The organism is Corynebacterium sp. MSK204, assembly GCF_030229885.1.
Lineage (GTDB): Bacteria > Actinomycetota > Actinomycetes > Mycobacteriales > Mycobacteriaceae > Corynebacterium.
Genome location: NZ_JASPGQ010000001.1, coordinates 56,517 through 171,859, shown reverse-complemented (window position 1 = coordinate 171,859; position 115,343 = coordinate 56,517). Strand labels below are relative to the sequence as shown.

General features: G+C 59.8%; 109 protein-coding genes and 1 pseudogene (2 of these 110 cut by a window edge). 30 read left to right on the top strand and 80 right to left on the bottom strand.

Going from position 1 to position 115,343, the window contains the following annotated elements; all coding sequences use genetic code 11:
* Positions 1–2,999 carry the 3' portion of an ATP-dependent RNA helicase HrpA gene (gene hrpA / locus QP908_RS00820; RefSeq protein ID WP_284771457.1) on the top strand. Its footprint begins 904 nt before the window's first position, so the window shows 2,999 of its 3,903 coding nt (coding positions 905–3,903); its start codon lies off the left edge, out of view; it ends in the stop codon at positions 2,997–2,999.
* A 281-nt stretch (positions 3,000–3,280) separates the two neighbouring features.
* On the opposite strand, the gene nrdR is transcribed toward hrpA, so the two are convergent.
* Together nrdR and QP908_RS00810 are read right to left on the bottom strand one after the other, a co-directional pair.
* On the bottom strand, positions 3,281–3,739 hold the full coding sequence (gene nrdR, locus QP908_RS00815; protein WP_023017363.1) for a transcriptional regulator NrdR: 459 nt from the start codon (positions 3,737–3,739) through the stop codon (positions 3,281–3,283).
* 219 nt (positions 3,740–3,958) lie between these two features.
* Complete coding sequence (locus tag QP908_RS00810) at positions 3,959–4,363, bottom strand: hypothetical protein (protein WP_239269841.1); 405 nt, start codon at positions 4,361–4,363, stop codon at positions 3,959–3,961.
* Positions 4,364–4,617: 254 nt separating this feature from the next.
* On the opposite strand from QP908_RS00810, the gene lexA reads away from it, so the two are divergent.
* Positions 4,618–5,328, top strand: coding sequence for a transcriptional repressor LexA (gene lexA / locus QP908_RS00805; protein ID WP_239269842.1), 711 nt, complete (start codon positions 4,618–4,620; stop codon positions 5,326–5,328).
* A gap of 483 nt (positions 5,329–5,811) precedes the next feature.
* Complete coding sequence (gene sugR / locus QP908_RS00800) at positions 5,812–6,594, top strand: transcriptional regulator SugR (protein WP_239269843.1); 783 nt, start codon at positions 5,812–5,814, stop codon at positions 6,592–6,594.
* A 79-nt stretch (positions 6,595–6,673) separates the two neighbouring features.
* Here the strand turns inward: sugR and ptsP are convergent, their stop codons facing one another.
* Complete coding sequence (gene ptsP / locus QP908_RS00795; protein ID WP_239269844.1) at positions 6,674–8,362, bottom strand: phosphoenolpyruvate--protein phosphotransferase; 1,689 nt, start codon at positions 8,360–8,362, stop codon at positions 6,674–6,676.
* A gap of 209 nt (positions 8,363–8,571) precedes the next feature.
* Between ptsP and QP908_RS00790 the strand changes: the two genes are divergently transcribed.
* Genes QP908_RS00790 through QP908_RS00780 form a run of 3 tightly spaced genes read left to right on the top strand, consistent with a single transcriptional unit; the run spans position 8,572 to position 11,974 of the window.
* Complete coding sequence (locus tag QP908_RS00790; RefSeq protein WP_239269845.1) at positions 8,572–9,534, top strand: 1-phosphofructokinase family hexose kinase; 963 nt, start codon at positions 8,572–8,574, stop codon at positions 9,532–9,534.
* Between the two features lie 18 nt (positions 9,535–9,552).
* Positions 9,553–11,649 carry a PTS fructose transporter subunit IIABC gene (locus tag QP908_RS00785; protein ID WP_284771456.1) on the top strand — a complete coding sequence of 699 codons (2,097 nt, stop codon included), beginning with the start codon at positions 9,553–9,555 and terminating at the stop codon, positions 11,647–11,649.
* A gap of 55 nt (positions 11,650–11,704) precedes the next feature.
* Complete coding sequence (locus tag QP908_RS00780; protein ID WP_239269539.1) at positions 11,705–11,974, top strand: HPr family phosphocarrier protein; 270 nt, start codon at positions 11,705–11,707, stop codon at positions 11,972–11,974.
* Between the two features lie 221 nt (positions 11,975–12,195).
* On the opposite strand, the gene QP908_RS00775 is transcribed toward QP908_RS00780, so the two are convergent.
* The 3 genes from QP908_RS00775 to hflX form a co-directional block, all read right to left on the bottom strand.
* Positions 12,196–13,227, bottom strand: a complete 1,032-nt coding sequence (locus QP908_RS00775) for an HNH endonuclease signature motif containing protein (protein WP_284771455.1) — start codon at positions 13,225–13,227, stop codon at positions 12,196–12,198.
* 126 nt (positions 13,228–13,353) lie between these two features.
* Positions 13,354–14,634 carry a uracil-xanthine permease family protein gene (locus QP908_RS00770; protein ID WP_239269532.1) on the bottom strand — a complete coding sequence of 427 codons (1,281 nt, stop codon included), beginning with the start codon at positions 14,632–14,634 and terminating at the stop codon, positions 13,354–13,356.
* Between the two features lie 32 nt (positions 14,635–14,666).
* Complete coding sequence (gene hflX, locus QP908_RS00765; protein WP_023030607.1) at positions 14,667–16,175, bottom strand: GTPase HflX; 1,509 nt, start codon at positions 16,173–16,175, stop codon at positions 14,667–14,669.
* A gap of 75 nt (positions 16,176–16,250) precedes the next feature.
* On the opposite strand from hflX, the gene QP908_RS00760 reads away from it, so the two are divergent.
* Positions 16,251–17,060 carry a hypothetical protein gene (locus tag QP908_RS00760; RefSeq protein WP_239269531.1) on the top strand — a complete coding sequence of 270 codons (810 nt, stop codon included), beginning with the start codon at positions 16,251–16,253 and terminating at the stop codon, positions 17,058–17,060.
* 11 nt (positions 17,061–17,071) lie between these two features.
* Positions 17,072–17,620 (top strand): hypothetical protein, encoded by a 549-nt coding sequence (locus QP908_RS00755; protein ID WP_284771454.1) that lies wholly within the window; start codon positions 17,072–17,074, stop codon positions 17,618–17,620.
* A 5-nt stretch (positions 17,621–17,625) separates the two neighbouring features.
* Here the strand turns inward: QP908_RS00755 and dapF are convergent, their stop codons facing one another.
* From dapF to QP908_RS00740, 3 genes are read right to left on the bottom strand one after another with little or no spacing between them, the layout of a single operon-like run.
* Positions 17,626–18,471, bottom strand: coding sequence for a diaminopimelate epimerase (gene dapF / locus QP908_RS00750; protein WP_239269529.1), 846 nt, complete (start codon positions 18,469–18,471; stop codon positions 17,626–17,628).
* Between the two features lie 10 nt (positions 18,472–18,481).
* The gene (miaA, locus tag QP908_RS00745) at positions 18,482–19,381 is read right to left on the bottom strand and encodes a tRNA (adenosine(37)-N6)-dimethylallyltransferase MiaA (protein ID WP_239269528.1); all 900 of its coding nucleotides are present in this window, start codon (positions 19,379–19,381) and stop codon (positions 18,482–18,484) included.
* The gene (locus tag QP908_RS00740; protein ID WP_284771453.1) at positions 19,363–19,983 is read right to left on the bottom strand and encodes a hypothetical protein; all 621 of its coding nucleotides are present in this window, start codon (positions 19,981–19,983) and stop codon (positions 19,363–19,365) included. Before QP908_RS00740 ends, miaA begins: the two co-directional genes overlap by 19 nt.
* A gap of 136 nt (positions 19,984–20,119) precedes the next feature.
* Between QP908_RS00740 and QP908_RS00735 the strand changes: the two genes are divergently transcribed.
* Together QP908_RS00735 and QP908_RS00730 are read left to right on the top strand one after the other, a co-directional pair.
* Positions 20,120–21,424, top strand: a complete 1,305-nt coding sequence (locus QP908_RS00735) for a DUF349 domain-containing protein (protein WP_284771452.1) — start codon at positions 20,120–20,122, stop codon at positions 21,422–21,424.
* Positions 21,424–22,524, top strand: a complete 1,101-nt coding sequence (locus QP908_RS00730) for a GNAT family N-acetyltransferase (protein ID WP_239275492.1) — start codon at positions 21,424–21,426, stop codon at positions 22,522–22,524. Before QP908_RS00735 ends, QP908_RS00730 begins: the two co-directional genes overlap by 1 nt.
* Here the strand turns inward: QP908_RS00730 and QP908_RS00725 are convergent.
* The 5 genes from QP908_RS00725 to QP908_RS00705 all read right to left on the bottom strand — a co-directional run bounded on the left by QP908_RS00725 (position 22,521) and on the right by QP908_RS00705 (position 27,052).
* A complete protein-coding gene (locus tag QP908_RS00725) occupies positions 22,521–23,147 on the bottom strand; it encodes an Rv2732c family membrane protein (protein ID WP_239269524.1) in 627 nt (208 codons plus the stop codon). The genes QP908_RS00730 and QP908_RS00725 overlap by 4 nt on opposite strands.
* Positions 23,148–23,169: 22 nt before the next feature.
* Positions 23,170–24,696: a tRNA (N6-isopentenyl adenosine(37)-C2)-methylthiotransferase MiaB gene (miaB, locus tag QP908_RS00720; RefSeq protein ID WP_284771451.1), complete on the bottom strand. Its 1,527-nt coding sequence runs from the start codon at positions 24,694–24,696 to the stop codon at positions 23,170–23,172.
* 183 nt (positions 24,697–24,879) lie between these two features.
* Positions 24,880–25,479: a recombination regulator RecX gene (gene recX / locus QP908_RS00715; protein ID WP_239275489.1), complete on the bottom strand. Its 600-nt coding sequence runs from the start codon at positions 25,477–25,479 to the stop codon at positions 24,880–24,882.
* 39 nt (positions 25,480–25,518) lie between these two features.
* Positions 25,519–26,655: a recombinase RecA gene (gene recA / locus QP908_RS00710; protein ID WP_023030598.1), complete on the bottom strand. Its 1,137-nt coding sequence runs from the start codon at positions 26,653–26,655 to the stop codon at positions 25,519–25,521.
* Positions 26,656–26,836: 181 nt separating this feature from the next.
* Positions 26,837–27,052 (bottom strand): DUF3046 domain-containing protein, encoded by a 216-nt coding sequence (locus tag QP908_RS00705; protein WP_023017347.1) that lies wholly within the window; start codon positions 27,050–27,052, stop codon positions 26,837–26,839.
* Positions 27,053–27,182: 130 nt separating this feature from the next.
* On the opposite strand from QP908_RS00705, the gene QP908_RS00700 reads away from it, so the two are divergent.
* Genes QP908_RS00700 through QP908_RS00690 form a run of 3 tightly spaced genes read left to right on the top strand, consistent with a single transcriptional unit; the run spans position 27,183 to position 29,075 of the window.
* A complete protein-coding gene (locus QP908_RS00700) occupies positions 27,183–27,746 on the top strand; it encodes a biotin transporter BioY (protein WP_239269522.1) in 564 nt (187 codons plus the stop codon).
* Complete coding sequence (locus QP908_RS00695; protein ID WP_284771450.1) at positions 27,746–28,438, top strand: energy-coupling factor ABC transporter ATP-binding protein; 693 nt, start codon at positions 27,746–27,748, stop codon at positions 28,436–28,438. The genes QP908_RS00700 and QP908_RS00695 overlap by 1 nt, the downstream gene beginning before the upstream one ends.
* A gap of 13 nt (positions 28,439–28,451) precedes the next feature.
* Positions 28,452–29,075: an energy-coupling factor transporter transmembrane component T family protein gene (locus tag QP908_RS00690; protein ID WP_255716860.1), complete on the top strand. Its 624-nt coding sequence runs from the start codon at positions 28,452–28,454 to the stop codon at positions 29,073–29,075.
* Positions 29,076–29,199: 124 nt separating this feature from the next.
* Here the strand turns inward: QP908_RS00690 and QP908_RS00685 are convergent, their stop codons facing one another.
* From QP908_RS00685 to pgsA, 4 genes are all read right to left on the bottom strand, one after another.
* Positions 29,200–30,057 carry a PspA/IM30 family protein gene (locus QP908_RS00685; protein ID WP_126319241.1) on the bottom strand — a complete coding sequence of 286 codons (858 nt, stop codon included), beginning with the start codon at positions 30,055–30,057 and terminating at the stop codon, positions 29,200–29,202.
* A gap of 133 nt (positions 30,058–30,190) precedes the next feature.
* Positions 30,191–30,568, bottom strand: coding sequence for a helix-turn-helix domain-containing protein (locus QP908_RS00680; RefSeq protein ID WP_005278839.1), 378 nt, complete (start codon positions 30,566–30,568; stop codon positions 30,191–30,193).
* 8 nt (positions 30,569–30,576) lie between these two features.
* Positions 30,577–31,092, bottom strand: coding sequence for a CinA family protein (locus tag QP908_RS00675; protein WP_239269520.1), 516 nt, complete (start codon positions 31,090–31,092; stop codon positions 30,577–30,579).
* Between the two features lie 3 nt (positions 31,093–31,095).
* The gene (gene pgsA, locus QP908_RS00670; protein ID WP_239269519.1) at positions 31,096–31,680 is read right to left on the bottom strand and encodes a CDP-diacylglycerol--glycerol-3-phosphate 3-phosphatidyltransferase; all 585 of its coding nucleotides are present in this window, start codon (positions 31,678–31,680) and stop codon (positions 31,096–31,098) included.
* 59 nt (positions 31,681–31,739) lie between these two features.
* Between pgsA and QP908_RS00665 the strand changes: the two genes are divergently transcribed.
* On the top strand, positions 31,740–32,030 hold the full coding sequence (locus tag QP908_RS00665; RefSeq protein WP_284771449.1) for a YciI family protein: 291 nt from the start codon (positions 31,740–31,742) through the stop codon (positions 32,028–32,030).
* Positions 32,031–32,040: 10 nt separating this feature from the next.
* Here QP908_RS00665 and QP908_RS00660 read toward each other — a convergent pair whose 3' ends face one another.
* The 7 genes from QP908_RS00660 to dapB all read right to left on the bottom strand — a co-directional run bounded on the left by QP908_RS00660 (position 32,041) and on the right by dapB (position 42,140).
* Complete coding sequence (locus QP908_RS00660; RefSeq protein WP_023017338.1) at positions 32,041–33,162, bottom strand: TerC family protein; 1,122 nt, start codon at positions 33,160–33,162, stop codon at positions 32,041–32,043.
* Positions 33,163–33,331: 169 nt separating this feature from the next.
* A complete protein-coding gene (locus QP908_RS00655) occupies positions 33,332–36,544 on the bottom strand; it encodes an FtsK/SpoIIIE family DNA translocase (protein ID WP_502868852.1) in 3,213 nt (1,070 codons plus the stop codon).
* 272 nt (positions 36,545–36,816) lie between these two features.
* Positions 36,817–37,455 (bottom strand): TIGR03085 family metal-binding protein, encoded by a 639-nt coding sequence (locus tag QP908_RS00650; RefSeq protein ID WP_239269545.1) that lies wholly within the window; start codon positions 37,453–37,455, stop codon positions 36,817–36,819.
* A 65-nt stretch (positions 37,456–37,520) separates the two neighbouring features.
* Positions 37,521–39,677 (bottom strand): ribonuclease J, encoded by a 2,157-nt coding sequence (locus QP908_RS00645; RefSeq protein WP_239275485.1) that lies wholly within the window; start codon positions 39,675–39,677, stop codon positions 37,521–37,523.
* A gap of 2 nt (positions 39,678–39,679) precedes the next feature.
* Entirely contained in the window at positions 39,680–40,588 is a 909-nt protein-coding gene (gene dapA, locus QP908_RS00640; protein WP_239269516.1) for a 4-hydroxy-tetrahydrodipicolinate synthase, read from the bottom strand.
* Positions 40,589–40,642: 54 nt separating this feature from the next.
* The gene (thyX, locus tag QP908_RS00635; RefSeq protein ID WP_239269515.1) at positions 40,643–41,389 is read right to left on the bottom strand and encodes an FAD-dependent thymidylate synthase; all 747 of its coding nucleotides are present in this window, start codon (positions 41,387–41,389) and stop codon (positions 40,643–40,645) included.
* Between the two features lie 4 nt (positions 41,390–41,393).
* Entirely contained in the window at positions 41,394–42,140 is a 747-nt protein-coding gene (dapB, locus tag QP908_RS00630) for a 4-hydroxy-tetrahydrodipicolinate reductase (protein WP_239269514.1), read from the bottom strand.
* Between the two features lie 124 nt (positions 42,141–42,264).
* On the opposite strand from dapB, the gene QP908_RS00625 reads away from it, so the two are divergent.
* Positions 42,265–42,654, top strand: a complete 390-nt coding sequence (locus tag QP908_RS00625; protein WP_239269513.1) for a VOC family protein — start codon at positions 42,265–42,267, stop codon at positions 42,652–42,654.
* 118 nt (positions 42,655–42,772) lie between these two features.
* Positions 42,773–43,504, top strand: a complete 732-nt coding sequence (locus QP908_RS00620) for an AMIN-like domain-containing (lipo)protein (RefSeq protein ID WP_239269512.1) — start codon at positions 42,773–42,775, stop codon at positions 43,502–43,504.
* A gap of 86 nt (positions 43,505–43,590) precedes the next feature.
* On the opposite strand, the gene QP908_RS00615 is transcribed toward QP908_RS00620, so the two are convergent.
* From QP908_RS00615 to QP908_RS00600, 4 genes are all read right to left on the bottom strand, one after another.
* Positions 43,591–45,837 carry a polyribonucleotide nucleotidyltransferase gene (locus QP908_RS00615; RefSeq protein ID WP_239269511.1) on the bottom strand — a complete coding sequence of 749 codons (2,247 nt, stop codon included), beginning with the start codon at positions 45,835–45,837 and terminating at the stop codon, positions 43,591–43,593.
* A 212-nt stretch (positions 45,838–46,049) separates the two neighbouring features.
* Positions 46,050–46,319, bottom strand: a complete 270-nt coding sequence (gene rpsO, locus QP908_RS00610) for a 30S ribosomal protein S15 (protein ID WP_005278802.1) — start codon at positions 46,317–46,319, stop codon at positions 46,050–46,052.
* Positions 46,320–46,468: 149 nt separating this feature from the next.
* On the bottom strand, positions 46,469–47,410 hold the full coding sequence (locus QP908_RS00605) for a nucleoside hydrolase (protein ID WP_239269510.1): 942 nt from the start codon (positions 47,408–47,410) through the stop codon (positions 46,469–46,471).
* Positions 47,411–48,433, bottom strand: a complete 1,023-nt coding sequence (locus QP908_RS00600; protein WP_239269509.1) for a bifunctional riboflavin kinase/FAD synthetase — start codon at positions 48,431–48,433, stop codon at positions 47,411–47,413.
* Between the two features lie 23 nt (positions 48,434–48,456).
* Here QP908_RS00600 and truB point away from each other — a divergent pair, with 23 nt between their 5' ends.
* Positions 48,457–49,350, top strand: a complete 894-nt coding sequence (gene truB, locus QP908_RS00595; RefSeq protein ID WP_239269508.1) for a tRNA pseudouridine(55) synthase TruB — start codon at positions 48,457–48,459, stop codon at positions 49,348–49,350.
* A gap of 47 nt (positions 49,351–49,397) precedes the next feature.
* Here the strand turns inward: truB and QP908_RS00590 are convergent, their stop codons facing one another.
* The 9 genes from QP908_RS00590 to rimP form a co-directional block, all read right to left on the bottom strand.
* On the bottom strand, positions 49,398–50,072 hold the full coding sequence (locus QP908_RS00590) for a 4'-phosphopantetheinyl transferase family protein (RefSeq protein WP_239269507.1): 675 nt from the start codon (positions 50,070–50,072) through the stop codon (positions 49,398–49,400).
* Entirely contained in the window at positions 50,072–50,878 is an 807-nt protein-coding gene (locus tag QP908_RS00585) for a metallophosphoesterase family protein (protein ID WP_284771447.1), read from the bottom strand. Before QP908_RS00585 ends, QP908_RS00590 begins: the two co-directional genes overlap by 1 nt.
* 100 nt (positions 50,879–50,978) lie before the next feature.
* Positions 50,979–52,289 (bottom strand): MATE family efflux transporter, encoded by a 1,311-nt coding sequence (locus tag QP908_RS00580; protein ID WP_239269505.1) that lies wholly within the window; start codon positions 52,287–52,289, stop codon positions 50,979–50,981.
* Entirely contained in the window at positions 52,279–53,247 is a 969-nt protein-coding gene (locus tag QP908_RS00575; RefSeq protein WP_239269504.1) for a DHH family phosphoesterase, read from the bottom strand. The genes QP908_RS00580 and QP908_RS00575 overlap by 11 nt, the downstream gene beginning before the upstream one ends.
* Positions 53,248–53,691, bottom strand: coding sequence for a 30S ribosome-binding factor RbfA (rbfA, locus tag QP908_RS00570; RefSeq protein WP_005278773.1), 444 nt, complete (start codon positions 53,689–53,691; stop codon positions 53,248–53,250).
* 219 nt (positions 53,692–53,910) lie between these two features.
* On the bottom strand, positions 53,911–56,778 hold the full coding sequence (gene infB, locus QP908_RS00565; RefSeq protein ID WP_284771446.1) for a translation initiation factor IF-2: 2,868 nt from the start codon (positions 56,776–56,778) through the stop codon (positions 53,911–53,913).
* A 107-nt stretch (positions 56,779–56,885) separates the two neighbouring features.
* The gene (locus QP908_RS00560; protein WP_239269502.1) at positions 56,886–57,248 is read right to left on the bottom strand and encodes a YlxR family protein; all 363 of its coding nucleotides are present in this window, start codon (positions 57,246–57,248) and stop codon (positions 56,886–56,888) included.
* An 84-nt stretch (positions 57,249–57,332) separates the two neighbouring features.
* Positions 57,333–58,349, bottom strand: a complete 1,017-nt coding sequence (gene nusA, locus QP908_RS00555; RefSeq protein ID WP_239269501.1) for a transcription termination factor NusA — start codon at positions 58,347–58,349, stop codon at positions 57,333–57,335.
* Between the two features lie 23 nt (positions 58,350–58,372).
* Positions 58,373–58,912 carry a ribosome maturation factor RimP gene (gene rimP, locus QP908_RS00550; protein WP_239269500.1) on the bottom strand — a complete coding sequence of 180 codons (540 nt, stop codon included), beginning with the start codon at positions 58,910–58,912 and terminating at the stop codon, positions 58,373–58,375.
* A 38-nt stretch (positions 58,913–58,950) separates the two neighbouring features.
* Here rimP and QP908_RS00545 point away from each other — a divergent pair, with 38 nt between their 5' ends.
* A complete protein-coding gene (locus QP908_RS00545; RefSeq protein WP_239269499.1) occupies positions 58,951–59,799 on the top strand; it encodes a DUF4439 domain-containing protein in 849 nt (282 codons plus the stop codon).
* A gap of 178 nt (positions 59,800–59,977) precedes the next feature.
* Positions 59,978–60,307, top strand: a complete 330-nt coding sequence (locus QP908_RS00540; protein WP_370657795.1) for a transglycosylase family protein — start codon at positions 59,978–59,980, stop codon at positions 60,305–60,307.
* Between the two features lie 124 nt (positions 60,308–60,431).
* Here QP908_RS00540 and QP908_RS00535 read toward each other — a convergent pair whose 3' ends face one another.
* On the bottom strand, positions 60,432–60,794 hold the full coding sequence (locus QP908_RS00535; protein WP_239269498.1) for a DoxX family protein: 363 nt from the start codon (positions 60,792–60,794) through the stop codon (positions 60,432–60,434).
* Between the two features lie 60 nt (positions 60,795–60,854).
* Positions 60,855–62,624, bottom strand: a complete 1,770-nt coding sequence (locus tag QP908_RS00530) for a proline--tRNA ligase (protein WP_284771445.1) — start codon at positions 62,622–62,624, stop codon at positions 60,855–60,857.
* A gap of 30 nt (positions 62,625–62,654) precedes the next feature.
* Between QP908_RS00530 and yaaA the strand changes: the two are divergent.
* Positions 62,655–63,376 (top strand): annotated as a pseudogene (yaaA, locus tag QP908_RS00525) (peroxide stress protein YaaA).
* Between the two features lie 22 nt (positions 63,377–63,398).
* Here yaaA and QP908_RS00520 read toward each other — a convergent pair.
* Genes QP908_RS00520 through QP908_RS00505 form a run of 4 tightly spaced genes read right to left on the bottom strand, consistent with a single transcriptional unit; the run spans position 63,399 to position 67,059 of the window.
* The gene (locus QP908_RS00520; protein WP_239269495.1) at positions 63,399–64,136 is read right to left on the bottom strand and encodes an ABC transporter permease; all 738 of its coding nucleotides are present in this window, start codon (positions 64,134–64,136) and stop codon (positions 63,399–63,401) included.
* A 28-nt stretch (positions 64,137–64,164) separates the two neighbouring features.
* The gene (locus QP908_RS00515; protein WP_284771444.1) at positions 64,165–65,064 is read right to left on the bottom strand and encodes an ATP-binding cassette domain-containing protein; all 900 of its coding nucleotides are present in this window, start codon (positions 65,062–65,064) and stop codon (positions 64,165–64,167) included.
* 59 nt (positions 65,065–65,123) lie between these two features.
* On the bottom strand, positions 65,124–65,885 hold the full coding sequence (locus tag QP908_RS00510; protein WP_239269493.1) for a response regulator: 762 nt from the start codon (positions 65,883–65,885) through the stop codon (positions 65,124–65,126).
* Entirely contained in the window at positions 65,878–67,059 is a 1,182-nt protein-coding gene (locus tag QP908_RS00505; protein ID WP_239269492.1) for a sensor histidine kinase, read from the bottom strand. Before QP908_RS00505 ends, QP908_RS00510 begins: the two co-directional genes overlap by 8 nt.
* 66 nt (positions 67,060–67,125) lie before the next feature.
* Between QP908_RS00505 and QP908_RS00500 the strand changes: the two genes are divergently transcribed.
* Together QP908_RS00500 and QP908_RS00495 are read left to right on the top strand one after the other, a co-directional pair.
* Complete coding sequence (locus tag QP908_RS00500) at positions 67,126–67,950, top strand: PhzF family phenazine biosynthesis protein (protein WP_284771443.1); 825 nt, start codon at positions 67,126–67,128, stop codon at positions 67,948–67,950.
* A 1-nt stretch (position 67,951) separates the two neighbouring features.
* A complete protein-coding gene (locus QP908_RS00495) occupies positions 67,952–69,307 on the top strand; it encodes a protein adenylyltransferase SelO (protein WP_284771442.1) in 1,356 nt (451 codons plus the stop codon).
* A 105-nt stretch (positions 69,308–69,412) separates the two neighbouring features.
* Here QP908_RS00495 and mqo read toward each other — a convergent pair whose 3' ends face one another.
* A complete protein-coding gene (gene mqo, locus QP908_RS00490) occupies positions 69,413–70,909 on the bottom strand; it encodes a malate dehydrogenase (quinone) (RefSeq protein WP_005278731.1) in 1,497 nt (498 codons plus the stop codon).
* 285 nt (positions 70,910–71,194) lie between these two features.
* Here mqo and QP908_RS00485 point away from each other — a divergent pair, with 285 nt between their 5' ends.
* Positions 71,195–72,241, top strand: coding sequence for an alpha/beta hydrolase (locus QP908_RS00485; RefSeq protein ID WP_239269489.1), 1,047 nt, complete (start codon positions 71,195–71,197; stop codon positions 72,239–72,241).
* A gap of 35 nt (positions 72,242–72,276) precedes the next feature.
* Positions 72,277–73,677, top strand: coding sequence for a mycothione reductase (mtr, locus tag QP908_RS00480; protein WP_239269488.1), 1,401 nt, complete (start codon positions 72,277–72,279; stop codon positions 73,675–73,677).
* Between the two features lie 120 nt (positions 73,678–73,797).
* Here mtr and map read toward each other — a convergent pair whose 3' ends face one another.
* The 5 genes from map to dxr all read right to left on the bottom strand — a co-directional run bounded on the left by map (position 73,798) and on the right by dxr (position 80,401).
* On the bottom strand, positions 73,798–74,667 hold the full coding sequence (gene map / locus QP908_RS00475; RefSeq protein WP_005283598.1) for a type I methionyl aminopeptidase: 870 nt from the start codon (positions 74,665–74,667) through the stop codon (positions 73,798–73,800).
* A gap of 65 nt (positions 74,668–74,732) precedes the next feature.
* Entirely contained in the window at positions 74,733–76,583 is a 1,851-nt protein-coding gene (locus tag QP908_RS00470) for a penicillin-binding transpeptidase domain-containing protein (protein WP_284771441.1), read from the bottom strand.
* Positions 76,584–76,676: 93 nt separating this feature from the next.
* On the bottom strand, positions 76,677–77,840 hold the full coding sequence (gene ispG, locus QP908_RS00465) for a flavodoxin-dependent (E)-4-hydroxy-3-methylbut-2-enyl-diphosphate synthase (RefSeq protein WP_239269486.1): 1,164 nt from the start codon (positions 77,838–77,840) through the stop codon (positions 76,677–76,679).
* 178 nt (positions 77,841–78,018) lie between these two features.
* On the bottom strand, positions 78,019–79,227 hold the full coding sequence (locus QP908_RS00460; protein ID WP_239269485.1) for a M50 family metallopeptidase: 1,209 nt from the start codon (positions 79,225–79,227) through the stop codon (positions 78,019–78,021).
* Positions 79,228–79,240: 13 nt separating this feature from the next.
* Positions 79,241–80,401, bottom strand: coding sequence for a 1-deoxy-D-xylulose-5-phosphate reductoisomerase (gene dxr / locus QP908_RS00455; protein ID WP_239269484.1), 1,161 nt, complete (start codon positions 80,399–80,401; stop codon positions 79,241–79,243).
* 140 nt (positions 80,402–80,541) lie between these two features.
* On the opposite strand from dxr, the gene QP908_RS00450 reads away from it, so the two are divergent.
* Positions 80,542–81,030, top strand: coding sequence for a DUF2631 domain-containing protein (locus QP908_RS00450; RefSeq protein WP_239269483.1), 489 nt, complete (start codon positions 80,542–80,544; stop codon positions 81,028–81,030).
* A gap of 178 nt (positions 81,031–81,208) precedes the next feature.
* Here QP908_RS00450 and rlmN read toward each other — a convergent pair whose 3' ends face one another.
* Positions 81,209–82,321, bottom strand: coding sequence for a dual-specificity RNA methyltransferase RlmN (gene rlmN / locus QP908_RS00445; RefSeq protein ID WP_239269482.1), 1,113 nt, complete (start codon positions 82,319–82,321; stop codon positions 81,209–81,211).
* A 104-nt stretch (positions 82,322–82,425) separates the two neighbouring features.
* On the opposite strand from rlmN, the gene QP908_RS00440 reads away from it, so the two are divergent.
* Positions 82,426–82,839 carry a LapA family protein gene (locus QP908_RS00440; RefSeq protein WP_239269481.1) on the top strand — a complete coding sequence of 138 codons (414 nt, stop codon included), beginning with the start codon at positions 82,426–82,428 and terminating at the stop codon, positions 82,837–82,839.
* 108 nt (positions 82,840–82,947) lie between these two features.
* Here the strand turns inward: QP908_RS00440 and QP908_RS00435 are convergent, their stop codons facing one another.
* The 5 genes from QP908_RS00435 to rpsB all read right to left on the bottom strand — a co-directional run bounded on the left by QP908_RS00435 (position 82,948) and on the right by rpsB (position 87,443).
* Positions 82,948–83,826 (bottom strand): phosphatidate cytidylyltransferase, encoded by an 879-nt coding sequence (locus QP908_RS00435; protein WP_239269480.1) that lies wholly within the window; start codon positions 83,824–83,826, stop codon positions 82,948–82,950.
* A gap of 124 nt (positions 83,827–83,950) precedes the next feature.
* Positions 83,951–84,508 (bottom strand): ribosome recycling factor, encoded by a 558-nt coding sequence (gene frr, locus QP908_RS00430; RefSeq protein ID WP_005278690.1) that lies wholly within the window; start codon positions 84,506–84,508, stop codon positions 83,951–83,953.
* Positions 84,509–84,578: 70 nt separating this feature from the next.
* A complete protein-coding gene (pyrH, locus tag QP908_RS00425; RefSeq protein ID WP_005278688.1) occupies positions 84,579–85,265 on the bottom strand; it encodes a UMP kinase in 687 nt (228 codons plus the stop codon).
* A gap of 227 nt (positions 85,266–85,492) precedes the next feature.
* Positions 85,493–86,305: a translation elongation factor Ts gene (gene tsf / locus QP908_RS00420; RefSeq protein ID WP_239269479.1), complete on the bottom strand. Its 813-nt coding sequence runs from the start codon at positions 86,303–86,305 to the stop codon at positions 85,493–85,495.
* A gap of 304 nt (positions 86,306–86,609) precedes the next feature.
* The gene (rpsB, locus tag QP908_RS00415) at positions 86,610–87,443 is read right to left on the bottom strand and encodes a 30S ribosomal protein S2 (RefSeq protein ID WP_005278684.1); all 834 of its coding nucleotides are present in this window, start codon (positions 87,441–87,443) and stop codon (positions 86,610–86,612) included.
* A gap of 391 nt (positions 87,444–87,834) precedes the next feature.
* Between rpsB and QP908_RS00410 the strand changes: the two genes are divergently transcribed.
* On the top strand, positions 87,835–88,356 hold the full coding sequence (locus tag QP908_RS00410) for a M23 family metallopeptidase (protein WP_239269478.1): 522 nt from the start codon (positions 87,835–87,837) through the stop codon (positions 88,354–88,356).
* A 7-nt stretch (positions 88,357–88,363) separates the two neighbouring features.
* Here the strand turns inward: QP908_RS00410 and QP908_RS00405 are convergent, their stop codons facing one another.
* From QP908_RS00405 to rimM, 15 genes are all read right to left on the bottom strand, one after another.
* Positions 88,364–89,281: a tyrosine recombinase XerC gene (locus QP908_RS00405; RefSeq protein WP_239269477.1), complete on the bottom strand. Its 918-nt coding sequence runs from the start codon at positions 89,279–89,281 to the stop codon at positions 88,364–88,366.
* 22 nt (positions 89,282–89,303) lie between these two features.
* Complete coding sequence (gene dprA / locus QP908_RS00400; RefSeq protein WP_239275479.1) at positions 89,304–90,485, bottom strand: DNA-processing protein DprA; 1,182 nt, start codon at positions 90,483–90,485, stop codon at positions 89,304–89,306.
* Complete coding sequence (locus QP908_RS00395; protein WP_239269475.1) at positions 90,482–92,047, bottom strand: YifB family Mg chelatase-like AAA ATPase; 1,566 nt, start codon at positions 92,045–92,047, stop codon at positions 90,482–90,484. The genes dprA and QP908_RS00395 overlap by 4 nt, the downstream gene beginning before the upstream one ends.
* The gene (locus QP908_RS00390) at positions 92,034–92,432 is read right to left on the bottom strand and encodes a YraN family protein (protein ID WP_239269474.1); all 399 of its coding nucleotides are present in this window, start codon (positions 92,430–92,432) and stop codon (positions 92,034–92,036) included. The genes QP908_RS00395 and QP908_RS00390 overlap by 14 nt, the downstream gene beginning before the upstream one ends.
* Positions 92,433–92,614: 182 nt before the next feature.
* The gene (locus QP908_RS00385) at positions 92,615–92,920 is read right to left on the bottom strand and encodes a DUF2469 domain-containing protein (protein ID WP_005278666.1); all 306 of its coding nucleotides are present in this window, start codon (positions 92,918–92,920) and stop codon (positions 92,615–92,617) included.
* 62 nt (positions 92,921–92,982) lie between these two features.
* Positions 92,983–93,633, bottom strand: coding sequence for a ribonuclease HII (locus QP908_RS00380; protein WP_239269542.1), 651 nt, complete (start codon positions 93,631–93,633; stop codon positions 92,983–92,985).
* A complete protein-coding gene (lepB, locus tag QP908_RS00375) occupies positions 93,611–94,348 on the bottom strand; it encodes a signal peptidase I (RefSeq protein ID WP_284771440.1) in 738 nt (245 codons plus the stop codon). The genes QP908_RS00380 and lepB (QP908_RS00375) overlap by 23 nt, the downstream gene beginning before the upstream one ends.
* Positions 94,326–95,021 carry a signal peptidase I gene (gene lepB / locus QP908_RS00370; RefSeq protein WP_502868851.1) on the bottom strand — a complete coding sequence of 232 codons (696 nt, stop codon included), beginning with the start codon at positions 95,019–95,021 and terminating at the stop codon, positions 94,326–94,328. Before lepB (QP908_RS00370) ends, lepB (QP908_RS00375) begins: the two co-directional genes overlap by 23 nt.
* 245 nt (positions 95,022–95,266) lie before the next feature.
* Positions 95,267–95,611, bottom strand: a complete 345-nt coding sequence (rplS, locus tag QP908_RS00365; protein WP_005278655.1) for a 50S ribosomal protein L19 — start codon at positions 95,609–95,611, stop codon at positions 95,267–95,269.
* A gap of 174 nt (positions 95,612–95,785) precedes the next feature.
* Positions 95,786–97,993 (bottom strand): YhgE/Pip family protein, encoded by a 2,208-nt coding sequence (locus QP908_RS00360; protein ID WP_284771438.1) that lies wholly within the window; start codon positions 97,991–97,993, stop codon positions 95,786–95,788.
* Positions 97,994–98,249: 256 nt separating this feature from the next.
* The gene (locus QP908_RS00355; RefSeq protein WP_284771437.1) at positions 98,250–100,574 is read right to left on the bottom strand and encodes a Tex family protein; all 2,325 of its coding nucleotides are present in this window, start codon (positions 100,572–100,574) and stop codon (positions 98,250–98,252) included.
* Between the two features lie 159 nt (positions 100,575–100,733).
* Complete coding sequence (locus tag QP908_RS00350) at positions 100,734–101,324, bottom strand: hypothetical protein (RefSeq protein WP_284771436.1); 591 nt, start codon at positions 101,322–101,324, stop codon at positions 100,734–100,736.
* A 98-nt stretch (positions 101,325–101,422) separates the two neighbouring features.
* Entirely contained in the window at positions 101,423–101,737 is a 315-nt protein-coding gene (locus QP908_RS00345) for a hypothetical protein (RefSeq protein WP_284636235.1), read from the bottom strand.
* A gap of 65 nt (positions 101,738–101,802) precedes the next feature.
* Positions 101,803–102,693, bottom strand: a complete 891-nt coding sequence (gene trmD / locus QP908_RS00340; protein WP_023017299.1) for a tRNA (guanosine(37)-N1)-methyltransferase TrmD — start codon at positions 102,691–102,693, stop codon at positions 101,803–101,805.
* Positions 102,690–103,187, bottom strand: a complete 498-nt coding sequence (gene rimM / locus QP908_RS00335) for a ribosome maturation factor RimM (RefSeq protein WP_284771435.1) — start codon at positions 103,185–103,187, stop codon at positions 102,690–102,692. The genes trmD and rimM overlap by 4 nt, the downstream gene beginning before the upstream one ends.
* 86 nt (positions 103,188–103,273) lie before the next feature.
* Here rimM and QP908_RS00330 point away from each other — a divergent pair, with 86 nt between their 5' ends.
* Both QP908_RS00330 and QP908_RS00325 read left to right on the top strand, forming a co-directional pair.
* A complete protein-coding gene (locus tag QP908_RS00330; RefSeq protein WP_005278635.1) occupies positions 103,274–103,699 on the top strand; it encodes a cupin domain-containing protein in 426 nt (141 codons plus the stop codon).
* 29 nt (positions 103,700–103,728) lie between these two features.
* Positions 103,729–104,433 carry a TetR/AcrR family transcriptional regulator gene (locus QP908_RS00325; RefSeq protein ID WP_005283669.1) on the top strand — a complete coding sequence of 235 codons (705 nt, stop codon included), beginning with the start codon at positions 103,729–103,731 and terminating at the stop codon, positions 104,431–104,433.
* Positions 104,434–104,577: 144 nt separating this feature from the next.
* On the opposite strand, the gene rpsP is transcribed toward QP908_RS00325, so the two are convergent.
* Positions 104,578–105,078 (bottom strand): 30S ribosomal protein S16, encoded by a 501-nt coding sequence (gene rpsP, locus QP908_RS00320; RefSeq protein ID WP_005283672.1) that lies wholly within the window; start codon positions 105,076–105,078, stop codon positions 104,578–104,580.
* A 356-nt stretch (positions 105,079–105,434) separates the two neighbouring features.
* Between rpsP and QP908_RS00315 the strand changes: the two genes are divergently transcribed.
* Positions 105,435–107,702: an acyltransferase family protein gene (locus tag QP908_RS00315; protein ID WP_284771434.1), complete on the top strand. Its 2,268-nt coding sequence runs from the start codon at positions 105,435–105,437 to the stop codon at positions 107,700–107,702.
* A gap of 97 nt (positions 107,703–107,799) precedes the next feature.
* On the opposite strand, the gene ffh is transcribed toward QP908_RS00315, so the two are convergent.
* The 8 genes from ffh to QP908_RS00275 all read right to left on the bottom strand — a co-directional run.
* Complete coding sequence (ffh, locus tag QP908_RS00310; RefSeq protein WP_005278622.1) at positions 107,800–109,440, bottom strand: signal recognition particle protein; 1,641 nt, start codon at positions 109,438–109,440, stop codon at positions 107,800–107,802.
* 51 nt (positions 109,441–109,491) lie between these two features.
* Positions 109,492–111,624 carry a [protein-PII] uridylyltransferase gene (locus QP908_RS00305; RefSeq protein ID WP_284771433.1) on the bottom strand — a complete coding sequence of 711 codons (2,133 nt, stop codon included), beginning with the start codon at positions 111,622–111,624 and terminating at the stop codon, positions 109,492–109,494.
* 6 nt (positions 111,625–111,630) lie between these two features.
* The gene (locus QP908_RS00300; RefSeq protein WP_005278617.1) at positions 111,631–111,969 is read right to left on the bottom strand and encodes a P-II family nitrogen regulator; all 339 of its coding nucleotides are present in this window, start codon (positions 111,967–111,969) and stop codon (positions 111,631–111,633) included.
* Between the two features lie 226 nt (positions 111,970–112,195).
* Positions 112,196–112,564 carry a Na+/H+ antiporter subunit G gene (locus QP908_RS00295; RefSeq protein WP_284771432.1) on the bottom strand — a complete coding sequence of 123 codons (369 nt, stop codon included), beginning with the start codon at positions 112,562–112,564 and terminating at the stop codon, positions 112,196–112,198.
* A gap of 3 nt (positions 112,565–112,567) precedes the next feature.
* The gene (locus QP908_RS00290; RefSeq protein ID WP_284771431.1) at positions 112,568–112,858 is read right to left on the bottom strand and encodes a cation:proton antiporter; all 291 of its coding nucleotides are present in this window, start codon (positions 112,856–112,858) and stop codon (positions 112,568–112,570) included.
* Complete coding sequence (locus QP908_RS00285; RefSeq protein WP_005278609.1) at positions 112,855–113,388, bottom strand: monovalent cation/H+ antiporter subunit E; 534 nt, start codon at positions 113,386–113,388, stop codon at positions 112,855–112,857. The genes QP908_RS00290 and QP908_RS00285 overlap by 4 nt, the downstream gene beginning before the upstream one ends.
* Positions 113,389–114,930, bottom strand: a complete 1,542-nt coding sequence (locus QP908_RS00280) for a monovalent cation/H+ antiporter subunit D family protein (RefSeq protein ID WP_284771430.1) — start codon at positions 114,928–114,930, stop codon at positions 113,389–113,391.
* Positions 114,930–115,343, bottom strand: the 3' portion of a protein-coding gene (locus QP908_RS00275; protein ID WP_005278605.1) for a sodium:proton antiporter. Its footprint extends 63 nt past the window's final position; 414 of the gene's 477 nt are visible here — the last part of the coding sequence; its start codon lies off the right edge, out of view; the stop codon is at positions 114,930–114,932. The genes QP908_RS00280 and QP908_RS00275 overlap by 1 nt, the downstream gene beginning before the upstream one ends.

Sequence of the window (115,343 nt, the reverse complement as noted above, 5' to 3'; positions counted from 1 at the left end):
TCCCCGGCGAGCGCGATATCCGCGATGCCATGGAAGCCATCGAGGCCAAAAAATGGAAAAACGTCGAGGTTGCTCCCCTCTTCGGGCGCCTATCCAACCAGGAACAACACCGCGTATTTAGCAATCACCGCGGGCGGCGCATCGTTTTGGCCACCAATATCGCCGAAACCTCGCTGACCGTACCCGGGATCCGCTACGTCGTGGATACCGGCACTGCGCGCATCTCGCGCTATTCCACGCGGACCAAGGTGCAACGCCTGCCCATCGAGCCGATTTCGCAGGCCTCTGCTAACCAGCGCTCCGGTAGGTGCGGCCGCGTCGCCGATGGCATCGCCATCCGCCTCTATAGCGAGCAGGACTTTCAAAGCCGTCCGGAATTTACTGACCCGGAAATCCTGCGTACCAACCTGGCCAGCGTCATTTTGCAGATGGTCTCGCTCAAGCTCGGCGATATCGAGCAATTCCCCTTCCTCCAGCCACCCCAGTTCAAGGCCATTCGCGATGGCCTCAACCTCCTCCACGAGCTCGGGGCGCTCCAGGATAAGCACGAGAAGCCCACGCTGACCGAAACCGGCCGCAACTTGGCCCGCATCCCACTCGATCCACGCATGGCGCGCATGCTTATCGAGGCCCATACCAACGGCTGCCTCCACGATGTCATCATCATCGTTGCCGCCATGACCATCCAAGACGTGCGCGAACGCCCGCTGGACTACCAAGCGCAAGCCGATCAGGCGCACGCGCGCTTTAAGGACAAGACCTCTGACTTTTTGTCCATGCTGAAGTTGTGGGATTACATCAAGCAGACCCGCAATGAGCAATCGGGCAATAAGTTCCGCAAGCGCATGAAGCAGGAGTTCCTCCACTACATGCGCATCCGCGAGTGGTTCGACTTGGTCCGCCAGCTCAAAGACGTCTCCAAGCAGCTGGGGTGGGATTACCAAGAAGCCACCGAGCGCCGCTCCGACGATATTCACATCGCGCTGCTATCCGGACTGCTATCCAATATCGGCGCCCGCGACGGTAATTCCAAGGAGTTCCACGGCGCGCGCAATACCCGCTTCCTCGTCTTTCCAGGTTCCGCCTTATCCAAAAAGCCGCCGGAGTTCCTCATGGCGGCTGAGCTCGTCGAAACCTCTCGGCTTTGGGCCCGCGACGTCGCCGCTATCGACCCATCGTGGGTGGAAAAGCTCGGCGCCGACCTGCTCAAACACAACTATTCCGATCCCACGTGGTCCCGCAAGCGCGCGGCCGCCATCGCACACCAGAAGTCCACGCTCTACGGCGTGCCCATCGTCGCGGATCGCACCGTGCCCTATCACCGCGTGGATCCCGTCGCTGCGCGCGATATGTTCATCCGCAATGCGCTTATCGCCGGCGAGTGGAATGCGCATCATGACTTCCTCAAGGCAAACGCGCAGGCCCTTGATGAGGCCGCCGAGTACGAGGAAAAGGCCCGCCGCCGTGGCCTCATCGTGGATGAGGATACCCTCTTTGATTTCTATGACCAGCGCATTCCAGACAAGGTCACCACGGGCCGGCATTTCGATTCCTGGTGGAAGAAAAAGCGCCGCCAGAAACCCGATCTGCTGAATTTCGACCCAGCCACGCTTGTCGATGACTCCCACGACGTCACCGAAGTCTCCTTCCCCGATCACTGGCGCAAGGGCTCCATCGATTACGAGCTGACCTATAAATTCGAGCCCGGCGATCCCCTCGATGGCGTCACCGTCATGGTTCCCGTTCCCATGCTTGCCGGCCTCGATACCGAAGGCTTCGATTGGCTCGTCCCCGGCCTGCGGCTCGAGCTCGTCAACGAGCTTATTCGTTCCCTTCCCAAGGCCCTGCGGCGCACCGTCGTGCCCGCCCCAGAATTTGCCGAACGCGCCATGGAACGCCTCATCCCCTTCGAAGGACCGCTTACCCAGCAGCTTGCCGATGTCCTGCGCGAGCTCGGCGGCCACGGCATCAACGCCTCCGACTTCCAACCGGACAAGCTGCCGGAACATTTGCGGATGAATTACGCGGCCATCGACAAGCGTGGCACCATCATCGATTCCGATAGGGACCTTGCCGCCCTGCGCGAGCGCCAGGCCGGCCACATTAAATCGTCCGTCTCGCGGGTAAGCCGCACCGCCGAATCCACCGCGGTCAGCGAGTGGACCGACGATACCCTCGGCACCGTTGACGAGACCGTCACCACCACCGTCGATGGCCACGAGGTCACCGCCTACCCAGCATTGGTGGCTACCAAGGAAGGCGTCGAGCTTAAGGCTCATCCCACCAAGGCGGCTGCCGATGCCGCCATGGTCACCACCACCCTCACGCTTTTGATGCGCGAGATTTCCGTCTCGACCGCGCAAATGGTCAAGGGGCTTCCCTTGCAGCAACGCGTTGCCGTGGATTCTTATCCGCATAGCGGCGCAGACGGGCTGGTGAATGACGCCCGCGTAGCGGCAATCCGCGACCTCATGCTCGAAGCCGGCGGCCCCGTGCGCTCGCCAGAGGCGTTTTCCGAGCTCAAGGATACCGTGAAACCGCAGGTCCCCGGCCGCGTGCGACAATCAATCGTCTCGATCGCGCCTGGCTTGGCTGAGTACTCCAACCTCCGCGCCGAGCTTTCCCAGTGGGACGGTCCCGCCATCAACGATATGGAAAACCAACTTAATTTCCTTCTTCCGCCGAATGCCATCACCGTGCACGGAGCCGCGCACCTGCGCCACCTTCCCCGCTACATCCAGGCAATGCGCATCCGCTTGGAGGACATGTCGCTCGATCCGGATCGCGATGCGGACCGCCAAGCAGAGGTCGATAATGCCAAGGCCTACCTAGCAAACCGCCTCCGAAACCTTCCCGCGGGCCGCGAAAAGACCCGCGAGGTCAAGGACATCCACTGGATGATTGAGGAATTGCGGGTCTCGCTTTTTGCCCAGCGCCTCGGCACGGCCCACGCAGTATCCCTGCGGAGGATTCAAAAAGCGGTGGATAAGCTGCGCTAGTCTCCCCAACGTCACGGTCCCACCGCCGACCGAGGACCCCGGCTCCCCGCTACGGACGCCCGGTCCGCTGGCTAGCCGTCCGGCCTGCTGGCCGCTCGGTCTGCTGGCTGGCCACCCGGCCGGCCGTACCTAAGCTAAAAATCTGCTTACTCGGCCGCCGGCGGCGTGAACATTGGGCAGGCTCTAGCGGAATCATGCGCACAAAATGCCATTTAAGACTGCTTCGATCCTGCGCAGGAACGGCCGTATCACGGCTGAGAAATCGTCCTACACTGCGCAGTTTAAAGGTCCCCGCGATCGCGGCGCCGCATCAAACGAATCTCCGATTCAAAGTCATCCGCGCTCTCGAATGATTTATACACCGAGGCAAAGCGCAGATATGCAACCTCGTCTAGGTCACGCAGCGGCTCGAGAATCGCTAGCCCGATTTCGTTGGCATTCACCTGCGAGGAACCATGCCCCCGCACCGTTTCCTCAACCTCTTGGGCCAACTTTTTTAAGGCATCATCGCTAACGTCACGACCCTGGCACGCGCGCCTAACGCCCCGAATGAGTTTATCCCGGCTAAATGGCTCAGCAAGGCCATTTCTCTTAACAACCAGCAGTACGGCCTTTTCCACAGTGGTGAAGCGCCCCTTGCAGGAAGCACACTCCCGCCGGCGCCGTATCGATGCGCCAGCATCAACCACGCGCGAGTCAATAACGCGGGATTGTTCGTTATGGCAAAACGGGCAGTACACACTAGTCCTTTCGCTAATTTAGCTTCTCGGTTTAGTTTACCTCCCAAGGCCAAGCCAAAAACCTGACATCATTGCGAAAGACCTCTCCTGCTCGCGTGCCGGTCTCCGTGAAGCAAGCAGGCCCTATCTGCCGCTGGTAAACAAGCTGCTGCCTAACAAGGCTCCAAGCCTTAAACCCCGAAGTGCCTGCTTTAGTGGCCTGCTTTAGTACACGCAGCGCTACTGACCGATCGCTGCTTCTACTTGCTGTACCGAAGCGCCAGGATCAGTCGGCGTTTCAGCATTCGTACCCATCAGCCCGCCGGCAATCGTGCCGAAAAATACGGCAGCGCCAAATACTGCACCAAGGAGGTAATTCTTGCGCGAACTTTGCGCATCGTCTTCTTTCATCGGCCTGTTCGCGAAATCAGGTAAGAAACTTTCATCAGTCCACGTATTCGAATAACCTTCACGATTCGTTCGATATACGGAATTTAAGGTCCTGATTTCCCTCTTTTCGGAAGGAGAATGCTGCACGCCCCAGCTTTGATCATCAATATCCCAAATGGCGGCTGAAGGGACGATCTGTGGACGTGCCGCGCGTTGTTTAACCATGTTATTGCGAGAGTTAAGTAGTTGAGACATTGCTTTCCTTTCGACGACCGCCGTAAGTCTAAAGCGGCCCCTTGACACAGCAAGAGCTCAATGTCGCTCCTGTGTTCGAGACTGTTTCTATGTTCGATTTATAGCACCCCTTCGAAAACCTGTCCAGTTTTTCGCGTAAATCTCGAACGCTTGTACTTTTCGTGCTACAAATGAGTTATGGCACGCAGGTGTCACCCAGTCCCTTTTCAAGCTACGAACGCAGAAACCTCAGACCCCCTAGCTAGGAGCCGCACATGGGCCGCAAGAAAGCAAGCACCGCAAAGAACGATTACGCCTCCCTTTCCGAAAGGCAACGCCGCATCCTTAACGTCATCAGCGATGCAGTGATGCTCCGCGGTTACCCGCCCAGCATCCGCGAAATTGGTGACGCCGCCGGCCTGCAATCCACCTCATCCGTGGCCTATCAGCTCAAGCAGCTTGAGGAAAAGGGCTTCTTGCGCCGCGATCCCAATAAGCCCCGCGCGGTCGACGTACGCCACCTCAACACTGACGACGCCGAAAAGAAGCCGGGCCGCAAGTCTAAGGAGATCCCCGATACCTCTGCCCGCGGCCCTGAAGAGTCTGCCGCCGTAGCTTATATTCCCGTCGTTGGCCGCATCGCCGCCGGTGCACCAATCACCGCAGAGGAAAATATCGACACGTATTTCCCCATGCCAGACGAGGTCGTCGGCGGGGGCGAGCTCTATATGCTGCAGGTCGTGGGCGATTCCATGCAGGATGCCGGCATCCTCAACGGCGACTGGGTCATCATTCGGTCGCAATCGGTGGCTGAGGAAGGCGAGTTTGTCGCCGCGCTTCTCGATGGCTCCGAGGCCACCGTCAAGGAATTCCACCGCGATTCCTCTGGCGTATGGCTCCTTCCGCACAACGATGCCTACCCGCCCATCAACGGCGATGATGCGGAAATTATGGGCAAGGTAGTATCCGTCTTCCGCAAACTCTAAGCCCCGGCAAGCTACGTTAACCAAGCCGCACGCGAGTTTTCGCCTGCGGCTGTTGTCGCCGCCTGCACTCTGCGCCCGCTTTCTTGAAACCCGCTCTTTGCACTTAGTACGCTGCCCTGTTTCCCCTGCTTGGGGAGCAGGGCCTACGAGTTTTAACACATTCCATGCCTTTCTGCCTCGCAATCGCGCCCCAAAAGCCAACTTAAGCGCGCGGGACTTATTGAAAAAGCACCCCCGAAATAACGGATCTGTAAGTTAAGCGCTACTAGGGTTGGCTTTCAACTAGGGCAAATATAGCTGACTGACCTGCGGCTTTCATCCCAAACCAGACAACGGCGCACACCCTAATTTTTGTTTTCGTCCGATTACCGCCGAATTTTGACACAATGGAGGGAGAAATCCCACATCAGTTAGCTTTCACCGAACGCCTGCATTCGCAGATGGAGTAACCGCCCGGACGAAGGCAAGGAGCAAGGAGGGTCTGTGTACGCAGAGGAGCGACGCCGCCAGATCGCGTCCCAAACTGCCGTCGAGGGTCGCGTGAACGTCACCGAATTATCGGAGCGTTTCGACGTGACTGCTGAAACCATTCGCCGCGACCTAGCCGTGCTAGATCGTGAGGGCGTTGTCCACCGCGTTCACGGTGGCGCCGTGGCTTCGCAGGCGTTCCAGACCGCGGAGCTCACCCTCGATACCCGCCAGCGTTCCGCATCTGGGGCCAAGGCTGCCATCGCGCACGCCGCGCTCGATTTCCTTCCCCCTGGCGGCGGCAGCATCTTCTTGGACGCCGGCACCACGATTAATACCTTTGCCGAGCTCATCAGCCAGCAATACCCGCAGGCGCAGTTCAATATCGTCTCCAATAGCCTGCCCATCGCGCTGTCGCTAGCCAATAGCGGCGTTCCCGATGTCCAGCTCCTCGGCGGCACCGTACGCGCTATCACCCAAGCCGTCGTCGGCGATACCGCCTTGCGCACCATGGCGCTCATGCGTGCCGATGTCGCCTTCATCGGCACTAATGCCCTGACCCTCGACCACGGCTTGTCGACGGCCGATTCCCAAGAAGCAGCCATCAAATCTGCCTTCGTCACGAATGCCCACAAGGTCGTGGTCATGTTTGATTCCAGCAAATTGGGCAACGACTATCTGGTGAGCTTCGCTTCCATTGCCGATATCGATGTCGTCATCACCGATTCCGGCGCACCGGAATCCTTCGTTGACGCCCTGCGCGAGCGAGAGATCGATGTCGTGCTCGCCAGCGAATAGCTCCAACACGCGCACGACTTCGCCCTCCCTACTCCGGTGCCATTTCTCACCGAGGTAGGGAGGGCGAAACCTTTGGCCGTTAGTTGAACTTTTCTATCTGCTCCATCGCTGCGGCGCGGGCGGCGGAGGGGCCTTCGGAGTTGAGGGCGGCATCGGCAAGCTGTTGGCACTGGTCAAAGGTCAGCTCGGCCAATTGGGCGCCAACGCCGGCGACTGCGGTCGACGCAGCCGACAAGGAATTGACGCCAAGGCCGGTCAATACGCAGGCCAATAGCGGATCGGCTGCAGCCTCGCCGCACACGCCAACCGGTACGTTGTATTCGTGCCCTGCAATGCAGGTGTGCTGGATAAGCCTCAGCACGGCCGGCTGCCACGGGTCGGTGAGGTACGCAAGCTGAGGCGACAGGCGGTCAGCGGCCATCGTGTACTGGGTGAGGTCATTGGTGCCGATGGATACGAAGTCCAGATGCGGCATGATCTTATCCGCCATCAGCGCTGCTGCGGGCACCTCAATCATCGCGCCCGCGGTCAGTCCGCGCTCCCGGCACAGCTCCGCAAACCACTGGGCTTCCTTCGACGTCGCCACCATCGGTGCCATGACCCAGGTTTCGGCATCGTCGCCGCGGGACTCCGCGGCCTGGGCGATGGCGTCCAACTGGCGCGTCAACAGGGACTCGTTATCGCGGGCAATGCGCAGACCGCGCACACCCAACGCCGGGTTCTCTTCCGAGGACAACGTGGCATAAGAAATCGGCTTATCGGAACCAGCGTCCAAGGTGCGCACCACGACCTTGGAATTGGGGTAGGCGTTAAAGACCTTCTTGTAGATTTTTGCCTGCTCGTCAACGGAAGGCTCCTCGCTCGCGGACAGGAACGACAGCTCCGTGCGGTAGAGGCCAATGCCCTCTGCCTGCGAGTCGGAGGCGATGCGGGCGGCGTTGCCATCAGCCACGTTGGCCAAAAGCTGCACGCGGCGGCCATCCTTGGTTTGCGTCGGCCCAGTCCATTCGGCCACGCGGGCGGCGCGCTCGCGGTATTCCTCGACCGCCTTAGTGGATTCTTCCTCGTCCGCGCCCAGCGTCACGGTTCCTAGGGCACCGTCGACGAAGACGAGCGTGCCGCTTTCAATCTCCCGCAGCTTATTTCCCACGGCGACGATGCACGGAATATCGAGCTGGCGTGCGATGATCGCGGTGTGGCTGGTGGGCCCGCCCAGTTCGGTGACGAGCGCGCGAATATGCGCGGTATCCAGGGTGGCGGTATCGGCGGGCGCGAGGTCATCGGCAAAAAGCACCGCTTGGCCCTCCACCATGGGCAAACCGGGCTCCTGCTCGCCGCGCAGCTGGGCGATGACGCGGTCGCGCACGTCCTTCAGGTCGGTGGTGCGCTCGGCCATGACGCCGCCGGCCGCCTCAAACATGGTGACGAACTTATCCGTGGCTCCCACCGTGGCGAACTCGGCATTCTTGCCCGAGCGAATGTTCTTGCGCACGGCCTTGTGCCACCCGCGGTCCTTGACCATGCCGGCGGTCGCCGTCAGTACTTCCGAGGCTTGACCCTCGGCGGCTGCGGCGCGGTTTTCCAAGCGGCTGGCGACGACATCGACTGCCTCGAGGAAGCGATCGTATTCGGCTTCGCTGCTGGCCTCTTGGTCAATACTTCCTTCAGTAGGCAGCTCCGGGCGGGGGCGCACCCATACGGCTTCTGCATAGGCAACTCCAGCGACAACGCCGGTTCCTTTAACAGTGGACTGAAGCGTATTTTCCATGGCGATACTTCCTTCGAAGATAGCGGCTTATTTATTTCCAGATCATCACAAATCCAACAGAAATGCAATGTATGCCACACGGTTTCTATTGACTTTCCAACACAATCGGGCAAGAATAAACATTAACGGCGGGCTTAACCGCGAGTTCTAACCGGACCGACTGCGTGTGGCCCCCAATATACGCACTCTGCGAAAGGGATAAGTTCTCGATGATCCTCACGCTCACCCCAAACCCAAGTATTGACGCCACCCTGGCGCTCAATCAGCCACTAACCTCAGGCGATGTCCACCGCGCCGCCAGTGTTACCCAGGTTGCCGGCGGCAAAGGCGTCAACGTCGCCCACGCCGTGCACCTCGCCGGGAAAGAAACCCTCGCCCTCTTCCCCGCCCGCGCGGCCGATCCATTCATCAACCTCATCCAGGAGGTCCACCTCCCCTATGCCCACGTGGACATGGATGGCGGCGTGCGCGTCAATACCACCATCACCGAGCCAGATGGCACGACCACCAAGGTCAACGGCCCTGGCCCGCTGCTTTCCGATGCCACCCAAAACCACCTCATTTCCATCCTTACCCACCATGCCCAATCCGCTGATTGGGTAGCCCTTGCCGGATCGCTGCCCAAGGGCGTTGACGCCGGCTGGTATACCGACCTCATCAAGGAGATCCGCAATGCCGCCCCGCAGGCGCGCATCGCCGTGGATACCTCTGATGCCCCGATGAGGGCCATCGCCATGCAGCTCGCTACCACCGCCCCGGATCTCATCAAACCCAACGGCTTCGAATTAGGGCAGCTAACCGGCCAGGATGGCCTCGCCCTCGAGCGCGCCGCTGCGGCCGGGGACTACAGCCCGGTCGTGGAGGCTGCAAGGGATGTCGTGGGTCGCGGCATCAAGGAAGTGCTCGTCACCCTCGGCGGCGCCGGTGCCGTACTGGTAAACGCAGAAGGCGCATGGGCTGCCACCCCGCCTCCCGTCACGGTGAAATCGACCGTTGGCGCAGGTGATGCTGCATTGGCCGGATACCTCCTGGGGCGCACGCAGGGGCAAGGACCGGCATTCTCCCTCGCGCTCTCGGTGACTTATGGCACCGCCGCGGCCGCCAAACCCGGCACCCAATTCCCCCGTCCCGAAGAACTCGATACCGCCCATACCTCCATCTCCGCTCTATAACTAAGGGAGCCTTCCATCATGGCATCCGATCTCATCACCACAGAACTGGTCGCGCTTGACGCCGACTTTGGCGATAGCGTCGACTCCGTTATCACCAACCTCGCCACCTTGGTGCACGATACCGGGCGCGCAACCGAGGTCACAGGCCTCGCCCAGCCCGCCATAGACCGCGAGGCCAAGGCCGGCACCGGCGTGCCAGGCGGCGTGGCCATCCCCCACTGCCGTTCCGAGGCCGTCACCGAGCCGACCCTGGCTTTCGCCCGCCTTACCCGCGGCGTGGATTTTTCCGGCCCCGACGGCGATGCCCAGTTGGTCTTCCTCATCGCGGCACCCGCCGGCGGTGGCAAGGCCCACCTGCAGATTCTTTCTAAGCTCGCCCGCGCCCTCGTACGCAAGGACTTTTTAGAGGCCCTGCGCACCGCGTCGACGAAGGAGGAAATCGTCAAGGAAATCTTAGCCGTCGTCAACGCGGAAAAGCCGAAGAAGAAAAAGCAGGACGCCGCGGAGGCTGCAGCTGGGGCTGCGGAAGGGGCATCGGCAAGCGCGGGTGCTTCGGCGCAAGCTACCCGCATCGTTGCCATCACGGCCTGCCCAACCGGAATCGCACACACCTACATGGCTGCCGATGCCCTCACCCAAACCGCCGGCGAGCGCGACGACGTCGATCTCACCGTCGAAACCCAGGGCTCGTCCAATAATGAATCGGTCTCGCAGTCCACCATCGACGCTGCCGACGCGGTCATCTTCGCCACAGACGTTGGCGTGCGCGACCGCGAGCGCTTCGCGGGCAAGCCCGTCATCGAAGCCGGCGTCAAGCGGGCCATCAACGAGCCCGGCAAGATGCTCGACGAGGCCATCGCGGCGGCGAAGAACCCAAATGCCCGAAAGGTCTCTGGCACCGCCTCTTCCTCCTCCGCAGAAGAAGAAGGAAAATCGCTGGGTTGGGGCAAGCGCATCCAGCAGGCGATTATGACCGGCGTGTCCTACATGGTGCCGTTCGTCGCCGCCGGCGGCCTTCTCTTGGCCCTCGGATTCCTCTTCGGCGGCGCCGATATGGCCAATGGCTGGCAGGCGCTTTCCACGGATTATTCCCTGTCCAACCTGCCGGGCAATGAGATTACCGTCGACGGCGAGACCATGTCGTTCGAGAACTCCGGGTTCGGGCTCTATATAGGCGCGGTTCTCTTTGCCATTGGCCAGGCCGCGATGGGCTTTATTGTCGCCGCACTTTCTGGCTATATCGCCTACGCCTTGGCCGGGCGCCCTGGTATTGCGCCGGGCTTTGTCGGCGGTGCTATCGCCGTGACCCTCGACGCGGGCTTTATCGGTGGCCTGGTCACCGGTTTGTTGGCCGGCTTTATCGCCCTGTGGATTGGCAATTGGAAAGTCCCGCGCTGGCTCGGTTCCCTCATGCCGGTGGTCATCATTCCGCTGCTGACTTCCCTCGTCGTTGGCCTGTCGATGTACCTTTTGCTGGGCGCCCCACTGGCCGCGCTGATGGAGGGCCTGCAAGATTGGCTGTCTTCCATGTCTGGGTCTTCTGCCGTAGTGCTCGGCATCATCTTGGGCCTGATGATGTGCGTCGACCTGGGTGGCCCGGTCAACAAGGCCGCATACCTCTTTGCCACCGCAGGGTTGTCCACCGGCGATGCAGCCTCCATGCAAATCATGGCCGCTGTCATGGCTGCCGGCATGGTGCCGCCCATCGCTCTGTCCTTGGCAACCTTCATCCGCAAGTCGCTATTTACCCCTGCCGAGCAGGAAAACGGTAAGTCCGCCTGGTTGCTCGGCCTATCCTTCGTCTCCGAAGGCGCCATCCCCTTCGCCGCGGCCGATCCGTTCCGCGTCATCCCTTCCATGATGGCTGGTGGCGCCGTGACGGGTGCTATTTCCATGGCGCTGTCGGTCGAGTCGCGCGCCCCGCACGGTGGTATCTTCGTTGCCTTCGCTATCGACCCATTCTGGGCCTACCTGGTAGCCATCCTTGCCGGCGTGACGGTATCCACCGTCGCGGTCTTGGCCATGAAGCAATTCTGGCCCAATAAGACCGTCCAGCAAGCTGCGCAAAAGGCTGCTCCAGAGACCAAAACCGGTTCCCAGAACGTGGCGGCATAAACCAAACGCTCGTACACTGGATCACGATAAATTAACTACAGAAAGGATAATTTCCATGGCTTCCAAGACTGTAAAGGTGGGCTCCTCTGTAGGACTGCACGCACGTCCTGCCTCCATCATCGCTGACGCCGCCGGCGAATACGACGAGGACATCTTCCTGAACCTCGTCGGTGAAGATGACGATAACGAAACCGACGCGGCTTCTTCCCTGATGATCATGGCCCTCGGTGCCGAGCAGGGCGACGAGGTCACCGTTACCTCTGACAACGAAGAAGCCGTTGAGAAGATCGCCGGCCTCATCGAGCAGGATCTCGACGCTTCCTAAGCGCTGCTGCTCATAACTAGCGTTTAAACACGACTCGTACGCTCCTCGCCTTGACGGCGGGGAGCTTTTGCGATCCATCGGCGGGTTTCCCAGTGCCCATTGCGCCGGCTATTCAGCTCGCTCGCGCGGCGCATAAGCACGGTCGCTAGGATTTTGACCCTGAACCTGTAAATCCGTGCGGGGTGCGGATCTTTTTGTGCTAATCCTCTTGTCCCGGATTCTTAGGATGGCGGCCTGTCGTTTTCGTTCGGGCTGCCGGGGTTCGTGGCCCACGGCGGAAGCCAGCGGACCTTTCCTTGTATTCGGGCCAATCTCCCGCGCCGCGGCGGGGCCTGCGGGTCATCATCGTTGACGCCGTTATGGTACGGGCAACAAGTAGCGAGGTTAGCGGCATTGGTATTGCCACCGTGCTGCCAGCTTTCTAGGTGGTGGATCTGGCACTCATCGGCAGGATAATTGCATTTTTCCCAGGGGCATACGGGATTGAAGGCGGCCGCCATCAAGCGCTGCTTCGCGTTGGCAAACCGGGACGTGCGGTACAAGTTGACCGGCCCTTCAACGGGATGCACAAGCGTGATGTACCCGTGATCGCTTAAGACGCGGCTCGCGAGGTCGGCACCGCTGATGCGCGAGCCATTGGTAAGCTGCAGGGTTATTTCCTCGCCATCGCCATCGACGATGCGGTCGAGCTCGTCCAAGGTGATGACCACCTGCGTGGTGACGGTGGTGCGCGCCCCAGACTTCCCGCCGAAGAAGATGGATTTGACCGATTCCAATGGGCGCTCGGTATCAAGGGCAGAGTGCATATCGGCGACGTCGGCGGATTCCCCGGTGATGGTCAACGACCACGGTCCGCGCGGCCGGCGGGTGATCCGCACCCCTTTCTTCGGAGTGCGGGGCGGCTGTAGCTCCCGCAAGAGGTCGCGCGCCCGCTTACGCAAGGCAGTGGCGCTTCCGCGGAACTCACATAACTCGGAGCGTATGGCCCAAGCATCGCGCTGGGTGCGAGCGCGCAGCGCGAACTTTTCGATGAGGCTGAGCACGTCGAGCGGGTGCGTCGTCGAGCGCGCCGTGCGTTGCTTGGCGCTAAAGGCACAGCGGCCAAAATAGACATCGCAAAGATGCACCACCTCGCGCGCGGCGATGTCGCTGGCGCCGCGCTGCACCAAATCGCGCTCGCTTAAGCCCCGGGCGGCGGCGATGATATCCATCCCTTGGCCCAGCGCGGTTAAATAACGGTCGAGTGCGTTCATGCCGCCTAGTACAACGCACAATCCGGCGCGGCCGCGACCGCACGCACGAAGGCCTGTGGATTAGGCCGCGAACCGTACCGCCACGGCGCTATTTCGCGGCGGGGTCAACAAAGTTATCCACAGAATTTAGTATTTAGCGTCGTGGCCTTCGCCCACGGTTTCGTACAGCCGCCGCATGATGGGATACGCAATGATGATGCCGACAGAGCCCCAGGCGATGCCCTCCAAGCTCACCCCACCCACGGTCAGGGTCAGGTTGCCGATGCCCGCGATCAAGGCCACCGCGGCCGCCGTCAGGTTCACCGGGTTATTGAAGTTGACCTCATTATCCATCCAGATCCGCACGCCCAGCATGCCGATAAGCCCATAGAGCACGAGGGTGGCCCCGCCAAGCACGCCGGTGGGGATGGTGAAAATCAGCGCACCGAACTTCGGGACGAACGCCAGCAAAATAGCGGTCAGGGCCGCAACCCAATACGCGGCCGTGGAATAGACGCGCGTGGCGGCCATAACGCCGATATTCTCGGCATAGGTCGTGGTACCGGAGCCGCCGAAACCACCGGCGAGGGAGGAAGCGAGGCCATCGGCAATCAGGGCATCGCCGGCAAGGTCGTCCAAGTCGCGGTTGGTCATCTCAGAAACGGCCTTGACGTGGCCGACGTTTTCCGCAATCAGCACCACGAGCACCGGCAAGGCCACGGCGATGGCGGAAAGATGGAACTCTGGGGCGTGAAATTCGGGCAGGCCTACCCACGGCGCGGCATCGATGGCAGCCCTGGCATCCTCGCCTAAATTACCGGTCAGGGCGGCGAAAACCCAGCCGACGACCACGCCGATGAGGATGGACAGGCGCGAAACCATGCCGCGCCCGGCAACCGTGGCTAGGAGAATAACCAGCAGCGTGATGCCTGCGACCAAGGGCTGCGAGGCGAAGTTCTCGGCCGCATTCGGCGCCAAATTAAGCCCGATGAGCGCGACGATGGCGCCGGTAACCGCCGGCGGCATCACAGCATCGAGCACCCGCTTGCCGGCAGCCTTGACCACAAAACCGACCGCCACCAGCACCAAACCGGTCACCAGAATGGATCCGGCCTGCGCCGCAATCCCGTATTGCTGCGAGGCGGTCAGCGGGGCGATGAAGGCAAACGACGAACCCAGGTAGGACGGCAGGCGATTGCGCGTAATCAGCAGGAAGAGGATGGTGCCGATGCCGGAAAACAGCAGCGTGGTATTGACCGGAAATCCGGTCAGGGTGGGCACCAGCAGCGTGGCACCAAACATCGCCACCACGTGCTGCATGCCGATGCCAATGGTTCGGCCCCAACTTAGTCGTTCCTCGGGCGCGACCACGGCGCCTGGTGCAATTTTCTTACCGTCGCCGTGGACGGTCCAACCTAGTATGCTCACGAACCACCATTATGGCCCATGGAGCACGAGTTTTAGGAATCTTCCTCCACGATGAATTCGGCGAGCTCGCGGGCGGTGGTGGCGGGCAGGCGGACATCGACAAGCGTGCCGTCCTCGGTGTATTCCTCGCTGCGCACGGTGCCCTCGGCGTGCACGCGCGAGACGACATCGCCGCGGGTGAAGGGAACCTGCAGCTTAACGTGGCTATCGCGGGAGTTGAGGAAGAGCTCCACGCGCGCGCTCAGCTCGTCGATGCCCTCCCCCGTGCGCGCCGAAACATAGACGACGTCCTCATGATCCAGGACGTGGCGCAGCTCCGCGAGCACGAGCGGGTCGGCCTGGTCAATCTTGTTGATCACGATGATTTCCGGCGGGGCCTGCTCACCAGTCTCGCTGACGATATCGTAGATGACCTTATTGACCGCCTCGATTTGCTTGAGCGGGAACGGGTCCGATCCGTCCACGACGTGCAGCATAATATCGGCGGCGAGTACTTCTTCCAGGGTGGATTTGAAAGCCTCCACCAGCTGGGTAGGCAGGTGGCGAACGAAGCCGACGGTATCGGTGAAGACGACCTGGCGGCCATCGGCAAGCGAGGCCCGCCGCGTGGTGGGATCCAGGGTGGCAAATAGGGCGTCTTCCACAAGCACGCCCGCGTTCGTCATGGCATTAATGAGCGAGGATTTGCCGGCGTTGGTGTAGCCGGCGATGGCGATCTGGGCGATCGTGGAGGACTGGCGCCGGGAACGCTTGACCTCGCGGGCGGTCTTCATCCCGCGCAGTTCCTTGCGCAGGCGCGCCATTTCGGTGCGAATGCGCCGGCGGTCGGTCTCGATCTTGGTTTCACCGGGCCCGCGCAGGCCGACGCCACCATTGGAACCGGCGCGGCCGCCGGCCTGGCGCGAGAGATTGCCGCCCCAACCGCGGGTGTGGGTATAGAGGTATTCCAGCTGCGCCAGCGAGACCTGCGCCTTGCCCTCCTTGGACTTTGCGTGTTGGGCAAAGATGTCCAAGATGAGCATGGTGCGGTCGATGACCTTGGTATTGAGCGCGCGCTCTAATGCCGTGAGCTGGCCGGGGTTCAGCTCACCATCGCACACGACGGTATCGGCGCCGGTGGCCTCGACGATATCGTGGAGCTCTTTGACCTTGCCCGAGCCGATGAAGGTGCCTGGGTCCGGTTTATCGCGCTTTTGGTAGATCATTTCGACCACGTCCGCGCCGGCGGTTTCGGTCAGGGCGGCCAGCTCATCCATCGTGGCCTCGACCTCCGCTACGGTGCCTTCGGTCCACACGCCCACGAGGATGACGCGCTCGAGGCGCAGTTTTCGGTATTCCACCTCGTAGCCATCGGTGGTGTCCTCGGCGCGGATGGAGGTCTCGCGGGTAACGCGGCGGAAGGCATTGCGCTCGGCCAAATCTAGATCGCCGCTGGTGGGCGTGGTTTCCTGCGGGGTGTCCGCGTGGTCGCGGAAGGCCTGGGCGAGAAGTTCGTCCTTGCTCGCCGAGCTATCAGAATTCTGCGGGGAAAATTTGTTCATATTGCTATCTATTTTGGCACGTTAGACCGCAAAACGGGAATTGCGGTTTCCGGGCTTACTGGACAAAGCGATACAATGGTGCCTATGGAAACGACGCAGCCTAGGCCAACGACTACTACCCAGAAGAAGAATACCGAGATGCAGGCGATCGGCCTGGATTTCGAACGCTGGCAGGACGCGGTCGAAGCAGCCATCGCCACGAACCGCCTTGCCGTTACCGGCGAGGTCCGCGGTGGCCAGCTCATTCAATACGGCGACCCCTCGGGCGCCCAGCTTAATATCTTGGCGGTCGAACCCTACGCCACCTTTATCGGCTTCGACGCGGTCACGCAGGGTTTCGCCCACGTGGAGATGTTTAATGACGTGCTAGCGATCATGGACATCATCGATCCCTTCGGCACGCCGCTGGCCCAGGTCACGGCGAACCTCGCGCAGGGGCCGCTGTTGGCAGAAGAACCGCGGCAGGAATGGCAGCAGGTATCGCTGACCGCCATGGGGCTCGATATCACCACCTACGAGTCCCCGGCCGCCTACGAGGCCGAAAACGGCGAATACCCCGCCCTCTTTGAATCCGAGGGCGCCCGCGTCATCGCCTCTGGCTCCGGCGCGCAGGCCCCCACGCCGGCGGCTACCTTCGCCGCCCGGGTGATGGAAGCCGAATGGCGTACCAATGAACTCACCGGTGAGAAATTCGCGCACCTCGTCATGGATGGGCTATTCCCCTTCGATCTCTGCCTGCCGGCGGACCGTGGCGAATTGCCGGTCAAGGATTCCGTGATCTCCGGTACGGCCCTGCTCACCGCCGCTATTGACATGCCGTCCGGCGGCTGCGGCGATGGCGGATGCGGTTGTGGATCCGGCGGTTGCGGCTGCGGCGGGCACTAGATTTTTAGGCCATGCCTTTCCTTAGCGATCCGCAAAACCGGAGGACACTTGTCTTTGTCCTCTTGGTCCTTTGCGCGATCGCGATCGTTGTAACGCTAAAACTGCCCGGCCTCATCATCGCCGCCATGCTGGTGGGCGCGGGCTGGTTCATGCTGCGCACGCGCCCCGATACCGCGGAAAGAAAGGCCCTGCGCAGCTCCATTTCGCTTTCGGCGGACGATATCCAGGACGTCATCGCCGAATTCGAGGAATTCGAAACGTCCACAGAGGCCGAGCCGCTGGCGGATCGCACGCTGTACCGGCCTGCACTGCTGGACCTCGACTGTTCCCACCCCGCCATCGATGCGTTCCACTACGAATTGGCTGGGGCACGCCGCTTTCTCCGCCGGCTCAATATCCGCATCCACTCCCACGGCATGCGCACACAGGACTTGGAAGCCCTCCTCCGCGTCACCGATGAGCGCGCCCGCGAGCTGAAAGAATCGTGGTTGGCGGCCCGCCGCGCGGCCTTCCGGCTCGGCCCGGATTACCGCACCCGGCAGTTCGACGACGAAGACTAAGGCTTTTACAGGCTCGTTTCGCCCGTCGCGACGATGGCGGACGGTCCCGTCAAGCGCGTGCCGTTCTCATAGACCTCAACGGTGACCTCGCCGCCAGGAACGTGGACGTGGACGGTGCCGAGGGCTTGGGCGGCATCGGCAAGCGCGGCGGTAGCTGCCGCGACCGTGCCCGTACCGCACGACTGCGTCTCCCCAACCCCGCGCTCAAAGACGCGCATATGCACGTGCCCCTCGCGCAGCGGGGTGACCAGCTCAAAATTCACCCCGCCCGGGAAGAAGGACTCATCGTAGACCGGCGCCGTTAGGTCCTTGGCGGCCAAAGCTGCTGGCTCCAAGCCCGGAATGACGGCCGCGAGGTGCGGGTTGCCCATATCCACCCCGAGGCCGGCGTAGGACTCACCGCCCACGGACGCGGTAGATACCCCGGTCACGCGCGCGGGGCCCATCTCCACGGTGACGCTCGCGTCGGTAGCGTCACAGGAATGCACCGTCACCTGCTTGGCGCCCGCCCGGGTACCGATGGTGAATGCGTCCTCGCCCACCAAGTCGTGCGAACGCAGCCAGTGGGCAAAGACGCGGGTGCCATTGCCGCACATTTCCGCCACGGACCCATCGGCGTTGCGGTAATCCATAAACCAGTCGGCGGAATCCACCCCGTCCGGAAGTGCCGCCAGCTCTCCTGCGTCCACGAGGGCGCCGGCGCGCACTACGCGCAACAGGCCATCGCCGCCGATTCCCGCCCGGCGGTCACACAGCGCCGCTACGCGCTCCGGTGAGAGCGGCGCCTCGGCGTCGAAGTCTTCTACGATGACGAAGTCATTTTCGGTTCCATGGCCTTTGGCAAATTTCATGCCTTCTACCCTAGCGCCGAAGCGCATACAAAGCCTGGGCCATAGTATCGCCCTCGGCATCGAGCCAGGTAATGCGCTTATCGCGGTTAAACCAGGAACGCTGGCGGCGCACGTACCGGCGGGTGCCAGTAATCGTGCGCTCCACGACATTCTCCCAGGTCAGCTCGCCGCGCTGGGCTTGTAGAACCTGCGCATAGCCAATGGCGCGACCCGCGGTGGAATCGGCCACAAGCCCCTTATCCTGCAGGCGCTCGACTTCCTCGACGAGGCCTTGCTCAAACATGAGGTGCGTGCGCTTTTCGATGCGCGGGTTCAACCACTCGCTATCAGTCCGCAGCCCCAGCAGCTTCGTCCCCCACCGGGGCGGGCCGTTCTTCGGCGGCTGGCTGGCCTTAAAGGACTTGCCGGTCAGCTCGATGACCTCGAGCGCCCGGACGGTGCGGCGGGGGTCTTTGTCCTCGATGATGGCGGCGGCGGCCGGATCGACGCGTGCGAGCTCGGCGTGGAGTGCATCCGTTCCGATATCGGCGCGGCGGGCCTCGTATTTGGCCCGCACCTGCGGATCGGTGGGCGGGAATTGCCAGTCATCCACCAACGCCTGGGCATAGAGCATGGATCCGCCGACGAGGATGGGCGTCTTGTCGCGGGACATGATGTCCTCGATATCGCGCAAGGCCGCCTGCTGATAGCGCGCCACGGAAGCAGTCTCCGTCACGTCCCAGACATCGAGTTGGTGATGCGGGATGCCTTCGCGCTCTGCGGGGGAAAGCTTCGCGGTCCCGATATCCATGCCGCGGTATAACTGCATGGAATCGACATTGACCACTTCCCCACCCAGTTCATGGGCAAGGGCCAGCCCGAGCGCGGATTTGCCGGACGCGGTGGGGCCAACTACTGCGATGGGGCGCATGTTACCTCCCAACCTGCCACGTAGCGGCCTACCTCGAGGGTGGCGTCCGTCGCCCGGACCTGCGCGCGCTTGGGCGTGCAGGCGGCAAGCTCGAGCCAGAGCGCTGGCTCTTCCACGCCGCGTTGCTTCAGCCATTCGGCCTCGCTGCTTGCCGATGCCCCCATCAACACCTCCTCGCACCACCGGTGCGCCTCCTGCGCGCCGGGGATAAGGGCCAGCGGTGCTCTCTCGGTAAGCCCCGCGCTGCCGTCTGCGACCACGATGCTAAGGACCTTTGGGTCTGGCGTGCCCAGGCGGTCGCGGCTATCGCGCACCGTTATCTGTGGGACCGTGGAAAGGACGTAGCGGGCCATGATTTCTGGCAGGTAGTTTCCGGCGCCCACGTGCACCTGGTCGGCTCCCCAGGCGCGTAGGCTTCCCGCGTGGCGGGTATGCCACCGCGAGGAGCGGGATCCGATAATTTCTGCTTCGCCAATGCCGGCGGCTGCGGCTTCGACCGCCAGCGTGCGCGCCGCTGCCAGCAGCGCCCGCGAGGCGGCATCGTTGGGGGCTAGCTCGACTGCCAGCGCCGGCGAGGCGGGCATAACCATGAGATTGAACATTATTCCTCCATACTATCTACCCAAGAGGAGGTAATTAAATAGATTCTAGGCACACGGCGATTTTTCGCGGTAATGTAACCAGTGATTTCATCCGGCAGCCGTGACGCGCGGCGATATATGTCTAGGAGGGCTTTCCATGTCTCCCACCCCTACCCCAGGTTCCATGCCCAAGAAGGGCCCCCGCCCCACAGCCAAGCCCGTGCCCGTGCAATCACCGAGCAAGAACGATCCGGCCAAGTGGGGGCGCGTCGATGCCGATGGGTCCGTCTTCGTTTCCGCCCCCGAGGGCGAGCGCAAGATTGGAGAATGGCAGGCAGGCTCTGCGCAGGAGGGCCTCGAGCACTTCGGCGCCCGGTATGATGACCTAGCCACCGAGATCGAGCTCCTAGAGGCTCGCCTGCGCGCCAACCCAGGCGAGGCCGCAGGAATCAAGCAAACCGCCGCCGAAGTCCGCGAGACCCTGCCTACCGCTGCGGTCATTGGCGATATCGCGGCGCTGGATCGCCGCCTCGCTGCGGTTATTGATCACTCCGTTGTGGCCGGTGAGCAGGCGCAGGCGGAGCGGGAAAAGCGCCGTCAGGACGCGATTGCGGCGAAGGAAAAGCTCGCCGCCGAGGCCGAAGAGATTGCCGAAAACTCTACGGAATGGAAGGCCGCCGGCGACCGCATCCGCGCCATTTTGGAAGAGTGGAAGCAGATTAAGGGTATCGATAAGAAGACCGATGACGGCCTGTGGAAGCGCTACTCTCGCGCCCGCGATTCCTTTAATAGGCGCCGCGGTTCGCACTTTGCGGATCTCGATCGTGCCCGCGCGGCGGCGCGAAAGAAGAAGGAAGAACTCGTCGAGCGCGCCGAGGCCATCCAGGACTCCACCGATTGGGGCCCCACCGCCCGCGCCTACCGCGATCTAATGGCGGAGTGGAAGGCGGCCGGCCGCGCCCCGCGCGAGGTCGATGACCAGCTGTGGGCGAAGTTCCGCGCAGCGCAGGACCGCTTTTTTGATGCCCGCAATGCGGTCAACGACGAGCGGGACCGCGAGTTCGCCGAAAACGCCAAGGCGAAGGATGCGCTGCTTGCGGAATACGACAGCCAAATCGACCCATCGCAAAGCATGGACAAGGCCAAGGCTAAGCTGCGTGAGCTGCAGGAAAAGTGGGAGGAAATCGGCTTCGTGCCCCGCAACCAGGTGCGCGAGTACGAATCCAAAATTGAGCAGCTAGAAAAGCGCGTCACCCAAGCAGAAGAATCCGAATGGCGGCGCACCGACCCTGAAGCGCAGGCTCGCGTGGCCCAATTCCAGGCGAAGGTGGAAGACTTCAAGGCCCAGTCCGCGGCCGCAGAGGCTAAAGGCAAGGAGAAGAAGGCCGCGGAGCTGCGCGCGCAGGCGGAGCAATGGCAGGAATTTGCCGATGCCGCTGCCAATGCCGTCAACGATAAATAGTGCACCTCGTTCAGATTGCGCGCCCAACCCAGGTAGCCGAGGCTGAACCGGCGGATTGCATCCGTTCCTTTGTTTTCTGGGCAAACCTGGCGGCGCAGGAAGCAAGCGGCGATGCGGCGGCCTCGACTTCGCCTAGCCGCGTGGTGCACCGCCTGCAGGGTTCGGGCGAATCGCAGACCTACCTTTTCGCGGTGGTCGATGGGCCGGCGACGCTCGGGCCCGTCTCCGAGCTCGGTCTGCCCCAGATCCCCGCCACCGCACCGAGCCCCGAGCTGGACTACGTGGGATTTATCCACATCAGCCTGCCGCTTTTAGAAGAGCGCAATGCCGCGGAAATCGAGTGCGTCCTGTGCGATCTACCGCTGCCCGGTGAACCCCTTGATGCCGAGGGGCACAAGGTGGCTACCTGGATGGGAGATACCGCCTTAAAAATCACCCAGCAGCTCGGCCGCAGCGTCGCGCACGTGGGCCTGCTGCACCCGCCGGAGACGGCGCCGGAATATGACGCAATGGCGGCGGTCTACCAATCCCTGGGCTTTACGCAGCGCCATAGCGAGCGGCAACTAGCCATCGATATTCCAGAGCACCCGGCTGCCGCCCTCTTTCCGCCCGGGCTTTCGGCCGCGATATGGCAGGACTATGCCATTCCGGAAGAACATATCGACGATGTCATGCGCCTTTTAACGGTTGCCTCCGCGGATGCCGATACCGGCACCTTATCCACCGAGCCCATCGTCTGGTCCCGGCAGCGGTTGGAAGAAGCGCATCAACGCCTGCGCTCGCGGCGCGGACATACGCTGCTCGTGGCGCTCATCGATGATGCTGGGGGCATCGTAGCGCTCACGGAGCTAGCACGGCACGAGGCCGCAGATCCGGAGGTCTGCGAATGGACCCTCACCGTCACCGACCGCGACCACCGCCGGCAAGGACTGGCGCAATTGGCAAAACTCACCGCCCTGCACGAGGTCAACCAAGCGTGGCCACAGGTGCGCCGCTGCTATTGTTCCGTCGCAGCCGGCGACGCCGCCATGAACGCGCTGTATGCGCGGCTCGGGGCGCGGGAAATCTCCCAGTCTTCTGCCTGGGAGCTCCACCTTTAGCCCTCGTGCTGGTGGCGGTGGCGCTCGGCGGCCTTTTTCCGGCGGTCATCGACAAGCATCTCCTGCGGCTGCGGGGACGCAATATTGGATTGGAATTTGCCTACCTCATCCAGCTGGCCTGCCGAGGCACGAACCTTTTCTTCTGCCGCGCGCTGCTCTGGGCTACGCCGCAGGGCGACGAGGCTAAAGCCCAAGAAGGCCAGGAAGGTTGCCAGCATGCCCACCCACATGCCAATGGCCGGGCCGTCCGCAGTAGAGCCGCGGTACCAAAAGCCCCACAGGTTAACGAAGAAAGAAACCGTCACCATCATCCACGCAATCAGCCCGAAGGTGGCGCGGCGGGTCAGCAGGGTTGCCGTCGTCAGCACGCCCACGCCAAGTAGCGCGAGCCACGCGGAGATGGTCTCCATCAGCGAGATCTTCACCCCGTCCTCGGTGGTGCCAAAACTTAAGGCCTGCCACCCGTGGGCGGAGCCGGCATAAGGAACGATGAGGTAGACAATATAGGCCGCCACAGCGATCCACAGCGTCACCTTTTGCCCACGCAGATCCATGGTTTGTGCTGCTCGGCGCTCCGCCTGTGCCGCTTCCTGGGCGGCGGTGGTGGTATTTCGCTCTCTCATGGCACCCTAGCCTACTCCCCGGTTAGCAGCCGCAAGAATCCGCTGCGGCAGCGCCAGCAGGCTTGCCGATGCCCGGCAGCCCCAAGCCCACCCCAATCGGAGCGGTAGTGGGGGTTTGGCCCGCTGCCGACATGTCGCCGGCCTTGGTGCGGGTGTGGACGCTTACTGCGGCATCGGCAAGCAAGAAGAACGAGCCTGCGCCCGTGACTTTGGTGCGCACGACGTCGCCGGGGCGAATCTCGGCGGAGATATCCGCGCCGTTGTCATCAATAGGGCTAAAGTGCACGAGGCGCCCATCCCGAGCTCGACCCGACATGCGGTGGGTCTCATCGTTCTTGCGTCCGCCCTCAGCTTGGACCAAGAGCTCCACCTCAGTGCCCACGAGCTTCTGGTTCTCTTCTGCCTGGATGCTATCTTGCAGCGCAACGAGCCGCTCGAAGCGATCCTGGACGACTTCCTTGGGGACTTGGTTGTCCATCTCCGCCGCAGGGGTGCCAGGGCGCGGGGAATACTGGAAGGTAAATGCCGAGGCGAAGCGGGCGCGGCGGACCAAGTCCATGGTGGCCTGGAAATCCTCTTCGGTCTCGCCCGGGAAACCAACGATGATATCCGTGGTAATCGCCGCGTTCGGAATCTTCTCCCGCACCTCATCGAGGATGCGCAGGAACTTCTTCGTGCGGTAGGAACGACGCATGTCCTTCAAAACCTTATCCGAGCCAGATTGCAGCGGCATGTGCAACTGTGGGCACACCGCCGGGGTTTCCGCCATGGCGTCGATGACATCCGAGGTGAATTCCGCCGGGTGCGGGGAGGTAAACCGCAGGCGTTCGAGGCCGTCGATCTTGCCCACTTCGCGCAGCAGCTTCGAGAAAGCAAAGCGATCGCGCGGCATTTCTGGATCGGCGAAATTCACGCCATAGGCGTTGACGTTTTGGCCCAAGAGGGTGACCTCAGAGACGCCCTGATCCACCAGCGCCTGTACCTCGGCCAGAATATCGCCTGGCCGGCGGTCCTCTTCCTTACCGCGCAGGGAGGGAACGATGCAGAAAGTGCAGGTGTTATTGCAGCCCACGGACACCGATACCCAACCCGCGTAGGCGGATTCGCGCTTAGCAGGCAATATGGAGGGGAACGCCTCTAGCGAATCGACGATCTCGACCTGGGCTTCCTCGTTATGGCGGGCGCGCTCGAGAAGGGTGGGCAACGCTGCCATATTGTGGGTTCCGAAGACCGCATCCACCCACGGCACATTGTCGAGGACGGTGTCCTTATCCTTTTGTGCAAGGCAACCGCCCACGGCGATTTGCATGCCAGGATGGTTCTCCTTCGTCTTCTTCAATGCGCCCAGCGTGCCGTAGAGGCGCTTGTCGGCATTTTCGCGGACAGCGCACGTGTTAAAGACGATGAGATCCGGCTCCGTGGCCTCGTCTGCGGCCGCGTAGCCAGCTTCCTCCAGCAAACCGGAAATGCGCTCGGAATCGTGCACATTCATCTGGCAGCCGAAGGTTCGGACTTCATAGGTACGGGTTTCAGGAATTGTCTGCTCCACGTCGGCATAGTTTAGCCATCACCCAGAACAACTCATAACCGTCGCAACTCGGCACCCGTGCAGGCACGTGGGTGGGATCGGGCACGCCGTGAGGCGCGTTGGGGCACGGGCCCGCGATGGGTGGGGCGCGTGTGCGAGTCACTAGGTTGGAGCCAACAAGGCACTAAGCCCCATCCGCCGGATTTAAGGAGAAGACAGCTCCTCGCACCGTTCATCAAGGGCGCTAATGGCGATGTTTAAAGACATCCCCTCGTTGAACCCGCGGCGCGCCAATACTCCCACGATCCTGCGTAGCGCCTTTTCCCGTTCCTTCCTATCTGCAGGAACGGATTTCACGCTGCGCGCCTTCTTTTCCGCCAAGGCTCGGGCCATCGCTTCTTCATCGGCCGCGTCAATTTGGGTGAGGGCTTCGTCTCGGTCTTCTTGACTTACGCCCTTCTCCCAGAGCTCGCGGTCGAGGACGCTGCGCGATTTCCCCCTCCGCTTATGCCGCTGCCGCACCCATTCGGCGGCAAAGGCGGCATCGTCAATTAAGCCGGCATGGGCCAAGTCATCGAGGACCTCGTCAACCACCTCAGGGTCGAATTCGGCCTGTACTAAGCGGTCGTACAATTCCTGACGGGACCGCGAACGCTGGTCGAGCAGGCCCAATGCGCGGGACCGCACCTTTGATTTTGCCTCTTCGGCCTCCCGATCAAAAAGCCCGCCCCCGGCTTCTCCTTTTTCATAGGCTTCAAGGGCCTGGCGGAGTTGCTCTAGCTTGTCAGGGGCGGGTTGATTCATAGCGCGGGTGTTAAGCGGTGGGAGTGTTGGTGGACAGGCTTAGTCGTCATCGAAGTCGACGTTTGGGACCAAATCTACGGATTCATCCGTCAATGGGTCATCGGAGCCGGGGACATCCATGGCGGTAGCTTCTTCACCATTTGCCGCCTCTTCCCCAATGCCGAGCTTCTGGAAGATCTTCTTTTCGATCTCATTGGCAAGGTCGGGGTTGTCCTTCAAGAAGGAACGCGCCTTTTCCTTACCTTGGCCCAGCTGATCGCCTTCGTAGGTAAACCAAGAACCGGACTTGCGGATGAAACCGTTTTCTACGCCGAGATCGATGATGGAGGACTCGCGAGAAATGCCCTCGCCGTACATGATGTCGAACTCGGCGATCTTGAACGGCGGGGAAACCTTATTCTTTACCACCTTGAGCTTCGTGCGGTTACCGATGGCGTCTTGGCCATCCTTCAGCGTCTGGATACGGCGGATATCGCAGCGCACGGAGGAGTAGAACTTCAGCGCTTTACCACCGGTGGTGGTCTCCGGGGAGCCGAACATCACACCAATCTTCTCGCGCAGCTGGTTGATGAAGATTGCGGTGGTGCCGGAGTTATATAGCGCACCGGTCATCTTGCGCAAGGCCTGGGACATCAGGCGGGCTTGCAGGCCGACGTGGCTATCGCCCATCTCGCCTTCGATTTCCGCCTTAGGGGTCAGCGCCGCCACGGAGTCCACGACGATAATGTCGATGGCGCCGGAGCGCACCAGCATGTCCGCGATTTCCAGAGCCTGCTCACCGGTATCGGGCTGGGACACGAGGAGGTTATCGGTGTCGACGCCTAGCAGGCGTGCATATTGGGGGTCGAGGGCGTGCTCGGCATCGATAAACGCTGCAATGCCGCCGTCTTTTTGCGCCGAGGCAATGGCATGCAACGCCACCGTCGTCTTACCGGAAGACTCTGGGCCATAGATTTCCACAATTCGCCCGCGCGGGAAGCCACCGATGCCCAGCGCCACGTCGATTGCCGTGTTGCCGGAAGAAATGGCCTTGATGGGCGGGCGATCATCATCACCCAAGCGCATAACGGCGCCCTTGCCATAATCCTTTTCGATCATGGCCATAGCGGCATCTAGCGCCTTCTTGCGGTCATCTCCCTTGGTTGCGGCTGAGGATGATTTCTTTTTCGTTGCCATTGTTATAAATCCTTATCTCGTACGACGCTGCGTGAACACTTAATTAGACTGCTGCAGAACCCTAAATGGTTCCGCCCTCATTGCGATCCCACTGTAGTCGCCCACACCGACACCCCAACTAGAGTACATACATCTGTTCGAATATCGAAAATAGACACACCTTTTCGGCTTTTCTGAGACCCTATAAGGATGGGTAATCTACGCCGAGACGGCGCTCTTGGGGAACATCGAAGTCATTGCACAGCCCTATCCAGACACGGCGGGGATCGACGCCACGTTCGATAAGCTCATCCGGCGTTCCATTAAGCTCTGATAAAACATGCGAATGGCTAATCCACGCCCCTTTTGATTCGCCAAATTCATCCACAACCAGTTGGTGGTACTCCGTCAATCGCATGCGCGCAATCCTACCCACCACCATGGAAATATTTCCAAAACTTTTACCAGGACCCCAGAATTAGCTTCCTTGAACGACGTTCAAATTGGTGTGTCTACAGCGTTTTTCTCCAAGGTGCTAATCTTTGTCCATGCAAAAGAACTCCGTGGCAACCACCATTGCCTATGTAGCGGTATTTACCGCCCTCGTTATCGTTTTAGCCTTCGTTTCTATCCCCGTAGGCACCGCCGGCGTGCCCATCGTCTTGCAAAACGCCGCGCTCATTTTGTCCGGCCTCATCTTGGGCGGAAAGCGCGGGGGCTACGTTGGCTTGCTATTCCTCTTTATCGGTTTGGCATTGCCCGTTTTGGCAGGCGGTGGCACCACGCTCCGCGCGCTTGCCGGCCCTACCGTGGGATACATCATCGGTTACGTACTCTCCCCTATCGCCGCCGGCGCCATTGCTTACCGCGCCCCACGCGGGAAGGGCGGGATGACCGTGGTACTCGCTATCGCAGCCATCGTTGGCCTTCTCGTGCAATACACCTGTGGCGCGATCGGCCTGATGCTTCGCTCCGGATTGGACGTCGGCCCGGCCATCGCAGCGCAAGGCCCATTCGTCCTCGTTGACACCGCAAAGCTCGTCGTGGCCGTTATCATTGCCGTTGGTGTTCACTCCGCATTCCCCGACCTGATGGGTAGGAAGGCCTCCTAGTGCCCACCATCGACTTTTCCTCGGTCACGGTAGCTTTTGATGAGACGGTGGTCCTCAATGACATCAACCTCACTTTAAGCGAGCAGCGGATCGGCGTCATCGGTCAAAATGGCGGCGGAAAGTCCACACTGACCCGGCTTATTAATGGCCTGGGTGAGCCCACCGCGGGTACCGTCACCGTCGACGGCATCAATCCCAGCGAGCAGGGCAAGAAAGTGCGCGAAAAGGTGGGTTTTGTCTTTTCCGATGCCGAAAATCAGATCGTCATGCCCAATGTACGCGATGACATCGCTTTTTCCCTGCGCCGCTTCAAGCTATCGAAGGATGAGCGCAATGCCCGAGTAGACGCCGCCTTGGAACGGTTCGGGCTCTTAGAATTTGCCGAGCGCTCCCCGCACACTCTTTCTGGTGGACAAAAGCAATTGCTCGCCTTAGCCGCAGTGCTGGTCATCGACCCAGTGCTCATCATCGCCGATGAACCAACGACGCTGCTTGATCTCCGCAATCGCGACCGCATCAAGCGCGAGTTCGCGCAGCTTGACCAGCAGCTCATCGTCGTTACTCACGATCTGGAATTCCTCACGGATTTTGACCGTGTCATTTGTATCGATGACCACAAGGTTGCCGCCGATGGCGCTCCCCAGGAGGTCATCGATTTTTACAGAGATCTCATGGCGCGGCGGCCACTCTAGAAAGCCACCTCTAATGACCCGACGCAGAACCAATATTCCGCTATCCGTATATGTTCCGGGCACGACGGTAATCCACCGGATGAAGCCCAGCTGGAAGATACTCATCTTGCTGGTATTTATCCTGGTTACCAGCATCTTTTTCAATACTCTGCCGTGGGCAGGCGGTGCGGTGATCGCCGCAGCGCTAACCTATGTCATCGCCCGCATCCCCCTACGAATTGCCTGGAGCCAACTCTGGCCGCCCCTGGTCATCCTCATTCCCCTTGCCGGTTTCCAATGGTGGGCGAAGGATTTTGACTACGCCGCGGTGATGTTCCTCAATATTTTGGCGGCCATGATTCTGGCCTTTTTGCTAACGCTCACTTCGACGGTCGACGCCATCATGGAGTCGCTGGAAGAATCCCTCCAGCCGCTGAATCGTTTCGGCGTCCCGGTAGAAAACATTAGCTTGGCGATGTCCCTGACTATCCGCCTCATCCCCCTCATGTTCGAAACGATCTACGAGGTTCTCGATGCCCGCAAGGCTCGCGGCGCTGGGTTCTCCCCCTCGGCCTTTGTCACGCCCGTCATCATTCGCTCCATTCGGCGCGCTCGGGCCATTGGCGAAGCCCTTCAGGCCCGCGGCGTCGGTGACTAAGAAAACTTAGGCACATACACTGATAGCGCGACAAAGCCTCCGACTTCCCCACCGCTCAACGCGGCAAAGGAAAGATCGGAGGCTATTTTTCAATTAGCGCTACGACAAGCGCGGGATGAGGAAGTTACTCTCCGCGCAGCTCTCGCAAGCGAGCCTGGACGGCATCATCATTCGAGGTCGGCTGCGCTGCCTGATCCGCAGCAGAGCCAGAGGCCTTATTGCCCTCGATGGCCTGGGTGCGGTTAGATTCTACGGACTTCGTGGAGTTCATCTCGCTACGGATCTGCTCCAAGCGGGAGTGGCCGGCCATCTGGATGCCCGCCTGCTGCACCTCGGCCATACGGTTTTCGACGGAATTTTCCGCCAACTCCGCTTGGCCCAGAGCCTTGGAGTAACGGCGCTCAATCTTATCGCGCACGGCATCGAGCGAAGGCGTGTTGCCGCCTGCAGAAAGCTCGTTCATGGAGTTCAAAGACTCGGAAACCTTTTCCTGCATCTTTGCCTGCTCCAGCTGCGATAGCAGCTTCGAACGCTCATCAACCTTCTGGCGCAGGGCTGCATTATTGCGTTCTACAGCGCGCTTAGCCTGCTCAGCCTGTTGCAATGCCTGGTCGTGGAGCTTCTTCGTGTCCTCCACAGACTCCTCTGCGGTCACCAACTGAGCGGCAAAGGCCTCGGCGGCGTTCTCGTACTCCACGGCCTTGTTTTCATCACCATTGGCGCGCGCCTTATCCGCAAGCTCGAGCGCCTGGCGGGTATTGCCCTGCAGCTTTTCGACCTCGGCTAGGCGACGGTTAAGTTGCATCTCCAGCTGGCGCTGATTGCCAATGACCGCCGCAGCTTGCTGCGAAAGCTCTTGGTGCTGACGTTGGGCATCTTCGATGGCCTGCTCAATCTGAATTTTCGGATCGGCATTCTCTTCGATTTTATTATCGAACAGTGCCATCAGGTACTTCCAACCCTTAACAAATGGATTCGCCATTATGCTCTAGACCTTTCTAAGGAATGTGGTAATGCGTCGCGTTGTCGTGTTCATAGTAACCCAACGCCTAGGGCTCTGCCGCTACTAATCGAAGGTATCCACCGCGGCAATTCTTTTCAGAATCGCGCACGCGTTAAAGCTCAGAAGCAGCCGGCGCGGTATGCGCGAGCTCTTCATCCATCGAGGGCAGCGCCATATAACCGGCAGCCTCGATCAGGACGTCCGACACCGATGCGTCGAGCGCGTGGCACACGGAGGCCAGTAACTCAGAAGAAACTTCCTTGCGGCCCCGCTCGAGCTCCGACAAGTAGCCCGGTGACACGCGGGCAACGCTAGCCAATTCGCGCAGGGTAACCGACTTGTCCGCGCGGAATGCACGCAGGGTCAGGCCCAATGCTTCACGCAGGAGTGGTTCTGGGGCGCGGGCAGGTTGTGGCGCCGATGGTGCCGCTGCCGCAGGTTCCGCGGCAGTCTGCGCCGAGTGGTCTAGGACTGCTGTAGAAATGTTCATCGTACGTTTTAACGCTCCTTCGATGAAATTTGTTCCCCACTGCTAGGAAAATTTTTGATGATCGCACCAAGTTGGGCGATTGCTGCTCCTACCGTGGCCTTTCTGATGTCGTTGCGTTCAGTGCCCAAGTCGCGCAAACAATAAGACTGCGCTATGCGGCCCGCGGAATAGATTCCTAAAAATACCGTGCCGGGATCTTTTCCTTCTTGTTTATCTGGCCCGGCAACGCCGGTAAGCCCTAAGCCCCAATCCGCCCCCGTTTCCGCAACTGCGGCGCGGGCCATATCGACTGCGGTTTCGCCAGAGACGACGCCTACGCGTTCGATCTCAGAGACTGGTTTATCCAAGAAGTGGGACTTTACCTCTGTGGCATAGGTAATAAGGCCGCCGCGCAAGACGGCCGATGCTCCAGGCACCGAAGCGATGGTAGCGCTGGCTAGGCCGGCAGTCAGCGACTCGCAAAAAGCCACGGTCTCGTGGCGCTCTGTTAATAAGGCAACGAGGTCAGATTTTGTGAAAGCCATTGTTTAACTATTTTGCTTTTGTCCATCGATGAGATACTGCACGCCGGTAATGACCGTTACCACGACGGCCATCCACATGATGAAGGAGGTAGGAATATCCATCCACGAGGGAAGCGGCCACAAATATAGGCCTACGGCAAAGGACTGCAGGACGGTCTTCAACTTGCCGCCTTTAGAGGCTGGGACGACTTTTCCGCGGCGCAGCAAGGCCATGCGCCAGATGGTAATGCCGAATTCCCGGATCAGAATAATGACGGTAACCCAAACCGAAAGCTGATCGACGATATTGAGACAGACAAGCGCTGTGGTCATGAGCGCTTTATCAGCAATGGGGTCGGCGATCTTGCCAAAATCGGTAATCAACCCGCGGGCGCGAGCAATATCGCCATCGAGCTTATCCGTGAGCATTAAGGCGGCGAAGACGCCAAAAGACCACCACTGGTGGCCGCCGATGACCAGCCATGCAAAGACCGGAATGAAAACGATACGCAGGCAGGTAAGGACATTTGGCAGATTCCAATTAGAGACCTGCGGATTCACATCCGAGGACTGCGCTGACTGTGCTCCGGGTTGATTCACCCTATACATACTACCCGCTTGGGTTATGGTCTCGCGGCACACTCCCCCGAAAATTTATACTGTCCGGTATGAAATATTTTGCAGTCAACTATGAATATAACCCGGCCAACCCAGAGATAGCGAAGGTCCGCCCGGCCCACCGCGAGTTCACCGGGAAACTATTTGATGAGGGCACCATCGTGGCCTCGGGACCGTTCACGGATTCCCAAGGAGGCGCGCTCATCGTCGTGCGCTTTGACGATGATGGCACCGAGGTCGCCGATGTCATCCAGCTGATGAACGATGATCCCTTCTATCAAGAAGGCTGCCTCCAGGGCCGCAGCTTCCGCGAGTGGACCCCGGTTAAAGCCCGCTTCTAGGCTCTCCCCCCTAGTTGGGTAGGTCTTCCTTGGACAGATCCTCGGCCCTGCCCAGGTAATCGCCGCGCGTATTGCGTACGATCTTATTTCCTTCCTCATCCCAGTCGTAGTGGTTGTGGGATACGGCCACTACGCCTTGGGTTTTATCGCGCATGTTCTTAATAACCGATGCAAGAACCGTGATGACCAAGACTCCAACAATGACCACCAGCGAGCCGATGGTGGAGATTTCCGGCACGGATTCGATATTGTCGCCGCCATTGATAAACGGCAGGTTATTCTCGTGCAACGCGTGGAAGAGCAGCTTGACACCGATGAAGCCCAGGATGATGCCCAGGCCGTAAGGCAGGTAGACGAGGCGGTCCAAGAGGCCATCGATAAGAAAGTACATTTGGCGCAGGCCCATCAGCGCGAATGCGTTGGTGGTAAAGACCAAAAACGCCTCTGAGGTAATGCCGTAGATTGCCGGAATGGAATCGAAGGCAAACATGACATCGATAAGCCCAATGGATACCAGCGCGACGAATAGCGGCGTGAAGGCGAACTTGCCCTTCTTCGAGCCATCGTCCACGCGGTGGGTGAGCTTATCCCCGTGGTACTGCGGGGTGACATCTACCGCCTTGCGCACGAGCTTGATGATGGCCATATCGTTCGGGTTGGTCTCCGGCGCATCCCGAATCTCATCGATGACCAACTTGATGGCGGTATACAGCAGGAAGATGGCAAAGAGGTAGAAGATATCAGACCACGCCGCGATGACCGCCGCACCCAGCAAAATGAATACGAGGCGGAAGACGAGGGCGATGATGATACCGATGAGCAGCACCTTTTGCTGGTACTTGCGCGGGATTTTAAAGGATCCCATGATAAGCGCAAATACGAAGAGGTTATCCACGGAAAGCGCCTGCTCTGTGACATAACCGGTAAAGAATTGGATGCCGTGCTCATGGCCCCATACGGCCCAGACAACGCCGCCAAAAACTAAGGCGACGGCAATGTAGAACAAGGTCCACAGGCCCGACTCTTTCAGGGTGGGCTCATGTGGACTGCGCACGTGAGAATAAAAGTCGAATATAAAAAAGGCTAGAATCACCGCACCGGTGACCAGCCACACCCACAATGGAACGTTCATCGCGAGATCCCTCCGGTCGAATTTACTTTAAGAAAGTGACCGGAGGTCTCCCCCGCCCAGCGGATATTCCTCGCTGGGCCGACACGACCGGGAGCGCACAGCTACCGTGTTGACGATCTATGCCGAATGTGGGGTACTCCCCTCCAAGACCGTAACCATCTTACACTACTTAGAAGGCCCCGGATGATGGGTTATAGGTCGCTTGCACCGTCCGCGTATCGGAATCGGGGGCATCGGAAAGAGCGGAATCTGCGGAATCGCCGCCATCATCGTCTTCTTCCTGGTTCATCTCGTCCTGGATTTCCTTGGGGGCATCGGCAGGGTCGGCGCCCTTAATCATCCACAGGATGGTATCGAGCTCTTCCGGCTTGACCAGCACCTCGCGCGCCTTGGAGCCTTCCGATGGCCCGACGACGCCGCGCGATTCCATCAGGTCCATCAGGCGGCCCGCCTTGGCAAAACCGATGCGCAGCTTACGCTGCAGCATTGAGGTGGAACCCAGCTGAGCGGTGACCACCAGCTCGACGGCCTCGAGGAGATCATCCATGTCCTTGCCAATGTCATCGTCGATCTCCTTCTTCGCCTCGGACTGCTTTTCCTCGGTCACGCCCTCGGTATAGTTCGGGGCGGCCTGGGATTTAGCGGCCTCAACCACATCCATGACCTCGTCATCGGAAACGAAGGCACCTTGCATGCGCACTGGGCGCTTGCCCTGCGGGATAAATAGACCATCACCCATGCCAATGAGCTTTTCCGCACCGCCTTGGTCCAAGATAACGCGGGAGTCGGTCAAGGACGAGGTGGCAAAGGCCAAGCGGGAAGGCACGTTGGTCTTGATAAGGCCGGTAACCACATCGACGGACGGGCGCTGAGTAGCAAGCACCAAGTGGATGCCGGCGGCGCGGGCCTTCTGGGTGATGCGGACGATGGAGTCCTCGATCTCCTTCGGGGCGGTCATCATCAAGTCCGCCAGCTCGTCGACGACGCAGACGATATAAGGATACGGACGAACCTCGCGCTCGGAACCTGCCGGTGCCTGGTACTCGCCGGAGACAACCTTGCGGTTATAGTCCTCGATCTTGCGCACGCGCGCGGCCTTCATATCCATGTACCGCTGCTCCATCTCTTCTACCAGCCACTGGAGGGCCGCGGCGGCCTTCTTCGGCTGGGTAATGATGGGCGTAATCAGGTGCGGGATGCCCTCATACGGCGTGAGCTCGACCATCTTTGGGTCGACGAGGATCAGGCGTACCTGCTCCGGGGTGGCGCGGGTAAGCAGCGAGACCAGCATGGAGTTCACGAACGCGGACTTACCGGAACCGGTAGCGCCGGCAACCAGCAAGTGCGGCATCTTCTGCACGGAAAAGGACGTATATTCGCCCTCGATATCCTTGCCCAGGCCAATCAACATTGGGTCCGGGGAAGACGTCATGCTGGGCGCGTCCAAGACCTCGCGCAGGTGGACCATTTCGCGGTCCGGGTTAGGCACCTCAATACCCACCGCGGACTTGCCCGGAATCGGCGTGAGCAAACGCAGGTTATCGGTAGCCACGGCATAGGCCAGGTTGGACTGCAGGTTCGTAATCTTCGAAACCTTCACGCCTGGTCCAAGCTCAATCTCATAGCGTGTCACCGTGGGGCCACGGCTAAAGCCCGTCACTTGAGCATTGACGTTGAACTCTTCGAAGACATCGGTAATGGCCTCGATGATGCGGTCATTGATCTCGGTGCGTTCCTTCGCAGGCGTGCCTGGGGTCAGCAGATCGGTAGAGGGCACCGCATAGTTGTCGTTGCCAAATTGCGCAGGCGCGGGGGCTTGGGGCTGTGCGGCAGGCTGTTCCGCCCCCGCGGTGGATTCCACCTGTGCGCCGGTGGCCGCATCGCGCCCAGAACGCTCGCGGAATAGGCGCCGGGCCTCCTCGTGCGCCGAAGAGACAGCATCGGAACCGGCCTTGGCGGCACCAGCGGCAGCGGCTCCGGCGGCAGCTCCAGCACCAGCGCCCTTGGCCTTGCCGGCTGCACCTGCGGCACCAGCCACACCAGAAGCAGCGGCAGCACCGGCGCCAGCGGCCCCAGCGGCTCCAGCACCAGCGCCGCGGCCAGCCCGCGACTTGCGGCCGGTGGAAGAACCACCGGTGGCAGAACCCAAGACGCGGGTGGGCTCGCTTTCTGGCAGGGCCTGTTGGGTGGATTCGGAAGCCTCTGCGTAGTCAGCGTCGTCTACTGCCGGGAAGGCATCGGTATCCCCCATTTGGGAGTCCGAGCCGTAGCTCAACTCTTCGTCGTTGCGGTCCACCGGCTCATAGCCCGCGCGGACCGGGGTGTTGAAGGCGACGGTGTGGTCGTCCTCGGGGGCATCGGCAAGCGATTGCACCGGATAGGGGCTGCCAGTCTTGCGCGGAGTGGACGTGCTGCGGCGCTTCGGGGCGGGGCGCTCGGAACGCTCGCGGCCGTGCGCAATATCGTCGATATCGCCAGACACGTGGCCGTAGAGATCGTCATCCTCGTCCGCATCATCGTAATCTGCATCGCTGCCGCCAAAGCGGGAAAAGGCCGAGCGCAGCGAATCCGCCACGAGCTCATAGGCCTCGCGGATGGTGATACCGGTGACCAGCAGCGCGCCGTAAATGATGACGAGGAAGAGCAAGGGTACTGCAACATACGAGGTAAACGCGGCATCGAGAATCCCGCCGATGGCAAAGCCAACAATACCGCCGGCCCCGCCCGCGGTATCGGTGGTAAACCCAAGCGGCGGATTGCCGGCAAAGATGTGGATGAGGCTCAGCATCGCCAGCACGATAATCGTCGTGCCGCCCGCAATACGCGGATTAATGCGCCCGGATGGACCATCCATTTCCATCATGAGCGAAATGGCCAGCGCGACGAGCGCAATGGGAAGTACCCACGCGCCGGCGCCGATGACGTAGCGCACCAGGTTGCCTACCCAGGCGCCCACCTGGCCGGCAACGCCAAACCACACGGTGGCGGCGAGGACGATGGATACGCCGATGAGCACCAGGGCAACCGCATCCGGATTATTGACTCGCAACCCGCCCTGCGGGGAAGCCGCCTCCTCCTCGGCAGCCTGTGCCTCCTCTTCGGCTGCGATATCGCGCGCGCGAGTTACCTTGCTTTTCTTCTTTTTTCCGGCGCTATCAGAAATTTCCTGTGGCTCCCTTGCTCTCTCGAAATCCTCCGTGCCGTCAGCAGTTACATCCTGGCTCGGCTTCAGGCCCGCAAGGCCATTGCCTAGGCCGCGGGCAACATTGCCCATTCCGCGCGCGGTGGCACCAAAAGCGGAGCCAAGCCCCTTGCCGACGGCCCTAAATGCACTCCCCGTACGCTCTTGCGTCGTTCCTGCCGCGCGCCCAGACGAGGTCATCTCCAGCGTCTCTGGCACACCGGCGCTGGACTGGCTGCGACCAGATGGCCGCGACCTGTTCGCTTTCCGGCCAGGCGCGCTTTTCGATGCTCGCGTCTGGTTCCGGCGCGATCCGCGAGAGGAGGCATTTTTGACAGACATGTCATTTACCTTAACCGGAAAACCCCACAAATCACATACGCCACACGCTTGGCAGTGCTAGTTGGCCGGAAATTATCCCGCGTCCGGACCAAAAAGGCGCAGCATGGGCCACAAAATCGACTTTATCTAGCCTACAGGGTTGACATCTTGATGGCTGACTCGTCGCCATTGATGGTGACCTGCACGACATCGCGCCCGTACGCCCACAGCAGGAGTTCGCCGACCTCCCCGCTTACGCGGACCACGCGATCGCCGCGATCGGCTACCCCGTGCTTATCTGCCACGACGATGCGCGGCATCCCGTCCGGCTGCAGGATCACCGGCTGGGTGGATTTACGCAGGCTCAATTTGGCCCAGATCTTCAAAAAACGGTGCAGCTTCTTCTGCACGGCGACAGAGAAATCGCGGGGTTCGGTCTGGCCATTGGCGCGACGGATATCCTCGTGGTGGATAAAATGTTCGCCCAAATTTTGCTGGGCATCGAGAAAACGTGCGGGGTTGAACTTTGCTGGTCCCCTCCCCCAGGCATCGACAAGCTCATCGAAATCGCGGCGGGCAACCTTGGCGGATTCCTTTTCCAGGTGGGGCTGCAGGACCGAAAGGAACATGCCCGCTGCGGCATCGGGACGGTTTTCGCGCACCCACAGGTGGGCAACTAAGTCGCGCGTGGTCCAGCCTTCACACAGCGTGGGGGCGTCTGGACCTAGCTGATGCAAAAGCGCGACCATCTTGGCGCGTTCGGAAGATGAAAACGACATGTGCCCCAGCATACCGAGGTCATCGAAATGCTGGGGCACAGAAACTATGCCGGAATTAAATCCTTTTGTAGGAGAACCTACAGGGACTCGCGGCTGGCGTCGACATCGGCGTCATCGGCAAGCAGCGTGCCTGAATTCGTCGGCACGATGGTGGGCAAAATAACCGGCTCGCGCTTGTACTTGGAATCCATGAGCTTGGAGACCTTGCGGCGCAGCTTTTGCACCATCCGGTAGGTGTCATTCTCGCCCTCTGCGGCGAGATCGTTCATGGTGTTTTCCACCATCTCCGCAACCTCGGGCACAACGCCGCGGTCATCATCGGAGAAACCGGTGGTTGCCACGGTTGGGTGCTCGAGCAGGCGGGAGGTGCGGTTATCAATCACGCAGGTAATGGATACCACGCCGCCGGCGCCCAGGTTGGTGCGGTCTGCCAAGGTATCGGCATCGACATCGCCCATGGACACTCCATCGACGTAGAGGTGGCCAACCTGCAGCTGGCCGACAACCTCCGCGCGGCCCTTGCGCAGATCTACCACGACACCGTTTTGCGCCAAGACCGTCCGGTCGCGGGCCACACCGGTGGAAATCGCCAATTCCTTATTGGCACGCAGGTGGCGCCACTCGCCGTGGACCGGCATGGCATTGCGCGGGCGCGCCGCGTTGTACAGGAAGAGCAGCTCGCCGGAGTAGCCGTGGCCGGAAGCGTGGACCTTGACGTCCTGGTTGGTAATGACGTTGGCACCGATCTGGGACAGCATATTGATAACGCCGAATACGGCCTCTTCGTTGCCCGGGATGAGCGAGGAGGAGAAGATGATGGTATCGCCATCGCGCACCGTGATCTGGCGGTGCTCGCGGCGGGCCATGCGGGACAGCGCGGCCATCGGCTCACCCTGCGTACCAGTGGTAATGAGCATGGTCTTGTGCGGAGCCATCTTCGCGGCCTCGTCGATGGGGATGATGGTACCGCGCGGGACCTTCAAAAAGCCCATCTTTTCCGCGATTTCCATATTGCGCATCATCGAACGGCCATTGAAGGCCACCTTGCGGCCATTGGCCACGGCAGCGTCGATGGCGGCCTGCACGCGGTAGACGTTCGAGGCGAAGGAAGCCAAGATGACGCGCTGCTTCGCATTAGCCACCAAGCGCTTGAAGTTGGCCGGGATATCGCCCTCGGAGGCGGATACACCCGGCACGGTGGCGTTGGTGGAATCGCACAGCATGAGGTCGACGCCCTCGTCGCCGTAACGAGACAGCGCCGGAAGGTCGGTCGGGCGATTATCCAACGGGGTCTGGTCAAGCTTGATATCACCGGTGTGGATGATATTGCCTGCCGGGGTGCCCAGCATGATGCCGAGCGCATCCGGCACGGAGTGGTTGACCGCCCAGAAGCGAACGCGGAAGCAACCGTAGGTCACGTCAGACTTCTCGTTGACCTCGACGAACTTCGGCTTCTGGCGGTGTTCCTTACACTTGGCCGCAATAAGCGCGATGGTGAAACGGGAAGCCACGATGGGGATATCCGGGCGCAGCTTCAGCAGCCACGGGATGGCACCGATGTGGTCTTCGTGGGCGTGGGTGACCACGAGGGCCTTGACCTTGTCGATCTTCTTCTCAATCGGCCCGAAGTCCGGCAGGATGAGGTCCACGCCAGGCTCGCCAGACGATGGGAAGAGCACGCCGCAGTCAATGATGAGCAGCTCATCGCCGTACTCAAAGACGGTCATGTTGCGGCCGATTTCGGAGATACCGCCCAAGGCGTAGATGCGCAGCGTATCCTTCGCCTGCTTTGGCGGTTCCGGCAGGCGCTTGGTCAAATCAGCACCCTGCATGGACTTCGGCACGTTGCGGCGGCCGCGGTTATTGTTATTGCGGCCACGGCCCTTGCCGTTGCCGTTCTTTCCGTTGCCACCGTTGTTGTTCTTATTATTGCCACCGTGGCCATTGCCGCCGTGGTTATTTCCCTGGCCATTGCCATTATTGCCGTTTCCACCACGGCCACGGCCGCGGCCGCCACGGGAACGCGAGCGGCGGCCGTTGTTATCGCCGTCGTTCTTGTTATCGGCAGAGTTATTCTTGCCAGAGTTGCCCTGGTCTTCATTTCCGGCAGTGCCGGCGTTATTTGCAGGGGCCTGAAATACGGGCGAAGCCGCCTCATTGGAGGCGGTCTCAGTTTCCGAAGGTGGACCCGCCTTGCGGGTGACCTTGCGGGAACGGTTACGGGGTTCAGTCATTCTTAAAGGACTCCAGATTGTTCCAAATCACGGCGAAGTACCTCGCGTTCCTCCTCGCTCGCGGCGGTAACAGGAAGGCGGGGATCGCCAACTTCAAAGCCCTGCAGGCGCAGAGCTTCCTTTGCAAATGTCGCTCCGCCCAACCGCGCCTGAGCGCGGGTCAGTGGAAGAAGCGTTGAGTAATTTATTTCTTGCGCGCGGGCCAAATCGCCCGCATCGAAAGCTTCATAGAGTTCTACCAAGGCACGCGGCGCAGCGTGCCCGATGACGGAGATGAAACCCGAAGCACCGAGGGATAGCCACGGCAGGTTAATCGGATCGTCACCGGAGTACCACGCCAAGTCGGTTTCTTGGATGAGTTCTGCGGCCGCGGAAAGATCGCCCTTAGCGTCCTTCACGGCTTGGATAGTCGGCAATTCCGTAAGGCGGCGGAGCGTATCCGACGCCACTGGGATGCCCGAGCGGCCAGGGATGTCATAGACGCAAATCGGCAGATCCGTAGAATCAGCAACTGCGGCAAAATGCTCGTAGACGCCCTTTTGGGAGGGCTTGGAGTAATACGGAGTCACAACGAGCAAGCTATCGGCTCCTGCGGCGGCGGAAGCTTGGGCAACCTCAATCGAGGTTGCGGTGTTATTCGTTCCGGCGCCCGCACAGATCCGGACGCGGTCTCCCACTTCCTCTTTTACGGCCTTGAGCAGCTCCAACTTTTCGTCCAAGGACGTGGTAGGAGACTCGCCCGTCGTTCCACCCAAGATGAGTGAATCCACGCCGTTGTCTACGAGATGAGCTGCCAGGCGGCGACCCGCTTCTACATCCAGCGCACCGTCACGATCAAACGGAGTGACCATGGCGACGCCAATGCGACCGAAGGTGTCAACGCCAGTCTTTGCTGTCATACCTGTGCTCATAGCCGTCAAGGTTACCCGCTAGTGCACCTTTTGGCCGCATCGGGGTGGCGCGTGTTAAGCGTAAGGGCTTGCGGCCATCTGCGTTCCATCGGCCAACGTGGTGATATGGAAGTCATCGAAAAGCGCTGGTGCTTGCTCCTGCAAATGCTTCAAGCACTCCACCGCCACTTCGCGCAATTCCGTATCAGCATGCTCAGCCGCCCGCGCCCCAATGAAGTGGCGCCACGCGCGGTAATTGCCGGTAACGACGAGCCTGGTTTCCGTCGCATTGGGCAATACTGCGCGCGCCGCCTGCCGCGCCTGCTTCTTTCGCAGCAGCGCATTCGGCTCATCCAGCTTTTCTTCCAAGGCCTCTAGCAGCTCATCGTAGACAAAACGGGTTTCATCCACGGCTTGCATGACCAATCGGCGTAATTGCTCATCTTCTTCCACCAGCTTGGGCAGCGCTACGTGCATCTCATTAGGGTGCACAAAGCGCTGGGATAGCTGCGAAAAGGAAAAATGCCGGTGGCGAACCAATTCATGGCTGGCTGAGCGCGAGAGCCCCGTGATGTACATCGTGGCCGTGGCGTGTTCCAATAGCGCCGTATGGCCTACCTCCATGATGTGGTGCAGGTAGGCGGAGTTCGTCGCGGTGCGCGGGTTGGGTTTGTCAAAAGACTCATAACACGCCCGTCCTGCGAATTCGACGAGGGCCTCGCCATCGGTCGCCGTCTCATCGGCACGCCACTGCGTTCCCTGTGGCGGGTGAAACTCGGTGGCGGCAATGAGCTGGATATTTAGCTCACTCGCAGTGGCCATACCGCTACAGCCCCAGGTACTTGTCTAGCCCGACAACCAATCCCGGGTGCTGCGCAATCTCGCGCACGCCGACCAAAACGCCAGGGGTAAAGGAGGAACGATCGTAGGAATCCTGGCGGATGGTCAGGGATTGCCCCTGCGCACCGAAAATGACCTCTTCGTGGGCCACCATGCCGCGGGTACGCACGGCATGCACCGGGATTCCGTCTACATTCGCACCGCGCGCGCCCTCGAGGGACTTTTCCGTCGCATCCGGCATCTCGCCCAATTCGGCATCGCGGCGCGCCTGGGCAATGGCCTCTGCGGTGTGGATGGCGGTGCCGGAAGGCGCATCCAGCTTGGTGGGGTGGTGAAATTCAACGACCTCTGCGGTCTCGAAAAACTTCGCCGCCTGCTTGGCAAGCACCATGGTCATCACGGCAGAGATGGCGAAATTCGGTGCGATCAGCACGTTGCCAGCACCTTCTTGGCGGGTCCACTGCTCCACCTGGTCCAGGCGCTCTTTATCAAAGCCAGTGGTGCCCACCACGCAGTGAATGCCGTTCGCGATGCAAAACTCCAGGTTTCCCATCACCGAATCAGGCTGGGTGAAGTCCACGATGACCTCTGCGTGATTATCAACCAAGTGCTGCAGGTCATCCCCGCGGCTAATTTCCGCTACGAGCTCTAGATCATCTTCGGCATGAACGCCTTCAACAATCGCTTTGCCGACGCGCCCCTGCGCTCCCAAGACTCCTACTTTGATCGCCATTGCGGGCCTCACTTTCTTAACAACTTTGAGTTAAACCTTTGTTTCTTTCCCATCCTATCGCGCTCGCCCATCCGCGGCGGGCGGGCCTCCGAACGGCAAAAATACCACTGCTAGACTGGGCGTCATGCAGATTTATATTGCGTCCGTTCCAGTAGATGACGTTGCTCGCGCCCACGATTTTTATGTCGATGTCCTAGGTTTCCGGGTAAAAGATGACGTCACGCACGGCGATTTCCGGTGGCTAACGGTCACCAACGCGGACGGCGACGGCAGCGTTGAATTGCTGCTTGAACCCAAGGGTCACCCAGCCGCCAAAACGTACACCGAGGCGCTGAAGGCGGATAATATCCCGGTCACCCAATTCTTGTCGCAGGATGTGGAGAAAGAATACGCCGAACTCAAGGACAAGGGCGTGGACTTTACCATGGAGCCCACCGACGTTGGCCCCTCCATTACCGCAGTCTTTGACGATACCGTGGGTAACCTCATCCAGCTCGTCCAGTTGAAGCGCTAGGCCCACGCCTTCGCTACTTTCCCTTATACAACAATTGCATCACTTCCCCAGTTAGGCCACTTGTGTACCGGTAGAATTGGAAGAGACAACAAGGTAGACAACCTAGGAAGTGGTCAGAATGTCTCGATCTACTCTCACCCGCGCTATCGCTGCTGGCGCCGGTATAAGCTGCATGCTCTCGCTGGCTGCTTGCGCTAGCCCCAGCGATGACGAGGCCGCCGATGCCTCATTTGCCACGCAGGAGGAATCAACCAGTTCCACCGCTGAGTCGACCACGTCTGCGGCAAAGAAATCAGAGCCTACCACCACGACCACTGCCGATGACCCAACCAAGACGGTAGAAGACACCGCCCCGTTAAGCCATCATCAGCAACAAGCGCAGGGCAATGATCCAAAACCTGCTTTTGGCGGTATGGGCACGCCCTCCCTCGAGGATCAGCGCCACCTACCTCCTGGATTGGGTGGCCTCGTCCCCACCGGGATCCGAGTAGCCGCGCATGACTCTTTTACCCGCGTCGTGGTTGATCTTGAAGGCGACGGAGAAGCAGGGTGGTTTACTACCTATACGGATCAGCCCGCCCACCAAGCATCGGGGCTTCCGGTCGAGGTCAAAGGCGCCACTTTCCTCAACCTTGGTATCGAGGGCACCCCGTGGCCATCGACGCCGGAGTTAGAACAAAGGTTTATGGATACTGGCATCACACCAGGTGCCGGTGTCGTGCAAGAGATCAACTACACCACCACCTTCGAGGCGCAAACGCAGTTGGTCATCGGGCTAAAGAAGCAAACGCCTTATTCCGTGACCTTCCTGCAAAACCCCAAACGCCTTGTGCTTGATTTCCAGAACTGAGTGATCACGGCGCAGGCATAGAAAATGGCCCTGTTTCCCACCATATTCGGGAAACAGGGCCACTGCTCTAAAGGGCGCCTGAGGGATTAGTCCTCAACGGGCACTAGGGAGATCTTGCCGCGGTTATCAATATCCGCGATTTCTACCTGTACCTTATCGCCAACGTTAACGACATCTTCGACCTTCTCAATGCGTTCGTCCCCACCCAGGTTGGAGATGTGGATCAATCCATCGCGGCCAGGGGTCAAGGAAACGAAGGCGCCGAATGGAACGGTCTTGACTACCGTGCCGAGGAAGCGCTCGCCCACCTTGGGCAACTGTGGGTTGGCAATGGAGTTAACCTTTTCAATCGCAGCGTCTGCGGCTTCGCCGGTGACCGCAGAGATGTAGACCGTGCCATCGTCTTCGATCGAGACATCAGCACCGGTATCTTCGGTGATCTGGTTGATGGTCTTGCCCTTAGGGCCGATGAGCTCACCGATCTTGTTGACCGGAATCTTCACCGAGGTGATCTTCGGGGCCAGGCCAGACATCTCATCTGGGGAATCGATGACCTCTGCCATGGTTTCCAGAATGGTGGCGCGGGCATCGCGGGCCTGCTCGAGTGCCTGGGCCAAGACCTTAGACGGAATGCCATCGAGCTTCGTGTCCAGCTGCAGCGCGGTGATGAATTCGGAGGTGCCCGCAACCTTGAAGTCCATGTCGCCGAAGGCGTCCTCGGCACCGAGGATATCGGTCAGTGCGACGAACTTTTCCTTGCCCTTGACCTCACCGGAGACCAAGCCCATGGCGATGCCGGCTACCGGCGCCTTGAGCGGAACGCCCGCGTTGTAGAGGGACAGGGTGGACGCACAGACAGAGCCCATGGAGGTAGAACCATTGGAACCGAGCGCCTCAGAGACCTGACGGATGGCATACGGGAAATCCTCGCGCGACGGGATGACCGGAAGCAGGGCGCGCTCGGCGAGCGCACCGTGGCCGATTTCGCGGCGCTTGGGCGAGCCGACGCGGCCGGTCTCACCGGTAGAAAATGGCGGGAAGTTGTAGTGGTGCATATAGCGCTTGGACTCAATCGGAGTAAGCGAGTCGATCTGCTGCTCCATCTTCAACATATCCAGGGTGGTGACACCGAGGATCTGCGTCTCGCCGCGCTCGAACAAGGAAGAACCATGTGCGCGTGGAACCAAGTCAACTTCGACGGACAGATCGCGGATATCGGTCAGGCCGCGGCCATCGATGCGGAAACCATCGGTCAAGATCTTGCGGCGCACGATCTTCTTCATGACCTCGTTATACGCAGCGCGAATCTGCTTGGAAGCCACTGCCTCTTCCAGGTCAGCAAATTGCGGCAGCAGATCTTGTTCGACCTGCTCCATGTGTTCGTTCGTGGCCTCGTCGCGCTCCTGCTTGCCCGGAATGGTCAGCAAGCTCTCCAGCTTCTTGGAAGCGGCCTTTTCCACGGCGGCGAAGACATCGTCTTCATACGCCGGGAAGAGCGGGAACTCCTGGGTCTCCTTGGCGGTGCGCTCTGCCAGGCCGTTCTGGGCTTCACACAGGGTCTTAATGAACGGCTTGGCTGCCTCAAGTCCTTCGGCGACGGCGGCTTCTTGCGGTGCCGGGGCGCCATCGGCAATGCGCTCTGCAACGTTGGTGCCGGCGCCAGCTTCCACCATCATGATGGCGACGTCTTCTTTACGCCCCTTGGAAACGATGCGGCCGGCCACGACCATCTCAAAGAGCGCGCGCTCGTGCTGCTCGTGGTTCGGGAACGCCACCCACTGGCCACCAGGGTGCTTGTCATCGGCGATGAGCGCCATGCGCACGCCGCCGACGGCGCCGGAGACCGGCAGACCGGAAAGCTGGGTTGCCGCAGACGCGCCGTTGATGGCTACGACGTCGTAGTACTCTTCCGGGTCCTGCGACAGGACGGTGATGACCACCTGCACTTCATTGCGCAGGCCCTTGACAAAGGTGGGGCGCAGCGGGCGGTCGATGAGGCGGCAGGCCAAGATGGCCTCGGTGGAGGGACGCCCCTCGCGGCGGAAGAAGGAGCCGGGGATCTTGCCGGCTGCGTACATGCGCTCTTCCACGTCCACAGTGAGCGGGAAGAAGTCAAAGTTCTCGCGCGGCTGGTTCGAGGCGGTCGTGGTGGCCAGCAGCATCGTGTCATCGTCGAGGTACGTGGTTACGGAACCATCTGCCTGGCGGGCCAACTGGCCGGTTTCGAAACGTACCGTGCGGGTGCCAAAGTCCCCGTTGTCGAGGACAGCGATAGCTTCGGTAATACCGAATTCTTCATCGATATTGAACTCTACGGAGTTCTGAACGCTCATCTAGTAATTCTCCTTGAGTGCTTTAGGCGATCGTCGGTGCCGCCTTTTCCACATTGTTTTGACAACGGTGAAAATTCTAACAGAGATTCCGCACTTTTGAGCTACGGCGACCGCAATCGCCCCTGCTCCCTACAAGGTTTAAGAGGGTATAAAACCACTAATTCCCCTTGCCACAGGGCAAGGGGAAAAATTCGGCCGCAGCCGCGTCGCAATTAGCGGCGCAGGCCCAGGCGGGAAATCAGGTCACGGTAACGATCCACGTTGTTTTCTGCCAAGTACTTCAGCAGGCCACGACGACGACCAACCATCAGCAGCAGACCACGACGGGAGTGGTGATCGTGCTTGTGGAACTTCAGGTGCTCCGTCAAAGTGTTGATGCGGGAGGTCAGCAGGGCAACCTGTGCCTCGGGGGAACCGGTGTCGGTCTCGTGCAGGCCGTACTCCTTGAGGATTTCGGCCTTCTTCTCAGTGGTCAATGCCATGAGTATTTCTCCTTTATTTCAGTCCACACTATTCTTCAACGCGCAGCGCCGCCGTTGCGAGCTCCGCGTGCCGCAACTGTCGTGAACCACAGTCGCTAAGCCAACTGGTCATCTTACAGCCAATTAGCACGGCAAATCAAAACGCTGCGCTACTTGGCGCCCACCGTGCGGAAAAGTTCTTCGAGGCGGTCTACAAATTCACTGACAAACCGCTCGTTATCCACGCCCACGGCGACCTTCGCGGTCGGTTCCTGGCTCAGCCTAGTTTCATCCGCGATGGTGCGCCCGCGGGTGGGGCCTTCGGTATCGGTTTTCATATTGGTCTCGATGACTTCCACCAAGGAAGGATCTGCGGCTACCGCCACGGCCAGCGGATCGTGCAGACCGCAGCCGGCCAGGTGAGGAGCCGTGGTGGCATAAGCGCGGATATAGTAATCCACCATATCGGCGAAAATCTCGCCCGCGGCCGTTCCGGTTGCCCGCCAGCGCGCGGTTTCCTTTTCCGTCAAGAGGGTGCGCAGGGTGACATCAAGGCCCACCATGGTGACATCTTGGCTGTGGCGGAAGAGGTAATCGGTGGCATCCGGGTCCTGGGAAATATTGGCCTCTGCCCACGCGGAAACATTGCCGGGAACGGTCAGCGCCCCGCCCATCATGACAATGTGGGCGTTGGTGGCAAAGGAGGCATCGGCAAGCATGGCCTGGGCGATGGTCGTGGACGGGCCGGTGGGGATAATGACGAGTTCATCGCCGTAATCGCGCACGGCCTGCACGAGGAAATCCGCGGCCGGCTGCGTGTCCTCGGTCTTATCGGACGGGCTAAGCGCGACCTCACCCACGCCATTCTGGCCGTGGATGAAGGCCGAAATCTCGCTGGGCTGGAAACCGTCCGGGCTGGGGCCAGCAAAGACCGGGATATCGGGCCTATCCAGCAGCTCCAGCAGCGCCAGGGTATTGCGCACCGCCAGTGGGACGGTGACATTGCCATACGTGCAGGTCACCCCAATGAGCTCAAGCTCTGGGTGGGCTAGGGCATACGCCAAGGCCAGGGCATCATCAATACCGGTATCAAGATCGAGGATCGCCTTCATTTACTTCTCCTTTAAGAAATAGTCTTCGCTATTGCAGCCCTGCGCGCGGGCATCGGCAGCCAGCACCGTGCGGGCGGCAGCGACGTCCTGGGCCATGGCCTCCAAAAGCTCATCGACGGAGTGAAACTTCACCATATCCCGCAGGTGGCCCACGAATTTCACGGTTGCCTCATAGCCATAAAGATCGGCATCGCGATCCAAGACAAAGGACTCCACGGAGCGCTCTTCATCACCAAAGGTGGGATTCGTGCCCACGGAAATCGCCGCGGCGTAGGCCACTTCAGGTTGCATGTCCCCGTCGAGGGGCGATTCGGAATGCACAATGAACCACCCCGCATACACCCCATCCGCGGGAATGGCTACGGTATCTGGAAAGTACTGGTTGGCCGTGGGAAAACCCAGCTCCTTGCCGCCGCGCCCCGCGCCGCGCACCACGGGTCCGGTCACGGTAAAGTGCCGGCCAAGCGCCCAATTCGCCGATTCTATATTGCCCCGGGACAGGCTCTGGCGAATGTAGGTGGAACAAATCTGCACGCCGTCTTCATCCAGCAGCGGGATGATATCGACGCTAAACCCAAACTCCTCGCCCAGCTGCCGCATGGCTTCCGCGGTGCCGCTGGCCCCTGCGCCGAAGGTGAAGTTCTCCCCCACCACCACGTGCTGTGCATGGAGTTTTCCCACCAAGAGGTCGCGCACATAAGGCCGTGGCTCCACGCCATCGAGTTCCTTGGTGAAGTCAATGACAAGTACCATCTCAATGCCCATTTCTTCCGCGAGCTCTAGCCTGCGCTCGAAGCTCACCACGGATAGCGGGGCGCGCTCCGGCAAGAAAACGGAGACCGGGTGCGGGTCAAAAGTCACCATGACGGGGACCTGATTATTCGCCCGCGCATGCTCCACGCAGGCAGAAACGAGCTGCTGATGGCCGCGGTGCAAGCCATCGAAGACGCCAATGGTTACCGAGGTCGGCCCCACATCCGCGGGGATGTCATCGATTCCGTAACAAATATCCACGGAATCCATCGTAGAGCATAGACTTGTACCCTATGACTGATGCGCTCGCACATTCCGGACTTGTCATCGTTGATAAGCCTGCCGGCATGACCTCCCACGATGTTGTTAGCCGCCTACGCAGGTATTTCCACACCAAAAAGGTCGGCCATGCCGGCACCCTGGATCCCATGGCGACAGGGGTGCTAGTCCTCGGCATCGAACGCGGCACCAAATTCCTCGCGCACATGGTCGCCTCCACCAAGTCCTATTCAGCCACCATCCGCCTCGGCGCTTCTACCACCACCGATGATGCTGAGGGCGAATTTCGCTGGGGCAAGCCTGCGGCCGCGCTGCACCGTTCCGCCATCGAGGCCGAAGTTGCCGCGTTAACCGGCGATATTATGCAAAAGCCCGCCGCGGTTTCCGCCATCAAGATCAAGGGCAAAAGGGCGCATGAATTGGTGCGCGAGGGCAAAGAGGTAGATATTCCCGCCCGCCCGGTCACCATCCACAGCTTTGACATTCATGACCTGCGCACCGAGGGCGATTTTGTTGACCTCGATGTATCCGTGGAGTGTTCCTCCGGCACCTATATCCGCTCCTTGGCGCGCGATATGGGCGAAGCCTTGGGCGTCGGCGGGCATTTAACCGCCCTGCGCCGCACAACGGTGGGGCCCTTCGCGCTTGCCGATGCCCACCTGCTCGCCGATCTTGCCGAAAACCCCCGCCTCTCCTTAAGCCTCGATGAGGCGCTCAAGCGCAGTTTCCCCGTCCTGCCCGTCACCGAGGACGAGGCCGCCGCCTTAGCGATGGGCAAATGGTTAGAGCCGCGCGGGCTGTCCGGGGTTCATGCGGCGGTAGCCCCCAATGGCCAGGCCATCGCGCTCATTAAGGAGAAGGGAAAAAGGTTGGCTACGGTCTTTGTGGCACGGCCGTCCACCCTCTAAGTCAGTGGCTGAGGGCATTGATCGAGGCGATCTGAGCGGGTTTCCGGTCAGGCTGAAAAATCAAGGGCCGGAACCAGCGTGGAAACCACGACATAACCGCCTTCTAGGATCCACTTGCCGGTGATAAACGGCACTGGCGTGGGGCGGGCCAGGATATAGGAAATGAAGGTGCCATCCTCGCGGATATCGATCTCCGCTTGATCGAAATCCAGCCACCGATGCGTCATGGGAAACCACGCCTTATAGGTAGCCTCCTTGGCGCAAAATAGCAGGCGGTCTGGGCAGTGCACCCCCGCCTTTTCTAGGCGGGGCAGCTGCTGCATTTCCCCGGCTCGGGCGATCATGGTCAACACGTGTTCGGGCAGGCGCTGCGCCGGCTCCGCATCAAGGCCAATGGAGCGAAAATCCGTAGTGGAGGCTACCACTGCTGCGCGCATGCCCTCCGTATGGGTCATGGATCCAATAAATCCTTCGGGCCACAGCGGCATGCCCCGCTCGCCGCGCATAATCGGGTTAGTACCTGTAAAGCCCAGCTCGCGCAGGGCCTGGTGCGCACACCAGCGGGCATCGCCAAATTCGGACTTCCGGATATCGACCGCCTGCGAGACTATGGACTGTTCTTTTGGGTCGAGCTGCTCATAATTGAGCAGGTCGGACTCGCGAGCATCCGTGCGCACATAGCAATACCGGGTAGTTTCTGGGAATAGGTCGGGATACAGCATTAGTCCACCTCACCAAACGTCGAGGTAACTGGGTATGGCCACGGGATACGGTGGGGCTGGTTACGCCACTCGCGCGGATAGCCCAAAGAGACTTCGATATGGTCTACCCCATCCACATTCATCTTGGAGGGCGTGTGCAGGTGTCCGTAGATGACCGCTTCTGCCTTGTACCGCCGCGGCCACGAGCGCGTATGCCGCGAGCAGCTCCACAGGGCGATTTCCGGGAAGCGCAGCACCATCGTGGGCTCTTGCACCAGCGGCCAGTGGTTGATCAAGATGGTTGGGCCCTGCACTCGGGATAAACGCTTAATGGAATACGCCAAGCGGTCCCAACACCAGGCGCGCACATCTACAAAAGGTGCGATAGCTACCTCATCGGTCATGACAAGCTTTTTGGCGCGCGCCTGTTGCACCGCTTCTTCCACCGAGGTCCCCGGTGGGCGGAAGCTGTAGTCATACAGGGTAAAAAGCGGCACGATCGTTATCCCGTTAAAGACCGGGTAAGGGTCCTCCGGGGTGATAACGCCGATTTCCCGGCAGGCGGCAACCAGGTGGTCGTATTTTTCGCGTCCCTTGTACTGGTCTTGGGAACGGGAAAATAACTCGTGATTGCCCGGCGCCCAAATAACGGTGTCATAGCGCGCGGCCAAATCGCGCAAGATGCGCACGATGAGCTCGCTGCGCTCTGCGACATCGCCTGCCACAATGAGCCAATCGGCGGGATCTGGTGGGGCTAGCTCTGCAATGCGCGCAAAATTTTCACGGATCGCGCCGTGCAAGTCTGCAACTGCCCATAACGTTGGCATTACCGCTCCCACCCGCCTTGCTCATCATCGTTACGGAGTTTCCGCTGTAGTTAAATCTGTAGTGCTGTTGCTACTCGTCATAGTCACTGTAGCGCAGCTATTACTCTGCTACTACGGCCCATTTCATGGAATAGAAGCGGTAGACCACGCCGATGAGGCGGAAAGTAATGAATGCGGCCAAGCCGCACCACACACCGGTAAGGCCCGTGCCCATGGCATGTGCGAGGAGCACGCCGGGCAAAAATCCCAAAAGCACAGAGGCAATGGTCAGGCTGCGCAAGAATGCCGCATCCCCTGCCCCCAATAGGACGCCGTCAAGGGCAAAGACCACGCCGCCGGCGATGACCATGCCGACCAGGATCCACCACGGTTGGCTCATGGCATCGATGACCTCCTGCGAGGATGTAAAGACGCGCGGGATAACCCCGACCCCGGCGGCGAAAACCAAGGCGAGGAAGGCTGAGAAGATGGTGGAATACATCACTACCTTGCTTCCCACGCTGCGCGCGTGGCGGGCCGAGCCGGCGCCCAAGGCCGCTCCGGTCAAGGCCTGAGCAGCAATGGCCAAGGAATCCAAAATCAGCGACATGAAGTTCCACAGCTGCATCATGATTTGGTGGCCGCCCAACGCGGCCGTGCCCACGCGGGACACCACGGCCGTTGCGGTAAGAAAGGCCACCTGAAAGCTAGCGGAGCGCAAGATAAGGTCACGTCCCAAGATCAGCTGTTTACGCACGATGTCCCACCGGAACTTCCACGAACCTTCGTGCTGTTTATACAGCTCGCGCACGAAAAGACTTGCGATAATGCTCATTCCCAAGACGGTGGCAATGGCAGACCCGGCAAGGCCCCACCAGTACACGAATGCAGGCACGGCAATGGCGCCGGGAATCATTCCGGCGAGGGTGAAATAGAGCGGCTTCTTGGTATTTTGTACGCCGCGCATCCAGCCATTTCCGGCCATTTCCACGAGTGTTACGGGAATGGCCAGCGCGGCGATCCGCAGCCACAGCGCGGTGCCGGCCGCCGTGGTGGGATCTCCGGTAAGCCACCGGGCAAATACGCCGCCGAAGATCCACATAATAATGGCCAAAAGCCCGCCGACGCCTACAGCCACATAGGTTGCTTGCACGCCTTCTGCTACGGCCTCGGCGCGCTTTCCAGCGCCAAACAGGCGGGACGAGCGGGCCGTGGTGCCGTAGGACAAGAAGGTCAGCTGCGTGGTCACCACGGTATGGATCGTGGTTGCCGCGGCGAGCGAAGCCAATTCCTGGGCACCCAAGCGCCCCACCATTGCGGTATCGAGCAGGAGGTAGAGCGGCATCGCGGCCAGGACGCCAAGCGCAGGAAACGCGAGGCCAAAGACCTCGCGTGCGCTTACTGTCGTGGGGGTTGACTGCCTAGTGCTCATGGATGGCACTCACCAGCTCCGCGACGATGCTTTCTTCGCTTCCTTGTGTCATGTACCCGGCAGCGGGAATATGCCCGCCGCCGCCGAATTGGGCTGCCAGGGCCGCGCAATTGATCGTGGTCGAACGCAGCGATACCGCCCAGATCCCGGGCGACTGTTCCTTAAAGACCACACCCAACTGCGTGCCCTCAAGGGCGCGCACGAAATCCACCAGGGATTCCACTGCAGAGTCCGAATGACCTTCGATATCGGCCAAGCCCGCGACGAGGATGCCCACGCCCATTTCACCAGCATGTTCAATGCGCAGCCCTGCGAGCACGCGGCCAACCATCTGTAGATCATCGGGAGTCGTGGCATCGAGTAAGTCCGTGGCAATCTGCTTGGTATCCAGGCCATAGCGCATCAAGCGCGTAGCCACATCGTGCATGGCGGGCCTGCCCCAACGAAAGCTACCCGTATCGGTCAAAAGCCCAGCGTACAGGCAGTGTGCGATGCTGCTTTCGATTTGCACCGACAGCATATCCAGGATGGTCAATATGGCCACCGTGGTGGACTCGCACTCTGAGTCAACCAAGTTTACTGAGCCAAATCCGAGATTGGACGAGTGGTGGTCGATGCACAGCACGCGCCCTGCCGTCACCAGTTGGGCGATATCTGCGGAAAATAGACCGGTGCGATCGATCGACCCGCAATCCACGGTGACATAAAGGTCATAGCCCTGCGGTAACTCCCGCATGACCTTAACCTGGTCTGCGCCGGGAATGGAGTAAAGATTAGGCGCAAAGTCCCTATCCTGGCCGATGACCGCGCAGGCTTCTTTCCCACTTTGTTGTACGGCTAAGAGCAAAGCCGTGGCCGACCCAATGGCATCGGCATCCGGGCGCAAGTGGGTAATAATACAGATGCTCTGCGCGCCAGAAATGGCGTCGACGGCGCCCTGATATTCCTTGCGGGTCACTTAAGCCTCGTCTTCATCGGAGGTCTTATACGGATTCGCCTCGCCCGCGGGCTGAGCGTTTTCCTTCAACTTTGCTAGCTCTTCATCGCGAGCACGAGCGCGCGCCAAGAGTTCTTCCATGTGCGCGGAGGCCTCTGGGACAGTATCGAGCTCAAACGTCAGGGTTGGGGTAAAGCGGACGGAGAGCTGATCGCCAACGATCTTGCGCAACTGCCCCTTCGCGCGCTTGAGTGCTTCCTCAGCCTGGTCATAATCGGGTTCTGCCTCGATATCGTGGCCACGCACCGTGTAAAAGACGGTAGCGTCATGCAAATCACCGGTGACGCGAGCATCGGTCACGGTGACCATCTCCAGGCGGCGATCCTTAATCTGCAGCTCAATGGCACTAGCCACGATTTCCTGAATTCGTTTTGCTAGCCGCGCCGCGCGTGCGTGATCGACCATGAGAACCTCCAAGCTAAAGGGGAAAATTTATTCCTAAATTACCGTGTCGCGGTATCAGAAACTACCAGTTTAGTTACTCACCGCACCCAATGGAAACCGCTTGAAAACCTCACCGCGAAAACGCTAAACGGCCCGCTCTACCTGCCGCACCTCGTGGCCTAACTCCAAGGAGAAAGGCCCTCAAGGTGGGCACGTACAGCGGGCCGACACTAGCAGCGACTAGTCGCGCGGTACCTCGACTTCTTCATAAGCCTGGATGATATCGCCTACCTGGATATCCGGGTAGGACAGCACCATACCGCACTCATAGCCGGCCTTGATCTCGGTCGCGTCGTCCTTCTCGTGACGCAGGGACTCGATCTTGGCATCGGTAGTAATGACGTTGTTATCGCGGAGCAAGCGAACCTTGCCGTTGCGGACAACCTTGCCATCGGTGACCATACAGCCTGCGATAGTACCCACCGAGGAGGACTTGAACAGGGCGCGGATTTCGGCCGCACCGGTGTCGCGTTCCTCGTAGATCGGCTTGAGCATGCCCTTGAGAGCGGCCTCGACTTCCTCGATGGCCTTGTAGATAACCGTGTAGTAGCGGATATCCACGCCCTCTTGGGTAGCAATCTCCGTGGCCTTGCCTTCCGAGCGCACATTGAACGCAATGATGACGGCATCGGAAGCGGCGGCCAAGGAAATATTGGTCTCCGTTACGGCACCAACACCGCGGTCGATGATGTTGAGCTCGACTTCGTCCTCGGTCTTGATATCCAGCAGGGCATCTTCCAGCGCCTCGACGGAGCCGGCGTTGTCGCCCTTGAGGATGAGGTTGAGAGTCGAAGTCTCCTGCAATACCTTGTCCAGATCCTCCAGGGACACGCGCTTGCGCTGCTTTGCCTGCAAGGCAGAACGCTTACGAGCATCGCGCTGGTTGGCAATCTGGCGGGCCACGCGGTCATCATCGACCACGAGCAGGTTATCGCCAGCACCCGGCACGCCGGACAGGCCTTGTACCTGTACCGGGCGGGAAGGACCGGCTTCCTTAACGTCCTCGCCAAATTCATCGAGCATGCGGCGCACGCGACCGTGCGCATCGCCTACCACGATGGAATCGCCGACGTGCAGCGTACCGCGCTGGACGATGACCGTAGCCACAGGGCCGCGACCGCGGTCCAGGTGGGCTTCGATGGCCACACCCTGGGCATCCATCTCTGGGTTAGCCGTGAGCTCAAGGGCGGCATCGGCAGTCAGGATGACAGACTCCAGCAACTGGTCGATGTTCTGGCCCTGCTTAGCAGAGATATCAACGAACATCGTGTCGCCGCCGTACTCTTCAGGCACCAGGCCGTACTCCGTGAGCTGGCCACGGATCTTCTCCGGCTGGGCCTCCGGCTTATCCACCTTGTTCACAGCCACGACAACCGGGATATCGGCAGCCTTGGCGTGGTTGATGGCCTCAACCGTCTGTGGCATGACGCCGTCATCGGCGGCGACAACCAAGATGGCCAGGTCGGTGGACTTCGCACCACGGGCACGCATGGCGGTAAACGCCTCGTGGCCAGGGGTATCCAGGAAGGTAATGGTGCGTTCGCCATCCACGTCAACCGTGGTCTGGTAAGCGCCGATTCCCTGGGTAATACCGCCGGCCTCGCCGGCTGCCTCATTGGTCTTACGGATGGTATCCAACAGGCGGGTCTTACCGTGGTCAACGTGACCCATGACGGAGACGACTGGAGGGCGGTGTTCGAGGGCTTCTTCGCCGCCTTCGTCCTCGCCGAATTGCAGGTCGAAGGACTCGAGCAGCTCGCGGTCCTCGTCTTCTGGGGAGACGACTTCTACCTTGTAGTTGATCTCGTCACCGAGCAGCTGCAGCGTATCTTCCGATACGGATGCGGTTGCGGTGACCATTTCACCAAGGTTGAACAGTGCCTGCACCAATGCTGCTGGATCGGCACCGATCTTCTCCGCGAAGTCAGACAGCGAAGCGCCGCGGCGCAGGCGGACGGTCTGCCCCTTGCCATCTGGCAAGCGGACGCCGCCTACGACGTGCTTCTGCTGCTCTTCAAACTCATGGCGCTTTTGTCGCTTCGACTTCTTGCCCTTGCGTGGTGCGCCACCTGGACGGCCGAATGCGCCAGCGGTACCGCCGCGACGTCCACCGCGTCCACCGCGGAAGCCGCCGGGACGACCGCCGCCTGGGCCACCTGGGCCTCCTGGTCCACCGTGGCCACCGCGACCGCGGCCACCGCGTCCCCCACCGCTCGGTGCCTTGGACGGCATCGAGGCTGGGTTTGGATGCGAAGGCATCATGGCAGGCGATGGACGACGTCCGCCGCCACCCTGGCCTTGGTTCTGATCCTGGCCCTGACGGTTATTGCCACCTTCATTGCGGCCGCCGCGCTTTCCACCGCGGTTATCGCCGGGGCGGTTGCCGCGCTGGCCCTTAGAGCCACCGGGGCGTGGGCCTGGGCGGTTGTCTCCCCCACCCGTGGAAAATGGGTTATTGGCCACGCGGCGGGATCCGCCGGGCTTAGGCATCGGTCGCGGCATGGCGTTGCCTGGGGTCGGGCGCTCGCCCGACTTCTTGGCATCGCCTTGACCTGCGTTCTGGCCTGGCTTCGGTGCACCTTGGCCGGGCTTAGGTGCTGGCTTGGAAGCAGCGGCGCCTGGCTTTGGTGCTGCCTGACCTGGCTTGGGGGCAGCCTTAGCGGACCCTGCACCTGGCTTCGGCGCAGCGTCGGATGGCTTCGGTGCCTGTGCACCTGGCTTAGGGGCGCCGGGCTTTGGCGCAGCGGATTTCGCGCCGCCCTGTGCACCTTGACCTGGCTTCGGCGCAGGCGATGCCGGCTTCTTGGCGTTGCCCTGGCCGGGCTTAGCGGGCTTGGCAGCCTTCTCAGTCTTGTCTACCTTGCCTTCGGTGGCATCGCCACCGGACTGTGCTTCATAGTGAGCACGCATCTTCTTGACCACCGGTGGTTCGATGGTCGAGGATGCGGTTTTGACGAACTCGCCTTGTTCCTTCAGGGTGGCGAGCAGTTCCTTGCTGGTTACTCCGAGCTGTTTTGCCAACTCGTGAACACGTAGCTTTCCGGGCACTTGTCTCCTCTTGGTATCGCCTAGGAGCCAAGGCCGCGAAAAACTGGCCTGACTCCTAGTTAAACGTTCTGGACTTTCATCGCTGATGCTTCATCGTTGTGCGCTCATCAGTGTTCGGTCTTCCTTTTTAACTCTGGTGTGTACGAATCTTGTGCAGCTTGTTCCGCACACGGTACTTTTTCGCCCTGTACATTTTCGCACTGTGCTTCCAAGTACCTACGTACCTGACCTGTGTCCACGGATGCGGACGTGCGGAGCGCGCGCTTGAAAGCATGTTTGCGCTCAGCTAGCTCGAGTGCAGAAAGCGTGGGGCTAATCCATGCGCCACGGCCAGGAAGCCGCCGGAATGGATCCGCCACCGCGCGGCTGCCGTGAGGATCATTGGCATCAATGACCACCCGCAGCAGCTCCGTATCGGGCATGCGGCGACGCGTAGCGATGCAAGTACGAAGCCGTTGAGTCTGCGACATCCAACTCCTTAACTTTCGCTGCGTCTACATGTCCCTTTCTGCATCTGGGCCGTTTACTAGCCTACGCTATATATCCGCATTTCCTTAATTCGCGTCCGCGTCTGAATGAATATCGATCTTCCATCCGGTCAAACGGGCGGCTAGGCGCGCGTTCTGGCCTTCTTTACCAATGGCAAGGGACAGCTGGTAGTCAGGGACGATGACGCGCGCCACCTGCTCCTCGCTATCGAGCACGGTCACCTTGATCACCTTTGAAGGAGCCAGGGCATTGCCCACATACACGGTGGGATCTTCGCTGTAATCGATGATGTCGATCTTTTCGCCACCCAGCTGACGCATGATGTTATTCACGCGCTGGCCGCGCGGGCCGATGCACGCACCCTTGGCGTTCAGGCCCTTCGCGTGGCCGATGACGGCGACCTTCGAGCGGTGCCCAGCTTCGCGGGCGATGGCGATCATTTCCACGCTGCCATCCGCAACTTCCGGAACCTCCAGTTCAAAAAGCCCGCGCACCAGCTCCGGGTGGGTCCTGGACAAGTTGATCTGCACATTGGCACCATTGCGGTTTACTCCCACCACATAAGCCTTGATGCGGTCACCGTGCTGCAGCTTTTCCCCGGGGATTTGTTCTGCGGGAAGCAGGATGCCGTCCTGCGATTCCAGCTCGGAGCCGAGCTGGACCACGACGATGCCGCGGGCATTGGCATGCGCATCGCGCTGGACGATGCCACTGACAACGCGCCCGCTCAGCTCCGAATAGGAATCAAAAGTGCGCTCAGCTTCGGCCTCGCGCAGCTTGCGTAAAATGGCTTCGCGCACGGCACGTGCACCCACGCGGCCAAAGTTATCCGGGGTGTCATCGTACTCACTGGTTACTTCCCCGGTTTCGGGGTCGCGCTCGGTAACGATGACGCTGACGGCACCGGTAGTGGTATCGATGTCTACCCGGGACTTGGCGCCTTCGGCCTTGCCCTCCGCGGTGGATTCGCGGTAATCCAGGTAGGAATACAACAAGGCACTTGCAATCGACTCCAACAGGTCATTGACTGGGACCTGCCGTTCGGATTCGATGGTGCGAAGTGCCTCAAGATCAATATTCACTTGTCTATCCTCTCGATTGCCGGTTAGCTCTCGGCTTCTGCAAATGGCTGGTGCACGGCGTCTAGCTCACGTTGTGATGGCTGTGCAAACTCAATTTCTACCACTGCGTGGGCAATGTTTTCCAATCGCTCCACTTCTGTATGAACCTCGTTTTTCTCAGAGGTGATAAGGACAACGGCATCTTCGTCCGCGTTGAGTGCGCCGATGCGCGCGGTATGGCTCTTGTCGTCGCCGCGATTAAAGGTCACCTTCCTCCCCTTGTTGCGGCGCCAGTGGCGCGGTGCAGTCAACGGCAAATCCACACCGGGGGTGGAGACCTCCAAGGTATATCCAGCACCAAAATTCAGCTCGCCCACAGCCTCTAGTTCATCGAAGAAGGCCGAAATATCGTCGGAGACTTCCTCTAATACGTCGGAGCTGGGACGCCTATCGCCATCGATGCGGATGATGACCTGTGATTTCTTTCCCGCCTTGGTGGTTTTAATATCCTCCACGTCGAGCCCGCGGGCTTCTAGGCGAGGTTGGAGCAAATCAGTTAATTGTTGTGCATCTGGGAAAGCCATGCCCACTAGCCTACGTCCTTCAAGGTACAGTCTTTTGGGTGAACCGCCGACGTATTGCTTTAACCTGTGTAGCCTCGACTGCCGCCCTGCCCGCACTCGCGGGCTGTTCCGCGGTCGATTCCGTCGTCGACTATTTTGGCCCGCGCCCAGAAGACGCGCTCGAGCGCCTTGCCGTGGCCGCCGCTAGCGATAGCCTCGCCCTCCAGGGCGTCGATGATGCGGCCGCGGATATGCGCAGCTCCCAAGCCGATGCGCTGTATGAGGAGATCGCGCGCCTCTGCGGCACCGATGACCAAGGAAACCTCCCGCACAGCTGTGAGGTGGAACGGCCCACGCAGGCACCGCCGGCCCCAGATTCCTCCCAGGTACTAGAAGAAGCCGCCTCGGCCACCACGGAAGCCGCCGATGAAGTCAGCTCTGAGTCGCGGCCGATAGTTACCCAACAGGCCATCACGCTTAATGCTTGGCTGCCTGGCGATGCCCCCGATATCCCCACGCTCTCCCAGCCGCACCGCGAGAGCGCGGCTGATTTGTTGCAGTGGGAATACGAGCAGGTCTTTGGCCTGGATTTCGCTCGGGCTTATAGCGAACCTGCTGCCGAGGGGCGCATCGATACGCTTTTAAGCCTCCATCATCGCCGCATCGACCAACTGCAAGAGGCGCTTAGCCAAAATGGCGAGGCTCCCCAGCCGGAGCCTGCCTATTCCTCCGGCGCAGCCACGCTTCCCAGCGATGCGGACTCCGCTGCCACCTTCCTCGATACCTTGGTTGAACGAGACGCCGACAAATGGCACGCGGCCGCGGTGGCTGCCGCACAACAAGAAAGCCCAAACCAGGAGTGGCTGAACTGGTTAATCGGCACCGCCGCCGAAGCCAAGGCCGCATAGTTCCCGTTTTTCCCACCGCGCCTACCTGAACATTCACTGTCCGGTGGGCAGCGAAAAATCAGCGAATTATAGGCCGATATTCATTGATAATTCGTCCAACCCCTACGTAACTTGGTGGATTACGTGCTTGATGGAGATTCCACAAGCCCAAAACACAATGAGAAGGAGTGCTTTCTCAATGCGTACTAAGAAGACCTTGCTTACTATGGCCGCAGCTACGTTGGGCATCGCCGGCATTGCCGCACCAGCCGCCAATGCAGCCCCGGCGAGCGCCTGGGACCAAGTCGCCGCGTGCGAGTCCGGCGGTGACTGGCACATCAACACCGGCAACGGCTACCACGGCGGACTGCAGTTCTCCCAGCAAACCTGGGCCGGTAGCGGCGGCACCCAGTACGCGGCTACCGCTGACCAAGCCACAAAGGAGCAGCAGATTGAAATCGCTGAAAATGTTCTTGCAAACCAGGGAGCTGGCGCATGGCCTAATTGCGGCGGCCCCGTGGCTGGCTAAACCTCTTCCGCCCGCAGCGGTCGCGTGATGCTGCGCTAGCGGCGGCATCACGCAAGCTACCGACCCCCGATTTCCTCTGGGTATCTATTTTCTTGGACAATTGGGGAGTCGGTTCTTTTTGGTTTTATGTCCTACCCTGCGCGATCTTCCATGCGTAGCGAATCAACGGAATCTGCAGCGGCAACCGAATGATGTGATACAGCTTCTTCGGCCATCCCGCGTCGCGCTCGATCCAGGCGTGGTACATATTCGCCGGCCACACGGCAAGAAATAGCGCCGCGGCTGACGCGCCACCGGACTCGCGAGTGGCGCGTTCAGTGAGCAAACAGCCGGTAGCTATTTCCCAGGCGCCGGAAGCAAAGTTATACAACCGCGGCGAGCCCGGCAGCTGCGGCGGCACGATAGATTCAAAATTTTTAGCGCGCAGGAAATGCAGCGTGCCCATCGTAATAAGGGCCATGGGGAGCACGTATTTATTAAGTCTCATGCTTCCCCAGGCTACCTTGCCCCTGCTTATGAGCGCTGGGCCTTGGCGCGGTGCTTTAAGTTAAGCCCGCACAAGCTCGAGGAGTTTATCCACGATTTTCTCCGCCGGAACTTCCAGAGTTTCCTGCCCGCGGATGCGCAGCTCAATGATGCCGTCTTTGAAGGCGCGTCCCAAGATGGCCACAAAGGGCATGCCAAGTAACTCTGCATCTTTGAACTTCACGCCCGGGGAGACCTTGGGGCGGTCATCGAAAAGCACCTCAAGGCCTGCCTGGGATAGCTCTTCTACCAGCTTATCGCCGGCCTCCATGGCCGCTGCATCCTTATTCGCCACCGCCACGTGCACTTGGTACGGCGCCACCGCCACCGGCCAATTCAGGCCCTTTTCATCGTGGCGCTGCTCTGCCAGCACGGCCAGCATGCGGGAGATGCCGATGCCATAAGAGCCCATCGTGGGGATGGCGCGCTTGCCGTTTTCATCGAGGATTTGCACGTCAAAGGCCTCGGTGTACTTGCGGCCCAACTGGAAGATGTGGCCCAGCTCGATGCCTCGCTGCAAGGCCAAGGTGCCCTGGTTATCCGGTGCGGGATCGCCCTCTTTGACCTCTGCTGCTTCCACGAACTCATCGACGTGGAAATCGCGGCCGGCCACGCAGCCCACGACGTAGCAGTTTTGCGCATCCGCGCCGGTGATCCAGGAAGATCCCTTGACCACGCGGGGATCGGCAAAGACCTTCACGCCATTGGAGTTCAGCGCGCGCGGGCCCACAAAGCCCTGTTCCAAGAAATCGTATTGCGCATAGATCTTATCGCTTGCCAGGGTGAATTCTGCCGGTTCCAAGGCCGCTTCAAGGCGCTTGGGATCTAGTTCGCGGTCGCCCGGGATCAGAATCGCCGCCAATTCCTTCTTCTCTTCAGCATCCTCTAGCGCCGGGTGAGTTACCTCCACCATGACGCACTTGAGGATATCCGCGGCCCGAGCCTCATGGCCGTCGACCGCTATGTCCTCGGTCTTCGCCCAGTGCACCAGCGCTTCAATGGTGGCGGCATCCGGGGTACGATATTCCTTTGCCGCGGGCTGACCCGCAATGTCCTTTTCTGGGGGCGCTTGGGTCACGACCGCCTCTACATTGGCCGCATAATCGCCTTCGGTGGAGCGAACAAAAAGGTCTTCGCCCACCTCAGAAAGCGCCAAGAACTCCTCGGAGGCGGATCCGCCCATCGCGCCAGAAGTGGCCTTACAAATGGCGTAATCGATTTCCAAGCGGTCAAAAATATTCTGATATGCCTTGCGGTGACGGGCGTAGGAGGAGTCTAAGCCCTCATCGTTCATATCGAAGGAGTAGGAATCCTTCATCACGAACTCGCGCCCGCGCAGCACCCCGGCGCGGGGGCGTTCCTCATCGCGGTACTTCGTCTGAATCTGATACAGGGTGACCGGGAAATCCTTGTACGAGGAGTACATGTCCTTTACGGCATTGGCAAACATTTCCTCGTGTGTTGGCCCCAGCAGCAGGTCCGCATTCTTGCGGTCCTGCAGCCGGAATAGGTTGGGACCGTATTCCACCCACCGGTTGGTCTTTTCATAGGGCTCGCGCGGTAGCAGCGCTGGGAAAAGCATCTCTTGCCCGCCAATGGCATCCATTTCTTGGCGTACCACGTCTTCAATCTTGCGCAGGGTGCGCAGCCCTAATGGCAGCCAGGTATAAATGCCCGGCGCGACGCGGCGCACGTAACCGGCACGCACCAGCAGCTTGTGGCTGGGGACCTCGGCATCGGCTGGGTCCTCGCGAAGGGTGCGGAGAAATAGTTCAGAAAGGCGGGTAATCATGGTCAAAATATACATCGCTACCCTATCTATATGCTCATTGTCCTCCCTCCTTCAGAAACCAAGGCCCATGGCGGCACGGGAAAGCCGCTCGATTTTGCGCACCTATCTTTTCCAGAACTTACCGATACGCGGCGCGAAATCGCCGCTGAGCTGCAGTCTCTTCCCGTTGATGAGGCGATGGTGACGCTGAAGCTCTCGGAAAAGCTGCGCAGTGAGGCCGAATCCAACAGCCAGCTTTTTACCACCCCCACCATGCCGGCGGTCGAGCGCTATACTGGCGTGCTTTTGATGCACTTTCGGCATCCACCCTTCCCTCGTGGAGCCGCCTTGCTATTGGCGATGCCCTCTTCGGCCTCCTGCGCGCCGACGACCCCATCCCCCATTACCGCTTATCGGGCGGAACCAAGCTGGGCGGTCGCACCATGAAGTCTTTTTGGGGCAAGCAGATAACGCAGGCACTAGAAAACATCGACGAGCTGGTTGTGGATCTGCGATCGGGCACCTACCAGCAATTGGGCCGGCTGCCTTCGGCGGTGACGGTGCGGGTGGAAAGCGTGCAACCGGATGGCTCGCGCAAGGTGGTCAGCCACTTTAATAAGCACTTTAAAGGCCTGCTGGCCCGGGAGCTGGCGCTTTCGCCCGCCGATGCCTTCAGCGCCGCCGATGTCGCCGCTATCGCCCGCGCGGCCGGCATGACGGTGGAGGAACCGCCGCACGGCTCACGGGAGCTTACCCTCGTCGTATCCCCGTAGAGTGTGAGTGCCTGGCAGGAGCTTAGACCACGGCGCGGCGGCGCTGGACGGCCGCTGCCCCACCGAGGACAGCTACCACCATGGCTAGGACGATAACGCCGGATACCCACTGCGGGGCCATGAGCCCGAAGGTGTTTTGGCCTTGGAAGAAGGTGCGCAGGTTGGCATCGGGCAAAATCTGCAGGATGATTTTGGCCCAGCCCATATCCATCGAGGTCAGTACGCTTTCGATGACGAAGTACTCAATAATGAGCAACATGGCCGCGAAAGTGCCGCTGCGCAGGATATATGCCAAGCCGGTAGCGAGCAGGGTGTAGACGATGTATTCCACAAAGGTAAATAGGAACACGGCGTTATCTGGGTAGTGCACGAAGCTGGAGAAGTCATACGAGCTGCCGAGCGCAGCGTTAAACAACATTCCGAGGATGCCTGCCAAGGCCGCGGCGGCAACGTTAGCCACGGTAATGACGAGGATCTGGCTCGAAAGCACTTGTAAACGCCGGTTGGTAGATAGGTAGCTCCAGGCTACGGTGCCTTTCTGTAAGTCGCCACCGACGAGCGTGGCCGAAGAAAAGATCATGATGACCACGGCGAAGATGGCGCCGATGGCTAGGTCAGAGGATTGGAGGGCGCTGTCGTCATTGCGGATAGCTCCCATCAGCACGTTGGCGGCTGTCAGCCCGACGGTGATGATAGCGAGGTATACCCACGTTGAGCGCAGGGAAAATATCTTGCGGGATTCGGAAACGATGGTATTCATGGCTCGTCATCTGCCTTTCTTAAGCGAGTTATGCGGAGCGGTAGTCCAGGTGGTCTGCGGTAGCGTCGAGGAAGGCGTCTTCTAAGGAGGGATGCTTGACCTCAAGGCTGCTGATGCGGATGCGGTGGTCAAAGCACAATTGGCCGACCTCGTCGCGGTCTAGACCGGTAATGCGCAGCACTTCCCCATCAAAGGAGGTCTCCGCCTGCGAATCGTGCAGCAGGCGAGCCAGCTCTTCGGGCTGGTCCACGACGACCTCCACGGTGGTAGCACCAGAGGCGTTGACGAATTCTTCTACCGTGCCTTCGCCGACGAGCTTGCCCTTGCCGATGACCACTAGGCGGTCCGCCGTGAGCTGCATTTCTGAGAGCAGGTGGGACGACACCAGCACGGAGCATCCCCCGGCGGCGAATTCGCGGATGCGGTCGCGCATCCAGTGCACGCCTTCGGGGTCGAGGCCGTTGACGGGTTCATCGAGAAGCAAGTGCTTGGGCTGTCCCACCATGGCGCAGGCGAGGCCCAGGCGCTGTTTCATACCAAGCGAATAGCCCCCGATGCGCTTTTTCGCCACCTTTCCGAGCCCGACGCGCTCCAGGGTGTCATCGACGTGATTCATCGATACCCCCTGCAGTGCTGCCATATAGCCCAGGTGCGCGCGGGCGCTGCGGCCGGGGTGGAACCAGTTGGCATCGAGCAGAGTGCCCACCATGGAGGCAGGATCGGATAGTTCGCGAAATGGGGTGCCATCGAAAGTGGCGGTGCCGGAGGTGGGATTTTCTAGACCGACGCACATGCGCATCGTGGTGGATTTGCCGGAACCATTGGGTCCAAGGAACCCGGTGACCTGGCCATCGGGAACCTCGAAGGAGAGGTTGTCTACTGCTGTAAAGGAACCGTATTTCTTGGAAAGCTGTGTGACTGTGAGCATGGTTTTATCCTGGCGCTTTCCCGGCGCGAAGTAACCATCCTCGAGGCGGATTTAGCCGTTCATCCCTGGGGATGAGAAAGCAGCTCCTCTACGGTGACTACCCCATGGGTATAGGCATACAGCACGGCCTGGACGCGGTCGCGGGACCCAGTCTTGGTCAGCACGTGGCGCACGTGGGTCTTGACCGTTGCCATGGAGACAAATTCCTCTTCGGATATTTCGGTATTGGAATACCCCAGCGCCATGAGCCTTAAAATATCCATCTCGCGCGGGGTGAGCTCCGCTGCAGGCGGGGTCGTGGCGGCATCGGCGCCGGGCTGCGCTGCCGCAGCGGTATGCGAAGCCGAGTGCTCCTTCCCGCTATCCCCACCCTCCTCGCTGCGGACTTGTTGGAGCACCTGGGCGGTAATGCGCGGCGAAAGCACGGCCTCGCCCGAGTGCACGGTGCGAATGGCGGAGAGCAGCTCCTCGGGCTCGACGTCTTTGAGCAAGAATCCAGACGCCCCAGCAGAGATTGCGCCGTGGACAAAGTTGTGATCATCAAAGGTGGTCAGCATGATGACCTTGGTCTCCGGGAATTCTGGGAGAACTTCCTCCGTGGCCGCAATGCCGTTGACCCGCGCCATTTGCACGTCCATGAGGATGATATCGACGGGCTCTTGCCGCGCAAGGTCCAGTACCTCATCGCCATCGGAGGCCTGCCAGACCACGCTCATATCCTCCTGCGAGCCGATCAGCATGGCGAACCCGGCGCGCAGGAGCGGTTGGTCATCGACAAGCGCAATGCGAATGGGCTCAGGTTCCTGTTCCGGATTAGACATGCGGTACCTCCACGGTGATTGCAAACGTTCCATCCTCGGCCTTGGTGGACACACTGCCACCATAGGCCTTTACGCGCTCTTTCATCCCGATGAGGCCGTAGCCTGGCGTGTGGTCCTTGTCCGGCTGCGCCATGGGGTTGTGCCCCTCGATAACAAGCGCCGACCTATCGCTGCGAAAGCGCAGGGTTCCCCTATTTTGGCTGGAGTATTTGAGCATATTGGTCAGCATCTCCTGCACGATGCGGTAGATGGTGAATTGATAGAGCTCATCGCTATCGGCGGGTAGCTTTTCCATGCCGTAGACGGTGATATCGAAGCCGGCGCGCCGGGCCTCCGAAAACAGCCCGGCGATGTCTGAGGTGCCTGGGGCCTTGGTTTCCCCGCGCGAATCCTCTTCGCGCAAGACGGAGAGCAGGCTGCGCATCTGTTTTAAAGACTCGCGCGAGGTGGAGGCGATGGTATCGAGCGCCTCCGTGGCTACCTTGGGGTCTTTGGTGGCGGCGAACCGGGCGCCATCGGCAAGCGCAATGACGCCAGCGAGGTTGTGGGCGACGATGTCATGCATCTCGCGGGCGATGCGGTTGCGCTCGACGGCGCCGGCCATCTCCGCGCGCTCGATGAGCAGCTGTTGGCCCTCCCGGCGCTTCCGATTATTGGTGCCGAGCAGGTAGAAAAAGCCCAAGACCGGCCAGCCGAGCAGGACCGTGCCGGCATAGGCAAGCAGCGGGCTCATGGTCGCATCGCCCAGGCCGATGTCGCTACCCGCGAAGAGCTTTTCCCCAAATAGGCTTGCGGTGGTTCCGGCCAAAGAGCCCAAGGCGATCCAGGCAAGCCAGATATAGCGCAAGCGCTTGCGGGAATGCGTGCCGATGAGAAAGGCCGTGTAGGCAAAAATCGGGGCGTGGAAGTTTGCCAGGGAGGCCAAGGGCGTGAAAATGCACAGCGTCATGGTGCCGGCAACGAAGAAAATGGACTTTTCTTGCAGCTTGGGATGCAGCCACAGCGCCAGCGGGATGCCGACGGTGTACAAGACCGCGACGATGGCCTGGAAGGGCGAATCGGTGTGTAAAAAGTTCGCGGCGTTGGGCAACAGCACGCCGAAGAACACGGGGATAATGATTCGCCACGGCGGTCCAATCCAGTCGCGCAGACGATCCGGCCAAAGCTTAGTCATAAGGGCAAGGCTAGCGCAGAAGCCAGCCTGCCGGCCTCATCCCCAGGGCTGACTAGACTGGCGGGCATGCAACTCCAGTTCTTTGAAGTCGATGTCTTTGCCACCTCGGCGTTTTCCGGTAACCCGCTCGCCGTCGTGGCCCATGCCGATGGGCTCTCGACGCAGCAGATGCAGGCCATCGCGCACTGGACCAATTTTTCTGAAACTACGTTCTTGCTCGAGCCCACCGATCCCGCGGCGGACTATCGCGTGCGCATTTTTACCCCGCACGAGGAATTCGATTTCGCCGGCCACCCCACCCTGGGCAGCGCCGCCGTCTGGCGGGCACTCGGCAATAAACCGCAGAAGGAAGGCACCATAGTGCAGGAATGCGGGGTGGGGATGGTCTCCGTGCGCGAAAGCGGGAGAATTTATTCTTTTGCCACCCCTCCCCTGCGCGCGAGCGGGCCGCTGAGCAGCGCCGAACTGGCAGAGGCCTGCGCGGGCTTGAATATCGCAGAAGCAGATGTCATCGATTCCGCTTGGGTGGACAATGGGCCTGGTTGGCGGCTTTTACAGCTGCGCGATGCCGCGGCCGTGCGCGCGGTTCAGCCCGCCGCAACCCGACCCAAGGTGGGCGTGGTGGGCATGTGTAATAGCAACGCGGGTACTGATTCCGCCGCCTATGAAGTGCGCGCGTTTACCGCAGGATTCGAGGATCCTGTCACCGGCTCCTTCAACGGCGGTGCCGCACAATTCATGCGCTCGCGCGGGCTGGTCCCTGCCCGCTACACCGCCTGCCAGGGCAGCCAGCTGGGACGAGACGGGGAGGTCTTTATCCACGATGACGGCGCCGATATTTGGGTCGGCGGCCGCGTCCACATCCGCGTGCAAGGAAAATTGGAGGTCTAAAATGCACCTACACCACGACTATGCAAAGCACCTGCCGGACTTGGTGGCGGCAACGCACGGCGAGGAACAACCGGATCCTAAGCTCGTGGTTCTCAATGAAGAGCTGGCCCGACAGCTGGGCCTCAATACGGACTGGCTGCGCTCTGCAGAGGGCCTGGATTTCCTCTTGGGCCGCGGCGGCGGGCATGCCATGGCCTATTCCGGTTTCCAATTCGGCTCCTTCAACCCGCAGATGGGCGATGGCCGAGCCATGCTCTTGGGCGAGGTGGAAAAAGACGGAAAACTGTGGGATCTCCATGCCAAGGGCACGGGGCTGACCCCCTATTCCCGCCTGGGTGCCGATGGCCGCGGCACCCTTTCATCCATGCTGCGCGAATACCTGATTTCTGAGGCCATGCATGCCCTCGGCGTGCCCACCACGCGCTCGCTCGCCGTGATTTCCACCGGCCGGCCCATCCAGCGCGGCCACGTGCAGCCGGCGGGCGTCCTGGTCCGCGTGGCCGCCAGCCACATCCGGGTCGGAACTTTTCACTATGCCGCGCAGTCCGGCCACCTCCAGGCTCTCGCGGACTACGCCATCGCGCGCCACTACCCTGGGGCAGACTACCGGGAGTTCTTCCAGGGCGTGATGGACCGCCAGATAGCCACCGTGTCTTCGTGGATGCGCTTGGGCTTTATCCACGGGGTAATGAATACGGATAACACCACCATCTCCGGTGAAACCATTGATTATGGCCCGTGCGCCTTTATGGAGGCTTACTCTCCCGATACGGTATTTTCCAGCATTGACCAGCAGGGACGCTATGCCTTTGGCAATCAACCAGCCATCCTGGGCTGGAACCTCGCCCGGCTCACGGAATCGCTCGTGCCGCTTTTTGATGCCGATATCAATGCCGGGGTCGACTTCGCGCAAGAGACCATCAACGGGTTCCAGGAGAAATTCGCCACCCAGCGCCACAGCGATATAGCCGCGGCCCTCGATTCCACCACCGAGGTAGCCTCCGCCTACCTTACTGCGATGCAGCTATCTCGCCCGGATATCACGTTGGCGCACCGTGCGCTTGCCGATGCCGCCCGCGGCCACACCCTTCCTGCCCAAGAGCTCTTCACAGGTACGGACTTCCTGGATAGCTACCTAGCCACTCACCCCGCCCCGGATGCCGTGGATGCTGCCATGCCCCGGGTCATTCCCCGCAACATGGCCGTCGAAGCCGCGCTGCGCGCCGCCGAGGCGAGCGATATGCAGCCCTTTACTGAGCTCCTCCACGCCGTGACCCACCCGTGGGAGCCGCATCCGTCCTACGAACAGCCCGACCCGAATGGGCTTGCAGGTTTTCTCACCTACTGCGGTACCTAATTTTCTAGCCACCCCGAATTCAAAAGTTGCACAGCACAAAGCCCTCCGCGCAGTACGTTCTGCACGGAGGGCACGGGCTGGGACTTAGTCCCAGCCGAAGGCGTTTTAGCGCTCTAGCTTCAGCGTCTTCTGGGTGTATTCCCACATCTCGTTGTAGAAGTCCTCATCATTGGCCAGCTTCATGCCGTAGGACGGGACCATCTCGCGAATCTTATCGCTCCAGTCAATCATGCGCTCGCCAAAGCAACGCTCCAGCAGCTCCAGCATGACGGCTGGGGCAATCGAAGCACCCGGGGAAGCACCGAGCAGGCCGGCAATATTGCCCTCCTGGTTATTAACCAAGGCGGTACCAAACTCGAGGGAGCCAAAGCGCGGTGCACCAGCAGGCTTGATGACCTGTACGCGCTGGCCGGCAATCACGGTTTCCCAGTCACTTTCCTTCGCATTCGGGACGTATTCGCGGAGGGAATCAACGCGGTCAGAGAAGTCCTTGCGCACCTCATCAATGAGGTACTTGGTCAGGCCGAATTCCTGCACGGCAACGCCCAGGTAGGAGGTGATGTTATCCGGGCGGATGGACTTGAAGAGATCCAGGTAGGAACCCTTCTTCAAGAACTTCGGGCTCCAGCCGCCGTACGGGCCAAACAGCAGGCCCTTCTCGCCGTCGATAACGCGGGTATCCAGGTGCGGCACGGACATCGGAGGAGCACCCACCGCTGCCTTACCGTAAACCTTAGCCTGGTGCTGCTCAATGAGCTCCGGATTCTTGGCGCGCAGCCACAGGCCGGAAATGGGGAATCCGGCGTAGCCAGCTACTTCCTTCACCTTTGCCTTGCGGAGCAAGTCCAGGGCGTAGCCGCCGGCACCGACGAAGACGAACTTCGCCTTCACCACGGTGATATCGCCAGTGTGCTTGTTCTTGGAATAAACCTTCCAGTCGTTTCCGTCGCGGTCGATATCGAAGACCTCGTGGCCGTAACGGATCTCCGTGCCAGATGCGCGCGCCGCGGTCAGGAACTGCTTGGCCAGGGCGCCGAAGTTCACGTCGGTGCCGACTTCGGTCCAAGAGATAGCGACCTTATTGGAAAAGTCGCGGCCGTCCGCCATGAGCGGCAGCTTCTCCGCAAAGGTGGATTCGTCATCAGAGAACTGCATGCCGGGGAACATGTGCTTTTCACTCAGCACCTCGTAGCGGCGCTTCAGGTAGTCCGCCTGGATTTCGCCCTGGGCGAAGGAGACGTGCGGGACTGGGTTGATGAACTCGCTGGGTTCAGTCAGGATGCCGTTGTTGAGCTGGTGGGACCAGAACTGGCGCGACTTCTGGAACTTCTCGTTGGTCGCAATGGCCTTAGAGATATCGATGCGGCCGTTCTTCTCTGGTGTGTAGTTGAGCTCGCACAGGGCGGAGTGGCCGGTACCAGCGTTATTCCACGGCGAGGAGGATTCCAGGGCGGGGCCATCAAGGCGCTCAAAGATCATCTGGGTCCAGCTCGGCTCCAACTCGCGGAGCATAGCGCCCAGAGTGGCGCTCATGATGCCGGCACCGACCAGTGCGACATCGACCTCATCTACAACTTGTGCTGTCTTCTTTGCTGAGGACACTGTGTTATAACCTCTTCGAATTGAAAATTTATATACATCGGCGCGTTCTGCACCATATATTTTAAGCGCTTTGCGCCCCACACCGCGACTGTTGTGCACAGCCAACCTGCCGATGTGTCACGCATTAACGCCTTACCTTACGCTTTTCTTTTCTCGATTGGTTTTTCTCCCCCACCCTGGTCACCACAATATGGGGCGACCTGTTATACAGTTCACATTTCACTGAAATAATGGCAGGTCACGCAGCTACCGTAGTGACGACCAACTGTTGACTAGACTCGTGTCATGGCTACAGCAACTCCGTCATGGGGGCCCGATATCCTCGGCCCCGATTTTCAATCAGCCACCCTCGACCTTGGCCCCGATCCCGATGGCGAGGGGGATATTGTCACCACCCTCGTCCGCTATGCGCCAGGCTCGGCCGCAGGCTCCACGGATTCGGGCCCCGCCGATCCTTCTTCGCCTTCTGCCACTTCCCGCCCGGCCTTGGTATGGCTGCACGGGATGACTGACTACTTCTTCCAAACGCACGTCGCACAGCACTTCGCGGCACAAGGCTATGACTTCTACGCGGTTGACCTGCGCAAATGCGGCCGATCGCACCGCCCGGGCCAGTCCTGGCACTACGTTTCGGACTTGTCCTTATATAACGCGGATCTTTCCGCAGCCCTCGATGCCATTACAAACGACGAGGTAATCGTTATCTCCCACTCCACCGGTGGCCTGATTGCGCCGCTGTGGATGGACTTCTTACGCCGCCATGACGCGGAGCGCTTCTCCCGCCTGAAGGGCCTCATCCTCAATAGCCCCTGGCTGGACATGATGGACGTTCCCAGCTGGGCCGTATCAGCGCTGAAGCCGGCGATATACTCCACCGCCAAGATCGCACCCAAGATCGCCTTGCCTGGGGGCAACCTCACTGCCTATGGCGAATCGGTGCACAGCGACTTCTACGGCGAGTGGGACTACGACCTCAGCCTGAAACCATTAGCCGGGCATAAGAAATATATCGGCTGGCTGGCCGCCGTCTTCCACGGTTTTGACGCCATACACAGCGGCCGCATTAATGCCGGGGTCCCCGTATTGACGCTGCAATCTACCCGCTCGCTATTGGGCACGCCCTACTGCGATGCGGTCAATCATGCCGATTGCATCATCGATGTCGCACAGACCCGACGGTGGGCAAAAGAGCTCAATGCGCACTACACGCTGCGTTCCATCGAAGGCGCGCGCCACGATGTCTTTTTATCCCTCCCCCACCCCTTAGAAGAGGCCTTCGCGGCGTGCGATGCGTGGCTTCCCACCATTGTGGAAGCGCCCACACCAGCATAAATACCCAAATTGGACACATGGATTAAGGTACAAATATGACCACAATTGATACAGCAAATACTCCGGCCGCTGAGGAACACTACGACCTCATCATCATTGGCACCGGTTCCGGCAACTCCATTGCCAACCGCGATTTTCACGATAAGAAGATTGCCATCATTGAAAAGGGCCGCTTCGGTGGCACCTGCCTGAATGTCGGCTGCATCCCCACCAAGATGTACGTCTACGCAGCCGATGTCGCCCTCGCCGCCCGCGAAGGCGAGCGCCTCGGCATTGACGCCCAGGTCAACAACGTGGAGTGGAACTCCATTGTGGAGCGCGTCTTCCACAACCGCATTGACCAGATCGCCCAAAGCGGCGAGGACTACCGTCGCGGCGACAAGACCCCGAATATCACCGTCTACGACGAGCACGCACGCTTCGTCGGCTCTAAGACCATCCAGACCGGCGATCACGTCATCAGCGCCGATCAGATCGTTGTTGCTACCGGCTCCCGCCCGGTAATCCCTGAGGTCTACGCCAATTCCGGTGTGAAGTACTACACCAACGAAGACATCATGCGGATGGACCGCCAACCAGAAAGCCTGATCATCGTCGGCGGCGGCTATATCGCCATGGAATTTGCCCACGTATTCGATGGCCTCGGCACCAAGGTCACCGTGGTCAACCGCAGCGAGACCTTGCTGCGCCACCTCGATTCCGATATCTCTTCACGCTTCAACGAAATTGCCCGCGAGCGTTTCGATATACGGGTTGCTAACGGCACCAAGCTGGAAGAAACCGACAAGGGCGTAAAGCTGAAGCTCGATAATGGCGAAACCCTCGAGGCAGACGCCATCCTGGTAGCCACCGGCCGCAAGCCAAATGGCGATCTCATGGATGTGGACAAGGCCGGCATCAAGCTGCTGGACAATGGCCGCATTTCCACCGATGCTCATGGCCTCACGGATGCAGAAGGCGTCTGGGCGCTTGGCGATGTCTCTTCGCCCTACATGCTCAAGCACGTCGCCAACGCCGAAGCCCGCACCATCCAGCACAACCTGCTCCACCCAGAGGATCTGCAGGATCTTCCGCACGACAATGTTCCTGCCGCCATCTTCACCCACCCGCAGATCGCCTCTGTGGGCTTGAAGGAAGAAGAAGCGCGGGAGCAGGGCTTCGATGTCACCGTAAAGATTCAGAACTTCGGCGACGTGGCCTACGGCTGGGCCATGGAAGATACCACCGGTATTTGCAAGCTGATTGCGGACCGCAAGACGGGCCAGCTCTTGGGCGCCCACCTGATGGGCCCGCAGGCTTCCACCCTGATCCAGCAGCTGATTACCGTAATGGCCTACAAGATCGACCTGCGGGACTTTGCCCGCAAGCAGTACTGGATCCACCCAGCCCTGCCTGAGGTCGTAGAAAACGCCCTCTTGGGCCTCGAATGGGACTAAGGCACCGTAGCTAAGATTCCATAGTAAAAGCCGCCTCCCTGGCCACGCGCAAAGATTCATGCGCGGCGGTTAAGGAGGCGGCTTTCGCCGTGCCTAGGCCTTGAAGAAGGGCCCTAGCGATTAATCCTCATCTGGGATGGTCAGGATTTCATTGCCATCATCGGTGATGACCAAGGTGTGCTCGAACTGGGCGGTGAACTTACCGTCCCGGTTCTGCACGGTCCAGTCATCATCCCAAATATCGTAATCCAGCGAACCCAGGTTGATCATCGGCTCTACCGTCAAGGTCATGCCCGGTTCCAAGATGTCGCGGTACGTGGTGGAATCGTGGTGCAAGACCACCAGCCCATTGTGGAAGGTGGGTCCTACACCGTGACCGGTGAAATCGCGCACGACGTTATAACCAAAGCGCTTGGCATATGACTCGATAACGCGGCCGATAACGTTAATCTCGCGGCCAGGCTTTGCGGCCTTAATGCCGCGCATCGTTGCCTCTTTGGTGCGCTCTACTAATAGGCGGTGCTCCTCTGATACGTCACCGGCCAAGAAGGTGGCGTTATTATCGCCGTGCACGCCGTTTTTATAAGCGGTGACATCGATATTGACGATGTCACCTTCTTCAATCACGGTGGTATCCGGAATGCCGTGGCAGACGATTTCATTCAGCGAAACGCAGCTACCCTTGGGAAATCCCCGGTATCCCAAGGTAGATGGGTATGCGCCGTGATCACACATATACTCGTGCGCCACGCGGTCGACCTCATCCGTCGTTACGCCAGGCTTTACGGCCTTGCCGGCTTCCTTCAGCGCGTTGGCCGCGATCTTGCAGGCCTCCCGCATCTTCTCAATCACTTCGGGGGACTGTACAAAAGGCTCGCCGATGGCCTCTTGTACCTCGTCTTTCCACACATATTCCGGGCGCTCGATATCTTCTGGCACCGGCCGGATGGGGGTTGGTTTACCTGGCTTCAATTTTCCACGAGTACTCATAATTGCCCATGGTAGTCCTCATACCGCGTAGCGCAGTATCCGGGTATCGCGTCCGAGGCTGCGGATTACTCGACCATCGGCGCTGGGCCATCATTGGGACGCGAGCGGTAATCATCCAGCTTCCGCAAGAAGTTATCCGTAATGGCTACCGAGGATTCAGAGCCACCGCCCAGCACGACGAGCGTGGCGAAGGCGATATCGTCTTCTTCCCGGTAGCCCGTAAACCACGCGTGCGAGCCTTCATTGATCTCGGCCTCACCAGTCTTGCCGTAAATGGTTCCGCCTGCTTGTATTCCGCGAGCGGTACCGCTGGTGACCACCTGGCGCATCATGCCGCGCACGTTATTCAACACGTCCTCGGGAATCTGCGCCGGCTTATCCGAGGCCTTGGTCTCGCGGCCCTCAATAAGCGTCGGCGTTGGGGTCTTTCCCGCCGCCACAGAGGCAGAAACCATAGCCATGCCGAACGGACTGGCAAGGTCGTAGCCCTGACCATAACCGGCTTCGGTACGCTCCAGTACTTCCTTGCCCTCCGGAATCGAGCCGGTCGTAGTGGTGAGCCCGGGGATTTCATAATCCACCCCGAAGCCAAACTTCTTGCCGGTTTCCTTCAGCTCACCGGGTGCCAGCTTGGTAGAAATATCCGCGAAGGTGGTATTGCACGATTGGGCGAAGGCCCGGCTTAACGGCACATTGCCGAGCGAAAACGCGTTGTAGTTGGTCACCACGCGGCCATAGATATCCATCGTGCCAGGGCACGGAACGATGGTATCCGTGTTCAGGTTTTGTTTTTCTACGCCCGCAGCGGCGGTAAGGATCTTGAAAACCGAGCCGGGCGGGTATTGGCCTTGCAAGGCGACGTCGCCGTCTTCGTCCGCCTTCTCGGTCTGTGCGACGGCCAGGATATCGCCATTGGAAGGCCGGATGGCCACCAGCATGGCCTGGGCGTCCGAGCGCTGATCCACTGCCTCTTGGGCCGCGCGTTGGACGTCATAATCCAAGCCCACCTTGATGGAGGGGGCGGCCTCGGGCGCATGCTTTTCGACATCGGAAAGCGCCGCACCGTTCTCATTGACGACGGCAATGGACCAGCCGGTCTCGCCGTCGAGCTCGTCATTGACGGCCGAGCGCACGCGCGATAAGAGATCGGGTGCGAGGCCGCGGTCCCGGGTCACCAGCGCGGGTTCTTCATTAATGCGGACGCCGTCCATCCCCTCCATCTTGGCGCGGATGACGGACTCCTGCTCTTCTGTATAAAGGCCCACCGAATAGGCAGAATCTGCCTTTTCTAGCTTTTCGGCGAGCTCTTTGGCGTCCACCTCCGCGATCGAGTCGTCCTCGCGGTGCGCCGCAGCAAGGGCGCTGCTGACCTTGGAGGCCGTGGGGCGGACATCGGAAAGCGAGCTCGTATCCACGATGACACGGTAATTCAGCCCGGGGCTCATCAGCTCCACCCCGTTGGAGGAGACGACGCTAGCGCGCGTGGCTTCCAAGGCGCGCAGCTCCAAATGCTGGTGCGCACCCAGGTCCGGGTGAATAATGCTGGGCTTCCACCGCACCGTCCACTCATCTTCGGCCTTGGTCAAGGTCATCTGCGTGGTATAGCTCAGGCTGCGATCCTTGGGCAGATCCCACGTGACCTTATAATCCGCCGTGGCCACGGTTTCGTCCTGCTTTACCCCCTCGAGCTCAATATCGAGGCCCTCTGCCTGCAAACCCGAGTAAGAAGCATCGAGGGCCTGCGTGGCGTCATCGGGGGAATCCGTAAGCTCTGCCAAGCCCTCGTTATTTCGGCTCTCCATGCCTTCAATGAACTCTTCTGCCACCGGCTGTGCAGATACGGGCTTAGGGGTACAAGCAACCACACCAGTTGCAGCAAGCGAGACTGTAGCAACCAGTGCGAATAACTTCTTCATGCTTTGGCACATTAGCAGCGCACGCAGCAAAAAAGACTGCCCCACACCGAGGTGCAGGGCAGTCTATTAATAATTAGCGTAGAGGCGCGCGGCTTACTGCGTCACGCGGACATCGGCCTTAGCGCCGTCCACGGCTTCGAGGCCTTCCTCATCCGCAATGCGCATTGCCTCTTCGATGAGGGTTTCCACGATTTTGTCTTCCGGCACGGTGCGCACCACTTCGCCCTTGACGAAGATCTGACCTTTTCCGTTACCGGATGCCACGCCCAAGTCTGCGTCGCGGGCCTCGCCCGGCCCGTTAACGACGCAACCCATGACAGCAACGCGGATGGGAAATTCCATGCCCTCGAGGCCGGCGGTAACTTCCTCCGCCAGCTTGTACACGTCCACCTGCGCGCGGCCACACGACGGGCAGGAGACGATTTCCAGCTTGCGCGGGCGCAAGTTGAAGGACTGCAGAATCTGGTCTCCCACCTTGACCTCTTCTTCCGGCGGGGCGGAGAGCGAAACGCGAATCGTATCGCCGATGCCTTCTGCCAAAAGGGCGCCGAAGGCGACGGAGGACTTAATGGTGCCCATGAACTTCGGGCCCGCTTCCGTCACACCCAAGTGCAGTGGGTAATCGGTCTGCGCGGCCAGCTGGCGGTAGGCCTCCACCATCAGCACGGGGTCAGAGTGCTTGACGGAAATGGCGATATCGCCAAAGCCGTGCTCCTCAAACAGGCCCGCCTCCCAGATAGCGGACTCCACGAGCGCTTCTGGGGTGGCTTTGCCGTACTTTTCCAACAGGCGCTTATCCAACGAACCGCCATTGACGCCGATGCGGATGGGGATTCCCGCATCGCCAGCGGCCTTCGCCACTTCCTTAACGCGGCCATCAAATTCACGGATGTTGCCGGGGTTGACGCGGATTGCCGCGCAGCCAGCATCGATAGCCTGGAAGATGTACTTGGGCTGGAAGTGGATATCCGCGATGACCGGGATCGGGGATTTCTTGGCGATGGCCGGCAGCGCCTCCGCATCCACCGGCTTAGGGCAGGCCACGCGCACGATATCGCAGCCAGAGGCAGTAAGCTGTGCGATTTGCTGCAGGGTGCCGTTGATGTCATGGGTCTTGGTATTAGTCATCGACTGCACCGAAATTGGGTAGTCAGAACCAACGCCCACTGGGCCTACGTGCAATTGCCGCGTTTTCCGGCGCGGGTGCAATACTGGCGGAGGCCCGTCAGGAATTCCTAGACCGATAGGACTAGACATGAATGCTCCTTATTTCTAGCTCGTGGCTCGTTGCTAAATGTTATTGCACAATAAGTGTTGAACGTCCCCACTCTAGCACTAGATGGTTAAGCGCTAAAGTGCGCGCTCGCGCTGTACACGTGCGCTAAGCGTTGGGCGCTCTACTCACGCCGAGCGGCGGGCACAGGGGCTAACGAACCTAGCCAAATAGCCTGATCGGATTGACCACATCCGCGATGATTATCACTACGCCCAGCGCCATAAGTAAGGCCGCCATGACATAGGTAATGGGCATAAGCCTGGTGTAATCGGCCGGACCCAGCGGCTGCTTGCCCATCAATTTGCGAATGCCATCGCGGATCTTCTCATACAAGATGACCGCGATGTGGCCGCCGTCAAAGGGCGGCAGCGGAATGAGGTTAAACAGAGCGAGGAAGAAGTTCAGCGTCGCCAGCATCATGAAGAACGATGCCCACAGGGAACGCTCCACGAGTTCGCCACCAACCCGCGATGCACCGACGACAGACATCGGCCCGTTGACATCCCGCTCGTGGCCAAAGATGGAGGCCACCACGCCCGGTACCTTAGCGGGGAATTGTTTGATTCCTTCCACCGTGGCCTCGAGCGAATAGGTGGTGAAATGCCACGTTGCGGGGACCGCCTGCGTTGCTGAATACTTCTCGACGATGTCGAGGACCTCATTGCTCAGCCCGATCGAACCGGCGTCGACCAATTCGCCCTGTTGATTCAGGCGCTTGACCGTTTCCAATTCGATGGAGAAATCTTTTTCCTCACCGTCTCGCTCTACTGTAAGAGTCACGGTCTCGCCGGGGCGCTGCATGACCTCATCGCGCAATTGCGTAAAGGAATCTAGGTGCTCGCCATCGAGCGCGAGAATGATATCGCCTTCCTGCACACCGGCCTTACCAGCGGGCCCGTTCCCGGTGCATGATTCCAGCTCCTGGTTTTCTTTTTGGTCAGCGGTGCAGGTTACCTCTCCCACCCGCGGGCGCACATCGGCATCTGGGTTGGGTAGCCCCGCAGTCATCGCCACGAAATACAAGATGACAAAGCCGAGGATCAGGTTGACGCCGATACCACCTGCAAGAACGATGATGCGCTGCCACCAAGGCTTTTTGTACATTGCATAGGGCTTTTCTTCCTCCGTAAGGAATTCATCCTGCGCGGTCATCCCGGCGATATCGCAAAATCCACCCACCGGGAACGCGGCTAGGCCGTATTCGGTATGCCCCTTGCGGAAGGAGAAAACGCGCGGGCCAAAACCAATGAAATACCGGCGCACCCGCATACCAAAGGCGCGGGCAGTAAACATATGCCCTGCCTCATGGAGTGCCACGGTCAGCCCGATGCCAAGGGCGAAAAACACGATGCCCAGCAAATTTGCCATTAAAGAAAGCTTTCTAGTCAGCTAAACGGTCAATGCGCGCATTCGCGCGCCTGCGAGCCTCACCCTCTACGGCGAGGATTTCATCGAGGGTAGAGACTACACCAGCAAACTGGGAAGACTCCCCGAGGATCTCGCCTACAACATCAACAATCTCTGGGAAGTGGATGCGACCAGACAAGAAGGCCGCAGCGGCCTCTTCATTGGCCGCGTTATAAATCACTCCAGTTCCCTGCGCCGCGGCCTCGCGGGCGAGGGATACGGCGGGAAAAGAAACATCATCAAGCGGCTCAAAATGCCACGTATGCGCTTGTGAAAAATCGAGCGCCGGCTGCGCCCCCGGCACACGCTGGGGCCAATTCAGCGCCAGGGAGATGGGCAGCTTCATCGACGGCGGCGAAGCCTGGGCGATAGTGCAACCATCTTTAAAAGTGGCCATAGAGTGAATGACCGACTGCGGGTGAACTGTGACATCGATGCGCTCTGGCTCAATATCAAAAAGCAGCGTGGCCTCAATGAGCTCGAGCCCCTTATTGATCAAGGTGGCGGAATTCAGCGTATTCATCTGCCCCATGGACCACGTGGGGTGCTGCGCGGCTTGCTGCGGGGTAACGTCCCACATCTGCTCACGCGTCTGGCCGCGGAAGGGGCCGCCCGAGGCCGTGAGGACGAGCTTCGCCAGCTCGCCCTCTTCGCCCGCGCGCAGGCATTGCGCCATCGCAGAATGCTCCGAATCCACGGGGATGATCTGGCCTGGCCGCGCGGATTTCGTGACCAGCGTGCCGCCGGCAACCAAGGACTCCTTATTCGCTAGTGCGAGGTACTCGCCCATGTCCAGCGTGGCTAAAGTGGCCTTAAGCCCGAGGGAGCCCACTAGGGCATTGAGCACGGTATCGGCGGGAACCGAGCGCACCAGCTCTTCTGCAGCACCATCACCAGAAAGTACCGTACCGCCTAAAGCCGCAGAAACCTCCGCAGCCGCCGCAGGCTGGGCCACAGCAATGTGGTCAAACGAAAGATGGAAACTACGGGCCTGCTCAATGATCTGCTGCGGGTTAGAGCCGCCCGCGGCAATGCCCACGACCTCGAATTTATCGGGGTTATCCGCAATTACTTCTAATGCTTGCGTGCCAATAGAGCCGGTGGAGCCAAGGATAAGGATTCGCTGAGTAGTCACCCCTCTACCCTAGCGGTCATTTACCGCGCCCTGCTATGGGGTGGAGCCGGTCAAGCAGGCGGGGGTGTTTAATCGCCTTTGCAGCCACGATGTTTTAAAATAGGTGTCAGTCAAATGGCATTGGTGTGCCCCCTCGATTAATGGACACACGCGATAGCGAAGGAGAGCAAGTGTCTTCCCACAAGCCGGTACCGCAGGTTTATGACGGTGTTTCTACCGAAGATGTTCCATCCGCAGGCTTCGGTTGGTCCCGCATCAGCCGCTCTGGTGTGCAAATCGCGGGTTGGATCTCCGTGATCTTCATGATTGGTTTCAACTTTGGTAACCACAAGGGCCACGTGGAGACCGTCTGGCTCGTCGCCCTGACCGTCCTGTTGGTTGTGGGCCTGCTCATCTTCACCTTCGAGCCGAAGCTCAACCAGGTGCGCACCATCACCGCTAATAATAAGCCGGCCGACCACCAAGAACGGGACTGGACTTATGACCAGAAGACCGTTTCTGGCGCCTACACCGAGTTGACCGACTCCCAGCTGCGCGCGTTGAATATCGAGCCTTCCCGCGTAGCCCACCTGCGCGTTGACTCCGCGTCCGACGCTGCCGAGGTAAGCTCCGGCAAGCACGCGCTATAATCCTAGCTACGGAAAACCGCCGATCCTCCTCATTGCGAGGGGCTCGGCGGTTTCGTGGTTTTACCGGGTACGTAGCCGTACTGCGTTTGACTGCACCGCACGTGTAAACGCAGAATACAACGAGAAAACCACCTAAGCACTTATCCAAAAATGCCTAGGTGACTGTGACAGCGGGCTCTTAGGCCGACATGTCTTCTCGTTCATCGGCGGCAAGTTGGCCACAGGCTGCCGCGATTTCATCGCCCTTAGTATCGCGCACAGTGCACGGCACTCCTTGTGCTTGGACGCGGCGCACGAATTCATCAAGCCGCGTCTTAGGAGCTGCGTCCCACTCCGAGCCAGGGGTCGGGTTAAGAGGGATCACGTTAACGTGCACCTTGGAGCCGAGCTTCTGGTGCAGCTTGCGGCCTAGCATATCGGCGCGGAAATCCTGGTCATTCTTATCCCGGATAAGGGCGTACTCGATAGATACGCGGCGGACGGATTTATCGGCGTAGTACCGTGCTGCGTCGAGGACCTCATCAACGGACCAGCGGTTATTTACCGGAACCAGGCTATCGCGCAGCTCATCATCCGGGGTGTGCAGCGACACCGCAAGCGTGCAGGCAAGGTCTTCGTCCGCGAGCTTGCGGATGGCAGGTGCCAAACCCACGGTGGATACGGTCACATTGCGCTGCGAGAGCCCAAAGCCCGTTCCATCCTGGCCGGTAATCTGGCGCACCGCCTGGACCACGCGCTTGTAGTTTGCCAGCGGCTCTCCCATGCCCATGAAGACCACATTGGATAAGCGCCCGCCTTCGGCCGCCATTGCTGCGGCTGCGTGGCGGAACTGTTCGACGATTTCGCCGGTAGAAAGGTTGCGGTCTAGTCCGCCCTGGCCGGTAGCACAGAACGGGCAGGCCATTCCGCAGCCAGCCTGGGAAGAAATGCACAAGGTAGCGCGGCCAGGATACCGCATCAGAACGGACTCCAATAAGGTGCCGTCGTGCAAGCGCCACAGGGACTTGGTGGTTTCCCCATCGTCGGTAGAAGTCGTACGAATAGGCTTCATGAGCTCAGGGAAGAAGGCCTCTTTGACTTCCTCGCGCTTGCCGGCGGGGATATCCGTCATCTCTTCGACGTCGTCAGTGAGATGCTCATAGTAGTGCTTGGCAATTTGCTTAGCACGGAATTTAGGTAGGCCAATTTCTGCGAGCTTATCGATGCGCTCGCTTTCAGAGAGATCTGCAAAGTGCTTGGGTGGCAGACCGCGCCGCGGCGCGGAGAAGTTAAGTTTTACTGGTTGAGCCATAATAACGCCCATCTTTCCACGGTTTACCGGTACTTTTCCAATTGGGAAGGCCTCAATTTATAGCCAAGTGGAATTTTGGAAGGGTTTACAGAAATAATGGACACATGACCAATCCGAAATACCCCGAAGATGACTTTTCCGCCTCCAATGATGAGGCCACCGCGGCAGGCGATAATGCCGCTTTGGCCGAAACCGGAAACAAGGAAGTCTCCACCGGTGCCGGCGCCGACGCTGGGACCACCGAGCCCGCTGCCGCACCACAAAAAGCCCAAGGCTCGTTCGCCGCTAGCACTTGGGCAGCGCTCATTGTCGGCTTCCTCTTGCTGATCGTGTTGATCATCTTCATCATGCAAAACCAGCAAGAAGTGCCGATGAACTTCCTGGGCTGGTCGGGGCAGTTCCCAGCGGGCATTGCCTACCTGATGTTTACCATCGGCGGCGCGCTCATCATGGCGCTTGTGGGTGTGTGGCGGATGCTTGAATTGCGCCGCCAATTGCGTAAGCAGGCCGAAGGCTAAAAGAGCCGTACCGCCGCTCTCCTCCCTGCCCTCGAGATATTTCCGGTGGCACAGGGGAAGCGGCGGTTTATGCGCAGCAGTCCTTATACGCGGTGACTGCGACTCGGTTTAGACCGCGAAATTTGCCATGAGGCTCATGGCCACCCAGGTAACCATGGCAGAGGGAAGCATGCCATCAAGGCGGTCCATCAAACCACCATGCCCGGGGAGGATGTGGGACATATCCTTAATGCCCAGCTCTCGCTTAAACTGCGATTCCACCAAGTCACCCAACGAGGCGCAAATCACAAGGCCGAGCCCCATCAAGGCGCCTATCCACGCCGAATGATGCAAGAGGAAATGGACGGACACGGCACCAACGATGACGCCGAAGCCAATGGAGCCGCAAAAGCCCTCCCAGGATTTCTTCGGGCTCACGGCCGGTGCCATGGGGTAGGAGCCAAACATCACGCCGACGATATAGCCGCCCGTATCGGAGGCGACCACGCACAGCATAAAGACCACGATGGAAGCAGCGCCGCTGGCCACCGGGGTAGAAATCAGCGATAGCATCGCAGCAAAGGTGGCGAAAAGCGGAATCCACGTCAGCACGAAAATGCCGACGGACATGTCCCGCAGATAATTGATGGGTGGGCGATGCCGCCCATTATGGAAAAGCCTGCCGAACATCAAAATGAGTACGGCGGTGACGTAGACGGCCACGAGGCCGGGCGCGCCAAGCGGCCAGGAAATCCACACCATGGCCTGGCCCAAGATGATTAACAGCGTGCGCGGGATATAGTACGAGTTCTCCCGCAGGCGGGTAAGAACTTCCCACATGGCCCCGCCGACGGCGACGGCTACCACCGCATACCAGGCCAAGGGGCCAGCCCACACGGCGAGGACAACGAGGGCGCCGAGCCCCACGCCTACTCCAATAGCCGCCGGTAAGTCACGGCCAGGGCCATTTTTCGGCTGCGGCAATCGGCGGTTCAAGGCGTCACTCACCGTGACCGGCTCCTTTCACTTGGCGTTGTATGCGCGTCGCGGGGCTTATCTATTTCCTATACAAAAATACTACGTACAGAAAAGCGCCGCCGGCCGAGGTGGGCGCGGCGGCAGCGGAAAAGGCCTAGACCTCCATCAATTCGGATTCCTTGTTTTCCACCAGCTTGTCAACCTGCTCGACATAGCCAGCGGTAATCTTTTCCATTTCCTTTTCTGCGGCAAGGACCTCATCCTCGCCCTCTTCGCCATCCTTTTGGAGCTTCTTCAGCTGTTCCATGGCCTTGCGGCGGATATTACGGATGGCAATCTTGCCGTCCTCGCCCTTGCTCTTGGCCAGCTTGACCATTTCCTTACGGCGTTCCTCGGTCAACTGCGGAACGGTCACACGCAGTACGTGGCCATCGTTGGTGGGGTTAACGCCCAGGTCCGAATTGCGGATGGAGTTTTCAATCTCTTGGATCATGGACTGCTCGTATGGCTTGATGAGCAACATGCGCGGCTCTGGCACGGAGATGGTAGCCATCTGAGTAATCGGGGTCGGCGCACCGTAGTACTCCGCGATGAGTCCGTTGAACATCGCCGGGTTCGCGCGGCCGGTGCGAATGGTCACCAGCTGCTCGCGGGTGTGCTCGACGGAAGCGGTCATGTGTTCTTCGGCTTCGAGCTGAATGTCATCGATCATGAGGCTGAATCATCCTTCAACGTTGAGGGGTAGCTGTATAAAAGGTAGCAGGTTCTGTGCCGTTTTAGAATTAGGACTGCACCAGCGTGCCGATAACCTGGCCGCTTGCGGCGCGGGCAATATTCCCCTCTTCCAAGAGGTTAAAGACCAAAATCGGCATGTCATTGTCCATGCACAGGCTAAAGGCGGTTGCATCGGCTACCTTGAGCCCCTTTTCAATAACCTCGCGCGGAGTGATTCGGGTGTAGAGCTCCGCATCGGGGTTCGTCCGTGGGTCGTCGGAGTACACGCCATCAACACCCTTGGCCAGGAAGAGGACATCGGCTCCGATTTCCAGGGCACGCTGCGCGGCGGTGGTATCCGTGGAAAAGTACGGCATGCCCATGCCGGCACCAAAAATAACGACGCGGCCCTTCTCCAAGTGGCGGTCAGCGCGCAGTGGCAGGTATGGCTCCGCGATTTGCGCCATGTTGATAGACGTTTGCACGCGGCAATCAACGCCCTTTTGCTTCAAGAAGTCCTGCAGGGCCAACGAGTTCATGACCGTGCCCAGCATTCCCATGTAGTCAGACCGGGCGCGGTCCATGCCGCGCTGTGAAAGCTCTGCACCGCGGAAGAAGTTGCCGCCGCCGATCACCACGGCGATTTCGATGCCCTGCTCGGCCACTTCAGCGATTTGGCGAGCGACGTTATCGACAACGTCCGGGTCGATGCCAACCTTGCCGCCGCCAAACATTTCGCCACCGAGTTTCAGCATTACTCGTTTGTATCCGGTTCGCTTCTCGTCTGCAGAAGTCACGCCTTCATCGTCTCCTTTTGCGGGGGCTGATTTATTTCTTTTCTATCTTACCTACACTGCCCTCGCTTCCCCACACCGCACCGCGGCCCGGCAGCCGCCCCTTCCCCATTGCCCCTAGACAGCAGAAAAGCCCACCGAGAGGGTGTACCTCCCGTGGGCTTTAAAGGCTAAAAAGCGGCTGAGGCTTAAGCGCCAACCTCGTAGCGGACGAAGCCGGTGATGGTGGTGCCGACCTCTTCTGCGACCTGCTTGACGGTCTTCTTGTTATCGGACAAGGAAGCCTGCTCCAGCAGAACAACGGACTTGTAGAAGCCGTTCAGGCGGCCTTCCACGATCTTTGGAAGCGCAGCCTCAGGCTTGCCTTCCTCGCGAGTGGTGGCCTCAGCGATGGAGCGCTCCTTCTCGACGATCTCTGCAGGAACGTCTTCGCGCTTCAGGTACTCAGCGTTCATAGCTGCAATCTGCAGAGCGGCAGCGTGTGCGCCTTCCTTGTTGCCTTCGTAGGAAACCAAGACACCGACTGCAGGAGGCAGGTCAGCGGAGCGCTGGTGCAGGTAGACAGCAACGTTGTCGCCATCGACGGTGACTGCACGGCGTGCCTGCAGCTTCTCACCGGTCTTTGCGGACTCCTGGTCAACGAACTCGGAGACCTTCTGGCCGTCGATCTCTACGTTGTTGAGTTCTTCCGGCGAGTTAGCCTTGGCTGCGGCTGCAGCTTCAACAATCTTCTTAGCGAAGGACTGGAAGCCCTCGTTCTTTGCCACGAAGTCGGTCTCGCAGTTGATCTCAACCATGGTGTTACCGGATACGGCAACGAGGCCCTCGGTAGCCTCGCGGTCAGCGCGCTTGGACACGTTCTTTGCGCCCTTGATGCGCAGGAATTCAACGGCCTTGTCGTAGTCGCCGCCGTTTTCTTCCAGCGCCTTCTTGCAATCGAGCATGCCGGAGCCAGTTGCTTCGCGCAGTGCCTTCACGTCTGCAGCAGTGTAGTTCGCCATAGTTAGGGCGATCCTCCTTGAAAATCAGTCAGTGTTCGTTGAGACAGCGTAGCCGAAGAAGCGGTCTCGCGCCGTCTTTGGGTGGGGGTATCTACCCCAGTTTCCTTCATCAATGCGATTGTACGGAGGCTAGGTTTAGCCGCCTCCAGCATAGATAAAAGTAACCCCCACCGCCGTAGCACACGGTGGTAGGGGTTAGGTAAACAGCCTTGTACAGGAATTATTCCCTAGCTGCCCCACACCAAAATGTGCGTGGGGTATTCAATTAAGTGCAGTTAAGAAAGAATCCTCACAAGAGGCAGGCCTACTGTGCAGGCTTGTCTGCGGGTGCTTCCTCAGCCTTTTCTGCAGAAGCAGGATCGGATGCGGCTGCAGCAGCCTCAGCATCGCGCTGTTCCTTCTCTGCGGAATCGCCGGCAGCTTCCTTAGCGGCTGCGAGCTGGCGCTCCTCGCGAGCCTTCTTGCCCTCTTCGACGGCGGAAGCCACGATGCCGGACAGCAGCTTGGTGGAACGGATTGCGTCATCGTTGCCTGGGATCGGGAAGTCAACGTCATCCGGGTCGCAGTTGGTGTCCAGGATGGCAACAACCGGGATGTTCAGCTTGTGGGCTTCCTTAACCGCGATGTGCTCCTTGTTGGTATCAACAATCCACAGTGCGGACGGGGTCTTGGCCATCTCGGAGATGCCGCCCAGAACGCGCTCAAGCTTGGCGCGCTCGCGGTTGAGCATCAGAACTTCCTTCTTGGTACGGCCCTTGTAGCCGTCCTCGCGCTCATCCATTGCCTGAAGCTCCTTCATGCGCTTCAGGCGCTTGGACACGGTCTGGAAGTTGGTGAGCATGCCGCCCAACCAGCGGTGGTTAACATAAGGCATGCCGACGCGGGTTGCTTCTTCAGCAACTGCTTCCTGCGCCTGCTTCTTGGTGCCAACGAAAAGGATGGTGCCACCGTGAGCGACGGTTTCCTTAACGAACTCGTATGCCTCATCGATGTAGGTCAGCGTCTGCTGCAGGTCGATGATGTAGATGCCGTTACGGTCGGTGAAGATGAAACGACGCATCTTCGGGTTCCAGCGACGGGTCTGGTGACCAAAGTGCACACCAGCGTCGAGGAGCTCGCGCATGGTTACAACTGCCATGATTCGCTCGCTTTCTTTTAATTGTCTTTCGGTTTTCCAATTGTGCGGTGTTTTATTCCGCACCCTAGCAACGAAGGCCCTGCCAACACCTTGTTTCCAAGGACCGCGTCAGCTGTCGGACCGCCACACCCTTAACTCAGGATGCGACAACTTCGTCGCGCGTAGTCAATGCCTCCGTGAGGGTTAACTCCCAGCGGACGCACTGCTATGAAAGACAATAATCCCAGCCAGCTGGATTTTCCAAACCGAACAAGCACTTTTCCACAAGTTTCTTTGAGCGTTTTACCTCGGTTGTCACTTGAGTTTCTTCCGCCCCACCGCTGCTGGTTTATCCACAGCCGGTCCACCTTTCGCCGGGCATTATTGACCGCAGCGCACCACACTGTGCCACATGCACTTATTGCCACGACCACGAAATACCGCCGCTTGCCGATGCCCCCTTATCCCCACCCTCGCCACCATCCTCACTGGTGCGCTAGTGCTACTGTGCGCCGCGCCCGCTGCCGCATACGTCGATCCCGCCTCGGGTAAACCGCGCCCGGTGCGAGTGCTGCGCGGCTTTGATAAGCCCGAGCATAAGTGGAGTGCGGGACACCGCGGCGTCGATATGGCCCTAAGAATTGGCGGCCGCGTCGTCGCCGCCGAATCCGGCACCGTCGCTTTTGTCGGCACCGTCGCCGGAACCCCGGTCATCTCGATCGACCATGCAGATGGCATACGCACCACGTATCAACCCGTGCACGCGAGCGTCACCCAAGGCCAAGCGGTGCACGAGGGCCAAACTATAGGCAAGCTCGCCCACCCAGTAGACGGCACACCAGGGCTGCATTGGGGCGCCCGGATTGCCAAGGACAGCTACATTGACCCCTTAAGCCTGCTGGATATGCCGGTTATCCGCCTCAAGCCTTTATAAGAATCACTCAGGCCCGCGGGTGGGCCTGGGAATAAACCTGCTTTAGCCGCTTTGCGGAGACATGTGTATAGATTTGCGTGGTACTCAAAGACGAGTGCCCCAGTAACTCTTGGACCACGCGCAGGTCCGCGCCGCCTTCTAAGAGATGTGTAGCCGCAAGGTGGCGCACCCCGTGCGGGGTTAGGCCACTTGTGCCGGTGACCGTGGCGGCTTTGTCCACGATGCGCCGCACCTGGCGCTGGTCAATGCGCGCTCCCCTGCTGCCTACAAAGATGGCCTGGGTATCTCCCCGCGCCATTTCTTTACGCCCGCCGTCTATCCACTGCTGCAGGGCATCGGTTGCGGCGGCACCAAAGGGCACGACCCGTTGCTTATTTCCCTTACCAGTAACACGTGCGGTGGACCGCTTAAAGTCCACGTCTTCTATATCGAGGCGGACCAATTCCGCCACGCGCATTCCGGTGGCATAGAGCAACTCCAAAATCGCGCTATCGCGCTGAAAATGCGCTTCATCGACAGAAACGGCGTTGCCCACAAGTTCGCCCGCCTGTTGCGGGGCCATCACCGTCGGGAGATGCTGTCCCACCTTCGGTGTTACCAATCGTGCCGCAACATCGCGGCTTAGGTAGCCTTCCCTTTCCGCCCAGGTAGAAAAGGCTTTAACTGAGGCTGTCCTGCGCGCCAGCGTTGCGCGCGCCTTTCCTTCTGCGACCGCGTTTCCTAGCCACTGGCGCAGGTTATTGAGGTTAAAGTCCGCAAATGCATCGATGTCTTGGGCCAGGTTTTTTAAGTCCGCGCGGTAGCCACGCACCGTGGCCTCCGCACGGCCCTTGACGTGGAGTTGGAAGTCCGCGAAGTCCTCGATAGCCTCGTCCATCTGCCCGACCGGGCCACGACTTACTGCGGCCTTCCATTTATCACTCATACCCCACGAGTTTACTTGCTTTTCAGCCCATCTCTAAGCGAACCCAGTTATTTCCCTCCCGCACGATCACACACATTTTCTCTAAGGCAAGCAATAAGTGGACGGTGAGGGGCAGGCGGAATCCCGCGTCCCGCGCAATATCTTCAGCAGTAGCCGGAGGGCTTCCTGGCGGCGGGGTCGCATCAAAGACTCGCAGCTCATTCCGCGATAATCGCTGCGTTAAAGACGCCGCAAAATTCATTTCATACTGCGCCTCCGGATCAACCGTCCCGGCGCGGCCCACCAGGGCGCGGACTTCGTCGGCGCTGGCGACCAACTGGGCTCGTCCATCCTGGATGCGCTGGTGGCACCCGAGCGAACCGCTCGTCGTAATTGGTCCCGGCACGGCCATGGCAACGCGCCCCAAGGCTTCTGCCCAGTTGAGGGTATTAAGCGCGCCCGAGCGATATGCCGCTTCCATGACCACGATTCCTTGGCTTAGCGCAGCAACAAGGCGGTTGCGAATGAGGAAGCGATGCCGCTTGGGTGCAGTCTCTGGAGCGAATTCGGAGACGATGCAGCCATTATCGGCTATCTGATCAAAGAGTCCACCGTTGCGGGCTGGATAATTCTTATCGATTCCGCACGCGGCGACCGCGACAGTGCGCCCCGCATTGTGCAAGGCGGTCTCATGCGCCACGGTATCTACCCCCAAAGCCCCGCCGGAGACGATAGTCCACTGATGATTCACTAGGCCTGAGACCACGCTTTGGGTTGCCTGCCACCCGTAGCGCGAAATGGCGCGCGTGCCTACGATTCCAACGGCCTGCCCTACCTCGGGTTTAAGCGCTGAGCCGCGTACCCACAAGCTATGTGGCGGCACCGCTTGCTCATCGAATGTGGCCGGCGCATCCGCGCCATTCTGGTAGAAGCCAAAGGCAGAAGAAAACGCCTCGGCTGGCCACTCGGGGCTATCGGCAGTGATCAATCGCGCCCCCACGCGCTCTGCGGCGGCGAGGTCTTCTTTTTGCCGCACCCAATCAAACCGCGAGGCGGTGCGGGCTAAAAGAGGACCGATCCAATCGGCTCGGTGATAAATCCCGTGGGCAATCTCTTCGGCCGAATGATGTTCCAGCAAGGCCTGCAAGGAGGCGGACGGGCCTTCCACCACGCGATTGAGATATACCCATGTGGCAAGTGGAGTCGATAAATCAAGATCGCTCATGCCGAAATCCTCCCTACCGTCTGGCTCGAACGAAGGTCGAGGGCTTGGCCCACTTCCGCAAGATCGGGTGTGGAGCTGCCGTGCAAATCCGCCAAGGTCCACGACACGCGCAGGACGCGGTCGATGCCGCGCTGCGAAATCTCGCCCTCGGCGAGGTAGGCAGACAACATGATCATGGCGGACTCGGAAGCCGGGCGGTGCCGGCGCAAATATGACGAGGGCACGGCGCCGTTGACGCGCGCGGGAATGCCGTCGGCCGCCCAGCGCACCCGGGCACGGTCGCGGGCCGCGGCGACCCGCTCGGCAATGGCAGCAGAGGATTCTTCGCCCTCCGCATTGATGGTGGCTGACTGTCCGGAGAGGGTGACCACCATGTCCAAGCGGTCGCGCAACGGCCCGGAGAGATTCGATAGATAATTAAGCCGGTCATGCGGATTGCACGTACATTTAGAGGGATCTTCGGCGGCGCACCGACAGGGGTTGGCTGCCATAATCAGTTGGAATCGCGCCGGGTAGTCAATCTCCTGCTGCGCGCGTGCCAGGCGGACATGGCCTTCTTCCAAAGGCGCGCGCATGCCGTCGAGCACTGGGGCGCTTACCTCGCTGACCTCATCGAGGAAGAGCACCCCATTATGGGCCAAGCTCACCGCGCCTGGGCGAGGATGGCCGCTTCCTCCACCAAGGAGCGCCGCGCGGGTAACCGAAGAGTGCGGGGCGATGAAGGGTGCGTGGGACACCACTTCACCGGGAGTTCCCGTCAGCGAGTGGATGGCAGTGGTTTCTACCATCTGGTCTGGGCTTAGCGCCGGAAGAATGCTGGGCAATCGCGAGGCAATCATGGATTTCCCCGAGCCCGGTGGGCCGATCATTAACAGGTGGTGCCCACCGGCGGCGGCGACTTCTGCAGCCCACTTTGCATGGTGCTGGCCGGCTATATCGCAATAGTCGAGCCGTTCCTGTGTGGGTGCCGGTGCGAGTTGGTCAGAGCAGCACTCGGCCGCGCGGGGTAGGTCGCGCTCTCCTAGCGCCCACGCAAAGGCATCAAAGAGCGTGGCTGCAACCAGCACATTCATATCGGGAACGAGGGTAGCCTCGGCAGCATTTCCTGGCGGAATGACCAGCGTAGAAATGCCCTCCTCGCGGGCAGCGAGAAGCGCTGGGATGATACCGGGTACTGCTCTAACCGTGCCGTCCAGGCCTAGTTCCCCAAGCACCAGGGTTTCTTTAAGAACCTGACTGGGTGACTGCACGGAACGCGCGTAGTCAGCGCCGTGCTGTTCTACGTGGGCGGCGAGAATCGCAAGCGCCATAGGCAGGTCAAAATGGGATCCTGATTTTGGGAGCGAGGCCGGCGACATGGACACGATCACCTTGGTTTTCGGCCATGGCAGGCGGGAATTCGCGGCGGCGGTCTTGATGCGGTCGCGGGATTCAGATATCGCGGTATCCGCATGCCCCACCACATGGATTCCGGGCAGGCCGTGCCCTACGTTGGCTTCGACGTTGATGACGCGGGCGAGCACGCCGTGCAGGGAGACTGCTAAGCATTTACCGAGAGCCATCGTCGACCCCCGTAAAGTGCTCTAGTTCAAAACCCTCGCCTTTGACCACGAGGGCTATGACATCGAAGCGCACGGTGGCCAGTGGCTTGCCGTCTAGCCACTGGACGGCGGCCCTGCGCATGCGGGCAAGCTTGTGTGGAGTCACGGCCTCGGCTGTGCCATAGCTCGCGGTAGAGCGGGTTTTTACCTCTACGAAGACGATCGTGCCATCGGGCTCGCGGGCAATAAGGTCGATTTCTCCCACTCGGTAGGAGACGTTGGCGGCGATGATATCGGAGCCACGCTCGCGGAGGTAGCGCGCGGCGAATGATTCTCCCCGCTTGCCCAGTTCTTGCCTGTGCCGAGGGTGCTTCGTAGCGAGGTGATTATCGGATGCAAATTGCATGTGCGGCGTCCTTTTCTTTCGTGCTGTTTGTGCTGCACGCACAGAACATCGCAGGATGCGGGCCGGCTGCAAGCCCGAAAACCAGAAAACCGCCGCGGATGTGAATAACTTCGGCATCACGAAGAGTTATCCACAGCTGCGGCGGGATGAAGCGGGCGCCGAGTTGACAGGCGCCCAGTTCCCTAGTCCGGCATGATGAAATCCGGCTTATCCAGTTCCTCGATATTGACGTCCTTGTAGGTAATGACGCGGACGTAGCGCACGAATCGGGCGGAACGGTACATATCCCATACCCAGGCATCGGACATGCGCACCTCGTAGTACACATCGGGCCCGGCGGTATGGGGAATCAGTTCTACGGCATTGGCCAGGTAGAATCGTCGTTCGGTTTCTACGACATAAGAAAACTGGCTGACGACATCGCGATATTCGCGGTAAAGGGACAGCTCTACCTCTGCCTCGTAGTTTTCGAGTTCCTCTGCACTCACTGTGGACCTCCAAAATATGGGATAGCTCGCCCTAGCTTAGCGCGCAGAAACCACAATTTTCGCTAGGCACGCGCAGTGAAGTGGGCATGCGCGCGCTGCACATTGCTGTAGCTCATGCGGTGTTCTGGACTCGCCCCCAAGGCGGCAATCGCGGCCTCGTGTGCCTTGGTTCCATAGCCCTTATGCCCAGCCAATCCATAACCTGGAAAGCGCTCGTCTAGATCCCGCATGAGGCGATCTCGGCTTACCTTGGCCAGCACGCTCGCCGCCGCGATGCACCGCGCCGCCGCGTCCCCACCGATGATGGGCAGGTGGGGTTGGGTGAGGCCGGGGATAAAGAGGGCATCGGAAAGCACATAGCCTGGGCGCTGTTCCAGGCGCGCTATCGCCCGGCGCATGCCTGAGGTATTGGCGTGCTGGATGCCGCGCTTGTCGATGTCCCCCGCACCAATATGCACCACAGACCAGTCTACAGCCTTGTCTTTGATGATGGGGAAGAGCTTTTCGCGCTGGCGGGGCGTGAGCTTTTTGGAATCAGTTAAGGTATCCAATTCGCTCACGATGCGCTCGGGCAGGATGCAGGCGGCGACGGTGACGGGGCCGCAGCACGCACCGCGGCCGGCCTCATCCACCCCGGCGACGGGGCCGAGCCCCGCCCGGGCCAACGCCACTTCAAAGGTGCGCTGCTGTTTAAGCCGCCGCATCCTGGATATCCGGATCGTCGATGCCGCCAAAGCGCGATACGGGCAGGATCACGGCTTCTACCTTGCCGCGCACGTTGTCCACCGGTACGGTGCCTTGCAGGTGATCGCCTATGTGCGCGCGAGAGTCCAGGGAATTGGTGCGGTTATCCCCCATGACCCACATATTGCCTTCTGGGACGGTCACGGGGCCAAAGTACTGGCCACCGCAAGCCTGCGAGCCGGAGCTGGGATCGACCGGGATCTCGGGCGGATCCAACGTGAAGCTCTGGTCTATCGGTGCACCATCCACCATCACCGCGGAATCGCCCTCCTCGCACTTGACCGTCTGACCCTCGGTAGCGATAACGCGCTTGACCAGGATATTTTGCCCATTGGGCAAAAGCCCCACGGATGCAAGGGCATTTTGGGCACCGCGCACCAGCACGTTTTCGGAGCGCTGCACCTCAAATTCCGTATTCCAAGACTCAGGTCCTTCAAATACCACGACATCGCCTGGGGCTGGGTCGTGGAAGTAATAGCTCATCTTTTGCACCGCGATGCGGTCATTATCGCAGCCGGTACAGCCATGCAGCGTGGGCTCCATCGACGCGGAGGGAATGACATACATCCGGCCAACGAATGCCTGCAATAAGACTAGGAGCACGAAGCCGCCTATGACCGGCGCAAGGAAATCGCGGGTGCGCAGGCGCTGTTGCTGTGGTTTAGCTTTGGATGTCTGGGTCATCGACCCCACCAATGCGGTTGAATGGCCAGAATACGAACTGCACCTTTCCGCGCACGTTATCTACGGGGATCGTGCCGTGGAAGTTATCGCCCATGTGGTAGCGCGAGTCAGCAGATGCGGTGCGGTTATCCCCCATGACCCAGATATTATCCTCAGGCACCTTCACCGGGCCGAAATACGGGCCACCGCAGGCTTCCGATCCAGTCGATTCATCCACCGGGTAGGTCGGCGGATCCTGCACGTAATCCTGCTTGATGGGCTTGCCATCCACCATGACGGCGGGATCGCCTTCTTGGCAGGACACCGTCTGCCCGCCGGTGGCGATAACGCGCTTGACCAGGGTATTTTCATCTGGCGGCGCCAAGGAGATAAAGCTCAGCGCATCCTGGACGCCGTGAATGACGGCATTGGATGAGCGCGGGGAGACGTAACTTCCGTTCCAGTCGTCGGTGCCCTTAAAGACCACGACATCGCCTGGCTCTGGGCCCTTATCGCCGTAGTAAGAGACCTTTTCTGTAAAGATGCGGTCATTCGTGCATCCCTCACAGCCATGCAGCGTCGGCTCCATGGATCCTGAGGGAATCACGTATTGGCGGCCGATGAAGTTTTGGAATAGCCCCACGACCACCAGCACGGAGACGACGACCACGAGAGTCTCCAGCCACCACGGCATTTGTTTTTTCTCCGTGGTTGCTTCCTCCGCGGCCGCTTCTTTGCCCTGCGAGATGCTTTCGTTATTCACCCGTCAGATCCTAGCAACTGCGTGCCCGCAATCCGGATTGGCTCTCGTGAGTGCGGGGCGATTCACAGGAAATCGAAATGATTCGAGGAGTGCACAATAAAAATCTCCCTTCCTTTTCGGCATTGTGCATGCAGGAAAGGAAGGGAGATAGGCGCTGCCCAGGGCGGGCGCTAGAACTAGCGACGCTCCTTGATGCGAGCCTTCTTGCCGCGCAGATCGCGCAGGTAGTACAGCTTCGCACGGCGAACGCGGCCGCGGCGGGAGACCTTGATGGACTCGAGGTTCGGGGAGTGAACCGGGAAGGTACGCTCTACGCCGATACCGAAGGAAACCTTACGCACGGTGAAGGTCTCGCGGATACCGGAGCCCTGGCGGCGGATGCAGATGCCCTTGAAGAGCTGTGCACGCTCGTTGTTACCCTCAATAACCTTGACGTTGACGTCGAGGGTATCGCCGGGGCGGAAGGACGGGATGTCGTCGCGCAGCTGCGCTGCATCGACCTTGTCGATAATGTTGGTCATACCAATATTCCTTTTCAGTTTGGGACAGAGGACCCTGGCGGCCGGAGGCCTGACCGGTTCGTGCCCGTTACATAGAACGATGGATTATCTTTCCATAGGAACCGGCCAATTCCAAATTCCTCAACTTCGCGGATTTACTACCCTACCTGGGGCGAGCCGGACACTCAGCACGCCTTAGGCAGGCATGGGTGAGCGGAGGATGGAGTGGTGCTCATCGAGGATCTTTGCCGTGCCCAGGTATCGCGCCCGGAAGACCAAGTACGACGCCACCACGGCACCCACCGTGATGCTAAAGAGGATAATGATACTGCTCCAGAAGGTGCCATCATGAATGCCGTCGGTAGCGCGGGTGAACGCGTCCTTGGCGTAGGACATCGGGTGGAAAGGGTGCAGCAGGCTGAGCGCGCGCGGAATCGCCAGGACCGGCCAGACCCCGCCAAAGACCATCACGCCCAGGGCGAACGCGCCGGCTGCAAAGATCGAACCGATCTTGCGCCCGAAGGTAATCAGGAAGAACTGGTAGGTCGCCGCACCCACGGCGGAAATCGCGGCGAGCACGAGCGCGATCATGGACCAGCTTGCCGGCTGCCACCCCAGGGTGGAAGACATCAGGGCCATAAACGCCAGTATGAGGAAGTTCAGGCCGGTCAGCGCGGCAAAGGCGCCGAATACGCTGCGGGCCGGGCTGGTGACGCGGGCTCCCCGGCGCGCCATGTAGTACGGCAGCGTCATCGCCAAGAGCAGCATGACGAGGAAGCCGAATACGAGCACGAAGAGCATGGAGGCGCCGCCGGTAATATTCTTTTCGGTCGGGTCCGCTGGGTTGACCACCGTCTGAACGGGGTGGACATTGGATGCGGTGAAGTTAATGGGAACCGCTATATTTTGCGCGGAATCCTCTGGGCGGGAAATGGTAGGTGCCTTGGCGGCGCCTTCGGCAAGCTTTGTGGATAGCTCGCCAGAGCCTTCCTTGAGGCGGTCCAAGCCGCCCTTGAGCTCGGCTCCGCCTTCAGCCAGGCGGCCGGTGCCTTCCTTAAGCGCTCCCGTGCCATCGTGGAGGCGGGAGGCACCATCCTGCAAGCGGGTCGCACCGTCCTGCAGCTGCGAGGTACCGTCGCTGAGCCTGCCAACTCCGCCGCGCAGCTCTTTGATGCCATCGGACAGGCGGTGCGCACCGCCATTCAGTGTGGTCAGCCCACCGAGGTATTCCGATTGCGGATCGGACAGGTTGTAGTGCAGTTGCCCGGTGCCTGCGGAAAGCTTCTCCAGCTGCCCCACCATATTTCCACTAGAGGCGGGATCGAGCCTGGATACCAACGAGTAGAGCTGATCGGCTTGCTGGGTCATGCCGAGCCCGCGCAGGATGTCTACCAGCTGGGTAAGGCCAGGAACCACGGCTTGGGCTTGCTTCAGCACGGGGATGAGCATGCCGGTGAGCTGATTGACCCCGGCGTCGATCTGGCCTGCACCATCGGCAAGGCGGCCGGTACCGGCAAGGAGCTTATCGGAGCCATCGGCAAGCCGGGAGGCACCGTCATCGAGGCGCGCCGCGCCATCACTCAGCTTGCCTGCACCATCATTCAACCGCCCGACGCCGTCATTGAGCCGCGTCGTTCCGTTGAGGAGCTCGGCCGTGCCGTTATCGAGCGTGCCCGCACCGTTGTCGAGCTTGTTGATGCCCTCAACCGCGCGCCCGCCGCCCTCTTGCAGCTTTCCAGCGCCCTCATCGAGGCGCCCCGCGCCGTCCGCGGCATTGCCCAGGCCGTCGCTCAGCTTAGTAAGCCCCTCAATAACCTGGTCGGCGTACTTTTTGGAAATGGCGTTTTCCACGCTGGTTTGCACCTGCGGAATGAGGCTGGAGGAAATCACCGAGCCATTCGTGCCGTAATAGTCATTCGTAGCGAAGTTGATCTCCGGTTTTTCGGGCTTATCGCTGATGATGGTCACGGCCTGCTCAGAAAAGTTCTTCGGGATAGTCACCACCATCAAATACTTGCCCTTGACCAAGCCCTCTTCGCCGTCGTCCTTGTTGACCTCAGAGAATTTGAGGTAATCGGTCTCTAGCAGACCCTCGACCACCTGGTCGCCATAGTTAGTGTGCTTGCCCTGCTTGTCCACGCCCGCATCCTCATTGACCACTGCGAGGTCAATATTGCGCATGTACTTGGACGGATCCCACATGGCCCACATCATGGTTCCGGCCACAATGATGGGCGCAACGAGGAAGAATACGATAAGCACCCGCGACAATGCGCTGCGCGGGCGCCAATCCAGAAGGCGGTGCCAGCCCAGCACTCCCCGGCCCTTGTGCTCCTCGCCGCTTATCGAGGGCATCGCTGCGGTGTCCTCGGCACCGTGACCGCTATCGGCCGCACGACTCATAGTTGTCTCCTTATGGCAGTAGTTCGACGCCCCGTTGTCTCATCCACTCAGGAGTGCCTCGCTAAAGCGGGGAGAAACAGGACGCCATTTACTTAGTTTTGCCAAACTTACCATTATTGGACGCAATGGGCCGCATCGACTGCGATGTCGCGGGAAAATTCTTCTGCGCGTGTGCGGTTGGCGGGACGAATGCACCCCACCACCGCAGCAGGCAGCGGCCCTCCACCGCGCGGCTGATGGGGGCCGATTTCGGTAGCTAGAAGCCGGCCTTCTTCAGGGCATCGGCCATGGTCCCCTTGGCTGCCGGGCGCCCGCGGGAGCCTCCACGATCGGAGTTGCGTCCGCCCTTCTTCCCCGCTGCGCGCGAAGGCTTTTGACCGCCGCGCTTGCCGGATCCGCGCTGCGAGTCGCCGCCGCGGCGCTTCGGCGCGGGCTGGCCCGGCTCATCATCCAGCCGCAGCGATAGGCCGATGCGCTGGCGATCGACGTCGACCTCCATCACCTTGACCTTGACCACCTGGCCGGAGCGCACGACCTCATGGGGATCAGAAACAAACTGATGGCTCATGGCAGAGACATGGACGAGGCCGTCTTGGTGCACGCCGACATCCACAAACGCGCCAAAGGCCGCCACGTTGGTGACCGTGCCCTCCAGCACCATGCCTGGGGTAAGGTCAGAGACCTTATGCACGCCTTCTTTAAAGGTGGCGGTCTTAAACTCAGGGCGCGGATCGCGGCCGGGCTTATCCAGCTCGGCGATGATATCGCTCACAGTTGGGATACCGAAGGTTTCATCGGCGAAATTGGCGGGATCCAGCTTGTCCAGCACGCGGGTATTGCCAATGAGCTCGCCGATGCCCAGCCCCGTCTGCTCCGCAATCCGCGTCACGATGGGATAGGCCTCGGGGTGAACCGCGGACGCATCGAGCGGGTCCGCTCCCCCATTAATGCGCAGGAAGCCGGCGGACTGTTCAAAGGCCTTCGGCCCCAGGCGCGGCACCTTCTTCAGTTCCTTGCGGGTAGCAAAAGAACCGTTGTCATTGCGGTAGGCCACGATATTGGCGGCAATGGTGGGGTTCACGCCCGCCACGCGCTCCAAGAGCGGCGCCGATGCCGTATTGAGGTCAACGCCAACGCCGTTGACGGCGCTTTCCACCACGCCGTCCAGCGTTCGTGCCAGCGACGTTTGGTTCACATCGTGCTGATACTGGCCCACGCCGATGGCCTTCGGATCGATTTTCACCAGCTCTGCCAGCGGATCCTGCAGGCGCCGGGCGATGGATACCGCCCCGCGCAGCGAGACGTCCATATCAGGAAATTCCTCCGCCGCCAGCTGCGATGCGGAGTAGACCGATGCGCCGGATTCGGAGACCACGACGGGCGTCGGACGCTGGCCGCCAGCCTGCTTGAGCAGGTCAGCAATCTCGTGCGCAAGCTTTTCCGTTTCCCTAGAGGCAGTGCCATTGCCGATGGCCATGAGGTCAACCGAGTGCTGCGCGCACAGCGTGGACAGGGTCTGCACCGCCTGCGACCACTGGTTTTGCGGCTGGTGAGGATAAACGATGGTCGTATCAAGCACCTTGCCCGTTTTATCCACCACAGCACATTTGGTGCCGTTGCGGTAGCCCGGATCGAGGCCGATGGTCGCGCGCTGGCCCGCGGGGGCGGCGAGCAGAACATCGCGCAGGTTGGTGGCAAAGACCTTGAGCGCGCCTTCTTCTGCCACTTCTTTCAAGCGCATGCGCACATCCAGGCTGGAGGAAACATACAATTTGGTGCGCCATCCCCAGTGCACGGCATTATCCAGCCACGCGGAGCTGCGATCCAGATCGAAGCGATCCGCAATGAGGTCCTCGTAGTCGGCGTCGTCACCGGCGTCCAGGTGCAGCTGGAGCACGCCCTCGTTCTCCCCGCGCAGTAGCGCCAGGATGCGGTGAGAGGGCAGCGAAGAAAAGGGCTCGTTGAAGTCGAAGTAATCCTTAAACTTCGCCCCCTCGGCTTCCTTTCCTTCCACAACCTGCGCTTGCATGGTGCCCTGGTCAAACATGCGCTCGCGCACGCCTCCCACCAAGTCCGCATCGAGCGCGAAGCGATCGATGAGAATGGAGCGCGCACCCTCGAGCGCCTTCTTGGTATCGGGAAAACCTTCCGTGAGATAGTCCTGCGCCAGTTCCTCCGGCTGGGCCTGCGGCTGCGCGATCAATGTATCGGTCAGCTCTTCCAAGCCGGCTTCGCGCGCGATATCCGCCTTTGTCTTTCGCCGCTTTTTATACGGCAGGTACAAATCCTCAAGCCGCGCCTTGGTATCGCAGGCAAGGATCTGGCCGCGCAGGTCATCGCTAAGCTTGCCCTGCTCATCAATGGCGGCAAGGACCGTCTCTTTGCGCTCTTCTAGCTCGCGCAGGTAGGTGGCCCGCTCTTCGATGGTGCGCAGTTGCGCGTCATCCAAACCACCCGTGACCTCCTTGCGATAGCGCGCAATGAAAGGCACGGTATTTCCCTCCGCAAGGAGTTTCAGCGCCGTCGAAACCTGGGTTTCTTGAGCGCCGATCTCCGCCGCGATGGTGGCCGCAATATTCACGTAGATTCCTCACACTTCTATTTCAAAGCTTGGTACGGGACCCACCCAATCTACCGCATGCCTTGTCCACCGCCCCGGCCTGCCACCGCCGGACACACAAAAATCCTCTCCCTCCCGCACGCTACAAGCAGGAAGAAGAGGAGTAAAAGACGCCCCGATTTAGTGGATGACTACCTCGGCCCGATCGCCGCCGGTGCAGCTTACCCGTGAGGAGCTGCCGGAGCAGTACATCGTATAGGTACCACCGGTAGTAGGAGAATAAACGCTCAAGGTGGCATCCGTTCCGCCACCGGCCACCCAGTTATTCATGAAGGTGTTGTAGACGTTTTTGGCAAAGGCCTCTGAGGTTTTGCTCGTGGCCGCGTAATAGCTCGTGTAATCGCCCCACGAGTGCCCATTGCCGCTGCTTGCAGCCGCCTGTGCTGGGGCGGGCGCGGGGGCCTGTTCGGTCTTGGTCACGGTAGCTTCACTGCCAGACTTCCCGTCGTCCTTGGCATCGACCTTGGTGGAGTCAACCTTTTGCTGGAATTGGCTTTCCTGCGCGGTGGCGCTGGACTTATTGCCATTTCCCTGCACGAAAAAGAATGCGGCAGCAGCAACGGCCACTAGCGCCACAACTCCCAAAATGATCGCCGCAATCATGGCCCCATTCCCGCCGCGGCTCTGTTGCGGCTGGGAATACGCGGGGTACTGGTTGTACTGCGGCTGTTGGTTGTATCCGCCAAAGTCATTTCCATTGGGAGAAGTCATGCGAGAGATCCTTGGAGAGCAAGTAAAAAATGCGAGTAAATGCTGCACTTACAGTAGCACTACCCAGCATCGATACACGTTTTTCTAGAGAGCTTTTCTTAAATTTCTTCGGAGGATTCTGCGCTCCATACGGGCTCGGCCGACCACGCGAATTCGGTATGGCCGATTTCCGTGCTCCCCAACCACGCCGCGGTGGGCGGTAGGCACTCAGCAACCACCGGCGCGACGGAAGGCAGGGCTGCTGCGGTATCGCCATTGACGATGACCCGCCACAGCGGCGTTCCTTCCGCCGCGGTTCCATTGCTGAAGGCATATTCTTGAGCCAATGGGCTATCTTTCGGCGCCGATGGGGCAACCACAGTGGCAAAAATATTTACCGGCGTAAAACCTGCATCGCGTAATTTCTGCGGCATATCTTCCTGGCATCCTTCCCATTCTTCCTGGGGCATCAGCACAGAAAGATCCACGCTCACCTGCATTATTTCCCCTTGCCTTCAGATTCGCGTGCGCGCAAGTTCGCTACATACGCTTTATCCGCCTTGCTCAACTCCACCTGGTCCAATAACTCCGGGCGACGCTGCCACGTGCGCTCTAATGCTTGTTCCCTGCGCCACCTATCTACCAGCCCATGGTTTCCAGACGTCAAAACCTCCGGCACCGCAAGCCCGCGCCACTCCCGCGGCTTGGTATAGCTCGGTCCCTCTAACAGGCCATCAGAAAAGGAATCCTCCTCATGCGAGCGCTTATTGCCCAATACCCCGGGGATAAGGCGGACGACGGCTTCTGCAATCACCAATACGGCGACCTCCCCGCCAATGAGCACATAATCCCCGATGGATACCTCCCGAACGCGGTAGCGCTTCTTTGCATCTTCAACCACGCGCTGGTCGATGCCCTCGTAACGCCCACAGGCAAAAACAATATGCTCCTCGGTAGACCATGCCCGCGCATCCGCTTGGGTAAACGGCGCCCCAGCCGGGGTGGGCACCAGCAGCAGCGGGAGATCGCCATCCTCACTGGCGTCCTCGTGCTCCTCGTGCGCCGCATCGGCGCCATAGGCCCGAGCTTCGACGCCCTCTACTTCATCGTGGCGCGGGCGGTTGAGGTGCGGTAGCGAGGACTCGAGGGTGGGCGCGGTGGTCCCGAGTGCGACATCGTCAAGCGCAGGGCCCCAAACCTCAGGCTTCATGACCATTCCTGGGCCGCCACCAAAAGGCGAGTCATCGACCGATTTATGCGCATCCGTGGCCCACTGGCGCAAGTCGTGCACGCCCACCTCGAGGCGGCCCTGCTCGATGGCCTTGCCCAAAAGGGCGTGGCGCAGCGGCTGCAGATATTCCGGAAAGATGGTCACTACATCGAGCCTCATAGGTCCAACAGCCCTTCCGGGGGTTCGATGGTGCACGTGCCGGCTTCCACATCGACCTCTGGGACGATGGCATGGACAAAGGGCACCAGGGCGGAGCCGCCCGTAGACAACTCAACCTCTAAGAGGTCTTGGCTAGGCCCGTGCACGACGGAAACCACAGCGCCGATATCTTCCCCGTCGCGGATAACGCGCAGGCCTTCGAGCTCGTGATCATAAAAGCCCTCGTCATCATCTTCTAACGGGGCGGCGAAAAATTGGGTGCCGCGCAGGCTATCCGCTTGGGTGCGATCGGCAATTTCCTTGCACGTCACCAAAAGCCTGCCCTTGTGGTTGCGCACCGCAGAGATGGTCAATTCGTGTTCCTTGCGGCCCTGCCTTCCGTGCAGTTTTTCTCCCACTGCAAAGCGCACCTCAGGCTCATCGGTGGTGGGTTCTACCACCACTTCTCCCTTGATACCGTGCGACTTAATGACGCGCCCAATCATCAATTCCATGGCGCAGAGTTTACCGCATACACCCCGTTACCTTTATCTCCTGCCGCGTTCCCCACAATCCCGCCGCCAAGGATTAGGCTTGTGGCATGAACGACTCACCCAACCCTGCTTCCGAACCACGCGGTGCACATCAGGAGGCACCGCACTCGCCCTTGATTGACCTTGACCTCGTAGCCTTGGCGCCTGCCACCGATCCTGAGCGCAAGCGCCCTGGGGTCAAGCGGGTCTTGAACGGTGAGCGCGCCAACCTCATCCTTTTTAGCTTCGCACCGGGGCAAACCTTGCCGGACCACAAAGCCGCCCACCCGATTACCGTGCAGGCCATACGCGGCGAGGTGAAGTTCACCTGCGGGGAGAAAACGGTCACCCTATCCCCGGGTAATATGGTGCACTTGCCGGCTTATACAGTACATAGCGTTGCCGCGCCCCTGCCGGAGATGGATTCGGATTCGCCCGCACAACAGGCGGACGCGCAGCCTGCACTGATGCTTTTAACGATGCTTACGGGCTAATTGAAATACACACACGGTTAGGACAGATTTTGGATACAACGCAGTCTCATAACAAGCCTTATCACCACGGAAACCTCCACGACGAGCTGCTGCGCATCGCCGTGCAATTAGGCAAAGAAAAAGGTCCTGAGGCTATTACCATCCGCGCCGTCACCCGCGCGGCAGGAGTGTCCCCTACGTCCGCTTACCGGCACTTTAAGGACCAGGAAGAGCTACACGATAAGGTGGCCGAGCTCGCCACCGATGAGCTCGTGCGCCGCCTGCACCGCACCACCAATGAAGCTGGTGACCTTGCCTTCCCCGATCACCTCGTGCAGATAGGTTTTGCCTACCTCGACTTCGCCCTGGATGAAACGAATTTCTTCCGCTGCATGCTGGAGTGGAAGGCGCTGCGCTTTATGCTCGGCGTGGACCCGTCAACCCCCGATGATCCAAAAAGCGAACACCTGAACCTGATTCAGCGCTACTTCGATCTCTTGGCGCGCCATGCGCAGGCCCTAGGCCAAACGCCCAAGAAAGAATACTTCCTGCACAATAGCTTGCTGTCCTGGTCCGCCGTCCACGGGTTTACCGTGCTTGCCATTGACGGCCCCCTGTCCAAGCTGCCGCGGGAGGAAATCTATAAGCTTTTCAAGCCCGTCGTCGCAGGCAGCCTGCGCGGAATGGACTTTGAAGATCCGAACGATGTATATGGCAATTACCCCGAACTGCGCCCACACGATGGGGAGCATTAGGCACTAGCCTGCGGCGGCCGCGCGCTGGCCAAGCGCGCAAAGTCCCCCACTCGCCACCGTATGTCAATGCAACGATGGCAGGTGGGGGATGAAGTTTATGCAAGCGCCCTCTTATTGGTAGAGGGCGCTAGAAACCCGAGCAGATTACTCTGCGGACTCCTCAGAAGCTTCTGCTTCAGCGTCTGCTTCGCCGGCAGCAGCAGCGGCAGCCTCAGCTGCAGCAGCCTCTTCAGCTTCCTTCTTCTTCTTTGCTTCTTCCTTGGCCTTCTTCTTTTCGGTGATGGCCTCGATGGTTGGGCCGTTATTAGCCTCAGCCAATGCCTCGTTGAAGAGGTCCAGCTTGGACTTCTTCTCCTCAGCAACCTTCAGGGTGCCCTCTGCGCCCGGCAGGCCCTTGTGCTTCTGCCAGTCACCGGTGACCTTCAGCAGTGCCAAGACCGGCTCGGTGGGCTGTGCACCAACGGACAACCAGTGCTGTGCGCGCTCGGAGTCGATCTTGATGAGGGAAGGCTCTTCCTTCGGGTGGTAGATGCCGATGTTCTCGATGACCTTGCCGCTGCGGCGGGTACGAGCATCAGCGATAACTACGCGGTATTCAGCGGCGCGGATCTTACCTACGCGCTGCAGTTTAATTTTGACAGCCATGATGGCTCCTTTTCTAGTCACTGGGCAGTTCAGACACGCGCCTTTTAGCGCGCCGGTTCAACCCTTGGATTTTATCTGCGCGTGACGTACCGGCCGACCGTAGACGGGAACGGTGTTACGCAGAATGAAACGTCTCATTATCAGCAGCAATTCGCACCGCTGCGATAACCTGAACCATTTTAGCGTGTGCAGGCAGTATTTTAAAATCTTCGCGTCTCCCGCATTTTACGTTGCCCCGTTATGCCTTCGAGACCTTTAAAGAGTACCCTTATTAGCCGAATGTAAACCTTTGCCACAGAAGGCTTTGAAATACGCCGCGTTTGTTTTCCATGAACAAGCGCACGAAATGACGTTTTATGACAAATGATTCTCCACGCAACTTTCGATACCGCTATGACCTCGATGGTCTGCGCGGTATCGCAATTGGCCTCGTAGTTATCTACCACGTCTTTGTCGGTCGTGTATCTGGCGGCGTGGATGTCTTCTTACTGCTTTCCGGTTATTTCTTCTTAGGCTCGCAGCTGCGCTATGCCGGCAAGCCCAACGCCTCCTTGAACCCATGGTGGCCAATCTGGCGCACGCTGCGCCGCTTGGTACCAAGCCTCGTTTTAGTCATCGGTGTGACGTATATATTGGTGCGCCTTTGCACGCCGCAGCTCATGCGCACTGAATTTACCCAGCAAATTACAGCAACCATGCTGTACTACCAGAACTGGGAACTGGCGCGCCAAAACGCTGACTACACTGCGGCCGCCGCCGATACTTCCCCGCTGCAGCATATGTGGTCGATGTCTGTGCAGGGCCAGTTCTACCTGATGGGCATAGCCTTTGCCCTCATCCTGGCCGCGATTATGAAATGGCGTCCGCAGCATTCTTCGCTGCGGACCAGCCGCTTCCCCACGGTCAATCAAATCGCCGGCCCCATTCTCATCGTAGTGACCATCGTGTCCTTTGCCTATGCCTCGCGCCATGGGCTGCACGGAACGCCAGAAAACTACTACTCCACGTGGTCGCGTGCCTGGGAGTTGACCCTCGGTGCGGTTCTAGCCATCTACGGTTCCGCATGGAAAATCCCTGCACGTTTTTATGACCTGTTTACCGGCCTTGGCCTTTTCATGCTGGTCTTTACCGGCGCCATCATCGCAGAGACCACCGCCTACCCAGGACCGCTCTCGCTTTTGCCTTTGGGCGGTGCCGTGCTCATCATTTTGGGCGGTGGCGGCAAGATCTCCAAGGCCATGGCCTCTAAGAAGGCGCGCTGGCTAGGCGATATCGCCTATCCGCTGTACCTTTGGCACTGGCCGCTGCTTATTCTGTCCACCTCGTACTTGGGTCAGCAGACCCCGTCGTGGTGGCTGGGCATCATTATTATTGCCATCTCCCTGCTGCTTGCAGATATCACGCATCGCTTCATCGAACGCCCCCTGCGCCAGCACCGCAAGCGACCCTTGGCAGAGGACCTTCCGGCCCACAAGGCGGTCTCTAGTCTGTCCACCCGTGCCGGTGCCGGTCGAGCCATCGGCGGTGTCGTAGTGGCCAGCTGCGTCGCGGCGCTGCTTCTCATTCAGCCGCTGTGGCTGCGCACCATTAATAATGCTGACGCGGAAATGCTCAATCCTCAGCAATATCCCGGAGCCACGACATTCATTAATGACATCACCCCGCCGGACGGAGTAGAAATCAAACCAGATCCCATCGTTGCTGGAGGAATCGAGCCGCCGGTTGCTGCAAACTGGTGCTTCGTGCCCGATACTCAGCCCGCTGATTTCTTCTTTGAGACGCGCAGGGACGGCAAGACCCCCTGCATTTTCGGCGACACCACTGCCGAAAAGGAAGTCTATTTGGTGGGAGGATCCCACGCGGAGCAATACTCCTCTGCCCTGGACCGCCTCGGCCGAGAGATGGGTTTCAAGCTGGTTCCTCTCTTGCGCCAAGGTTGCCCCATCGAGCTTGGCGATGACGTCACGGTCAACCCAGAGTGCGCCGAGTGGGGTGAACTGGTCATGGACCGCATTGCCGAAGCTCAGCCAGAGTTGGTTATCTCCAATACCACCCGCCCGCAAAACGAGTTTGGGCATGGCCCCGACGCGGTGCCCGCCGGCTACCAAGCCTTCTGGGATGAGCTGTCCAAGCGCGATATCCCCTTCCTGGGTTTCCGCGATAACCCGTGGGGATTCGATGAGGACGGGGAGCCGCGCGAATTCGATGAGTGCTACGTTGCCACTGAAGACGCTGTGGGCTGCGGCATGCGGTTTGAGGAGGTTTACCAACCTTACGATCCAGGTGCCGTTGTTCTATCGCAGTACGAAAACATGCTGTCACTCGATACCGCGCCGTGGTTCTGCGATGCTAATGGCGATTGCCCGGTCATCATCGGCAACACCATGGTCTACCGCGATATGCACCACATCACCAATGCCTTTGCGGATTCCGCGATGCCGATGATCCGAGAAGCCCTCACCCCCTTCTTGAACGGCGAAAAAGTCCAGCAAGAGGCGCCAGAAATCTCCCCTGAAGAGGCGGAGGCAGCACTAGAGGAATCGCCAGCTTCCCCCACCACCGGTGGTGCGCGGCGCGCCAACCCAGTGCCGTACCCCAATACCCCGGAAAACGATCCAGTTTAAACGCTCCCCCGCGACGACACGCACAAAGGTGGCCCATTACCTGTAAGCAATGGGCCACCTTCTATTTATGTCTCTGCCTATTTATGTCTCTGCGCGGCTACTTTTTACCCTTGCCAAAGTTGAGGTTATCGAGGTCGATATTCTCCATGCCTTTGGGCATCTTGGGCATACCAGGGATCTTTCCACCACCGAGGCCACCGGCACCGCCAGCGCCTCCCATCTGCTGTTGCAGCTGCTGTAGCTCTTCCATCGACGGCATACCGCCGCCCATTCCTGGCATACCGCCTGGCATCTTGGGCCCGCGGTTGCCGCCGCCACCTTTGCCCTTCTTGCGCTTGCCGTTTTTGCCCTTGCGCCCCTTAGGCTTTTTCTTGGTGGCAGAACGTCCGCCACCTCCCATGCCAAATTGGCCGGCCATCTTGGACATCATCTTCTTGGCCTGGTTGAAGCGCTCGATGAGCTGGTTGACCTCGGACACGCTCACACCGGAACCATTGGCGATGCGCTTGCGGCGCGATGCGTTCAAAATCTTCGGGTTCTCGCGCTCTTCTGGGGTCATACCGCGGATGATGGCCTGGATGCGATCCAGCTGCTTTTCATCCACCATGGCGGCCATCTCATTCATCTGCTTGCCGCCAGGCATCATCTTCAGCAAGTTGCCAATGGGACCCATCTTGCGGATCATCAGCATCTGATCCAAGAAGTCATTCAGCGTGAGCTCGCCGGAGCCAAGCTTAGAGGCTGCTTCTTCGGCCTTCTGGTGATCCAGGGTGGCTTCCGCCTGCTCAATTAGGGAGAGCAGGTCACCCATGCCCAGAATGCGGCTAGACATGCGCTCTGGGTGGAAGACATCGAAATCATCGAGCTTCTCACCGGTAGAAGCATACAAAATCGGCTTACCGGTCACCTCACGAATGGATAGCGCTGCACCACCGCGGGCGTCACCATCCAGCTTCGTGAGAACCACGCCGGTAAAGTCCACGCCATCGCGGAAGGCCTCCGCCGTTTGCACGGCGTCCTGACCAATCATGGAGTCGATGACGAACAGGACTTCATCCGGGTTTACGGCGTCGCGGATATTGCGCGCCTGCGTCATCAAGGTTTCATCAATGCCCAAGCGGCCGGCGGTATCGATGATGACCACATCGTGCTGCTTCTGCTTCGCCTCAGCAATACCGCGCTTGGCGACGTCCACTGGGTCCCCGTGAGAGGTACCCATCTCGTGGTCATTGGAATCCAGGGAGGTACCTGGGTCTGGGGCAAAGGTAGGGACCTCCGCGCGCTCGCCGACGATCTGCAGCTGCTGCACAGCGCCTGGGCGCTGCAAGTCACAGGCCACGAGCATGGGGGTGTGCCCCTGCTTCGTGAGGTGCTTGGCCAATTTACCGGCCAGGGTGGTTTTACCAGCACCTTGCAGACCGGCCAGCATGATGACGGTCGGAGGATTCTTGGCCAGGTTCAACCGACGGGTTTCGCCGCCGAGGATCTCAATGAGCTCCTCATTGACGATCTTGACCACCTGTTGGGCGGGGTTGAGCGCCTCAGATACTTCCGCGCCGCGGGCGCGTTCCTTGATGCGCTTGATAAACCCGCGCACCACCGTCAGAGAAACGTCAGCTTCCAGCAATGCCAAGCGAATCTCACGAGTCGTGGCGTTGATATCCGCCTCAGTTAATTTGCCCTTACCGCGCAGGCCCGCCAGGGCTGACTGTAGGCGGTCTGATAGTGAGTCAAACACTACGGATGCGCTCCCTTAAATTAGATCGATCTAAAGTTCAATTATTCAATCTTAGTCCCTAGCCAGGGCCCTGGTCACATTCCCCACCACCTGGGCGCGAGAAACCGAAGCTCCAAAGAACACATGCACAATCATCGTTGCACCCAAGATCTCATGGCGCAGCCACATAAACTCCGGCAAAGCCTCCACCAGATAGCCCAACGCGCCTATCCTCTCCACGGTGCGAATCTCTAAGATTCCACCCACGTTAAACGCCGCCGTCGTGGGCTCACCTGCGATCTCGGGAAGCTCGGTGTACGTCCGCGAATTATAGGACTGGATAAACCTGTCCGGTTCCGCGGCCTCTCTAAGCGTCTTTTGCACGGTGCGGATGACAAACTCCGCCTGATAACCACCAGCATCACCGCGCACAAAATTGGCCCGCACAATGGTCCACCCTAGGGCGGAAATCAACGCAAAAATGCGCTTAAACTCCGCCTTATTGGCGCCGGACCAGGTGACGGTGACCACTTCCTCCTGCCAATCAACCGCAAGCCCTACCCCATACTCATCCTGCGGAACACGCACTATGGGGCGGGTCACTATGCGTGGCTTATTGGCCTCCAAGGCGCGGGCCACGATCAGGGCCTGCGCCTGAGCGGTGCGAGCGGACCAAACCCCAGGGCCCGTCGATAAGGCATCCGCCTTGGATAAGGTGGCAAGCAGCGAAATGGTCAATTGGTCATAATGGCACGCATTTAATAGGGCATCGCGCGCGGCGTCCGAACTCGGATCCATCGTCGCCGCCAATCGCGCCAGGCTCGTATGCTCTGCCACCACGGTTTGCACGCGAGATATATCCGCAAGGTTAAACCGCATGCGCGCGGCTTGCCGCGCCACCAGCTCTGCTCCTACCTGCTCGTGCGGGCGGTCATGGCCCTTGCCCAGATCGTGGTACAACGCAGCCAAGAGGAGGAGATCTGGGCGGGCCACCGAGGTCCGGACCTCGGCGCAGCGCGTCACGGTGGCAACCAAGTGATAGTCCACGGAATGCATGTGGCTGCGTTCCCTGGGCAGTAAACCGCGCACATGACCCCATTCGGGGACCAAGCGCTCCCACAGGCCATAGCGATCCAGCTCCGCAATCACCCGCGGGGTATGAGAAGGCGAAGACAAAATGGCGAAAAAGTCATCGACGGCCGCCCGCGGCCACCGCTCCGGTGGAGCCGGCAGCTCCTGCAACGCCCGCCACGTCGCAGGTAATACGGAATAACCCGTCCGTGCTGCGGCCGCCGCGACTCGGGTCAACAGCCATGGATCCGCACGATTGGGCGTACGGGCCAGGGAGATAACGTCGCCATCGGCCACGACGTCCACGTCGAGGGGACGCCGCACGCGGCTCCTTCCCTGCGACTTACTAGCGCTGCGGCTACCCAAAACGTCGCGGGCCGTGGCCAAGCTACGCTCTACCGCTTCATCGACAGCAGATGCCGCAGTTACCAATGCCGCCGTTAGCTCATAGCGGCTGTTAAAGCCCATTTCGTCAGCGACATCTGCGGCAAAGTCCGGATCCAAAATATCGCGGTGTCGGCGAGCCTTTACGTGCAGCAGGGTCCGTGCATCGAGTAACAGCCGCCGCTCTTCTTCCAGCGCAGGCAGATCGCAAAGGTTTCCCAGGGCTAAAGCGCGCAGGAGCTGAATATCGCGCAATCCCCCTCGCCCGTTTTTCAGATCTGGGTTGGTCATGGTGGCAACGGCGCCAGAACGGTTCCACCGGGCGATGACGATAGCGACGAAGCTATCAAAGCCCCGCTGCAGCTGCCGCCGCCACGCGTGCAGGAGGCGCTGACGGGCGTCATCGACAAGCGGCTTATCGCCAGCGATATAAGTCAGGTCCAATTGCGCGAAACCGGCCGAGGCATCCTGCAGGGCAATCTCCGCGCACTCCTGCGGGGTACGCAGAGCAAAGTCCAACCGATACTTGGCATCCCAGACCGGATACCACAAGTCCTCTACCAGGTTGGCATCTGGCTCATGGTCCTCTGGGAAAATCAAGATGACATCAATATCGGAATAGGGAGTCATCTCCTGGCGGGCTAAAGAGCCGGTTGCTGCTAGCGCCGTGTGCGGCGGCAGGTCCAAACCCTGGACTATGCGCACCGCCGCTGCATAAGCTTCGCTGCGAAGAGCGGATGCTGCCACCATCTGTAATTACAGGGCGGTCTCGCCGCGCTCCCCGGTGCGGATGCGGATGACGTCTTCTACCGGGGTAATCCAAATCTTGCCATCGCCAATCTTACCGGTATAAGCGGCATCCACGATGGCATCAATGAGGTCTTCCACCTGGTCATCAGCGGTCAAAACTTCAAGTTTCACCTTGGGCACAAAGTCCGTCGCGTATTCGGCGCCGCGGTAAACCTCGCTGTGCCCGCTCTGCTGCCCAAAGCCTTGGCTTTCGGTCACTGTAAGGCCGTGTACATCCTGCTGTTTTAACGCCTCCCGGATATCCGGCAGAGTAAACGGCTTAACAATGGCGGTAATTAGTTTCATTTAATCCTCCTAATGAAAAGTATAATTCGGCGGCCAAGCGCGGCGCGGATATGCTGCGTTCCAGTCTAGCCCGGCCCAACTTCCGAATGTGCCCGAATTACGGTGGCGATCTGCAATTACAACTGCATCCACTGCGTTAAACACCGCGGCAGCGCAAAGGAAACGCGGGCCGCACACCCTCCATGGAAAAGGTACGAACCCGCGCTGCACACTAGGGTAGGAAAACCTAGATTTCGTCTTCATCGGCGTAGACGGTCTGAATTTTCTCATTATTGTGTTTGGCGTGCTTGACGTCAGTAACCGCAACGCCATAGATGGAACGCCCCAGGTAGAACGAGCCGACCGAGCCGATAATCCACACGCCAAAGCAGGCAATAAGCCCCTTGATAAGAAGCGCCAAAGAAAAGCCATCTTGACCAAAATCCACGACTAGCTTGGCGAGGATAATAAGCGGAACCGCCAACCCCACGGTCGGGCCCATCAGGTTGGCACGCGTCAGGGCATCCGGTGCGCGCCACAAGGAGACCACGGTTGCCACCACTAGGATGGTGGCCACAATGAGCAGAACCGAAGCAATAATCTCGTATACAGCCATGGCTTATCGCCGCCCTTTCGAAATAATGCGGGCCATAGACAACGTCGGCAAAATACCGGCAGCGATGGCGCCAATCAGGGCAATATCATAGGCCAATGGAGCATTGTTGATCATTGCCCAACCGAGGTACATGCAGATCATGCCGTAAAAGACGATGTCTGACATCACCGCGCGGGTGAGCTCGTCACGGGTGCGCAGCGCCAATAGCACCCCGCACCAGGCTGCCCCGCCCATGATGAACACGCACACCAGTACAACCCAACCGAATGGGGACAATGTTGCAAAATCAATCATCGGTCGGTCTCCTTCCTGCGTTGAATTTTCCGGGCGAGGTGCTTGGGCTTTTCGACGTCCGCCTGGCTCTCCGAAAGCGGAGTGTCCTCCGCCCGCGCGAGGTCCGGCGAGCGCATATAGCGGCCGAGGGTATCCAAGGGGAATTCGTAGAAAGCCTCATCAAGCTCCGTCGTATCCCCTTGCCCAGGAACGCCATAGTCGATGCTCTTAACGCGCGGTGCCAAATGCTCTTCCATATCGGCCAAGTCAGCCACAATCGCCGCAGGATCGGAACCCTGTACCGCTTGTACTAGCACGATGCGGGGCAAGCCCTTGCGCGGTGGTTCGCGCAGTCCCAAAGACAGCGTGCCAGGGGTAGCGGTAATGGAAGAAGTGAACCAGAAAATCTCCCAGGCGCTAGTAACGCGCAGTGGGTACCGAATGATCACCGGGTGGTATTCGTTATCGGGCTTAAATGCTGACATCGCCAGGGTGAACCCAGCAACGAAAATCTCCTTGATGAGCCAGAGTGCATAAGCTACGGCATGCATTTATCGGCCCTCCTGAATGTCATCGATATTAGGTAGTGCGGCTGAATCATCGCCCAAGATGGTGTCAGTATAAGCCGTCGTGTCCAGCAGTTGCTCGGCTGCGGTTTCCACCGCATCAATAACCACGCCGGAGAAAATGAACATGCCCAGCGAGACCAAGATGAGCGCTGCGGAAGGCGCCATCAGCTTCTTGCGGATGATGAGCTCATCTGGAACCTTGTCCGAGGGCAAATCGTGTCCCCAGAAGGCTTCGCGCCAGACGCGCAACATCGCCAAGAATGCTGCGAAGGAGGCGATGATGATGGCGGCAATAGCAATCCAGGCCCAAGCGCCGCCATTGCGGGCGACCTCGAAGACGATCATGAGCTTGCCCCACATGCCGGAGAATGGCGGGAAGCCCACCACGGAGAAGGCACCGGCGGCAAAAATCCAGGCGATGATGGTATCGCGGCGCGCGAGGCCGGATAGCTTGGTCAAGTCACCCGTGCCATAGGTCTCTTCGATAGCACCGGACGCCAGGATCAACGAGCCAACGGTCACCATGTGGTGAATCGTGTACATGATACCGGCGGCCAGGGCGCGGCTTGGGTCTTCCGAGGTAAAGGCCAGCATCACCAAGATGAACGGCATACCGTTGAGCATCTGGTAACCCAGCACACGGCGAATCGTCTTTTCGGTCAGACCACCAAAGGCGCCGATCATCATCGAGATCAGCATGAGGGCGATGATGAGGACGTTCCACCGCTGTTCGAGATCGAAAAGCTGCACGTACAGCCGGTAGAGCATGTAGACGGCGACCTTCGTGTGCAGGCCGGAGAAAAGGCCCATCACTGCGGCCGAGGTGCCTGGATAGGTACGCGGCAGCCAAGACTGCACCGGGAAGACACCGGCCTTGGCGGTAATCGCAATAAGGATAATGCCCGCGGCGACGGTCACCGGGCCGTTGCCGGCGGCGGCTCCCTGCAGGGCAGCCAGGTTAACCGAGCCGGTGACGGAATAGATATAGCCGACACCAACCACCAGCAGCGTGGAGGCAAAAAGGTTAACGAGGACGAACGCGCGTCCTGCCGCCAGGCGCGACCACGTACCAGACATGGTGATAAGGCCGTAGGACGGCAGCAGCATGACCTCAATGAACACGAAGAAGTTAAAGAGATCAGCGGTTAGCAACGCACCGCATACACCGGTGATAAGAATCAGCGTGAGCGATGGATAGTAACGAGACTTAGTTTCCCCGCCCACAATGGCGAACCAGTTTGCGCCAAAGGCCACGATCATCGTGGTGATGATCATCAGCGCAGAGAACGCATCCGCAGCGAGCGGAATACCCACGTTGCCTACGTAGAGGCCCACGGTATGCGCCACTACCCCATTGTTCATGGTGTAGATCAACAGTCCCAGGCCGGCGAAGACACCGACTCCGGGGATGATGAGCATGATCGCATCGCGGACGGCGCGCCACGGCGCCAGCAAGGCAAGAGCCGCAGCAATGAGCGGAATGCCCGGGAAAAGCGGAAGAAGTTGGGCTACAACATCAGCCATTATTTTTCATCCTCCTTCTTCCTATTTACCCCGCGTTCAGCCACAGGGGTGTCGTGGTCTACCCGGCCAATGCGATCGAGCTCATTCGCGGATTCTTCCAAGATCGCACGGTTCTGGGCATCGCGGCCCAATGTAGAAAATGCGTGATCGATAGTGTTGTCATCGACGGGTTCTACAACATCGGTGTCATCGTTTTTGCCCATCGCAGCCATGGTCAACAGGATGGTCGAGGTTGCCATGGAGATAACAACTGCCGTCAGAACGAAAGCCTGCGGTAGCGGATCGGCCATCTGGTCATGGGGTACCTCTGAGGGAAAGGCTTCACCTCGGTAGGAGTACACGCCAGTGGCCAACAAGGTCAGGTTGGCACCGTGGCCGAATGCCATCATGCCCAACACAATGCGGACCAAGCC

Coding starts and splice junctions, on each gene's coding strand:
- QP908_RS00810 (WP_239269841.1), bottom strand. CDS start 4,363: ATGTCTCAACTACTTAACTCTCGCAATAACATGGTTAAACAACGCGCG.
- lexA (WP_239269842.1), top strand. CDS start 4,618: ATGGGCCGCAAGAAAGCAAGCACCGCAAAGAACGATTACGCCTCCCTT.
- ptsP (WP_239269844.1), bottom strand. CDS start 8,362: ATGGAAAATACGCTTCAGTCCACTGTTAAAGGAACCGGCGTTGTCGCT.
- QP908_RS00790 (WP_239269845.1), top strand. CDS start 8,572: ATGATCCTCACGCTCACCCCAAACCCAAGTATTGACGCCACCCTGGCG.
- QP908_RS00785 (WP_284771456.1), top strand. CDS start 9,553: ATGGCATCCGATCTCATCACCACAGAACTGGTCGCGCTTGACGCCGAC.
- QP908_RS00780 (WP_239269539.1), top strand. CDS start 11,705: ATGGCTTCCAAGACTGTAAAGGTGGGCTCCTCTGTAGGACTGCACGCA.
- QP908_RS00775 (WP_284771455.1), bottom strand. CDS start 13,227: ATGAACGCACTCGACCGTTATTTAACCGCGCTGGGCCAAGGGATGGAT.
- hflX (WP_023030607.1), bottom strand. CDS start 16,175: ATGAACAAATTTTCCCCGCAGAATTCTGATAGCTCGGCGAGCAAGGAC.
- QP908_RS00760 (WP_239269531.1), top strand. CDS start 16,251: ATGGTGCCTATGGAAACGACGCAGCCTAGGCCAACGACTACTACCCAG.
- QP908_RS00755 (WP_284771454.1), top strand. CDS start 17,072: ATGCCTTTCCTTAGCGATCCGCAAAACCGGAGGACACTTGTCTTTGTC.
- dapF (WP_239269529.1), bottom strand. CDS start 18,471: ATGAAATTTGCCAAAGGCCATGGAACCGAAAATGACTTCGTCATCGTA.
- miaA (WP_239269528.1), bottom strand. CDS start 19,381: ATGCGCCCCATCGCAGTAGTTGGCCCCACCGCGTCCGGCAAATCCGCG.
- QP908_RS00740 (WP_284771453.1), bottom strand. CDS start 19,983: ATGTTCAATCTCATGGTTATGCCCGCCTCGCCGGCGCTGGCAGTCGAG.
- QP908_RS00735 (WP_284771452.1), top strand. CDS start 20,120: ATGTCTCCCACCCCTACCCCAGGTTCCATGCCCAAGAAGGGCCCCCGC.
- QP908_RS00725 (WP_239269524.1), bottom strand. CDS start 23,147: ATGAGAGAGCGAAATACCACCACCGCCGCCCAGGAAGCGGCACAGGCG.
- recX (WP_239275489.1), bottom strand. CDS start 25,479: ATGAATCAACCCGCCCCTGACAAGCTAGAGCAACTCCGCCAGGCCCTT.
- recA (WP_023030598.1), bottom strand. CDS start 26,655: ATGGCAACGAAAAAGAAATCATCCTCAGCCGCAACCAAGGGAGATGAC.
- QP908_RS00705 (WP_023017347.1), bottom strand. CDS start 27,052: ATGCGATTGACGGAGTACCACCAACTGGTTGTGGATGAATTTGGCGAA.
- QP908_RS00700 (WP_239269522.1), top strand. CDS start 27,183: ATGCAAAAGAACTCCGTGGCAACCACCATTGCCTATGTAGCGGTATTT.
- QP908_RS00690 (WP_255716860.1), top strand. CDS start 28,452: ATGACCCGACGCAGAACCAATATTCCGCTATCCGTATATGTTCCGGGC.
- QP908_RS00685 (WP_126319241.1), bottom strand. CDS start 30,057: ATGGCGAATCCATTTGTTAAGGGTTGGAAGTACCTGATGGCACTGTTC.
- QP908_RS00680 (WP_005278839.1), bottom strand. CDS start 30,568: ATGAACATTTCTACAGCAGTCCTAGACCACTCGGCGCAGACTGCCGCG.
- QP908_RS00675 (WP_239269520.1), bottom strand. CDS start 31,092: ATGGCTTTCACAAAATCTGACCTCGTTGCCTTATTAACAGAGCGCCAC.
- pgsA (WP_239269519.1), bottom strand. CDS start 31,680: ATGTATAGGGTGAATCAACCCGGAGCACAGTCAGCGCAGTCCTCGGAT.
- QP908_RS00665 (WP_284771449.1), top strand. CDS start 31,740: ATGAAATATTTTGCAGTCAACTATGAATATAACCCGGCCAACCCAGAG.
- QP908_RS00660 (WP_023017338.1), bottom strand. CDS start 33,162: ATGAACGTTCCATTGTGGGTGTGGCTGGTCACCGGTGCGGTGATTCTA.
- QP908_RS00655 (WP_502868852.1), bottom strand. CDS start 36,544: ATGACCTCGTCTGGGCGCGCGGCAGGAACGACGCAAGAGCGTACGGGG.
- QP908_RS00650 (WP_239269545.1), bottom strand. CDS start 37,455: ATGCTGGGGCACATGTCGTTTTCATCTTCCGAACGCGCCAAGATGGTC.
- QP908_RS00645 (WP_239275485.1), bottom strand. CDS start 39,677: ATGACTGAACCCCGTAACCGTTCCCGCAAGGTCACCCGCAAGGCGGGT.
- dapA (WP_239269516.1), bottom strand. CDS start 40,588: ATGAGCACAGGTATGACAGCAAAGACTGGCGTTGACACCTTCGGTCGC.
- thyX (WP_239269515.1), bottom strand. CDS start 41,389: ATGGCCACTGCGAGTGAGCTAAATATCCAGCTCATTGCCGCCACCGAG.
- dapB (WP_239269514.1), bottom strand. CDS start 42,140: ATGGCGATCAAAGTAGGAGTCTTGGGAGCGCAGGGGCGCGTCGGCAAA.
- QP908_RS00625 (WP_239269513.1), top strand. CDS start 42,265: ATGCAGATTTATATTGCGTCCGTTCCAGTAGATGACGTTGCTCGCGCC.
- QP908_RS00620 (WP_239269512.1), top strand. CDS start 42,773: ATGTCTCGATCTACTCTCACCCGCGCTATCGCTGCTGGCGCCGGTATA.
- QP908_RS00615 (WP_239269511.1), bottom strand. CDS start 45,837: ATGAGCGTTCAGAACTCCGTAGAGTTCAATATCGATGAAGAATTCGGT.
- rpsO (WP_005278802.1), bottom strand. CDS start 46,319: ATGGCATTGACCACTGAGAAGAAGGCCGAAATCCTCAAGGAGTACGGC.
- QP908_RS00605 (WP_239269510.1), bottom strand. CDS start 47,410: ATGAAGGCGATCCTCGATCTTGATACCGGTATTGATGATGCCCTGGCC.
- QP908_RS00600 (WP_239269509.1), bottom strand. CDS start 48,433: ATGGATTCCGTGGATATTTGTTACGGAATCGATGACATCCCCGCGGAT.
- truB (WP_239269508.1), top strand. CDS start 48,457: ATGACTGATGCGCTCGCACATTCCGGACTTGTCATCGTTGATAAGCCT.
- QP908_RS00590 (WP_239269507.1), bottom strand. CDS start 50,072: ATGCTGTATCCCGACCTATTCCCAGAAACTACCCGGTATTGCTATGTG.
- QP908_RS00585 (WP_284771447.1), bottom strand. CDS start 50,878: ATGCCAACGTTATGGGCAGTTGCAGACTTGCACGGCGCGATCCGTGAA.
- QP908_RS00580 (WP_239269505.1), bottom strand. CDS start 52,289: ATGAGCACTAGGCAGTCAACCCCCACGACAGTAAGCGCACGCGAGGTC.
- rbfA (WP_005278773.1), bottom strand. CDS start 53,691: ATGGTCGATCACGCACGCGCGGCGCGGCTAGCAAAACGAATTCAGGAA.
- QP908_RS00560 (WP_239269502.1), bottom strand. CDS start 57,248: ATGTCGCAGACTCAACGGCTTCGTACTTGCATCGCTACGCGTCGCCGC.
- rimP (WP_239269500.1), bottom strand. CDS start 58,912: ATGGCTTTCCCAGATGCACAACAATTAACTGATTTGCTCCAACCTCGC.
- QP908_RS00540 (WP_370657795.1), top strand. CDS start 59,978: ATGCGTACTAAGAAGACCTTGCTTACTATGGCCGCAGCTACGTTGGGC.
- QP908_RS00535 (WP_239269498.1), bottom strand. CDS start 60,794: ATGAGACTTAATAAATACGTGCTCCCCATGGCCCTTATTACGATGGGC.
- QP908_RS00530 (WP_284771445.1), bottom strand. CDS start 62,624: ATGATTACCCGCCTTTCTGAACTATTTCTCCGCACCCTTCGCGAGGAC.
- QP908_RS00520 (WP_239269495.1), bottom strand. CDS start 64,136: ATGAATACCATCGTTTCCGAATCCCGCAAGATATTTTCCCTGCGCTCA.
- QP908_RS00515 (WP_284771444.1), bottom strand. CDS start 65,064: ATGCTCACAGTCACACAGCTTTCCAAGAAATACGGTTCCTTTACAGCA.
- QP908_RS00510 (WP_239269493.1), bottom strand. CDS start 65,885: ATGTCTAATCCGGAACAGGAACCTGAGCCCATTCGCATTGCGCTTGTC.
- QP908_RS00505 (WP_239269492.1), bottom strand. CDS start 67,059: ATGACTAAGCTTTGGCCGGATCGTCTGCGCGACTGGATTGGACCGCCG.
- QP908_RS00500 (WP_284771443.1), top strand. CDS start 67,126: ATGCAACTCCAGTTCTTTGAAGTCGATGTCTTTGCCACCTCGGCGTTT.
- QP908_RS00495 (WP_284771442.1), top strand. CDS start 67,952: ATGCACCTACACCACGACTATGCAAAGCACCTGCCGGACTTGGTGGCG.
- QP908_RS00485 (WP_239269489.1), top strand. CDS start 71,195: ATGGCTACAGCAACTCCGTCATGGGGGCCCGATATCCTCGGCCCCGAT.
- mtr (WP_239269488.1), top strand. CDS start 72,277: ATGACCACAATTGATACAGCAAATACTCCGGCCGCTGAGGAACACTAC.
- map (WP_005283598.1), bottom strand. CDS start 74,667: ATGAGTACTCGTGGAAAATTGAAGCCAGGTAAACCAACCCCCATCCGG.
- QP908_RS00470 (WP_284771441.1), bottom strand. CDS start 76,583: ATGAAGAAGTTATTCGCACTGGTTGCTACAGTCTCGCTTGCTGCAACT.
- ispG (WP_239269486.1), bottom strand. CDS start 77,840: ATGTCTAGTCCTATCGGTCTAGGAATTCCTGACGGGCCTCCGCCAGTA.
- QP908_RS00460 (WP_239269485.1), bottom strand. CDS start 79,227: ATGGCAAATTTGCTGGGCATCGTGTTTTTCGCCCTTGGCATCGGGCTG.
- QP908_RS00450 (WP_239269483.1), top strand. CDS start 80,542: ATGGACACACGCGATAGCGAAGGAGAGCAAGTGTCTTCCCACAAGCCG.
- rlmN (WP_239269482.1), bottom strand. CDS start 82,321: ATGGCTCAACCAGTAAAACTTAACTTCTCCGCGCCGCGGCGCGGTCTG.
- QP908_RS00440 (WP_239269481.1), top strand. CDS start 82,426: ATGACCAATCCGAAATACCCCGAAGATGACTTTTCCGCCTCCAATGAT.
- frr (WP_005278690.1), bottom strand. CDS start 84,508: ATGATCGATGACATTCAGCTCGAAGCCGAAGAACACATGACCGCTTCC.
- pyrH (WP_005278688.1), bottom strand. CDS start 85,265: ATGCTGAAACTCGGTGGCGAAATGTTTGGCGGCGGCAAGGTTGGCATC.
- tsf (WP_239269479.1), bottom strand. CDS start 86,305: ATGGCGAACTACACTGCTGCAGACGTGAAGGCACTGCGCGAAGCAACT.
- rpsB (WP_005278684.1), bottom strand. CDS start 87,443: ATGGCAGTTGTAACCATGCGCGAGCTCCTCGACGCTGGTGTGCACTTT.
- QP908_RS00410 (WP_239269478.1), top strand. CDS start 87,835: ATGCACTTATTGCCACGACCACGAAATACCGCCGCTTGCCGATGCCCC.
- QP908_RS00405 (WP_239269477.1), bottom strand. CDS start 89,281: ATGAGTGATAAATGGAAGGCCGCAGTAAGTCGTGGCCCGGTCGGGCAG.
- dprA (WP_239275479.1), bottom strand. CDS start 90,485: ATGAGCGATCTTGATTTATCGACTCCACTTGCCACATGGGTATATCTC.
- QP908_RS00395 (WP_239269475.1), bottom strand. CDS start 92,047: ATGGCTCTCGGTAAATGCTTAGCAGTCTCCCTGCACGGCGTGCTCGCC.
- QP908_RS00390 (WP_239269474.1), bottom strand. CDS start 92,432: ATGCAATTTGCATCCGATAATCACCTCGCTACGAAGCACCCTCGGCAC.
- lepB (WP_284771440.1), bottom strand. CDS start 94,348: ATGACCCAGACATCCAAAGCTAAACCACAGCAACAGCGCCTGCGCACC.
- lepB (WP_502868851.1), bottom strand. CDS start 95,021: ATGCCGTGGTGGCTGGAGACTCTCGTGGTCGTCGTCTCCGTGCTGGTG.
- rplS (WP_005278655.1), bottom strand. CDS start 95,611: ATGACCAACATTATCGACAAGGTCGATGCAGCGCAGCTGCGCGACGAC.
- QP908_RS00360 (WP_284771438.1), bottom strand. CDS start 97,993: ATGAGTCGTGCGGCCGATAGCGGTCACGGTGCCGAGGACACCGCAGCG.
- QP908_RS00350 (WP_284771436.1), bottom strand. CDS start 101,324: ATGACTTCTCCCAATGGAAATGACTTTGGCGGATACAACCAACAGCCG.
- QP908_RS00345 (WP_284636235.1), bottom strand. CDS start 101,737: ATGCCGCAGAAATTACGCGATGCAGGTTTTACGCCGGTAAATATTTTT.
- trmD (WP_023017299.1), bottom strand. CDS start 102,693: ATGAGGCTCGATGTAGTGACCATCTTTCCGGAATATCTGCAGCCGCTG.
- rimM (WP_284771435.1), bottom strand. CDS start 103,187: ATGGAATTGATGATTGGGCGCGTCATTAAGTCGCACGGTATCAAGGGA.
- QP908_RS00330 (WP_005278635.1), top strand. CDS start 103,274: ATGAACGACTCACCCAACCCTGCTTCCGAACCACGCGGTGCACATCAG.
- rpsP (WP_005283672.1), bottom strand. CDS start 105,078: ATGGCTGTCAAAATTAAACTGCAGCGCGTAGGTAAGATCCGCGCCGCT.
- QP908_RS00315 (WP_284771434.1), top strand. CDS start 105,435: ATGACAAATGATTCTCCACGCAACTTTCGATACCGCTATGACCTCGAT.
- QP908_RS00305 (WP_284771433.1), bottom strand. CDS start 111,624: ATGGTGGCAGCATCCGCTCTTCGCAGCGAAGCTTATGCAGCGGCGGTG.
- QP908_RS00300 (WP_005278617.1), bottom strand. CDS start 111,969: ATGAAACTAATTACCGCCATTGTTAAGCCGTTTACTCTGCCGGATATC.
- QP908_RS00295 (WP_284771432.1), bottom strand. CDS start 112,564: ATGGCTGTATACGAGATTATTGCTTCGGTTCTGCTCATTGTGGCCACC.
- QP908_RS00290 (WP_284771431.1), bottom strand. CDS start 112,858: ATGATTGATTTTGCAACATTGTCCCCATTCGGTTGGGTTGTACTGGTG.
- QP908_RS00285 (WP_005278609.1), bottom strand. CDS start 113,388: ATGCATGCCGTAGCTTATGCACTCTGGCTCATCAAGGAGATTTTCGTT.
- QP908_RS00280 (WP_284771430.1), bottom strand. CDS start 114,930: ATGGCTGATGTTGTAGCCCAACTTCTTCCGCTTTTCCCGGGCATTCCG.